This window comes from Flavobacterium sp. FlaQc-47, assembly GCF_044006475.1.
Taxonomy (GTDB): Bacteria; Bacteroidota; Bacteroidia; order Flavobacteriales; family Flavobacteriaceae; genus Flavobacterium.
On the sequence record NZ_JBIPCQ010000001.1, the window covers coordinates 57,672 to 173,014 of the forward strand.

Here is a 115,343-nt window from a genome sequence, read left to right on the forward strand (position 1 = left end):
TTATGAAAATGGGATTCTGTTAGATTTGATGTATCCTTTAAGTCATGGGGAAACTCAAAGACCCTTTGATTTGGATTTTTTCATTAAATCTTGCTTGTACCCTCTCTTAGATTAAATCTTTTGACAACAGCTCAATTTGATTAATAATAGTATCCTTTTGCAGTAATAGATTTAGAGACAGTATGTTTTACAACAAAATCCTTGCGCTCTTTAGATGTCCGGAGGATATGTTTTATCCAAATTCACAGCAAAATCATCAAAACTTAAATAAATAATTAATTAGAAAAATAACAATATCATGGAAATACAAAATAATGATTTAGTATATATTAAAAGAAATTTAGCTATAGAGCCTTTAGTAGACAACTGGTATGCCTGGCCTCACTTGATATCCCCTGCTACAGCTGCAATGAATATTAAAGATCGACATTTGAAAATTATGTCCTCTTATGTTCAAAATCCTATGATTCATGCTGCAGCTGTAAAAACACCTAAAATGTTAGGAGGACCTTTTATAGATTATGACGGAAAAAGAGTAGATGAAATTCAAGGACTTATTGACAATACAAAAGAGCAGTGTGCTGATCTTTTGACCTTAAGAGAAGATGTTTTCGCTCTTAACGATCTCCTTAAAAAAGAAGCTAAGGGATATGCTCTTACCGATTTATACAATAAGGTGCCAGAGAGTTTACAGGGGCTTGTAGAATTGGTGTATGACATCAATAATAATCCCTCTTTTCGCTTTTTCGAATCCTTATTATATGAAACAGAGTTTTACAAGGAATCCCTTCAAAGTTTCAATTTGTTTTTAGTACATGATGATGATTCAAGATCATTTGTACTGAGTACACCAAAACTGCCTGGAGGGGATATTTTACGAGTAAATCTACCACTCAAAAGCGAAAAAATTGATCAGCTTTTTGAAATGGAAGATCATCCTAAAACATTTGGGGAAATCGCAAAAATATTTGATGTAGAACCGGAAGATATTCCTTTGTTTAAATCTTTTTTTACAAAAGAAAAGTCTAAAAAATACGAGCGATATGCCGGAGACGGTGTACTTACAAGGTATTTTGGACATGCCTGTATACTTACAGAAACAAAAAACACGACAATATTGGCAGATCCATTAGTTAGTTATGGTTATGAGTCTGATATATCACGATATTCTTACGATGACTTGCCTGAATCTATAGATTATGTATTGGTAACACACAATCATCAGGACCATATTCTTTTTGAGACTTTATTGAGACTAAGACGTAAAATTAAAAATATTGTTGTGCCAAAAAGCAATGGCGGTTTCCTGCAGGATCCAAATCTGAAACTAATGTTTGAAAGAATAGGATTCAAAAATATTATAGAACTGGGAGAGATGGAAACCATTCATTTTGAAGATTGTTCAATTACAGGATTGCCATTTGTTGGAGAACATTGTGACTTGGATGTAAGAAGTAAATTATGTCACCATGTAGCCTACAAGGACGGATTAAAAGTATTGTTTGCAGCAGATTCTTGTAATGTATCACCAAAGTTATATGAGCGTATTCATAAGGTTATGGGAGATATAAATGTTATTTTCTTAGGGATGGAATGTGAAGGAGCACCGTTATCCTGGTTATACGGACCATTAATGCCAGAAAATTTAGCCAGAGATAAAGATGAATCCAGACGATTGGCCGGATGTAATTTTGAACAGGCTAAAGCACTAATAGATGTTTTTAAACCTAGCGAAGTCTTTGTTTATGCTATGGGAATGGAACCTTGGTTAAAATACATAAGTTCTATCAAATATACAGATGAGTCTATTCCGATTGTAGAGTCAAACAAATTATTAGCATACTGTCTTGCCAATAATATAGAGCCGGAAAGGCTTTATGGAGAAAAAATCGTTGAATACAAAAAAGACCTTGTTCTTAGTTAAGCAAGGGGAAGTAATCCGGGCATTATTATTAAAGTTTTAATGCCCAAAAATAATCATTGTAAATAATTAATTAAGATATCATGTTAAAATACATATCCTTATATGCATTAGTATTACTATGTATGTCATCCCTATCCGCCCAGACCTTGACTCAAATATCCGGAACACTTTCTGCCGAGGATCCAAACGAAAAGTTAGGATATGCTTCTGTAGTACTAAAGCAGGAGCCATTGGTTATAGAAACTGTCATCACCAACGATAAGGGAGAATTTAACATTGAGGGGATCAAAGCAGGCAAGTATACAGTTGAATTTCAATTTATAGGTTTTCAATCCTATATTATGCCATTAGCAGTAGATGGAGCCAAAACTAAAATTAATCTTGGAATTGTTCACTTAAAATCTGATGTAACCTCTCTTAACGAAGTTGTTGTAACCTCAGAGACATCCCAAGTATCCTTAAAACTGGATAAAAAAGTTTTTGATGTAGGAAAGGATTTAATTTCAAAGGGAGGATCTGCGACACAAGTGCTGGATAATGTTCCTGCCGTTAGGGTCGACCCTACCGGCGCTGTAAGTCTTAGAGGTAATGATAATGTCCTTATTCTTATTAACGGAAGAAAATCCGGACTAACATCTATTCAGGGATTACAACAGATTCCCGCAGAATCGATAAAATCGGTAGAAGTAATTACAAATCCTTCCTCACGTTATGACGCATCGGGATCTGCCGGAATTATAAATATTATTCTTAAAAAGAATATAAAACAAGATTTAAGCGGCAGTATGACATTAATAGGAGGAGTTCCTTTTGACAGTAGAGTACTAGGAAGTCTTAATTATAAAAAAGGAAAATTTAATTTGTTTTCCAATTTTGGGGTTCGTTATACAGATTATGTAGGGCTTAATACAAGAGATCAGGTAACTACAGCAAATGGAAGTGATCTTTTTTTAAATCAAAGAGAAGATCAAAAGAGACATGATGACGGACGATTGATTTATTTGGGATTGGATTATTTTATAAATGATTACAACAGCATTACCACAGCATTTTATAGAAATAGTACAAAAGATCTGGACAAGAATACCTTGAATTATAATTTCTCAGGAGAAGGTACTCCAGATACTTATATCCAAACCATAGGAGATTCAGAAGAGCACAGAAGTTACAATCAATTAGAATTTAATTATACAAAAACATTTAAAAAACCGGAAAGAAAATTTACGGTAGACTTTCAATATGATTTTTGGGATAGTGCAAAAGATTTTAATATTCAAAGAAAAACAATTCTTCCGGATCTTGCAGATCAATCTGTTATCAATACAAAATCAAATAGATCAAGTGATGATATTGTGATACAATCTGATTATGTAACCCCCTTAAGTGAGAACGCAAATTTTGAAGCAGGGGTAAAGGTTGAAAATAGAATAGTCTCTACAGGCTTTAGCGCAAATGAAGAAATTGAGGGAGTAGTAAAACCAATAGAGGGCTTTAATAATGGGCTAGATTACAAAGAACAAATTCTGGGAGCTTATATTCAATATGGAAACAAAATTAAGAAGTTCAGTTATTTGTTAGGATTAAGAACAGAGTATACAAAAGTAGAGATTACAGATCAAAATACCAAAGGCGTTTTAAGAGACAGTAGCTATACAAGATTGTTTCCATCTGTAAATTTAAGTTATCCCTTGACAGAGAAAACCACTGTTCAGTTAAACTACAGTCAGCGTATCAATAGACCTAATTTAGACCAGCTAAATCCTTTTCCTGAGCTTCAGGATTTTAACTCCCGTATTTTTGGAAACATTAATTTGTTGCCTTCTTTGACTGATGGTGCAGAACTTGGTGTTTTAAGTAAAATAAAAGGATTAACAATTAACCCATCGTTATACTATTCAAAAACCACTAATAATTTTCAATATTTTACGGTACAAAATGCTGCCGGTGTTTTTGAAACATTCTTAGTCAATCTGGATAATGAAAAACGCTTTGGACTTGAAGTTTCGGCTCAGTATGCCTTGGCAAAATGGTTGTCTCTTAGCGCAGAGTTCAATGCTTATAGCTTTAGTCAGGAAGGAAGTGTAGCAACAACGAATCTGGATTATTCTAATGAGACCTGGACAGCAACATTAATGAGTCAGATTAAGTTTCCTCAAAATTTCACCTTCCAAAGTAAATTTGAATATCAGGCACCAGTAAGTGATGCACAAACAAAAACTAAATCATATTATTATTTGAGTACGGCTTTAGGGAAATCATTACTTAATAACAATGGGATGTTAACACTAAGTGTCAGTAATATTTTCAATACGAGAAAAATAAGAGAGACAACTGTTGGTAGTGATTTTGTAGTAAATCAGATGACCAACTTTAATGCAGCGAGATGGAACCTTAATTTTAACTATAAATTTAATAAAGGAAAAAACAGAAAGGAACATCAAAGTAATAGAAAATAACACATTTATATAAGCTATATCAAAAAATAACATGCTATGTATTCAAATCAAAAAACACAGATATTTTTTTTGCATTTTGCAGGAGGAAGTTGTTACTCTTTTGATTTTCTAAAAAATCACATTAACAATAATTTCGAATGTCATGCCTTAGAACTTCCCGGAAGAGGTAAAAGAAATCAGGAGTCACACCTTTTTGAAAAGACAGATGCGGTTCTGGATTATGTTTCTCAGATAAAAAAATTGAGAAATACCAACCAACCCTTTATCATTTACGGACATAGTATGGGGGCAACCTTAGGACTCTCAGTCGTAAAAAAAATGGAAGAACATTTAGATCCGCCAAACCTACTAATTGTTTCAGGAAATCCAGGCCCGGGCGCTTCGTATAATGATAAAGAAAGACACACTTTAAGCGATGTTGAGTTTAAAAAAGAGTTAAGATCTTTGGGAGGTGTTCCAAATGAAATCCTCGAAGATGAAGAACTGTATAATTATTTTAGTCCTATCTTGAGAGCTGATTTTGAAATTTTAGAAAAGCATAAACTCTCAGAAGTAGGTCTTGTAATCAATACTTCAATTTTTGCCATAATGGGAGATCAGGAAGAAACTGTTATAGATATTGAGAACTGGAAATTTTACACCAGCGGAAAATTTGATTATCAGGTACTACCGGGAAATCATTTCTTTATTTATGGTCAGGTAAAAATATTAGCAAAAATTATCAACGAATACGGTATGTATTCATTAGTCAATATATAGCGTAAGATAAAGTAATAAAACAGATTTATACTTCGGACTCATCCTGTTAGAAAATCTATGCGTCCTGTAATGCTTTTGTGAAAGCGATTATCCCACTGTAAACTAAATTAAGTAAATAGATACCCTGTGTTGTGGGGCTGGGAACTATTTATAATTTTATTAAACAATAGACATGGAAAATAATATATCAGAAATTAGCAACTCTAAACTTATACCATTAAGACCCTTAATAATATATTCTGTCTTGGCTATAATTTCAGGATTGGCAGGGTTTGCCTTTATAGCAATTATTAATAAAATTATAAGCAATTCTATTGCTTCCAGCGAAACCATATCGATGCAAAACTATCTGTATCTATTTATAGGAACTATTGCTGTCTTTTTTATTTCACGCAGATGGCTTGCAGCGGGTATTATTAAGTTATCACAAAAAATATACTGGGATATTAGAAAAGATGTAATAAAACTTATTCTTAAGGCACCTTATAGAAAACTCCAGGAATATAAAGAAGAAATATATGCCACATTAACGACAGATGTAAACAATATTTCTAATGCATCAGTAATGATAATCACCTTTTTTTCTTCGATTATTCTTATCATCGCGTGTTTGGTGTATATGGCTTTTTTATCTTTAAAATTATTTGGGGTTAGTATTGTTGTTATAGCTGTGGGAGTAGTAATATATGCTGTGAGATCGAAGACTAGTAATAAACAAATAAAAGAAGTAAGAGAATTAGAAAAAAAATTTATTGCCGTTTTTAATAGTATTTTAAACGGAGCAAAAGAAATTAATATCAATGCTGATAAAGGAACTCAGATTTATGATCAGAAACTAATGAAAGTTGCTACAACAGGAGAAGTAAAATATGTAACAGCACTTTTAAAATATCTCAATAGTGAGATCATAAGTCAGTTATTATTTTATAGCCTGGTTACTTTTATCCTGGTGTTCTCAGGATCAGTATTTCAGACTCCCATAGCTGTTAAAGTCAGTTTTATATTTGTTCTGTTATATCTAATGGGCCCCATTGTAAGTGTAATGACGATCATACCGGTTATGAGCAAAGCATTAGTATCACTTAAAAAAATGAATAAACTTAAAAAAGAACTGACAAAACTTGAAAAACTGCCACAGGTTAATGATAAAGGGCAATACAAGAATTTTTCAGATTTAAAAATACGCAACTATGCATTTTCTTTTGGCGAAAACCAATTTTCAGTTGGCCCAATTAATTTAGATATTAAGAGAAATGAGATTGTCTTCATATATGGAGGTAACGGAGAAGGAAAAACTACATTTATTAATACCGTTTTAAACCTCTACAATCTTGATAACGGAGAGGCTTATATAGATGGAGAATTAGTTCCGCTTAAAGAACTGGAGAAAATAAAAAACCTTTTTGCTCCTGTTTTTAGTGACTTTTATTTGTTTGATGAGTTCTACGGTATAACAAATATTGATTATGATAAAATAAATAAATACTTAAAATTGTTTGAGTTAGATGGTAAAGTGCATATAAAAGACGGGTATTTTTCAACAACCCATTTGTCTACAGGTCAGCGTAAACGAATCGCTTTAATCAATACGCTATTAGAAGACAGACCCATAATTGTGCTTGATGAGTGGGCTGCAGATCAGGATCCGCATTTTAGACATAAATTCTACACAGAAATTCTTCCCTTACTGGTTCAGGATGAGGATAAAACAATAATAGCAATCACCCACGATGATAGGTATTATAGTGCGGGAGATACTTTACTCAAAATGGAGTATGGCAAATTAGAAAAAACAAATATTTCAGAGCTTTCCGCAATTTTTTAGTCGCGCTCACAACACAATAATACTTTCTTTTATTTACACTAAAAGTCTCTTTATGCCAAAATATAAAGGGAAAGGGACTTTATGTGCTTTTTAAAGCAGGTTAATTATTGATTTAAAGTATTTATAAACACAAGTTTTATTATTTAAAGATATAATCTCAAGAAAATGAAAAAAAATAAAATAATTAGAATAGCACTTGTAGTAATATTATCTCTAGCCTGGATATTTGTTACTACTTTTAAATTAGGGCCATTTGGTTCAATAGGAGCATTAACAACCTATAAAACAGGTCTTTTATCTGTTCCATTACAAAGTGATGGTACACAGGAGGTTCATAGTAACCAAAAATTAAATATATATGTAGATAATATAGGAATTCCTCATATCTATGGATCTTCAAAAAATGCAGCTGCATATGGTTTAGGATATATGCACGCAAAAGACAGGTATTTTCAAATGGAGATGGTATCAAGAATTGTACAAGGAAACTTATCAGAGTTCTTGTGGGCAGGAACTCTAAAGTCTGACAAATTTTGGAAACCGTATGAGTTTGAGAAAAAATCAGTAGAACTTCTGGAAACATATAAAAAGGAGAATCCGGACTTTTATGCTTATCTACAAGCTTATTCGGACGGAGTAAATGCCTATTTAGAAAAGAATGAAAACGCAGATCCTTTATATAAAGCTTTAGGGACTAAACCCAGAAAATGGAAAACAGAATATTCTTTTCTGTTTACCTGGTATATGAGTTATACATTGACATATTTTGACCATCATATTGAGCAACAGGAAATTTTTGAAAAATTGACAGAACAAACCAGAGATTATTTTTATCCATTACATCCTGCAGGAATAAATACAATTTTGCCTTTTAATCTGGTACCATCAAGTTTAAATGTCTCAAATTTAAAAGTACACAATACAGCGATAACCTCTGTAGAAACTCCTGAAAAAGAAACATCATTATTTGATTTAGGAGATAAATTAATGAAAAAAAATAAATTTTATCAAGGTATTGGAAGTAATAACTGGGTTGTAAATAATACAAAAACACAGAGTAAAAAGAATATTTTAGCTAATGATCCTCATTTGTATTTGACCCTTCCTGAAGCTTTTTATGAAGCTCATATTGTAACAGATGAATTTAAAGTATATGGTTTTACAATACCTGGTGTGCCTGTAATTGTAAGTGGACATAATGATAAAATTTCCTGGGGAATTACTAATGGAGAATGGGATCTTGTCGATAGATATAAACTTCAGGTCAAAAATGATAGTTTGTACTTATATGATGGGAAATGGATTCCTTTTCAGGTTAAAAATTACACTATCAAAGTAAAAGGAAAATCTGATCATATAGAAAAATATAAAAGTACCATACAAGGTAAAGTTATAAAAGAAGAAAATGGACAATATTATGCACAACACTGGTATGCAGAAGCTAAAAGTAACTCAGTAAAAGCAATGTACGAAGTAATGAAAAGCCAAAACTGGGATGGGTTTTCAACAGCCTTAAAAGAGTATAGTTATCCTCCACAAAACTTTGCATACAGTGATGTTAATAATAATATTGGAATTGTATGTGCCGGCGAATTGCCTAAAAGAAGTGCTGACTATGTAGGTCAGGTTCTTGATGGTACAAAAAAATATGTTCCTACAAAACCCTTAGCTGCTTTTTGGTCTGCTTATAATCCGGATAAAGGATTCTTGTTTTCGGCAAACCAACAGCCAATTCAAAATAACGTTTACTTCGGTGCGCACGGCTTAAAAGATGATTACAGAGCAAGACGTATTTATTCTTTATTAGAAGAAAAGAAAAACTGGACGGTTCCGGAAATTCAAAAAATGCAAAGCGATGTTGTTGATATTTCTCTGGAGGATTTTAAAAAATTAATGAATAATTATACCATTAAGGAGAAGTATAATGGCATCGTAAAAGAATTAAAAAATTGGGATGGAAATATGAGTGGGCAGGGAAATCAAGGATTGGTTTATGAAGCATTAAGAAATGTTTCAATAAAAGAAGCTAAGCAATTTGCAGAAAACAAATTGCAGGTAAAAAAAGAACCTTCTCTACAGTACTTTGTAAAATATTTAAATGATAAAAAATATATCATTCCTGGTATTGATAAACAAAAAATAGTAGATGCCATTTTTGAAAAAACACTGGATACCTTAACAAAAAGTTATGGCAATCAATGGAAAAAAGAGAAATATAAAACCATGTCTAAATTTAATATAAATAACATCTTATTTATACCCGGATTGGAAGTGAAAATTGATGATGTTGGCGGAAACATCAATACAATTAATATCAATACCAACACTTTTCATCCGGTATTTCGTGCTGTCTATGAAGTGAAAGATGGAAATATTCAGGGACATACAATTCTGGCCGGAGGGCAAAGCGGAATGATAAATTCAGCACATTATAAAGATCAGATTGAATCCTGGAGAAAAGGCGAATATAAAGAAGCACAGTTTGATACAGACCCTAAAAAACTACAAAAAATTAAAAACATCATAAAATTTAACTAATGAAAAATATATTTAATTACGCACCATACGTATTTGTATTAATTATACAATTTTTAATAAATAACTACACCATTATATTGATCTCTACAATTTTAATAGGTTTTGTAGCTGCTTTTAAGATTGAACGTAAAAAGGTTTTTTTAAAGTCCTTTATAATTGGAATTGTAGTATTTACTACTGTCTTTTTCATATATGAATCACGTATAGAATATGTAAAAACTTTGATTGTTAATCTAGGATTACCAAATGTTTTGATCTACGTATTTTTTCCATTATTTAATGCTTTAAATACATCAATACTTTTCTTTTTTGGTTATAAAATCGGAGTTTTTATTCGAGATGAAAAACTTGAAAAGACTAAATCTAATAGTGAATTTTTAAAGGAATTGTAATTGTCAAGAAAGTACTTAAACTGCATGGCGATATTATCATCCTGTTGGACATAATCACAACGCCATGCAGTTTTTTTAATCTATTCATAACTTAAAAACTAAAACCATGAAAGATCGTAAACCAAAATGTAATTGTGCTAAAAATGGAATGATGTGCGCCCTTAAATTAAGTTTAATAAAAAAAGGAGAATCTGCAACATCTGATAATGCTGTAAAAAAACAATCAGTTTGTCCCTCAAAGTCTTTAGCATTTAACAATGCTTAAATAAATCAGTCTCGAACTGTTTTTCTACAGATTCATTATAGTATAAATACAGCCAAAGATTATTGTGATCAGTGATTAATCATAACGTCATAAATAATACTGCGCACTATTCAACTGTACTTAAAATATTGTTGAAATTAAAAAATCAAAATATCCGTAAAGTCTAATGCAAAATATAGAGTGAAAAAATTCACCATATATTTTTTACACGTTAATATGATCATGCAAAATTCGATACATTACTTGGCTTTTAATGATTTTAAATCAATTCCTAGAAGAGATTTAAAAGAAAATGAATATTATTTATTTCAATATTCTAGTGATTGCAATCCAGATCGAGATATTTTAGAATATTACCTGAAATTTTTACCTCAGAAATTTAAACAGGAAGTACTTAAATATAGACGGTTAGATGACAGATACAATTGTTTGTTTGGAAAACTAATGGTATACATAGGATCCTACATATTAGGGAACAATTCATTTCAATTTGAAAAAATCATTAAGGATAGTTATGGAAAGCCATTTATGTTAGGAAGCGACTATAATTTTAATATTTCCCATAGTGGTAATACAGTTGTATGTGTTTTTAGCAAACAAGAAATAGGTATTGATATCGAAGAGATTAACGAGATAGATTATTCTTTGTTTGAAAATGTTTTTTCACCAGTGGAACTTATAGAAATTAAGAACGAAGGGCTTGATAAGTTTTATGAATTCTGGACCAAAAAAGAATCTGTCATTAAAGCAATTGGAAAAGGAATGTCAATACCACTTACAGAAATTGAAGTAGATAAAGGTTATACAAGCTATGGTAACAACACTTGGTATACTAAAAGTTTTAAAATTAATAATAAATATTGTTCAATTACGACAAAGTATGATTTAGTTAAAGCCCAGGAAATACACATTCTGTTTTAACAATTGCAAAAAGAATAATAGACTATCTAAAGATAAAAAAAGAAGAAATAAACACCAAAACCAAAAAAATTAAACTATGGAAAAATTAACATTGGAAGTTGAAAATGAAATTGTTTTAAAAGATTTATATGAAATGGACGAATGTCCGCCATTGGGTCATACACCTGCATTAATGCGTGCATATGTTATTCGTCCGGAAAATCACGGTGCCCCTGATCAGGCATTTCAGCAGGAAATTATTGCAACTCCCAAGCTTGGATTTAATGAAGTATTAGTTAAAGTAATGGCTGCCGGAGTTAATTACAACGGTCTTTGGGCCGGACTGGGAGAACCTGCATCTCCTACAGCATTTCACGGTAAAGATTTTCACATTGCAGGAAGCGATGCATCCGGTATAATTTGGGAAATAGGAGCAGGATTAAAAAATAATCCTGAATTTAAATTTAAAATTGGCGATGAAGTGATTGTTCATTGTGGCCAAACTTGCGGAATATGCCAGGAATGCAATGGCGGTAACCCTATGCTTTGTGAATCGCAAAAAATATGGGGATATGAAACTCCCTACGGCTCCTTTGCACAATATACAAAAGTTCGTGCACAACAATTACTCCAAAAACCCAAACACTTGACTTGGGCTGAAGCTGGTGGATATATGCTGACCTATGCAACGGTTTGGAGAATGCTTTACGGATTTGCTCCAAATGACCTTAAACCCGGAACAAATGTGTTGGTATGGGGAGGAAGTGGGGGGCTGGGAGCGACCGCTATTCAATTAATTAAATTGGCAGGCGGGAACGCTGTTGCAGTTACTTCCAGTGATGAAAGGGGAGAAAAATGTCTCGAACTTGGGGCAGTTGGATACATTAACAGGCAAAAATTTAATTGTTGGGGCACCTTGCCTGATATTAATAAAAAAGAAGAATATAAGGAATATCTAAAAGAGGTTAGGAAATTTGGAAGTGCAATTTGGGATATATTAGGTAAAAAAGTTAATCCTGACATTGTTCTTGATCATATAGGATCTCAAACCTTTCCTGTAAGTACCTACGTTGTAAAGTCAGGTGGTATGGTTGTTTTTTGTGGCGCCACATCAGGATTTAATATGTCATTCGATGCCTCCTTTGTTTGGATGAGACAAAAAAGAATTCAGGGATCTCATTTTTCATCTCTGTCTGAATTGCATCAGGCAAATCAACTTATTTTACAAAAAAAGTTTCACCCCGTTATATCCCGTGAATTTAGCTGGGATGAATTGCCGCTCGCACATCAAAAAATGCTGGACAACAGTATTGAATATGGAAATGTGGTAATCAATTTAGCCTAAATAATAAATGTGCCTAGTACAATCGATTGAGATAATTACTAATTATCAGATATTCAGCAGAATTTAATTTAATAAACGAATTACATGAAATTTAAAACGCTATAGTTTTTTAGGTAAATTGCTATTTCCCAAAAAAATACTTTTATAAAAAACAAAACCCTCAATTCTATTGAGGGTTTTTTGTTTGGTAGAGAAAGAGGCTCCGCCACCTGTATCGAAAGCACCAGTAAACACTGGATGTTATGTCATTTCAAAAAAGAGGGGTCACTAATAAGGCACTCTTAAAATTATTGGGTTTACTAACCTCTGTAAATGTAGGAAAAAAAAATCGAGAAATGGCCGGAAAATTTCTGCTTTTAATCGTTTTTTTGAAAAAAAATGGTATGGTGAATTCCATTTTATTTTAAGATCTGTTTATTGTGAATCGATACATATTTACAACTTTTGCAAGCTGTCCAATTTTTAGAACTGAATTAAATAGATCTAAAGACTTATTTAAAAAACTGATATAGCTGATCTGGTGTTCTTCTTCTGGTCTTTTAGTAACAGGATAATAATAAATTATCTGAGAATCAGGATCCAATTTTGCTTTGAAGTGATTAATGCCATTTCTTAATCTGCTGTCAAAACAATCTCTTAAGAGTAACTGCAGAGGATTGTCTGAGGAGAGATTAAGAACATTTAACTTCTCGCCATGATTTAGTTCAGAGAATGATTTGCCATCTATTACATTCCTTGGACATCCTGGAGGTATTCTGTTTAAAGCTCCTCTTTCATGAAAATTCTGGATATTGAAGATATACTGGCTGATTCTTCCGATGAATTCAAAACAGTCAGTATAAAAGCTCTTCAGTTCGTTAAAATTATTTAAAGCTGCATAATTGTCATCAGCATTTTCACTACCTACTGCGTAAAAGAAATACTCTCTAAGCTCAATAAACCTTAAAGTTAGTTCTGCAATATCAAGTTTAATTTTGTCAGTAACATTCGGGTCAAATATTTCATTTATGAATGCTGTAATCTCCGGATTAGTATGATTCTGCGGCGTGAAAATTACAGAGCAAAGCCATTCGACATATTCTGCATGGTTGTTGAAGTTGATCCAGGAAGACATTAGTCGGTTTAAAGATAAGAAGTAATTTCGATGGTAGTCCAAATCCGACTTATATTCGAAAAAATTTGTGCCATAAAAGTTTTTAAGAATTTTATAAGCTAGTTTTTCAATCAAAGGTTTATCAAACCTATTATATGCCCTTGTTAAGTCTTTGAGATTTCCCCAATCTTCGTTAGGATGCAGCTTTCTTAGGTCTTTTTTAGTTTTTAATATTTCAAACATCTTGCCAGGCAGCCTCATCGTTGGCATAAGTTTTGCATGAGTCTCTCGCGAAGGTTTCTTCGTAGGCAGTACATCGCTGAATTCGTAAAAAAAATCACCATCTTTATAATCTCCAGGGGCTAACTCTCCACGGGTAAGATCGAAACTCCATGCAGATTTTTTAAAATCCACTTTTAGCACTCCTTTTATTTCAGATGAGCAGTTAAGACATTGGAAGTTAATAGGAAGAATTTCTCTCTCTGGAATCTGAACCCTTAAATTTGTAATTTTTTCGCATGCACTGCATTGTATAAGGTATCTGGTCCACATATGTAGTTCTGTTTTAGGTTTGTTAAAATTGATTATTTGCTTTTTAGGATTTTGAAGAAAGAGTTAATTTGGTTTATCTCGATAATCAAGTAAATCAATATGAGGAAGACTCCCTAATTTATAATGACTACTTTTCAATTGCGACACAACCTGATCACGAGGAATTCCAAATTTATCAGAGATATAGTGGTAATGAGGTTGGCCATCTTTCCATGATTCCTTCCATTTTATGCTGTCATAAGTAAGGAAGAAACAATGCCATTGGCTTCCTTTATCCAAAAATTTTGAAACGATTACTTTTCTTTGATCAATAGCTTGTCTTAGCTGGCCATCGCTTAGTGTTGTTGGCCCGATTTTATGAACTTTATCACCTTTGATTTCAACTGTGGTCGGTAATTTAGATTCGTCAAGTCCTTTAGGATAGTGCTCGCACTTATACTGGCTGAATGTATATCCAAAATCAATTTTTGCCCTTAATAGCAATGCAAGCGTCTGTTCTGGGGTAAGTGTTTGGTTTTTAAGTAATTTTATTTGCTCTTTTTTTGTTGTAGAAGTTAAAAGAGAAAGAAAGTTTTCTGGTATTTTTAATTGTAACGATTCTTTAAAATTCTCTTCCCATTTTCTAACTGCTTCTTTCATTAAAGTTTTTTCAATCTGTTCCAGCGGAAAAGGGAAGGGCGGCTTTTTGGCTAGAACAATATCCTTCATCATTGAGAAACTGCTTCCTATAAATGAAGTAGCAAAAAAATCAATTGGATCTGCAAATTCAACATCAGCCGATTCAAAAATCGAATACTCACCATTCCCATCATCTTCTTGTATTTTTCTAATTCTTAGCATAATCTTTTGTTTTACAAATTTTATAAGTCAAAGATATCTAGTTTGTGCGCAATTATTTTGCGCAGTTATGATTAGCAGGATAATTCAAGTGCGAAGTAAGCTAGTCTGCTTCTTTTGTATTAGCAAACTGTTCCATACTGCTTTTTTTTTAAGAATAAAACTATGCATAACTTGCTGGATGCCTACCTTAATCTTAAAATTTTGAAACAATTACTTTTCTTTAATCAATAGCCTGCCTGAGTAGGCCACTGCTTTTTGCTGACTTGATTTTATGTACTTTTTCGCTTGTAATTTCAAAAGAGTTAAAAAAAATCATAAATATATTTTGAACTTGGATTTGTGTTATCATTAAGCAAAAAATTTTAATAAAATCGAAAGTAATCTATGCTTAGTTTATCTTGTTTGGTTATTTTTGATAATTAAAGTAAAAAGAAGCAAATACGTAATTCAAACCTAACTAATTTTTATAACCATGGCAAGCAAAAGAATCTTTGAATTAATAAGAAGGGAAGAAGTAGTATTATTTGCTGGAGCGGGAATGTCAAGATATGCAGGATATCCTTCTGGAGGGGAGCTGGCCGATATTCTTCACAAAAATCTTTCAGATGACATAAAATGTGATGTCGAGCATACCTGGAATCTGCCAAAACTATGCGAAGATATTTTTCTATTGAAAGGAAATAAAAGTTATCTTATTGAAACTATAAAACAGGAGTTTAAAAAGAAACCTAAAACAACTGAGACTCATAAACTGCTTGCAGGAATACCACATTTCCGCACTATTATTACAACAAATTATGATAACTTAATTGAGCTTGAAAATGATCGAATTGAAATTATAAGAACAAGTGTTGATTATGCCAGTGCAAAAAAAGATGAGCAGATGCTCTTTAAGATTCACTCGGACTTCAGTGACATAGAAAACATTATATTGACTAGTTCTGATTATCTAAATTATTTTACGCAGCAAAGTGAAAGCACCGTATTTTGGAATGCTGTTAAGGACCGGCTTGCATCAAATCATATATTATTTATTGGTTATTCTCTCGACGATTTGAATGTTCAGGATATGTTAAAGAAAATAATTTTGCAGCTGGGTGATTATAAAAAAGAAATGTATTTCGTTGCTCCATCTCTTGATCGTGTTAAGCAAGCCTTTTTGCAGAAGCATAATATTAAACATATTCAATTAACGGGAGAGGAGTTAATAAAAGAAATTGACGAAGATATAAGGCAAAATTTTTTACCAGACCTTGCTAAAGGTATAGGAAAAGCAGATACTGCTTTGAATTTTGCCAATGCTAGAAATCTTGGCATTGAGCTAAAAAAGGGGGAATCTGGCATTGATATAGGAAATGTTAAATCACTTGACGAAAATAATGCATACCACATAGATCTAAAACTAAAGCTTGAAGGAGAAAAAAAAGATCATTTTTTTAATTTTATCAATAATAAAACTTTCGAGGAGATTAATTTAGAAGGTGAAGTACTTCAAGAATTAAATTTTATGATGAAAGATGTTCGGATTAGAAATGAAGAAAGCATTTCGCGTATGACGCTCCAAAAGAGACCGGCGTTTAATTGTAATATAAACATTGTTTTTGAAGACGATTTTGAAGTAGACGATTATCCATTTACCTTATCGGTGATCAGACCAGAAGAAAACGAAAGCCACTTAAAAATTGTAGCTAATGGATTTACTCTAATTATTAAGCTGAATTTTGATCCAATAAATGACCAGAATCGTTTTAATATGGAGGTAATTCCTTCAAATGAAATTAAAACAGCAAACATAGGACTTGAGTTCTACAAGATTTTGTCTAGGATTACCTCTAATTTAAAATTTAAAATTTTCAGAGAAGGAAAACTATTTTTTGCTTCGGAACAATTTCCTCTGCCTTTTACAAAGGACGCATTTGAAGCAGATACTTTTTTAAAGTATTTCACTAATCTTAAAAAGATTGAAAAATATTTTAATACAAAGTTTTTAGATATAAATCTTCAAAATGCAAATAAGGAAGGTGTAAATCTGTTGCTGGCAAAAGCTGAGAATAAAGCTTTAGAATATGAATTTAAAGGTGTGCTTGTTAGTGCTTTAGATGCAAAAGAGCTGGAAGTTTTAAAGAGTATTGGGGACAATGAACAGGCATTGGTTATTGGCGACAAGGTAGAAACTGCCGTTAAACTGCATGGTGAAGAATTTGATCTCGGATACATACAGGATCTCATTGAGGCTCCTGTGATTTTAAATCCTGAGGTTTTTGAAAATTACAATAATGAAGATATTTTAGTTGGAAGTAAGACAAACAAAATTATAAGAATGTTTTCAAAAGACAGACTGAAACAATTTTAAATGAAAATAGTGAAGATTTTTTATAACATTGAAATAAAATGATTTCGGAAAAAGTGTGGTAAGGTAACTGTTTTTAAATTAAAAGAATGGTTTATGAAATACGAGAAGAAATAAACAAAAAGCCTTTAAATAATAGTATTTAAGGGCTTTTTGAATTCTTTTGAGTCAGGCTATAGGATTCTAAGGCGAATGAATAGGTAATTAACTCAAAAGGAATGTGAGTATTTAAAAGCTTTTTTAGAAATAGTTCTCAACATGATTTAAAATTGCAAATCTAATTTAATGGTTTTTAAATAATGATGGAGGATTATCTAGTGTAATTTTTTTCATGTATGCCCCATGATTTACATAGCTGGGTAAATGAACATGCTTCGGGTTCAGCTAACTTGAGAAAAGGATTGGTTTTACAATGGTCATTGGTAGGATTTTTATCTTTGTAATTTGTTGAGCAAAAATCATAGAGAGCGCAAGCTTTATTGGAAAATGCATTAAAGATGACTTCTGAAGCAGCCAACATTATCTGTACCTGTTCCGGGTTTTTTTCTAAATTTCTAGGCGGAACATAGCCTCCCTCGGCTTTGTTGTTGATATAAAATGGGGTCCCAAGTTTTTGTACTATCTCTAAAAAATTTGGATGAAATTTTCCGTCATCATCTACTAATTGCAAAATAAATGTTGGATTCTGGATTCTTAATTCTCTTCCTTCATTTATAACGTGCAAGAGCCAATTAGCCTCATTTTCGTGATAATCTGACCCGTAGATATTTTTAGAATCGTCTAAAATTTGTTGAGCAGTAAAATTAAACAATTCATTCTCATTTTTAAATTCGCCAAGCTCTCCCTTAAATTTTATTCTTTCAAACAGAAATTTATAAAACCTTTCAGGATTTTTAGGGAATATTCGGTTTTTTTTTATTTTTTCAATTGCGTCGAAAAAAAATTGTGCAGGATGCAAATGCATTAGAGAGGCATCACACAATAATATTTTTAGATCATCATAATTCTTTAATTGAGGTAATTCCTTGTCAAGGATAAGTTCCGGAAGAAGATAAGGTATATCTGGATGTGCTGTTTTATGAAATTTATTTTGAATTTTATGCGCTACATATTCTTTTAGAGCAATACTTCCAAAAACATAAGTATCATGTTCCCTAGATGCGACATTCAGATAGTCAATATAATATTTTGACACTTCAAGTTGGCTTCCTTGAGGATATTCAATTTCTTCCTTTGTTGCTTTATATGATTTATATATAACTTGATCACATACAACACCTGAGCTGCCGATGTAAATCGAATTCAGTTTCATTTTTGATTTCTGGTTAAAATTGTTATCCAAAGAAACTGGAAGCTGAATGTTCGGATTAGTGTCGTTTTTTATTTTGTCAACAAGATACTTTATTAGCTGTGTGTAAAAAGTTGAAGAATAGAAACCATTAGTAGAGGTGAAGTTTTGAAGAAAATGGATGTATTCATGGAAAAAAGTGGAGAATACTTTATTTTCATTTTGTATTAATAAATTCAAATCGCTGACATCAGCATCAGTATTAATTTTTATATGGAGAAATCCCAAGGTGTAATATCCTAATGTTTCATTTTCAATGGTAATCATTTATTGTTTTTGTTTCTAAGGTTATATAGTATGTTTTTTTTCTAAAGTAAGGATGCGATAAAATTTGCAAACGGTGCAATATCACCTCCGGCACTTGCGCTTTCAAGGGAGGCCATATACTCAGCTCTTCTTTCCAATGGAACCACGGTCCATGGATAACCGCCTGACGCCATCATTGAGTTCATGAGGAATCTTCCGATTCTTCCGTTTCCATCGCTGTATGGATGAATAAAAACGAAAAAGAAATGTCCTAACACAATACGTACACCTGCATTATCTTCATCAGAAAGAAGTTCAAAAAACGCCGGCATGAGATCTCTCACGGCTTCCATACTGGGAGGTACATGTTTTGAACGACGGATGTAAATAGGTTGGTTGCGATATCCGGCAAGATCTGAGGGTTTTAAAATACCAGCAGTCACGCTGGGAGCAAACATTTCTCGATACCATACTGGATGATCATTATCGGTTACAGTCCCGGGATTGTTTGATTCTAATATTGATTCAATACTTTTTTTCACCATCTGGAATGCCTGCCAATATCCGCGTGCTGCCATGGCGTCCCTCTGTTGTCTGTCTCTGTCATTGATGTCAGGTTGCCATGTACCACTTCTCACCCTTTCTATCAGTTCGGCGCTTACTCGGTAACCTTCAATAGATAATGAGTTGTATGCGTCATTTACATAATTGTCTTCGACCTGTTTCAGATATGCATCTTTATCATTTGAAAGACCCGGCGCTACAGGGAAGATTTTTATGATTTCACTGCGCATTTCATCCCACATTAAACGAAGTCGGTTAACATATGGAGATATTTCGCGCTGCGCAAATACAATTGGGCTTTTATAGGTAAAAGGATCCAGTTCCCGAACATTGTAATCTGCTGCCCGCATTCCCTGCAGGATGTCGTCTGCAATTTTTGGACGATCAATATTACGAAATGCCCCAGCTATTCGTCCGGCGACAACACTTTTTCCCCCATCAAGCAGGAGAGCGAGTATCTCTGATCCATCTCTGAACGTTGAAAGGAGAGTACGGGCGTCGGTCGGATACTGCTGGTAAAAGCTTTCAGATAGGTTTACAACTGCTGCGGCTTTATTATATAACCGCAGCCCATTAACGTCAGTAACGATCAGCTCCTTATCGGGAAGAATTGATCTTACTTCTAGGATAGTTGTATTATGTAAAAGGTTCGTAATCTGATTACGTCCCTGAGGAGCCCTGACAAGAAGCTGAGCTGGAACCGTCAGGTTTGCGGCATGTATTTTGGCAGATTCTTCTGGCGAAAGACACCATTCTTCTCCAAAGCGTTCTGTTAAATATGATCCAGTAAAATTCCAGTAAGAGGCATACCATGATGTACTTTCACCGGCAATTTCATCAGGACGGGACGGAATGTACCATCCCCTCATTACTTCCCGGAGAAATCCTTTTTTTACTAATCTTTCTCTATGGGTGCGGGTCATTAGTCTGGAGGGAATGGCTATGAGTCCATTCTGCTGTAATTCATGCAGTACTAATAGTGAAGCAGCTAGATTTTCAGATGGTGTTGCCATTGTTTTTTATACAAAGATAAACATTAGCTTTTAATGTTGTGTGTTATTTAGCTTTTAATGTTGTTCCTGTATTAGCTTTTAATGTTGTACCTGTATTAGCTTTTGAAGGTATTTGTGAATTAAGTTTTTAAATACCTTTAGCACTTGCTTTTAATGGGTAGTGTTTCAGATTAGGTGTTTTTACAAATAGAATTATAACTAACTGAAAGAGAGATGAATTTGTAATTTTCGAATAGTAAGAGAGACGATCTGCTGGTCGTCTCTTCTATTTTTAATATTTTAAAAAGCCTTAAAATGCTTTTGCTGTACCTTAGTGTATCAAATTAGGTCATAAAAATAAAATGTAATTTTTGTAATGGTAAATGCATAAAGAATGGATTTCAATCTAACGGAAATCAAAGATATAAATGCCGTGTCTAACGAACCAATAAAACACTAAGCCGTGTTTTAGAAACTTTAAAATTATCAGAAGCAAAAAAGAAATTTATTGACAGATTGAAAAACTACAGATATCTGATTGATGAAAAAATACATTCCCTAAAACGTTTTGGCACTAATCATATTGAAAGTAAAAATTTGACTTTGAGAACACATCTCAAAAGATTAAACAGAAGAACGATGTTTTAGTCGAAGTTTGATAATCTTAATTTCTATTTTGAAGATTTATTTTTGGCTTTGAACAAAAAAGCTCCAGATTTCTGTGAAGCCTTTGTTTTAGTAGCGGGAAGCATTCAATTATCTAACCAGTTTATTGAAGATTATAATATGATTTTTGCATTAGCATCTTAAATTAATATTACAAAAAACTAATATAAATCACTTGGTTCAAATCCCGTCAAGATCACAAATAAAAATTTAAAACTCTTAATAGAAGTTTAACAAATATTAATTATTGCATTAAGAATGGTAATTACCTATTGACTTGCTTATTTTTACTATGTTTGTTTTAACTAAACTAAATCAATGACATTAGCAGACTTAATAAAGGATTTTATAGATACCACTAAAGAAAGATTAAAGACACCAATATCTGGAGCTTTTTTATGGTCTTTTATAATATTTAATTGGCGACCTATTGTTTTATTGCTATTCTCAAATACATCAATAGAAAATAAAATTATTGTTATCAATCATGAATATTGCAATTTTTGGGCGCTATTTTTTCCTTTTTTTATTGCGCTTTTCTATACAATCTTAGTTCCAAAATTAATGTTACAAATTGATAAAAGTCTTATTGAAACTAAAGAAGAGAGAATAAATAATATCTATCTGGAAAAAGAGCATTTAGTTGACAAAAAAACAACTTTAGCAAGCAAAGAGTTTTTACTTAAAAGTGCAGAATCAGGAAACAAAGAAATTCAGGAATTACTCGATCAGATAGAATCATTAAAGCAGCATAACTTTAGTCTGCAGGAAAGTATTAAACAAATAAATGATTCGAACAAAAATACGATTGAAGAGCTGAATAAACGTCTGAAAATTTCAAATGATTCCTTAATTGAATTGCAAAGAAATTACAGCAATACAACAAAACTAATTGAGAAAGATCGTAAAAAATATGATGATTTGCATAATACAATTGTCGGTGATACCCTTCATTTACAAAAATCACTAGCAACAAGTATTTTGAAGGCTGGTGATTCCTTAACTTTCGACGAGTATTTATTACTAAAAACAATAGAAGCAAAGGAAGAAGAATCTGTGTTTTTTGGCAATTCAGCAATTGGTTTTAGACTTTTACATGACATGTCAGTAAAGGGTATCTTACACTACACTATTTCTGAAGAAGGCCGAGAAGTTGTTTTTACACAAACCGGATTTATACTTGCAGATATTATAAAATCATCCTAAATTTTCCCCGCTGATTACCAGAGCATTATGTGATATTTTTAATAAACACCTGAACAATGAACCAAATCTCCTGGAGACATCATTACTTACCCGTTTTTTATTTAAAAGGTTTTACCAAAGAATCAGGAAATTTGAAAATTTATAATGTCGTTACGAAGAAATTTGTTCAAAAGGGCAAAGAGTTTTCTCCTGAATCATATTTTTTCGAAAAGGATGCAAATTCAATTTTTAAAAATAACACTAAAAGTGATTTTGTAGAAAATGGTTATGCGGATCTTGAAAACAAAATTGCAAAACTTATTACCAAAATTAATTCATCAGATGATCTAACTAGGTATGATGTCAATGAAGACGATATGCCAATGCTAAATCTTTTTGTGAGTTTAATGTATTGGCGGTTGCCGCATCGAAAAGAAGAATTGGACATAATTCTAAAAAATAATGATTTAATAAATTTAGGTCTCGCGATAAAGAATTCTGATGGAACAGCAAATACTGACTTTGAACAAGAGATAAAAAATGATCCTGAATTTCTGAAAGCTTATAAATTTTTTCATTCGTTGATTGACAGCGTTCGGGGACTAAATTGTCGAACTCCATATACAATAATCCCAAAACAAGCAAATCTTCCATTTTTATGTTCAGACAATCCAGTAATTTTTGAGAATCTTTCTCCAAACACTTTCGAGGATGATTATATTTTTCCATTATCTGGTACCAGATTTTTTATAAAGTCAAATAAAAGAGAAAATTTTCATCACTTCTTATGGCTTTTAATTGACATTGTTATTTATAAACAAGCTGTGAAATATGTTAGTTGCACTCATCAAGAATATATCGAAATGTTAGACAACAGTTTTGAAAAATATAATATGACTTTGGATGAATTAAAAGCGGAAATTTTTAAACGATTGCAATAAAATATTACATAACCGTCGCTAGCCGTGATTGTTGGTTTTTCAATTTTAGAGCTTGTAAGTTCACGAAGAAAGTTTAACTTCGGCAGAGAGAACTCAGCCCGCTTTGCCGCAACCAAGGCTAGCGACATAACGTCAGGCAGTGAAAAACCTCTTCAAATTTGGAAAGTATGTGGAGGGCTACCAAAGAAAAATCTCAAATACGAGATATTAAAGAGGTTGATTTTTGTTTTTTCACAGACTGACGTTAACAACAAGCATAAAACAGATACAATTGACAAATGAGAGAATGTCTTAATGGGAAGTTGGTTTTGTGTTTTCGGATGATTGGGCAATCCGAATAATGGCTTAATTTAGACTTATACCCGCTGTAGACAATATTTCTGATGATAAGTATGACAAATTAGATATGATAAAAAAAATAGAACGATTTAAAGTAACTTCAAGCAAGCTCATCATTAATAAAGATGAATTTGAAAAGCTAATTAATGATAGAATTTCAAAAGGAAAAATTCTGTTAAATTATACAGTAACAAAATTATCTGAAATAAACGGTAGTTTTGGAAAAAGTACTATATATAATGAGACAGAACAAAGTGATTTTCTAGCTGAGTATAGTAAATGGAGAAAATATAATGTTGAATTATTAAAAAAATCTTTTGATATTTTTGAAAATGAATACTTAAAAGAATATGAGGATGCTGAACGAAAATCAATTTGGTCTGATTATGTTAAAGAGCGTAAAGATGATATTCAAAATCAAATTACTGTTTTTGAAAGCATAATTGAAAGATTGCCATTAATTTCAGCAAATGTGGAAACGGGCAAAAATGATAGTAAAATTGAAAAAAAATCTACTAATAAAATTTTCATTGTTCATGGACATAATAATGAAGTAAAACAAATTGTTGCAAGGACATTATCGCAATTAAAACTAGAACCAATTATTTTGCATGAGCAAGCAGATCAAAGCAGAACTATTATTGAGAAATTTGAACAAAACAGTTCCGAAGTAAATTTTGCAATCATACTTTTAACAGCTGATGATGAAGGAAAATCTAAGAAAGAAATTGATTATAAAATTAGAGCAAGACAAAATGTTGTTTTTGAAATGGGTTATTTCATTGGGAAATTAGGTCGAAAAAAAGTTTTTTTATTATTAGAGGATGGTGTTGACAAACCTGGTGATTTAGATGGAATTGTTTATGTTCCGATTGATAACGCAGATGGTTGGAAATTAAAACTTGTAAAAGAATTAAAAGTTGCAGGATATAATGTTACTGCCGATGATTTGTAAAAAGCTTGTACACAGTTACTACAGCGGATTTGTGAAATTGGCCTAGTGAGAAATTGGTTTCGTATTCGTAATTATCTGGAAAATCTCGAAAAATGATTTTAATTTAATCCCAAACCCGCCCCCTGCTGGCGCGAGCGCCCCGCTCGTGAACGGAACAGTGTCTCGTCCTGAAAAAAGTTTACATATTTAGACTTAATCCTAAAATAGATTTACATTTTAAATTTAGTCCTAAAATAGGTTTACAATAATAGGATTTTTTACATAATAATTTTTCCATAGTTTTTCTGTTTTTAAATTACTCTGATGTACTTGATTAGGTGTAAGATTCCCTATGCTCATATGTGGTCTTTCATTATTATATAATTTAATTACTGCTTCTAATAATTCGGTGGCTTCTTGAGTATTTTCTACATTATAATCATTTAAGTATTCTTCTTTAAGAATACCATTAACTCTTTCTGCTATTGCATTTTCTAAGGGATCTCCCTTTTCAGTCATACTAATTGATATATTATTAGCTTCTAGTAATTTTACATATTCATTACTACAATATTGGCTCCCGCGATCTGAATGATGTATCAAGGATAATCCTTCAGAAGTGACAAGATTAGATAAAGCCATTTCTAAAGCTTGGATTGTTTCACAAGTTTGCAAATTATCTGCTAAATGATATCCAACTATCTTTCTGGAATAGGCATCTGTAATTAAGCTTATATATACAAAACTGTCTTTTATCTTCCAATACGTAATATCGCTTACCCATAATTCATCAGGGAATTTCACGATCATATCTCTAATCAGATTTGGGTATTTTTTAAATCTATGAAAAGAATTAGTTGTTATTGTTTGTTTCTTCCTGCGCTTGACCAATAAATAATTAGCCCCTAAAACATCAAAGAATTTGTCTCTTCCTATTTTGATCTGATGTGCTAATAAGAAAGGCTGTAAAAGCTCATATATCTTTCTTCCTCCCATATGGCGGTGATCTCTCCTTATTTTTAATACTTCACAAATAATTAATTCCTCTTCGAAAGAAATTTGTTCGTAATACCAAAAATGCTGATAATATGCCTGACGGGTAACACCAAGTAATCGACAAATTTTGCCTAAACTAACACCCGGATAATTGTGTTTCATCTCCTGGATTACTTGGAATTGGACTTTTTTACAATTTTTATTTTGAATTCATGCTCAGCTATTTCTATCATTTTACGATAGGCTTCAACCAAAAGACGAGCTTCCTGAAGTTCCCTTTTTAGCTGTGTTGCTGATTCGTCGGCTGATTGTCTTACTTGCTTTTTCATCCCTGGTAAAGATACGATACTTGGTGCTAAATAATCGTATCCAAGATCTCGTAACCAGTACGTTAGGCGGCAATTGCCAATATTATACTTATGTTCAATTTCTCGCCGTGTTACTGTTCCTGTTAAAAATTCATTACAAACGAACTGTTTAAATTCTTCACTATATTTTGACTGCCATTTTGATGAAGATTCTTTTGAATATCTTTCCATAATTTTACACTTTTGTGTAAACCTATTTCAGGACAAGACACAGTGTCTTGACAAAGATAGTTAAAAAAAAGCTCCAGATTTCTCTGAAGCTTTTTGTCTTAGTAGCCCCAACGGGACAATTCTCGAACCATTTTACAGATGATTTAAAGAAAATTAATTTCATTTAAAATAAAAGTTTAACGATTATTAAATTTGTACATTTTCAATTTATATTGAATTTGGAAGAATTTGAACTTTCGGCCATCTGCTTAAAAGAGAGAAATATTTTGTTTTTTTAAATTATTCTTTGACAACACTTTACAAATAAACATTTTAAAAAAGTTGTAAATTAACTTGTAATATTAAGATGGTTTCTGATAAAATTTATTTAAAATTTTATTTTAATTCCTTTGACAAATTTTTCAGGACTTGATCAAATTTTCTAGTAAATTTTTCATAATCATGACTTATTATTTCTTTGTGGTTATCCTTGCCATTAATAATTAAAATCATCGTATCAAAAAGATCTTTAAATTTATCTGAACTTTTAAGAAGATCTAGATACTCAGTTGAATAAAAATCATATTCATATAAATGTCCATACCTTTGGCGAAAAGTACCTAAATAAACAGTAATTTCTATTAGAGAATGCCTGTACTCTTTTAACTTCAAAACATCATGTTCATCACTCAATTTTTTAGTTACTTTATTTTCATTTAAGACTGTACTCACATAAATTGTAATATGACCAATTTTATCTAAATAAGAAGACAATTGATCAAAACTGTCTAATCTTCTAAGTAAAAAACTATTTTTTTTATTTTCTGCATTTGATTGCTTATTAATCGAACTGGTTAAAATTGCCAATATTACCAAACTACTCATAGAAAGTATTGTATTAATTGTACCTCCTAAAAAATCTCCAAATGTTCCCCAAACTATCGGATCATCTGATAAAGCCTGTCCAGAAAATTTAATTATATAACAAGTAATTGGAATTAAACAAATAAAGGCTGATATAACAATCAACAATGAAACTATCTTATTTTCTTTAAAAAAATCTTTCATAAAATAAAATTAGATGTTTTTTACTTCTTGAGCTTGGCTCGTTGATAAAGCCAATACGAAAACGAATATTACTATGTTTTTCATTGTCTAGTTTTTTTTCAAAATTATGACTAATAAAATATTAATCATTATGGTTTTACGTAATGAAGTTTAAAATTAGATAATAATATTTGTATTAGAATTATTTTGGAAATGGAAATATATAAATCTACGCAAAATAAATGCGTACTACATAGGTAGTTTTGGATCATAAATAATTAAAATAATTTTTATAGAGCGAATTTCTACATTATCAAACAATTAATGTGAGATTGAAAAATGAACAGAACATGTAGTATCTATTATAAATCCGTATTTTTAAAAATTAGGAAACGGCTTTCACATAAACTCTTGCGATACTTTTAATAATGTAATAATTAAAAAGACAAAAAAGATTATCACTGTATAGACTAAAAAGTCGATTGAAGGGATAATGAAGAAGAATTAATAAAGAGATAATTATTTAAAAACAACTCACATTTATGGAAGATTATAAGAGAAAATATTTAGAAAATCTTTTAGCTGAAGAGAAACAACAACTTTCAGAAAATTCTAAAATAATTTTTGATTTCAAAAAAAAATTATTGACAAAAGGAATTGAGCTACAGGATGAAAATTTCAAATATTTGCAAACTATTGGTATCGTAGTAGAATATCCAAATATTTTAACTCATTTAGAAGCTGAGTTGATAAAGGATAAAGAAGGACTACTTGATTTTAGATTACTTGATAAAAAATTTGAAAAGAAAAGATTTGCTAATGGTTATCTCTATTCAGATAATTATATGGCAATGGCACATCAATATTTTCGTCGAGGTTTTTATAATGGAAATAATTTTACACCAAGATTTATAGAAATTTATTGGGGATTTCAAGACCCAGAAATTGACCAATATATCGCTTTAGATTTTGACAGAGTACGAATAAATGTAGACGATTCAATGTACATGGAGTTAGATACATGGTATGGTGCACAGTTTGACAATGATATATCTAAAATTGCTGATGGGATAGGGAAACTAAGACCGCCTTTGGATATTGAAGATTTTCTTGTGTCGTTCTTTTTTAATAATGCATATTCACTAGATACAAAATGGGCAACAAAGGAGGGAATAAAAACCTTTCAAGCTGAAGAGTTTAAAACTGATGAAGTTAGGATATTGAAGGATGGTGTTGAATATTTCCCTGTACGTTATATTCATGCTGAATATGATTTAAATAAAGGTTTTTTTAGACATTTCGACGGAGCTATTCATTTTTATACTAGCGAAGAATATTATAGTAGAAGAGATTCAGATTTTAATTATAATGATAAAAACAATAACCATATTAAGACTCTTTCACAAAAACTATTCAAAATGAATGGAAAAGTAAGTGTTGAAACTTGGATTAACCTAACAAGTCATTTCTTCTCAGGAAATCCGTTAATCCTTGAATATTTTGAAGGGAATTATCCAAAGCATATTCAGGAAATGCTGGAAAAAGTCAGAGGAGAAAGTGATAACAGAGAATAATAAATACTCGGGCTATATAAAATATTACGACGGATTTGAGCGGTTATCTTAATGGAAAAAATGGTTTTAGATTTGTATGATCTGCAGACACAAAGAATTGACTTATTTAGTACAAATTATAGTAAAGTAAGTTTTGTAGATGTTACACGGGATAATTCATAAAAATAAAGATTTATTATGGGAAGATATGAAGAAATTTTAGATGAATATTTAAATGAAAATGCTGATGGTAAAGCGCGCCTTATTTATGCACAATTTGGTTTAGCAATTTACTGCACAAATTGTTTGGAAGAAACATTTTCAATAATGCTTTGGATAAACAGAATATTTAAACAAAAAGCAAAAACAAACAAAGAAGTAAATGATATTATTGATGCAGTAGAAAATACTAAGAAAACGATGGGACACCTTGTAAATGAAATAAAGGAGAACTATAGCATATCTGAAACTCATCAAGATCTTTTAAAAAAAGTTTTAGAAAAAAGAAACTATTTAATACACAAATACTTTAGACTTGAAATTCAAAAGTTTTACTCAGAAACCGGTCAAAAGGAAATGTTGAAATATTTAGGGGATATTATAGATGAAACAACTTTCATTGATAAACAACTAAATCAATATTTTGAACATTACAAATTGAAATTAGGATTTGATGATAAGAAAATTACGGAATTACTTGCCGAAATGAAAGAGGAAGAGATAAAAAGAGACTATTGAATAAAACAAATTTGCTATTGCATGTTACCGCAATTCCATATGAAATTTAAAAGTAAAATTTATAAAATTAGGTAAAAGTACTTGTTATAACTTGTAATTTAAATCATATTCTTGTTATGAGTAAATTTAGATATCATAGTATTATTTCAACTGTAGAAATCTATTTTCCTCTTCAATGAATTAAACGTAATCATCAGTTTTAAGAAACGTAAAAAATAATATTATGAAAATTGCTTATCATTTTAATTGCAGTAATTTACAAGTTTTCTATTCTAGTTTATTTTATAAAATAGTTTTTAGCGAAATATTGAAACTCAACTTTGCTTTTGTTTCTTCGAAAGTTTTGGTAGGAGATTTATTGATTTACAGAATGGTCAATAATGATAACTATGAAATTTTTTTAAACAATTTATTTCAGTCAACAGGTGACAATTTAAAAAGATTACGAGAAGAAAAGATTGAAAGTTTTTTTAGAGATAATGTATTTGTTATATGCTTTGAAACAATTCAAAAAGAACTTGCGATAGCATTACATGAAGTCCTAATGAAAGAGGATCGTTATCTAGGGGCATATGAAATTGACGATTTGTCGGAGCTTCATTGGATGTTGTACGGTGAGTGCATTACCCCTAAATTTAGAATTCTGAATAAAGACATAAACATTCTAGTAGATAATTATGAGGATGAGGATCAAGATTTTGTTAAGAGCGTAAAAGAAGAGCTTGAGAGCATTTCTTTTAATAATATAGGCATTGAATTTTCAAATTTTAGATACAGTATTTTTAATGATAAACATAATTATGAAAATGCAAAACGGACAAAAGAATGGAGGAATGGCACTGAGTCTATATTTTCCACAATAACCGACGAGATTTTAGCGAAATTGACGGATACAGCTCCTGACTTAATTAATAAACTTTGGGCAATAAATTACACTTTTTTTAATGCTCAAACAGGGGAACAATATGCACAGGCGATGACTTCTTGCAGAAGAGTTTTTGAATATGTTATCGATTGTCTATTTCCTCCTAACAATGATATTGTTGATGGGCATCAATTGAAAAAAAATAATTATAAAAATAGACTCTTTGAATTTGCGAAACAGGAAGTTTCAAAGGATGTCAACATTGATTTGATAGTGACAAACACATCATCTCTCTTTGAGGAATGGAATAAACTTAATGAATTATCGAATAAAGGGGTTCATTCAGAGCCTCATAAACAAGAATGCAGACGATGTATAATAAGGACAATTTTGCTTCTTGATGATCTGATAGCTTTAAAGCGTACACCCTTTCAAGTAAATATTATTGCGGATAATTTTATAGGTGAATTTAAAAAAAAATATAACTCTAATCTATGATTTTTTAAGACAAACAAGAGATTATATATAATAAACCAAATTAAATATATGAATTTAAATCCAAAAATTTACAAAATAAACAAGAGACATAGAAGTTTAGTCAATCTAACAGAAACTGTTGATATCTGCAAGTTTATTATAAATACTGCGGGGAAAAGTTCTGATATTAATTTTATTTTAAAGGCGGAAGATTTCTCATATAACGAAGATTTTGACAATAATCTAAAATACTTTCTCTACACGTTTAATTCCGAAGAAGTTGAATCTGATTGGAAAAATTATTTTCCTAAATTTTTAATTAAAGATTCAAACTTCATTCAACAAAAATTGTCTCTAGTGTTTTTTATTGAATTTGAAGATTTTTTATATGTAATAATAGGAGGTAATTCTTTTCGTATAATTATCCCTTTTATAGATGAAAGTTTTGGGATTGATATTTACTCTAGGATTTTAGATCCAGAAAATGATGAGCTTTTATCAATTAAAACAAGAAGCTTAACTGGAAAAAAGGCGGGGAATTATTCTTTTTATAAAAGCAATTTTAAATTAATTGACCATATTAAGTTTGGAACTATTCCGAAGGAAATTAGTTTAAAATTATCAAATATTAAGAATGATTATTTTGGCTTTTTAAGAAAGACTAAAAATGAGCAGGTTCAAATAGTTGTAAATAACTCCATAAAATTTAGAAAAAGAATCGACTTTAATTTACTGAAATCATTAATCAAAGAAATTAAATATATTGAAGAAATTGATAAAAGCAATTATTTAACAACCTACACAAAAATTGAAGATAAGGATTTAATAAAGAAATTACAGGAAAGGCTATTAAATATAATTGTAAATGACATTCCTAATATACTGCAAAAGAAAATAAATCCCCGCAACAAATTTAATTTTGAATTTTGTCATCCTAATTTGATAGACAAATTTTATGAAGCAGATCTTTTTAAAATATATGAAAATTCAGGAGAAAATAAGTACTCTCTCTTTGCTACAGTAATAGAAAAAAATGAAGTGTACGAAAAAGTTATAAATAGAGCAGTTGAGAAATTAGGCTCAAATTATACATTCAATGATTTAAAATTTTACCTATTTGGAGTTAAAGTTAGGAGCTATAAAACTGATGAAAAGAGACAGCTTACTTCTGCGTCTTTTTTAATGCACTTAAATACAGAATTTATTTTTGATGATCAGCCATATTTTTTATTAGATAATAATTGGTACTTACTTCAAGATAGTTTTGTAAAAGATTTAAATAATCAGTGTGCGAGAATTTTGAAAAACTTTGTCGCACCTAAAAATATTTTATTTAAAAACTGGAACAAAGAAGTTGTTCGAAAAGAATCACAATATAATTTACTTTATAATGATATCGAAAATTATTTAGTTTTTGATACTATAACGATTAATGGTATTGAATTATGCGATATAATATACTATGATGAGTCTAACCTGTATTTAATCCACGTCAAGTACGGATTTGATTCATCAATTAGAGAATTATATAATCAAGTAATACTTTCAGCCAGAAGATTGCAAGAATCTCTTGTTTCTAAGGAAAAAGAATATCTGAAAAGGAACTTTAGATCAATTCAAAAGAAAAACAACATAAAAAATCTCAGTCAATCTGAATTTATAAAGTTATTTTCAAAAAAAATAAATTATATAATGGCTTTTACAAGTGATAATAAAAATGAGATCACAATAGAAAATAATATTAGTAAAATAAAATCAAGTATCGCCAAATTCTCAATCATACAGTCCTCAAGTGAAATGAGAGCAGAATACTATGATTTGTATTTTGCTCAAATATTAAGATAAAGCCTAGATCATTTTTAAATAATAGCTTAATTAAAATTAAATATAATAACAAAATTATAAAATGAATATAGGGGATTTTAATTATAAGAAAATAGATAAAAAGGAATTAATTATAAAACTGAAAAGTGGGCAGATAAATAAACCATCGCTAAAAGAATTAAAACAAAATTTTGAAATTTTCGAAAAAGCTGTCTACAAAGGTGATTTCTTGACAGCGAGAAATTCAGCAATAATTTCTATATTTTTTGAATGCGATAATACTTTAAATCAAATTAAGAAAAAAGGAATTTTCAGGTATTCAAAATATATCAATAGAAAATGTATAATTGAAAACATTGCTTCAGAATTTATAGATATATTCAGCGATTTTAAATTACTTTCAAGTTCCATAGAGAAGTATTTGAAATCAATCATTAATTACTCAGCAATTCTAAATTCCTATAAGTCATTTGACAAATTTATTTTACTTGAAATTCGTAAATTCGAAAAAAAATATCCTCAAAAATCATTAATAAAAACCTTGTTGTCAGCGATAGATTTTTTATTTCTATCAGATTATGTTCCAGACGATAAAATTGATGTTTCTCATATTCAAGATAGAACGAAAGAAGAAATATGTTCAGCTACCTCGTTTTTAATACATTTTTACACTGAAAGAATAAAATCAAATAACATTAATAGACATTTCATAGCGGATGAATTTATACAAACAAATTATATCGCAAAATTGATTATACCTGTTTGTTGTCATTTAGATTTTAGAGAATTTGAAATTTTAATTGATCACTTTAATTACACTTGTGAGATAAATAACGAAAAAATTTTAATAAGACCTCCTTTTGAAGACTTTGAAAAGGCAATTCGTTTAGGGTATATTAGAACTGAGTTACAAAAAATTAATGATGAGGTAGAAACTTTCGGAGCATTGTCAATGGAAGATGTTGTAAATGGATTAAATAATCAGGAATCTTTTCATTTTTTTAAATTAATTGATACACACAATTATCAAAGATATAGGATTGAAATTCCAGAACCTATTTATGATTTATTAATTGAAAAGTTTATAAAACCTGATGCACTGTTTAAGGATGAAATTATTTATTTATCATCAATATTTAAAGAACAGCTTTTAAACATAAAAAGTCTTGATGAAAAAAATGTAAAAGAGGATTTAACTTTAGGGGAATTTATGAAAATTCGAAGAATTTTTGTTATGTTTTATTTATTCTTTACAACAGCAATACTTAATAAAGACGATATAGAATCCAAATTAGTATTACGTTCCCTCATACCTCTCTTTCCCGAAGAACAATTTAATAATTTTATTAAAAGATTATTGCCTCAGAATAAAATAGATTCTTTTCTAGATATTGTTTGCTGGGAACCGGAGTTGGATATTATTTTTGATTTACAATATCGTCCTATACTTTTCATTGATAATCATTTCTTAGTTGCATTATCAATTTTTTCTAATTCAAATACAATAAGAAATTTGTATGCCTCTGAATATAAGATGAATAATGTTCAACTTTTAAGTAATGGAGAAGTTGATCCACTTGTTGATAGATTGCATTCATCATTAAAGCAATCTTCGTTGCAAAGTTTTTCCCAAACTTCAATAGGTTTTTCAGATATTGACGAGTTTGCAGTTTTTGAGGATGTTCTTTTTGTATTTGAGTGTAAACATTCTTTACATCCAGTAAGTTCATTTGATTTAAGAACAACTTTCAATTATATTAAGAAAGCTGAAAAGCAATTAGATTTGATTATTCAAGACTTTAATGATGGGAAGCTAATAAAAAAGCTAGAGAATAAACATAAGTTAAATCTAAGTAATGTTCGGCAAATTCAGGGAGCTATTATTTTGAGTAATCGTCTTTTTAATGGTAATATTTTTAAATATCCAGTGAGAGGAATAAATGAAATTGATAATATGCTTAATAGAGGTACAATTAAAACAGCAGAAGGAACCTTTTGGCTTTGGAAAGAAAAAAAACTGACAGTCGATTTTTTGTTGGATTATTTTAGCCTTAAAAACGAGCTGTTTGCTATAATGTACGATTCGTTGTCAAAAAAAAGATTTACCTATGAATTTACAACACCAGTAATTGAATTCGATACCTACTACCTAGAAATTGATAAAGCAAATAGAAATCTAAAAGATTTTACAGACAAATTAGAAAATTTTAATGATATCTAGATAGTGGTAAGATTTTGTATAATATTAAAAATTTAATATTATCTAATTAATAAAATAAAAACTGTAATTTGTTTATTATCAAATGGAAAGAGTGTTTCGGATTTTAAGATACATTAAAAATTTTGTTGATGGTATCAGATAATAGATTATGTATTATTTCGAGTTAAATTTTAAAATTAATTTTATTACATTTGACTGTCACAAAAATCTTCAACAGAAGCGGAGACAGGTGTCCTAACTGATTAAAATCAGTTATTCCGGGTTCAAATCCTGGCCGAATTGACTTATTTTATAATAGTCTCTTCGGTCAGGACTTAAACAAAAGTTTAAATATGACTTCAGCTGAAATAGAACAGTACTTTATATATCATAATTCCAATATGAAACTTTTAAAAATTGGATTTGATGAAATTAGAAATCAATTAAAGCAAATTTATAAAACACGTAATTCTGAATTATTTATCTATTCATTACCAAGTTCTAGTCCAGATAAAATTGCTTTACGTAAAATTGAAAAATCATTATCAAGAATTCTTTCAGGAATTCAGGTGTCATGGGCAGAAGAAAGTATTAAAAGATTATTTTACGAAAGTAATGTATTTAGTGATGGTCAGAGGGAATATTTATTAGAACAACCAGCCTTAGATCAAAGATGGTACAAAACTTTAAAAATTGTTTTTTGTATAGCTTACGATTTGGTCTCTTCATCAGATGAAAATTGTGTTTTAATAAGGATAGAAAATGAAAGGAGAAATCTTGGTAATGAATTGGTTGATCATTATTTAGAATTAAAAAGTATAATTACTAATCATTTAGTACCTAATTTTTCGATTAGAAACAAAGTTCAACATGGAGAATGGGAGTATGCATTCAAACCTAGTCACAGTAAAGAGTTTTCACAAGAATTAACTAATAAGATTAATCATGAGAATATTATCACAACAACGTCAAGATTTACTTTGGTGAACGCATTTTACCAGATGATTGTGGACTTAGCAAGATTTAAAAGTAATAGTTTTGCGATTGATTCTATGTTAACGCCTTTTGAATATTTTTACGATAGTTATATTAAAAAAATTAGGTATGAAACTCTTAAGATAGCATCTCCTGATATAGAAGATTTTATTTCTCAAATTGTCCAAAAAGAAATTAGAGGTATTGAATATAGAAAAGTAGGAAATAATTAATAAGAAAGACAATGATCAATAATTATTAATCATTGTTTAAGACAAGTATTGTACTTTGAATTACTAATTTATACCTTTTTTAAATCCTCTTTTCTTTTTAAATCGTTTGGAAACATATTCATCTATTTTTTCTCCTCGAAGCAGGATGTCTGCAAGATTTTCTTTTACATACTCTCTTAATTCAAGATCTTGAAAGTTCTCAGAATTTGTTGAAATTGAGTTTTGATGCTTTCTTTCAAGTGCAAGAATGTTCAAGGCACAGTTTTCCTGAATTCCTTTTGCACTGAATTCTTTTCCCAGATTGCTTCCATTGACAACCGACTGTGTTTTAAAGTCGATAAAAGTAATTCCATAAAGCTTTCCCTCACCGCTTTTTCTTAACACAGTATGAATCGCTTCATCTTTGAGCCTTTCTGATAATCTCTCTACTGAAGTTATTCTTTCATCAGAAAAAGCCTGTCTCAAAGCATTTTTAATGTGGCTTTTGTAGTGTTGCTTTTTTGTTTCGTTTACCCTGAATTTTTCCTCCAGAAATTTTAAGGTAGGTCTGCTGTAGAATTCACTGGCTTTTATTGGCACGCCTACCGGTTTTGAATTCTGGTCAAGTATTTTGTAAAGCAGTCCGTTGTTTTTAAAAACTCTCGATTCCTCACTTCCTCTGTCAGCATGAACATTATAGAGGTTTAAAACCGCATTGAGTTCAGGCAGGCTTGAATACTTGTAATCAAATAAAACCTTGTTTAATACTGAATTTATTGCCTTTCTGGACTCTGCTTTTCCATATTGGACTCTGCAGACTTCTATCGGATATAATGAAAAGTTTTCTTTCTGTTTTCTTCCGTCAGCTTTTACAAGTCCGAATATTTTTTCAATTTCTTTTCGGGCAGGTTCTGATTTTTTAACTCCCAGTAAATGCAGATCGATTCTTTTTCCGTCTCTCTGAATGTTGTTTGTCACAATATGACAATGAGGGTGTCCTGCATCAAAATGCTGATAGACCAGATAAGGCTGTCTGCCGAATCCCAGTTTTTCCATATAGGTGTCTGTAATTTCAGCCAGTTTTTCTTTCGAATGATTCTCCGAAGGATCAAAGTTTAGCGAGATATGCAGTGTATTTCGCTTCGCATTCGTATTGAGCTCTGCCAGTTTTAGAAAGCGGTTTAATTTTGAAGTAAAACTCAGTTTTTCCAGTTCCAGCGGATAATTCACAGCACTGATACATTCAGCTTTTCCAATCTCAACTTTATTTTCGTTGTAATTCAGAATGCTTCTTATGGACGAGCTTGTTTTTATCACTGCAACCATTTTTCTGCTATTTTCTGGGTGTGACCTGAGACCTCTTCCATTTTATCAAAAAGCCTTTTTCTCTGTATCTCGAACAGATAAAGATGCCCTTTGAAATCAGGAACTGTTTTGAACGTGTTTATCTTTTTGGCGATTTGATTGATATTATTGCCGATTGCCCGTAATTCGGAAGTAAGCAAAGCTGTCTCTTCCATCAGTTCGTCTAAAGACTGGTTTCTGTAAGTGGCTACAATTGGTTTGTTGAATAAGTGGCTCCTGATGTGGTCGCTTAATTTTCGGCAGGTGCTTGCTCTGAATCTTTTTTCAAGTTCGGCATACTCCAAAGGAGTGAATCGCAGTCCCACGATTCGTGTTCTGTTTGAATTTTCTCTTTTCATCATCTTTCATTTTCATTATTATCAAACTCTTTGCTTTTAAGTTTCTCCACCGCCGAGTTCCGAGGCAATGGGTGGCAAGATAGGCGGTTGTTAAACAACCGTTCATCTTGCCGACTGCAGGAACGTGGCAGTCTTTGGAGATTTTAAATGTAAAAAACTAATTTAAAGAAAATCTTCGAAATTTTGATAAGTAAAATTTACCTCTGGTGACTGCAGACCGTTAGAATGAATAATACTTTAAAAAAAGAAAAAGAGAAAAAAGAAAGCAGTCTTAAATTGGATAAGCAGACAGTTGAAGTGCTATAAGTCCCGAAGGGTGACTTTTTGGAGGAACGAGAAAAAGTCATTATGCGCACTTCTCTGACTGTGTCCAATATCTTGCTTTGCTTTTTTTTCTGATTTAAATCTTTATTGTTTAAAAAATGATTGGAGATTCATTTTTATTTCAGGTCTGGCTATCTTTTTAAAAGTTTAACTAAAAAAGCCTGTTTTTGAAAAATTTTGGCCTGTTTTTGATAACAAGCAACTGAAGAGTGTATTGTAATTTTGTTTATTAAAGTAACAATTTTATAAAGTTGAAAATAAGGCCCTTAATATCAGTGTTTTATGTAAAGTAAACCATATGTAAGAAAATTATTTCTTTTTAAATGAAAAAAGCACGTTTTTGAATGTTTTTGGCTTGATTTTGATAGCAAGCGTTCAAATCAACAGCGGTAAATTTGTATCAACAGAAATCTTAACTACATAAACTTACCAAATTTGAATCACTTTCTTAATAGTCTACAGCATTTAATGTTATATAAATAATGTTTAAAATGAAACTGGTATTTTTTTAATGTTTTTTGGTTTGTTTTTGATGTGTCTTTGTTAATAAAGCCGTTGTAATTTTGATAAAGGTTATTGTCTGGATATCAATTTTAATTTATTGGTTATGTATTGTGAACAATTGAAAATAAAATTAAAGTCTCCATAAACAGGAAGGATTAAATCATTAACTAAAAATGAGAAATAATGAAACTTAGTGCAACTACTAAAAGTAAGATTCTTGATACAATTAGTTTATTGTATGTGATTCTATTTGTATATGCTGCAGTAAGCAAATTATTGGATTTTGAAAATTTTCGCGTGCAATTGGGACAATCCCCATTATTAAGTGCTTTTGCAGGATCAATTGCTAGGATGATACCGATGATCGAATTACTAATAGCATTATTTATTGTTTTAAAAAGATGGAGATTAATCAGTCTTTTTGCATCTTTTAGCTTGATGGTTATGTTTACATCATACATCTATATTATATTAAATTATAGTTCTTTTATTCCTTGTTCATGTGGAGGCATCCTAGAAAAAATGGGATGGAAGGAACATTTCTTTTTTAATTTGGTTTTCATAATGCTGGCAGCAGCGGGTATCCTGATATCGGCCGGTAGGGTGTCCAAGACATCTTTTATTTCAAAACCCGCTGTTCTTGCCAGTTCTTTTGCACTTTCGATCTTTTTTAGTGTTGGTCTAGTTACTGTTTTATTTATTTCATCTGAAAATATCATACATCATCGGAATAATTTTGTACGCCGTTTTCCTCATCATCAGGCTGTAAAAAGGAGTGAAGTTGATCTGCTTTATAATTCGTATTATTTTGCTGGAGCAGCAAATGGAAATTTATATTTAGGAAATAATACTGCGCCGTTACGTCTCTTGTCATTCGATAGTGTTTTGCAAAAGAAAACATCATTTAAAATAGAATTGGATAGTAGCAATTTTGAATTTAAAGCTGTCAAAATTAATGTTTCAGCAGCTTATTTTTTTGTTGCGGATGGAAATGTCCCTTGTTTGTTTAGAGGAAAAATCTCAGATTGGAAAGCATCGTTATTTATGAATCAAAAAGCGTTTTTTTCACTAATTACACCGATCGATTCCCTAAATGTTGCCTTTAGAGGGCAGTCTGTCAAAAATAATGAAAATATAATTGGATCCATCTTTCTGGGAAAGACTCAAAAAGTAAAGCTAAATCCAAAACTGTTACAAAAACAAATTGATGGAATTTTTGATACAGACGGAATGCTGCATTACAGTCCAAAGATAAAACGTATTGTTTATGTTTATTTATATCGAAATGAGTTCATTGTAGTTAATGATTCTCTTGACTTAAAGTATATAGGAAAAACTATAGATACTACAAGCCAAGCACAAATTAAAATTTCCAACATTACAAGCAGGAATCAAAAGAAAATGTCGGCACCGCCGGTTATCGTTAACAAAGCCAGTGCAGTCTATAAAAATCTTCTTTTTATTTACTCGCCAGTTCATGGATTATATGAGTCGAAAGATTTATGGAACCAGGCAAGTACTGTTGATGTTTATGATTTGAATGATGCTTCTTATGTTTCGAGCTTTTATGTTTATAATATCGGAGACCAAAAAATAAGAAATATAATTGTTAATGAGAATTACCTCTACGCCCTTATTGGTAATTATATAGTTTGTTATCAACTTAGTAATTCACTTTTACAGCATTACAAAAGTGAATTATGATTATCATATACTTAGCGCTCAGTATCAGGAATGTAATCGAACACCTGTAAAAAAAGTAGATATTTTTTTAATTTAATTTTTATTATCATGGAAACATTAAATGTGAAAAAGCTTTTGCCTGTGGCAGCGTTTGCCTTTGCAATTGCAGGTGCTTTTGCCTCAAGTCCAAATGGCAAAGCAACTAATGTAAGTGCGCCTGAACAAGGATACATCAATAATCCGAATCCATGTTCTGAATCAATTGATTGTAACAATCAAGGGAGTGAAATTTGTACCATTGAGAACACAAATCAACAAGTTTTTGGTTTGAATGCCAGTGGTACTACTTGTAACAAAGTCTTATACAAATTAAACTAATCTTTAAAGGGCCTGACTAGAATGTTAGGTTCATTTACAATGCAGTTCTATTCTTATAAAGAACTGCATTGTTTTTATTTATAAATAACCCAAGAGGGAAGGCTTTTATTCTGCAGATAATAATCGAACCACTGTTTAATATGGTTGCTGAGATCTTCCTGATCCTTTGGATTCATTATAACATGCTTTTCCTGAGGATACACTAATAAAATATGCTCTTTTTGCAGTCTTCGCAACGCTAAGTAAAATTCTATGCTTTGATACCAATGCACTTGCCGATCCTGCTTGCCAGTCCAGGAGAGTAATGGAGTTTGAATGTTTTGTACAAATTCCAATGGAGAGTTGCGGCTGTATGCCTGTTTATCTTCAAAAAGTGATTTACCCATACGCCATTGCTGATTTTCAAAACGCCATATTTCGGGAGTACCAGTATTCCATCCCATTGTTAAATACCAGCTTGTTAAATCTGCTACACTTGCACCAGATACTGCAGCTGCAAATAAATTGGTTTGGGTAATTATAAAATTAGTTTCATAACCTCCAAAAGAGTGGCCTATCAAACCTATCTTATCTTTTTGAATAATACCTTTGTCGATTACAGACTGAGTTGCTGAAAGAACACAATCTACTGCAGAAATACCGGGATTTCCAATTTCGTATGTAATATCAGGGCATAAAACGAAATAGCCTTGAGCGGTATAATTCGTTACGTTAAATCCTGTATCAGAATACAAAGTGGGATTAACATATTGATAAAATTCCTGAGATTTTAATTCATAGATGCTGACTATTAAGGGATATTTCTTAGCGGGATTATAATTAGCTGGATAAAAAAGTGCGCCTGTTAAAGATGTTCCATTTTTGTTAGAATAATGAATTTTTTCAGCCTTACTCCAATAAAAATTTTTCTGCTGTTTGTTGCTTTGAACAATTAACTTATTACTGCTTTTTTTATCTTTTTTAAATGAGAGTGAAGGAGCTTTTTCATAACTCTGCTGTTGAAAAATATAACTTTCTCCTTTTGAAGATTTCATCAAATAGCTATTTTTCATTTCATTAAAAACCAGAGGCTTTTCTGCATTGGTTTTATTCCAAATAAAATAACCGCTTTTTTCATTGTTTTTTGCCTGAAGAATTAATTCATGGTCGAGATCAATTTCTAAAGCGTAGAAACCATTGTAGTTTTCCGTTTTAATGTTTTCATACAGCTGTTTTGCTATTCTGAATTGTATGTTCTTCTCTCTTCCGTGTGTTAATCTTTTTGCTGTATTGCCTTCAGGAGAAACTTCCCAAATGTCAAATTGATCATAAATTAATAATGAGGAGTCATTTTTTGTCCAGCCTAAAATTCCATATGCCGGAACTTCGCCTGCTGAGTTATAGTTTTGATCAAATAGAGGCTGTTTAATTTTGGCTGAGCAGTTAATGTGAATTTTTTTCAAGATATCATATACCCACCAATTCTGACCTTTAAAATATGTTATGAAATTACCCTTTGGGGATATAATAGTATGGTTTTTATTTCCAGAATGTTTGATTAATATTCTGCTTGAATCCCCTGATATAAGATTGGTTAAGCTGAGGTCGATATCTCCCTGCTGTTTGTATTGAGGCTCATACTGCCACGGATTAAATGTGATAGCAAAGTTTTGATTTCCAGCCATGATTACTTTAGGAAGTTGATTGCTCGTTATTTGTTTAAACTTATTTTCATAAGGAAACCAAACACCTAGCTTGGCTACTTTATCCCATTGCCCAATTTCTTCTTGCTGCGAATATAATAACTTATCAGAGGCATTCCATATTTGTACTTGTGTTGAATCAATTACGGAATAATTATAGTCCCGTTTTTTTATTCCAAAGAAAACATGCTGTCCATCATCAGATATGGTCAATTTAGTCGTCACGGTAGGATTAATTGTGAAATTATCTTTAGGGTTTAAAAACTTTTCAGAATCGAATTCAAAAAGCTTATTATTTTTAAGGCTAAAGAAAAATAAATTGTTTTCACCGAGATCATCTTTTTTTTGTAAAAAGGCAACAGCATTTCCATTGCTTTGCCACGTTAAATTAAAAAATGGATTTTCGGATTTTCCAACAATTATAGTCTTTTCCACTGTGTCATTTAAAGTTATAAATCCGATGCAACGGCCATCAGTAAACATAACAGCATTTTCTTGTGGAGCTATTTTATATTCGCGAACATTATCAATTTTCATTATTGTTAATCCTGAGGATTTTTTTATTTCCAGAGAATAACCTCTTGCTTTGCTGTATGTAATAATATATTTTTTATTCTTTGTGTATTTGTATTGGGTTATTTCAGCATAAGTATGCGATTTGCCAGTTTTTAAATTAAGTATTTGTAGTCCTGCTATTGGAGTAATGCAAGCGAAGCTTTCTTCCATATTGAAACTTCCATTAAACGAATTTGGAAAAACATACTGTATGTCCAGTTTTGTATTTCTAACAAAAAGAGTGTCTTTACCATTTGGATAAACAAGTTTGTAACTTATCCAGTTTCCATTTTCAGAAATATTTTCAGATTGCAGTGTGTGCCACAGATGATAGTCGGATTCCTGAAGCATCTTTTTTTGTTTTACCTGCCCCAAGAAGGGGCAGGCTACTAAAACAAAAAATAAAAATGTAATACGGGATAAAAATGACTCAACCTGTACTAGTCTTTTGTTATTGATTTTCATTGGATGTGTAAATGTTTTTAATATCCGTCATTTTGAGGAAGCAGATTTGGATTTACCCTCAACTCAGAATCAGGGATTGGAAAGAGTCTGTCAGTAGTATTCCATCCAGGTTTTGTTCCAGAGAGAACATTATCCAGATTTGCTGTTCTTTTAAGATCGAAAAATCGATGTCCGAGCTCAGTAAAGAACTCAAGCTTTCTTTCGTTTAGAATAGCCTGCAGCAGATTTTCAGTTGTAGTTGCAGTTGTGTTTTGAAGACCCGCACGATTTCTAATCTTATTTAAATCTTCTTTGGCTTCTTCCAATTTATTGAGATGTACTCTTGCTTCCGCACGAATGAGATACTGTTCTTCTAAACGCATCATAATTGAATATTCAACGGAGGTTCCCGTTGGACTTTTTTGTTTGTATTTATTAGCGTGATACCAAGTTAAGGTTCCGTTGGTGACTGATTTTGTCCAATGGGTTTTTCTTAAATCATCAGAACTAAAGGCTGTAAATAGTTCATTATTTAAAGCAACAAGTGGCGGCGGTCCACTGGTAAATACAAAAAGATTTCCTTCATCTGTATTCTTACCAGCTGTTGAGGGCATCAGCTGCCAAATGGTTGAGGTGCTTTCTTTTAAAAAAACTTTATCAATATTGCTTTCCCACGGGTATAGATTTGTGTTATTAAGTAGCAGAGAAGCGGTTTGTTCGGCCAATTCCCATCGATTATCGTACAAATATACTCTTGCTAACAACGCTTGTGCTGCTGATTTATTTGGACGAACACGACCCGAAGTAATATAATTAGACGGTAATAACGATATTGCTTTTTGTAAATCATTTATAACCTCAGAATATATCTCAGAGATAGGTTTCTTAGAAACGACAGCATTTGTTTGGTAAGAAGTGGTTGTAATGTATGGTATATTTCCATAAATATTAGCAAGATAAAAATGAAGCAGTGCTCTGATAAAAAGAGCCTCGCCTAATAATTGATTTTTGTCTGATTCAATAAGTTTTGTATTATTAGATACTCCTTCAATTACAGCATTTGCAGCATATATTTGTTTGTATGTATTATTCCACCATCCTGCGATAGTAGTATTTGATGCTATGATAGTATTATTATAGAAATCTTTAGCAGCATTGCTGTCTGTTCCATAAAACGTTAATTCATCCGAGTAGTTTCCTAAAAGATTAGAAATTCCTGTTGGTTTTCCTGTTATTAATCCGTTGTCTCTTATCTGAGCGTAAACATTTACCAAAGCAGCATTGGCAGTATTTTTATTTTCGAATACTGTATTTCCCGTTAATTGAGAAGTCGGAAGATCCACATCTACAAAACTGTCACAGGAATAGAGTAAAGAGTAAAATATCGGTATCCAAGCGAAATAAATTGATAATTTTATTTTATTACCAGTAAAGAAAATTAGCTGTCTTTGTTGTATATAATTTTTCATAATCGTTTCGTGTTAGAAAATAAGCTGTAATCCTAATGCATATATTTTAAGAGGAGGTAAAAAGCCAGATACTATAAACTCAGGATCTGCTCCTTTATATGAGGTGAAGGTTATTATATTCTGGCCCTGAAGAGAAATACGGCATTTTAAATTTTTTAGACTGTTTTCGGGTAAATTATAGGATATTGAAATGTTTTTAAGTCTAAGATATGACGCATCGGTTATAGAGGCATTACTGCTGGTGTACAGGTTATTTGCAGCTGTTACCAGTGAATTTGTTCCTGAACTATACATTTGATAAGGACCAGTGTCTCCAGAATTCTGCCAGCGATTTAATACTTCTGTAGTTTTATTAGACATACCGCCAGGCAAGCCTAACATGCTTATTGAATTCCAGTTTTCTTGTTTAACGTATTGAAATAGAAAATCAAGCTGCCACCTTTTTAAGTTGAACTGATTTTGCAGACCGCCATAATATTTTGGACTGAAATCTTTAACCGTTTGTCTATCATCAGGGGATGAAATTTTTCCGTCTTTATTGACATCTTCAAATTGATAAATTCCCGTTTGGGTATTGAGGCCTATGTAATTGTAAACCTTTTGAATGTTGATGGATTTTCCAATTACATATTGATTAACATAGGTCGAGTTTTGTAATTGCGGGAAAGCTATTAAATTATTTTTTGGAACGGTTAAATTAAGATTTGTTGTCCATTTGAAATTTTGTTTATCAATATTAACTGTTCGAATAGTCAGTTCTAGTCCTGTATTTTCAACCGTTGCATTTAGGTTTGCTAATATTGAATTGAATCCTGTAGTTCCGGGCAGTGGAACTCCAACTAATTGGTTGGATGAACGATTGCGGTAAAAGGCAGTCGTTAAAAAAATACGATCTTGAATAAAGCCTAGATCTAAAGCTATTTCCATTTTTTTGTTGGTTTCCCATCCAAAGTTCGCATTGTATAAACGATTGGGCTGCAGACCAACTGTTCCTTGATAATTGTTGCCTGCAGAGCTGTAGGTATCTAAGAAATTATAATCTCCGATTTGGTCATTACCAGTAGTTCCGTAACTGGCTCTCAATTTTCCAAAGCTTAGAATTTTATTTTCTAACGATGGTTCTTTTGAAAATAACCAAGCTGCTCCAATGGCGCCAAAATTGGCAAATTGATTACCTGGACCAAATCGACTTGAGCCGTCTCTTCGGCCTGTAAAATTTAGAATGTAACGATCTTTCCAATTAAAGTTTACTCTGCCAAAAAATGCTTGATATTTATATTGTGTCTGCTGATTTGTAAACACATATAGGTATGTGGCTGAAGCAAGATCATAAATTAATCTGTTATTTGCAAAACCATCTGCTTCTTGTACAAGCTGCGAAGTTTTTTGCTGTTGAAAAGTAGCGCCAGCCAAAAGTTCTATTTTGCCATTACTAATTTTTTTACTCCAGTTCAATTGAGGTTCAATAATCCACGATTCTCTTGTGCTGTTATTGACAAATAATGATGAAGATTCGCTTCCCAAGCCCAGTGAAGGATTATATATTGTGGATGGTGAAGTTCTGGTTTCATAATAATACAGATTACTAAATCCAATGTTTGTTTTTATTTCTAGCTCTGGGATTATCTGGTATGATAAAATCGCATTTGCAATAAGATTAGCCGTATTTGCTTTGTATACTGCCTCAAGATTGCGTAAAGGATTATTAAACGTTCCGTTTTCCCAATTGAGGTTTCCAAAAGCATCATAGAGAGCAGGTGCGTTCGGAGACAACGATCTTGCTTCTCGTGTAAAATCAGTTGCGGGTAAATTATTATTTTGTGAAGAATAAGAAGTCGATAAATTTATCTTAAACTTATTATCTGCTGATTGATGATTTAGATTAAAGTTTGCTCCACCTCTTTTATATTTATAGTCACCCGGAAAAACGGTTGTTTCATTATGGTAGTTGCCACTTAGAAGAAATTGCGTTTGAGCAGATCCGCTATTTATTGATGCCTGAACATCGTTTATTTGAGCCGTACCACCAATAAGTTCTTTCTGCCAGTCAGTATAGCGATGTTGATCCCAAGTACCATTTACATCATAGGCTGCTGCTGGATATTTTACAATTCCATCATTTACAAATGCTTCTTTTCGCATTTCCAAGTATTGATCCGTATGCATTAAATTCATGTAACGAGTTACATTTCCTACGGCTGTGTTTGTATTGATTGTGAATCGAGTTTTTCCTTCCTTGCCCTTTTTTGTATTTATTAATATAACTCCATTAGCACCGCGAGATCCGTAAATAGCAGTAGCGTCCGCATCTTTAAGCACTTCGATACTTTCAATGTCGGAAGGATTAATTGAACTTAGGGGACTTACATTAGCACTTGGAATAATAATCGAAGAGATATTATTATTGGATATAGAATTTGATGCATAGGGAACTCCATCGATTATGTAAAGAGGCTGGTTTCCATCAGTACGTAAACTATTAGTTCCTCTTATCTGTACATCAAATCCACCTCCCGGTGTTCCGGCGGTTTGGGTAATAGTAACTCCAGCCATACGACCTTGCATTGCAGAAAGGATGTTCGTAACAGGCTGTTTGTCTATATCCTTTGCTGTTATTTTTGCTATACTGCCGGTACGTTCGCTTTCTTTCACAGAATAATAACCAGCATTGATTTTTACTTCCTGAAGTGTTGTGGTATCTTCTTGCATCTGCACATTGATCATCAAGCGTTTAGCCACAGGGATTTCTATTGTTTTGTAGCCGATATATGTAAAAATAATAATATCATTTGCGGACACTGTTATGACAAATTTGCCATCAAAGTCAGTAACGGTAGTGTTTTTCTGGTTTTTCACAGAAATACTAACTCCTGAAAGAGGAAGAGCACCATCGGTAACAATACCAGAGATCTGTGTTTGTTGTTGGGAAAGCGGAGAATGCAAGGTATTCCTTGCTAAGGCTGGTGTGCAAAAGAGGTAGAATCCGAAAATAAACGGATACCAAAGTGCTACCAACCCTTTTTTCAATGAATAAGTTTTCATAATTTTGGGTTAGTTAATTTGAAACGAAAGTTTTTATTAATTCGGCTCTCTAAACTTGTTTGATCGCGGGTTAGAGGGCTTTTTTTATAGTATTAGAAATAAGAAGTGCTTCTATACTATATTTAATTCTGCCTTTTTTTAATTCATAAGCATGTAGGTTGATTTGTTAGACAATAAATCTAAAAGCGAGACAATAAAAATAAAAGCAGTGCTAAGAATTTAGGTTAAGTAGTATGAATCTCTAAAAAAATAAAAGAGGCGCGGAACTCAACATATCCGCTTCCGAGGTACTGCTAAGAACCTTTTCACACGAATAAGTGAGCCCACGCCAATTATTAGAGGCGTGAGCATTTACACTTAGTCATCTCGCGTGATTAAAAATTAGCAGTTTTCGGAAACGAGACTCCAAGCGAATGCTTCATATGTTTTTAAATGAAGAATCGCAAATATATTAATTCATTGACAAATATAACAAAATAATCTATAATTCGGATTTTAATCCGAATTATTTTAAGCTTTAAAAAGTTACTTTGTTAATTATGAAGGATAAGAATCGTATAATCGTTGATTACATAGCAGTGGAGTGGGCTTCAAAAGCCAAATCTCAAAGCTCATTTGCTAGGGAACACAATATTGACGAAAAAACTGTTCGAGAAATAAAATATAATAAAGATTACACCATAAGTTTAAATACTATAATTAGAATTTGTGAAGCGAAAGAAATGAAGTTGTGTGATTTTTTTAAATTACTAGATATTTAAGTAATCATTACAAAAGATTATTATCTAATTCTTTGATTAAAGTTTTTTCAATTACAAATCAACCCCCTCCTTTTGGTCCTTTCCTCCGATTTGATGAGTAATATTTTATCGAAAAAAAATATTTAAAAAAAATATCTAAATGTTTTTTGTGGCGCATTTGACGCATAGTTTTATTTCAGTCTTTTAATTAAATAAAGGGGTACAACTGGGGTACAACAAAAGTTGTACTTGTGGATAAATTTGTTTAATTGTTACTTTGATTTTGTTGAAATCAAAAAGAAATAAAATGGATGATTTAAAAACTTTGTCAGATTTTTTTCTGGCTATTGAGAAAGATTTTCGAATCAGCTCTACACATGTAGCAATATTTGCTGCACTAATTCAATTTCGAAAAAATAATGGGATAATAAATCCTATAGAAGCATACAGCTTTGAAATTCAGAAAATAGCTAAAATTGCTTCATCTAAGACTTATTATAAATGTATGATTGAACTGAATGCTTATGGTTATATAATTTACATGCCAACTAAAAACAGAACAAAGCGTAGTACAATATTTTTTCATGTGGAATAATAATATTATGGATCTAATGAAAAGAGCTAAAACATATACAATTGTTGACAATTATTTTAAACTCGATATGAGATTAAAAAAATTAGAGGATTTGATGATTCCAAATGAATTAGTCACCAATGAGGGGGATGGCTCATCTTTTTTAATGCCATTAAAAAAATGTAGAAGCTCTTACAGCAAAATAGAACTTGCAAATCTTTTCTATGTTTTAATGGATGAAGGTATTTTATATTTTGATTCAAATGATGCAAAAAAAAACCGAACCAGTTTTCAGGAATTTATAATTGAAAATTTTACTTATCATGATAATGAGGATGGCCAGAAAACAATAAGAACAATAAGCAGGCAGTTTTCCGAATGTAAAGGATACACTTATAAGATGAAGCAGATTAAATTTTTGGATCAATTTATTGTATTAATGCAGGAACGTAAGAGAAGGCTGGAGAGCTGGTAGAATGTTAAGGAGAAAAATTAATAATAAGTAAAAAACTCACCAATGATGAAGAAAGAAAAGAAACAATCTTATGTGATGGAAGTGAAAGAGTTGATAGAACCTGTAGTGGCAAGGTTGGAAAGGATTGATTCAAAAATCAGCCAGGGAAAAGTTTTGAAGCCTGAATATTACAGAAATGAAGATTTAAAAAAGATGTTTGGGCTGTCCAATAACACTATTATAAAGTACAGGCAGACAGGAATTCTGCCCTATACCAAGCTTGGGGATATCTTTCTGTATGAAAGCGGCAAGATCGATAAGATACTCAGAAGCAACGAATCATAGCCTTCCAACTATTGGTCACCCAGGGCTTGAAAAAGCAACACAAAAATAGATTGGTAACCTAAAAAAAGCCTTTTTCGAGCAGGGTTCGATACCATTCCAAATGAAAAAAGCCTTTAAACACCAGTGTTTAAAGGCTTTTTGTTTTTAAAAGTCACTTTTCGGACTTTATCTGGCGGAGGAAGAGGGATTCGAACCCCCGGACCTGTTACAGTCAACAGTTTTCAAGACTGCCGCATTCGACCGCTCTGCCATTCCTCCAGTAAAACGCAATCATTTTCTCATTGCGGGTGCAAATATAGAATGTTTTTTTGATTGTAGAAATTTTTTTGATACTATTTATCAAGAAAATAATGCCGCATCATAAATATAAATTACTAATATCTTCCTTGTTTATGTAAATCTTTTATTCAATCTAGCTTCTCCATTTCTTATATTCAAATGCTTTAAAAAGCGTTTGATATAAATACATAGTTCTTTTTTCAACAGCAGACTGCCAGGCCTGCCTTCTTTGCAAAGGCCAGTCTCTTACTGCACCGCCTGCATCTGACCATAGTTTTTTGTGGGTTAATGGTATTGCGGATGCCGTTAAGAAATCGTCTGCCACAATCAGTTTAAGGTTTAAGGCATCTGAATCATTATCAAAATATTGCTTGTCCATTCTTAATTTTACAGTATGGCATCTATTGTTGTCTTTTCTATTTGCCCAAAAAGGCCACAGACGGAAGTTTCCAATGGAATTTACATAACGCTGTCTGTTCCAATAAAATTTATTGCTCAAGTTTTGATCTTCAGAATAAATATTAGCAGAGGCTCCAGATGTTATTAAATGTGATTTTGGCATGATATGGTCCCAGTCATAAGGAGTGTCGTACGCATCATTACTGGCCGGGTCATAGCCCTCAAACCATTTTGATACATAATCTCTTTGATACCATAAAAGCAATTCTTTGGAGTTATTCCAAAATTTATCTCTAAAGGAGTTATAGGGATCGTCGGGGATTTCAAAAATGTCAGCCCAATTTCTAAAAAAGCCGTCTGCTGGACTTTCAAAAGGTTTATTGAATTCTTCTGGAGACGGAAGTGGAGCGGAAAGTTCATTATCTGTCAAAACAGTATAAATCTCTTTATCAGGAAAATCAGAACTGCAGTTCTTTTTTAATATTCCCATAATGAGTTTACTTGCTTTATCGTGCTTTTCAACTGTAAGGAAACAGTAAATTACATATCGTAAAATATTCACCCTGTTTTTTTCTATAATCTGATGATCATTGTTGATATTGTAAATCCAGGTAAATAATGGATAAAGAAATGCAGGCTTAATTAAGAGCAGTAATTTTTTTGGCAGTCCAATATCTTCGGGTGTATTTTCGCGGTATAGTACCGTGTCGCAAAATAATTGTATTGTGGTATGAAGTATTGATTTACCTGAGGAATACTTTTGAAGTAAGTGCTGCATCTGATTTAGAAACAAATGGTCTTTCTCACCAATCCACTTTCTAAAATTGGCGATAGTCAAAATATGCGCATCATTTTTGTCCTGAATAGCCCTGGCCATTCTTGTTGCCGCCATTACTATTCCGGTAGAAGGCAATAAATAACCTATCTTTTTATCATTTACAATATTGGAAACCATTTCATAAGCATCATCCCAGCTAGACTTCAGTAAAGAATAGGCCATTTCTTCACCCTGCAGTACTGTTCCCCCTGCATTTATTCTCCTGAAGAGTACCTCCATGCTGTCCTGTACATTTTCATTGTGATCCCATTTATTTTCATTCTGAAACAATAGAACCACTGTTCTGGTTATAATTGATTCATTCTGCTTTTCTATTAATTTCTGTATAGCATTTATTATTTCATAATAATGTTCGGGAGGTTCAAACCTGAAAGTTTCGTCGGGAAAATATCTACGGGGAATCATTTTACAGACAAGTTCCCACCCTGGCTCTTTATAAGTACCCGATGTGCCTCCGCAAAGATTTATTAAACCATCTAAGGGTACTGGAAGGCCAGCCTCTATCGGCCATGAAAAGATATCAGATTGTTCTTCATTGGCACCGTTATCAATTACTATTTCATAATCATAATGTATATGCTTAAGTTTTAATTCTTCTCTTGCCTTAAATTTTTGGTTTTCGTACAGCTTGTCCGCAGGATTTTGTTTCCTCATCCCCCAAGGCTGATATGTAGTTAGCAATCGTAATAGAAACTTCCTATCGTTTGATTCAATGTTGTCAAAATTGAGATCTGGCTGTAAGTCAATCCATAATCTTGCGTTGTCATTTGCTTTAAAGCCCATTAATAAGGCTCTAGTTCTCTGTTGGCCATCTAATAGAAAGAATCCATCCGATGTTGATTTGATTTGTTTTTCATTATAAAAAGCCCTTGTGGAATTTCCTTTTTTTCTTGGTGATACTAAAAAACTGCCCACAGGATATCCACGTAGTATGGAATCCCATAATCTTTCAATTTGTGCAGCATTCCAAACAGAATTTCGCTGTATTGGTGGTAATTGAATAAAATTATAGTAAGGATTTTTAACGTTTAAAAATGTATCAACATAATCTGTCAGGGGAACAAAATCAGAATCGTTTTTATCAAATAATTTTTTCATTCAAATAAGTAATTGTCTGTTAGAGAAATCAATTTTAAAATACTGGCTACCGATCTTTTTGAAAAAAAATATGATAAAAAGCAAGTTGTGGAACAGCTGCAAACAGTAAAGTAAAACTACTGTTTTTCGAAGACATATAAATAAAAAGAAATTCATTTAATTAATTACAGATCCTTGAAGCAGGTGTTTAAATATATTGAGGAAATCAGCTTTTTTCTGTTCTTTTAGCAGTGATGGACAAAAGTTTACACAGTATTTCTAAGATAAGATTTGTTGCTGACTATTAATTAAAAAGAACTCTACTCACGGAGTATGTTGAGCTGGATTGCAATATCGCGTTTGAGTTTTCCAAGCTGGACCTGATTGATTTCAGACACTTCCATCGGCACGTTCGAGCTTTCTAACAATACTTTTTTCTCAGATTCCCCTATATTAAATAAGTTTTTAATCTGGAATTTAATAGACTGATTAATTTTTGGACTGTGATTCTTGAAAGTCCTGACAAGCTTAAAAACCACTCTTTGGTGTGAGTGATGTTTATATCTTTCCATAATTTCAAAGTCTTTAAGAGCTTTTGAATCATGAGGTGTTTTATTTGTGAACGAAATAATTATATCTGCAGGAGATGAAGGTGCCAGATTATCAATCTGGAAGAAAAAATAATCATCGAACCTTTTCTCAAATGGATTAAAATGAGTGTTTCTGGCAAATTTCTTATCTCTTTTCAACTGGGCGTTGCACTGCGAGCAGCCCGGAATTAAATTAAAAAAGGATAAGCCAAAGTACGGATGTCTGGATTGAGGATAAAAATGATCCAGTTGCAGCAATGCCATTGTGTCCTGGTCTCCAGTTATTGGATCCACTTGGGTAATAACCTGTATAGGCAGCTCGTTACAGTACGGGCAGTACTGTAAATTTAATTTGTCGCAATTGTCCCTGCATTCCCTTTTACTTCGATAATTAGCATAGTTAAAAACACTTTTGACAGTATTGCCGTTCGCTGTGAGGGAAGCGTCATTATAAGTTATATCATTGCTGAAAAATGCGCTGCCGCATAATGCCTGGATTTCAGTGATTATAGTTTCCAACACATCTGGTTTACCGGTTATTACCCTCTTTAGATTTGTAAAGTTATTGTCCAGTAGATAATCCCAGAACCCAGCCATGGCATGATTGCCGGCGGCAATATCTACCGCTTTTTGTGTCGATATTCTGCCAATGAGCGAGTTTCGTGGATGATACCTGCCAGTGTCACCAAGCAGAGGAGAAAGTATTAAGCTCTTATAATGATTTTCTGCTAAAGCAGTTAAGTCTTCAGTCGTATGATCACTTATCTTTATCATGGAATATTTTTTCTATTTGTTTTTTTATGAGCTGGTCTCCTATTTGATCTATAAGTAAGAGATCCCGACTGTTGAGTGAATCCTTATCGCTTCTCACTTTGATTACTAATTCCTGAATTTTAGATGCGGCAAAATGGCTGATAAGACTACCCTGCATAAAGAAAGCATCTAAATAAAGCTCACCAATGTTTCCTCCGAAAGTCTCTCCTTCAATCAATTCATTTGACAAGACCAGTAAATTGCCCTCGACGTTCTTATTTACAAAAAGCAGATTGTTTTTCGGCAGGTCAGATACTAAAAACGGGGAATGCGTGGTAAGGAATAGCTGGCAGTTTTTCTTTAGAAGTTTAGGCAGAATCTTTATAAGTTTAAATAAGAATTCGGTCTGCCATTTTGGATGAAAATAAAGATCGCCCTCATCAATACAAATTAGTACATTAGGTTCCTTAATTCGTTCAATTGCCGAATAGAAATTGGAGAAAAGATTAATATAGGCTTTGTGTCCGCTGCTAATGCCAGCCCATTCCACGCTGTAAGACAGACTTTGATTTGTGACAGCTTCCAGATAACCGCTTAAAAAAAATCCGATGCTGCTGGTGTAATCAAGATTAAACTGTATTCTCCGGTTGGAATAGGTTCCTATATCCTGTTTAAATTCATCACTGCTTTGGTCTTCAATTTCAAAATCTCTTAAATCTCTAAGAAATTTTACAGTTTCAAATACATTGTAATGTTCGTCTATTATAAGTGTAAACTCTGATGTAATAAATCTGAATGTTTCGTCAATTCTAGGATCCGCTGAAGCAACTTTAAAAATCTGCTCTAGTATCTTAAGATAATCATTTTTATTCTTGTATTTACCTTGATCACTATATTTCAGGATATCTCTGTTGAGTATAAAGTCAATATACACTAGAAACGCTGTGAAATATTTTAATGAATTACTAGATTTATTATCCGTAATTTTCTTTCTGAAACTCTGTACAAAGTCTCTAAGAGGTATCTGGTATTCGAACTCTCTTCTAAATTTTTCTTCAAATGTTCTTACTCTGTTGGTAATATTGGCCCAGATTGGTGAGGTAAGCACGACTTTTGAAGGTTTCAGATTTTGCGAACCGCCAACGTCAGTTTCTGCCTGCTCAAGAAGTGAAAACTGCGGGCTCTTTATAAATAGAATCTGCTGCTGGATAGTCTTTTGATAATTTTTATTAATATTTTCGCCAAACTGGCTGTTAAGCATGTCATTAGTGCTAATATTGATTATTCTTTTTCCAAAGTTATGGCGTCTACCATCAAAAACATTTGAGAAAAAAACTGATGCGGTATCGGTAATTCTTCCCGGATAATCTCTTATTTCAGAGAGAAACTCTGAAGAAAGTTGATTTATTTTATAGTTATAAATCAGCATTCTACCAGAGTCAGAGTATACTGCCAAAAATGATCTATTTATTATGGTATTGGCACCGTCCGAAATATATTGGATGAGTTCCAGTATGTTAGTTTTTCCAGAGGCATTTTTTCCAATAATACCTGTGATTTCTGTAATGCCTTCGCCAAAAAAATTACTAATGTGTCTTCGATTTTTTGCTCTCGTAATTTTATTACCAGTAGCCGAGTAAAAATATCTATACTCGGTATCGAAATTAAATCCCTGATTGATAAAACCTTTATAGTCCTCAATCCAAATATAGCATAGCTTCATCTATTTATTTTTGTCTCATTATGAATATGTTAATGGAAGATTAGAAATCATTAAGATAAATAACTTCAAAAAATAATACGTCCTACAAAAATGGGGTTTATTGTAATTATGGCATCAAGTAAAAATACCTGTTTTATGATTTTTATATTATGTTGTCAGAAATTTAAATTAGTAAATTTGGTTGTGTTAAAATTAGTAAGCATAGGCAGTTAAAAGACTAAAAATTGTCCATTACAATTACGTCCGCAGTGCGGACGTAATTGAAAGTGTAATTCAAAACTTTTCATATCGTTCAAATTGCTTTTTTTGCTAATGGATTTAATTTCTTTAAGAGATTTTAAATTCAGAAGTCTGTCGTTAAGCGAGTGTCACCTAAATTTAGATTTCAGTTTCTCCATGTCTTCCATTATGTTAACATCCAAAACTTTTGCATAATGCTGGGTTTGTTTAGTGTTGGTATGACCCATCATTGCAGATACATTTTCCAGTCTTACTCCGTTTCCTAAAGTTACAGTGGTAGCGAAAGTATGTCTGGCAACATACCATGTAAGATGTTTGTCTATTCCGCAGACATCAGCAATTTCCTTAAGGTAGGCATTCATTTTCTGGTTGGAAATTTTCGGGATAAGACCTTTCTGCTGGTTCTTATATTTGGTAATAATTTTTTCAACCGTAGTCAGTACTGGAACATTGGCTCTAATAGCGGTTTTGGCTCTGCTTGTCATAATCCATAAGTTTCCATTTGAATCTTCGGATAAGTTTCTTTCAGTAAGTTCCAAGGCATCGACAGGTGCATATCCTGTGTAGCAGCTGAAAAGAAATATGTCCTTAACTTTTTCCAGACGTGGCGTTGAAAATATTTTGCTCTCTATGGTGTTAAGTTCCTGCTGAGTTAAAAAAATGGCATCTTTAACGCTTAGTCTGCCATCATAGATATTAAATGGGTTTTTTATTATCATATCCATTTTAATGGCATAATTGCAGGCAGTTTTATACATTTTCATATATTTTACCACCGAATTGTTTTTGATGCCTGTCTGCTCTTTAAAACTGCTCTCATATTTAAGAAACTGTTCAAGTTTAAAGACAAACGAGCTTGATATTTCAGATGCGGGCATATCTTCCTTTTTGTAGGTACTGGTGATGAAATCCAAAAGTAAATCCTTCGCTCTTTTGTACTTCTGCAGTGAAGCCGCTGCGCGTTCTCCAGAATTAACTCTTTTGGTGAAGAATATATTGTATGTTTCCATAATTTCAATTATGGAAGGACCTTGAGGCTGGCCGATTTTGACTTTTCCTGTAAGTTCAGCTTTTAGCAATTCCAGATCAACGTCAGGGTCAATTCTGAAGAGTTCTGTAAACTTCTTTTCGGCATTCAGCTGCATGAGATCAAGAGAACTTTTGATTACCTTTTCTTTTTCTGCCTTCAGTGTATTTTTCAGATGGTTTGTCTGAATCCATCTTTCTTTCGAGATGAATTTTCCCGAGGCGATTGTAATCCTTTTGTTTTTATAGGAAAGTCTTAGAATAATAGAGGATTCTCCGTCTCGGTTAACCCTCTCGGATTTTAGCAAGAAAATTGTTTTTAACATGTTATCTAGTTTTAAAATTAATAATCAAATTGAATTAAAAATTTTAAGAGAGCCCATTGATACCAAGGAATTCCCGGGGAATTCTTTTTATTTTGGTCACCAATTTTGTAAAAAGTGACCCAAAAAAAAGTGGGTACTCATTGGGTGACTACTTTTTGATAAAACATGTGCTTTTTGAAAAGTGTGTAAAAACGAAAAAGCCTTTAAACACTAGTGTTTAAAGGCTTTTGACTTTTAAAGTTTCTTTTGAAACTTCTACTGGCGGAGAAAGAGGGATTCGAACCCCCGGACCTGTTACAGTCAACAGTTTTCAAGACTGCCGCATTCGACCGCTCTGCCATTTCTCCAGTATGTAGCAATCGTTTTCTGATTGCGAGTGCAAATATAGTGCGCTTTTCCGGTTCTCAAAACTTTTTTCGGACTTTTTTTGAAAGTTTTTTTTAATAATTTTCAAGTACTTAATTATCAGTATTTACGAAAAGATATTTTTGAAAAAAAATATTATAAATCGTCTAAAATCGGAGTTGGTTTTTTGTTTTCATCAACTGCAACAAACGAAAAAGTTCCTGAAACTACTGTTTCGCGAAGCTCCGAATACATTTGTTCCATAAAAATATCAACATGAATTTTACAACTTGTTCTTCCAACGCTATCAACCTTTGCTACTAATTCTATTAAAGTTCCTGCCGGAATCGCTTTTTTAAAGTCAATTTGACCTGTTGATATTGTAACTACTTTTTTGCGGCTAAAACGTGTGGCACAAATAAAAGCAACTTCATCCATAAGATGAAGCGCAGTTCCGCCAAATAACGTATCATAATGATTTGTTGTACTGGGAAAAACCGCTTTAAATATACGAGTCTCTGATTTTACAATTCTTTCTTCTAAAGTTCCCATATATTAGTAGCTTACGTATTCTGTAATTTCAAGTCCGTATCCAATCATTCCAACACGCTTGGTTTGCTCTGTGTTCGAGACTAATCTTATTTTAGAAATATCAATATCATGTAAAATCTGAGCTCCAATTCCGTAATCTTTACTGTCAATAATCACTTTTGGTGCCTTCATTGTTCCTTCTGATTGCAATGTCTTAAGTTCCGCAATTCTATTTAACAAGTTTACTGCAGTCATATCCTGATTAATGAATAAAACAGCACCTTTACCATTTTCATTGATCACTTTAAACATATCGTCTAATTGTTGCTCGGCATTATTAGTTAATGTACCTAATAAATCATTATTAACCTGTGAAGAATTGATTCTTGTTAAGATTGGCTCTCCCAGATTCCAGGTTCCTTTAGTTAAGGCAATATGAATTTGTTTATTTGTCGTTTGCTCGTAAGCTCTTAATCTAAAAGTTCCAAAACGGGTCTCAATATCAAAATCTTCTTTTTTAACGATTAAACTATCGTGCTGCATTCTATATGCTACCAAATCTTCGATCGAAACTAATTTTAAATTAAATTTCTTAGCCACCTCTACCAATTCAGGTAAACGCGACATAGTTCCGTCTTCATTTAAAATTTCACAAATTACACCAGCGGATTTAAATCCGGCTAATCTTGCAAAATCAATAGCAGCTTCTGTATGACCAGTTCTTCTTAAAACACCACCTTGTTTAGCTACCAGGGGAAAAATGTGTCCGGGGCGCGCTAATTCATGTGGTTTTATATTTGAATCTGTTAATGCTAATACTGTTTTAGACCTGTCAGCAGCAGAAATTCCTGTCGTTACCCCATGTCCTTTTAAATCAACTGAAACAGTAAAAGCCGTTTCCATATGATCCGTATTATTAGTAACCATTGGTCTTAAATCTAATTCTTTGCAACGACTTTCAGTAAGTGGAGCACAAATTAAACCACGTCCGTGAGTAGCCATAAAATTGATCATCTCCGGCGTTACTTTTTCGGCTGCAGCCAAAAAATCACCTTCATTTTCGCGATCTTCATCATCGACTACAATGATTACTTTACCTTGACGAATATCTTCTATAGCTTCTTCAATGGTATTCAATTGTATTTTTGTTGTTAACATAATTATTTTTGATTTTGAGCAGGAAAAAACCGCTCGGAAATTTTTTGAAATAGTTGAGAAATCGGAGTTGTAATGGCGTCAAAGTTGATCAATCCATTATCATTTGTTGCACGATATGTTAGTAATATCGCCAATGGTGACAATACAAATGAGGACATCCATGAACCTAAAAACGGAGACATCCCACCTTCCTGAGAAAGTCTTTTTCCAAAAGTATTAATAAAGTGAAAAGTAATAAAAATTAACACGGCAAAGACAATTGGTAAGCCAAGTCCGCCTTTTCGAATAATAGCACCTAACGGAGCTCCAATAAAGAACATTAAAAAGCAGGCAAAAGCAATTACGAACTTTTCATATAAAGCAGTTAAATGTTTATTGATGTCCCGTTGTTTATCTTTTAAATCTTTTTGAGTAGTTTCAATCGAATAAATATTGCTGGTCACATTACTGCTGGCCATTTTCAAAATATCTGATTTTTCTTTGTTTGTATATAGAGATAAAATATTATCAGGTATTTGTTTTTTCTTTATATCTGATTTTATCGAAACTGGAGTTTTTCTAATCCCAACACGTTGATTAATATTCTCTGAAAAAGAAATAATTTCATTTTCCAGGTTTTTATTCAGCGAATCTAAAGTATAGCGCAATTCGTTGACATTTAGCATTCCGTTTGTACTACCAACATTTTCTTTATCTTCATCGACTTTATTTAATTCGGATAAATCAATATTAATAATCTGTTTTTTAAATTTTCCTTTTATAAAAGGTAATTTAGCACGCTCTTCATATTTTTTTGGAGTAACATCCTGATAATAATAGCCATCATTCAAAACTAATTTTAAGATACTTGACTTTTCATTACTGATTAATTTACCATCTTTTGCCTTAATAACGGTTTTGTTTTCACCAACATTATTAGGTTTTTCATGAATAGTAACTCCAGTTAGAATATTTCCATTTTCGCCTGATTTTTTATTCACTTTAATGTTGTAAAACCCTACATCATTAAATTGACCTTCGGCAATAGCCATAGCAGGTTTTGCCTGAGCGATGTTTTTTCTGAAATTAACAAACTTATATTCTGCATATGGAATTACATTGTTCGCAAACCAAAAGGCTACAATACTTAAAATGCATATAAAAACGATCAAAACCCGCATTGCCCTCTGCAGAGAGATTCCGGAAGATTTCATAGCTGCGAATTCATAATTCTCGGCTAAATTTCCAAATGTCATAATTGATGCCAATAAAACAGACAAAGGTAAAACCAGCGGAATTATTCGTGGCATTGAGAATAAAAGAAATTTTACAATCAACAACAAATCCAGATCTTTACCTGCAAGTTCAGAGATAAAGAGCCAGACGGTTTGAAGTATGAATATAAAAAAAAGGATTACAAATACCGTAGTAAATGTAATCAGAAATGTTTTTAGTAAGTATTTGTCTAAAATTTTCAACCTTGTATCTAGTCTAATTTGTTGATGTAGTATTTTGGATATTTGCTCGCTACAAATGTAAATTGATTTTTTGATAAAGGCTGGTTGGTTTTAAAAGAATTAACGGTTAAAGTGGTTTTTGTTCCATTTTTTCCGGTTTCAATTAAATTGTAGATATGTTTCGTCTGAACATCAATCCCTAAAAGGATTTCTTTTCTCTGATCTTTTGCGTTTGTAGGTGCTAATTTGATGTATTGAATTTTTCTTCCTTTTACATTTTGTACAATATCCATATTGTATTTGTATCCGGAATTAAAAAAAGTCAACATTTTTGAAGGCGTAATTGCGGCATCATCTTTTTCGTTTACTTTAGATACAGTAACTTCCTCATCTTCAGGAACAATAGTATATGTTTTTTGACCATCGAATATTTTAGTAACACCCATAAAATTCAATACATATTGATTTCCTTTCATCGTTACATTTCCTTTACTGTCCTGATTAATATTCTCTTTAGCGTTATTCAAAGAATATTTAAAATCAATAACAATATTGTCATAGCTTTTTATTTTAGCAGTTACTTCGTTCAATAAATCTTTGGCTTTTTTATCCTGAGCCTGAATAGAAGTAAAGCTCAAAAGCAATATAACGGCCATTTGAAAGCACTTTTTAGTCATCTTAGTAATAGAATTGTTTTGGATTTCCTGAATTTTTGTTTTCATGATGGGATTAATTTTGTTCATTATTAAAAAATTGATCAAGAGCACTTAAATCAGATATGTTCACACTTCTTGCTTTACTGCCTTCAAAAGGACCAACAATTCCAGCTGCTTCCAGCTGATCGATCAAACGACCGGCTCTGTTGTAACCTAATTTTAATTTTCTTTGCAATAATGAAGCAGAACCTTGTTGTGCATTGACAATAATCTCAGCAGCTTCTCTAAATAAAGTATCTCTGTCGGAAATATCCATATCAAGATTAATGCCAGTTTCTTCCCCAACAAACTCAGGAAGCAAATAAGCGGTAGCATAAGCTTTTTGTGAACCAATAAAATCTGTAATTTTTTCTACTTCAGGAGTATCAATGAAAGCACATTGTACACGAACTACATCATTTCCGTTAGTGTATAATAAATCTCCGCGACCAATTAACTGATCAGCTCCTTGTGTATCTAAAATCGTTCTGGAGTCAATTTTAGAAGTTACTCTAAAAGCGATCCTCGCAGGGAAATTTGCTTTAATTAAACCTGTAATTACGTTAACCGATGGTCGTTGTGTTGCAATAATCAGGTGAATACCAATAGCACGAGCCAGCTGAGCCAGACGCGCAATAGGAATTTCAACTTCTTTACCCGCAGTCATAATCAAATCCGCGAACTCGTCGACAACTAATATAATATAAGGTAAGAATCTGTGCCCTGCTTCCGGGTTTAATTTTCTGGCTTTAAACTTATCATTATATTCCTTGATATTACGAACCATTGCATCTTTTAATAGCGAATAACGATTATCCATTTCAACACAAAGCGAATTTAAGGTATTCACTACTTTTGCATTGTCTGTAATAATTGCATCTTCGGTATCAGGAAGTTTTGCTAAATAATGTCTTTCAATTTTATTGAATAATGTTAACTCTACTTTTTTCGGATCCACCAAAACGAATTTTACTTCAGCTGGATGTTTCTTATATAAAAGTGAAGTTAAAACGGCATTTAATCCAACCGATTTTCCTTGCCCCGTTGCACCTGCCATCAATAAGTGGGGCATTTTGGCCAAATCGACAACAAATGTTTCGTTCGAAATTGTTTTTCCCAATGCTATTGGTAATTCCATTTCGGCTTCCTGAAACTTCGCTGAACCAATCACGCTTTTCATAGAAACCATAGTAGGATTCTTGTTCGGTACCTCGATACCAATCGTTCCTTTTCCTGGAATTGGCGCAATAATACGAATTCCTAATGCCGAAAGTGACAAAGCAATATCATCTTCTAAACTCTTAATTTTAGAAATTCTGATACCTGCTTCCGGTACAATTTCATATAAAGTTACAGATGGACCAACGGTGGCTTTAATTTGTGCAATTTCAATTTTATAGTTACGAAGTGTATCTACAATTTTGTTTTTATTTTCTTCTAATTCTTCCTGATTGATCGTAATTCCGCCCGTCGAATATTCTTTTAATAAATCGATGGTTGGAAATTTATAATTTGATAAATCTAAAGTAGGATCAAATAATCCGAAATCTGCAACGAGGCGAGAAGCCAGGTTTTCTTCTATGATGTCTTCTTCTTCTGCTTTTTCGATAACAAATTCTTCAGTATGTACCTGAGGAGCAACAGTTGTAGGTTTAATATCCATTTGAACTGGTTTTACAACCGGGTTCAAATCAATTTCTGAGGAATGATTTATGGTAGGTTTTAACGCTTCCTTATTAATCTCAAATTGTGTAACATCAGATTTTATGTGAATATTATCCAGTTCAGGATCTTCCTCAATAGCAAATTCTTCAAGATTATAAGCACTTTCTGCCTGAGGTTTTAAAGAACCCAATTCTGATTTGAATTCTTTTTTAGTAGAATCAAAGTAAGATTGGATTTTCTCTGGTGATAATTTAATTTTAAAGATTAAATATATAATTAAACCGAAAAGGAGCGCTAGTAATGTACCTGTTTTTCCGATGTAATCCTGCAGGAACAAATTCAGTTCATAACCTATTGTTCCGCCCAATTCAGGTGCTGATGTGGCAAAAAATCCAAATAAAACAGAAACAATAATAATGGCAAATAAATCCCAGAACCAAATACTTTTGAGTCTTTTGGTCGACATTTCCAAAGCCAGAAATAATCCTGTCAGGAAAAACAAACGCACTAATAAAAAAGAAGCAATTCCGAAACCTTTATAAACAATCAAGTCAGATAAAAAAGCACCAAATTTCCCGAGCCAATTTTCTACAACTTCGGCACGATCTCCAAGCTGACTAACAGCACTTTGATCCGTTTGCCATTGTCCGTTGACGTAAAAAGAAATAAAGGCAACTAATAATGCGATCGAAAATAGTACCAAAAGACAGCCCAAAACAAAACGTTGTTGTTTGTTGGGTATCCAAGATTTTAAATTCTCAGTTTTTGATTCGTTTTTTTTATTTACAGTTTCTTTTTTTGTTGTTTTTGCCATTCTTGCGTTCCTGTTGCCTATGTAAATTTTGGGATATAAATTATCAAGCCTATTGTAATTGCTGTCATTGCGGCAAAAAATACCGCTCCTGCAGCAATATCTTTAATAAAACCAATTCGTTTGCTGTAATCAGGATGAATAAAATCTGCAATTTTTTCAACTGCTGTATTTAATCCTTCAATACTTAAAACTAAACCAATTACTAATGTTTGACAAAGCCATTCAGTTTGTGAAATATGAAAATAGAATCCGGCAATGGTCATTAAAATTCCCAACGAGAATTGAACCATAATACTGTGTTCTGTTCTAATAAGTTTTACAGCTCCGTTAAAAGCATACGTCATGCTCTTTAATCTGCCTGTAACAAAAGTATTATCTTTTTGAAACTCCATTTAAAAGGTATTATTGTATTATAGTGCTGCTAAAGCTGCTTCGTAATTTGGTTCGTCTGCAATTTCAGCAACTTGTTCTGTATGTGTGATTTTTCCGTTTTCATCAACAACAATAATAACTCTTGAATGTAAGCCCGCTAAAGGTCCGTCAGTGATTTCTAAACCGTTTGCTTTACCAAAAGTTCCTGCTTGAAAATCAGACAAGTTTACTACATTTTCTAATCCTTCAGCTCCACAAAAACGTTTTTGAGCAAAAGGCAAATCTCTTGAAATACATAAAACAGTAGTATTTTGTAAGTTGCTCGCACTTTCGTTAAACTTTCTAACAGAAGCAGCGCAAGTTCCCGTATCAACACTTGGGAAAATATTTAAAACTAATTTTTTTCCTGCAAAATTACTTAATGAAGCAACAGATAAATCGTTTTGTACTAATTTAAAATCAGCAAGTTGAGAACCGACTGTTGGTAATTCGCCTGAAGTATGAACTGGATTTCCTCCTAATGTTATTGAAGCCATGATTTTTAATTTTTTATGAGGCTCAAAAGTAAGGATTAATATTTGAATCTAAAAGTATTTGTTGTGGGTTGTGACTAGAATTAGGCGAGTTTTAAGATAACGAATAATTTGGGGATTTATGATATCAATGTTGCTGTTTTTCTTTTTTGGGAAATGGGAAAAATTTCTGAAGTTTTGTGTAGATATGGCACACGTATGACACGGATTAAGCAAATCAATACAGATTTTTACTCTTGTTTTTCTCATCTCGACGAAGGACAGATCACACCAAAAGCTCGACAAAGAAGTTCAATAATAATTGCGAGGTCACTTTACGGATTTTCTTGTGTGATCTGTCCTCCGACGAGATGGCAAGATTTGGTTTGATTGCGAATAATGGATTTTAATTCTCTGAAAGGGAAAAGATTTGATCTTATCATAGAAATCAAGATAACAAGATTGGTTGAGAACTGAACACTGAGACTGAAAACTAAAAACAAAAAAAAACGCTCTCTTGGAATGAAAGCGTTTCTTAGGTCATGTTTTTTTTAATTTGTAGTGCTCGATTATTTGTCGATAGAGCCTAAAACACGTTTCATGAACGCATTTAAAGCTTCTTTTTTGTCTGTGCCCTCAACTACCATTTTGTGTACTTCAAGTGCGCCATACATATTGGATATTAATTCTCCAATCACATCTAATTCTTCGTCTTTTAGCGACGGAATTTCAGTCATCGCTTCCAGAACTTCAATCGTTTCAATGATATAATCCTGATCGTTTTCTTCGATAAATTGGGTCAATTGCTTTATTACAGGTAACTTCATGTTTAGATTTCTTAGATTTTTAGACATTATTAGACATCTTAGATTTTTAAAATTTAGACAACATCTACGAAGTCTAAAAATCTAAGCTAGTCTAACTAATCTCATTATGCAATAGCGTTTACCAGGTCCATTAAAACTTCTTGTTTGTTGGTTTGAGTTTCTCCAACTAATTTTCCGTTTACAAAAGTAGCAAAAGTAGGCAAGTTGCTCACGTTAGCTAATTTTCTTGATTCCGGAGAATTTTCTGCATCAACCAAAACAAAAGTGATAGCTTCATTTTCTGTTGCTAATTTTTTGAATTTTGGTTTCATAATACGGCAATTTCCACACCATGAAGCTGAATATTGTACCACTACTTTTTCGTTTTTAGCAACTAAATCTGCTAACGTATCTTCGTTTAAGTCGATTAACATGTTTTTTGTTTTTTTAGGTTCTGAGTTACTGAGTATCTAAGTTGCTAAGTTTTTAGCAGCTTTGTCAGTTCTCTTTGATATTTTTAGGCAGTAAGATTTTAGTTGCTAAGGTTGTAAGCTTTATAAAAAACTTAGAACCTTAGCAGCTTAGTATCTTAGATACTTATAAAAAATTAGTTTGCGCTTAAGTATTCAGCAGTACTAACTCTGTCTGCGCTCATAGCTTCTTTACCAGCTTCCCAGTTTGCAGGACAAACTTCTCCTTTTTCCTGAATGTGAGTATAAGCATCAACCATACGTAAGTACTCGTTTACGTTACGTCCTAATGGCATATCGTTAACACTTTCGTGGAAAATTTTTCCAGTTTCGTCAATAAGGTAAGTAGCTCTGTAAGTTACGTTTGAACCTTCAATGATTACTGAGTCTGTTTCTTCGCTGTATTCTGTAGATTCGATATCAAGGATACCTAGAATGTTAGCTAAGTTACGGTTTGTATCTGCTAAAATTGGGTAAGTTACACCTTCGATTCCACCATTGTTTTTTGGAGTGTTTAACCACGCAAAGTGTACTTCGTTTGTGTCGCAAGAAGCTCCGATTACGATAGTATTTCTTTTTTCAAATTCTGGTAATGCAGCTTGAAAGGCGTGTAATTCAGTTGGACATACAAAAGTGAAATCTTTTGGGTACCAAAACAATACTACTTTTTTGTTATTGTTTACTGCTTCTTCAAAAATGTTGATTTTTAAGTTATCACCCATTTCTGAGATAGCATCTACTGCAATACTTGGGAATTTTTTTCCTACTAAAGACATATTTTTCGTTTTAAGTTAAAAATTTATTTCTGATGCAAAAGTAGGGTATAAGTAAGGCTATTTACAATAAGAAGTGATTATAAATATTTATATATTGATAGTATTTGGCTATTGTTTAAATTTTTATTTTTGTAACTTATTGTAAGTCAATATTTACGGGAAGTTTTCCATAACAAGTTGTATTTTTCAGCAATTGAATTCCGGCATTTTTTTGAAACTCATTAAAATCCTGATAGACTTCAATTAATCCGGAAGCCATTTTAATATTTGGGATTATAGGCAATACATAAGGATTTCCGAAAACATAAAGGATGCATTTTTTAGTCTGTAACAGATTAGAAAGTAAATCTAAAACGTCATCATTGATTTCGAAATTATTCTGAGGTTTTGCTTTTGGAACAAATAAGGAAATAATAATGGTTTCAAAATTCTCTACATCTTTTTTGATCGATTTTAGATCTGAAAGTTCAAAATTCTCAAAAGCAAATTCTGGTGAATCAAGTTTTGAATTTAAAGTTTGGAAGAAAGTATTTTCAACACCTTTATACAAACTCAATTTGGCCAATTTGTTATTTTTTTGTGCTTCAAAAACCAATTCCGTATTTAAATTGTCAATGATTTTAGTAATTGAATTTTGAGCAATCTCAAGATTTAATTCAGCTGCTTTTTCGAAGTTTAATTCTCCCGACGTAAAATTTATATCAGATAAAATACCAACCTTTTCTTTGGCTTTCATGATTCTGTTAAAGCTATCTTCAATGCGATCCGGTGAAGCATTTTTAAGAATTACCTCAATTCCTTCCGGAACATTTTCGGCGAAACATAAAATATCATTTCCGGCATTAAAAGCTTCCCATTCCAGTTCCCCTTTGATATCATATAATTTAGAAACGCTGTGCATGTTTAAAGCATCAGAAATCACCAAACCATCATAACCTAATTTCTCGCGTAAAAGCGTTTCAATAATAGGTTTTGATAAAGTTGCCGATGTGTTTTTTCCGTCATTTAGACTTGGAACGGCTAAATGACCAATCATAATTGAGTCGACATTATTTTCGATTCCTTTAATGAACGGATATAATTCGTTTTCTAGTAACTCGTCTAAAGTTTCCTTTAAAACCGGTAATCCTAAATGCGAATCGACATTCGTGTTTCCGTGTCCGGGAAAGTGTTTAAGGCATCCTAAAATACCAACTTCTGACATTCCGTTTAAATATTCAATGGCAAAATTGGCCACTTTTTCTTTATTTTCACCAAAAGAACGGTATCCAATAACCGGATTATTGGGGTTATTATTGATATCTGCCAAAGGCGATAAATTATAATGAATTCCGGCAGCTTTTAGGTCTGACCCAATTTGTTTTCCAACTTCGTAAACCAAATGTGATTTACTTTCCGGCAACGCACCAAGCGTAATTGCATACGGATATTGCGGTGTTTTTTCAATACGCATTGCTAAACCCCATTCGGCATCAATACTAATTAAAAGTGGAGTAGAAGCGGCTTTTTGATAACGAATAATTAATTCTTTTATCTTTTGATAACTATCATCATTAAAAACAATCGTTTTCTTACTTTCATAATTCGTTGCAGCACTGGCGCGACTATGAAAAAAAGTCAATCCGCCTATGTTGTGTTCTTTTATTAAACGTTCAGTTTCCTGAATATTTTCTTCGGTATCGTTTATGAATACTGCGGGAAAAAAGAATTGTCCCACCTTTTGTTTTAATGCCTGAGCTGTCATTTTCATTATTATAAAGTCTTTTTCATGCAAACACTATTATCCATTTGTTCATAAGGAGGATAATTCGGGATTATAGTATAACCTGATTTTTGGTACAAAGCAATCGCTTCGGGCTGTTTTTTTCCTGTTTCCAGAATAGTATAAGGATAATTTAGTTCAGCTGCCCAAAGTTCTAAAGCATTCAAAACTTGTGACGCTATTCCTTTTTTTCTGTGTTCAGGATGTACAAACATTCGTTTGATTTCGACTGTATCACTTTCTTTTTCTCTAAAAGCACCACAACCTACGGCAATATCATTTTCATAAAAAACGATAGCGTGTTTTATTTTATCAATTTTATTAAACTGATTATAAAAGGAGTGATCTTCTCCGTCTCTGATTTTTAAATCCTGGTCTAATAAAACTACCAGATTTATAAAATCAATATCGTCAGAGTTGGTTCTTTTTAAGCGGGTCATGATAAATGCGGTAAAATTTATTTATATTAAAGTTTGCTTTTCTTTTGTTTGGCAAGTTTAGCAAGCTGTGCTTTTGTGTGTACTGCTTTTTCGAGTCGGTTTTTAAAGCGGAAAAGTTTTGGCAAACCTTCAAGACGATCTTCGAGTGTAATTTCTTCAAAAACAATAATGGCTTTTTCTAAAACCCGAATCTCGTTGTCGATATCATTTTGGTTTTTGTAGATCGTAGCCAATCGATCATAAGGATGATTTCCTTTAAAGCTTTCCGCGACATTTTCTTCATAGACCTCAATTGCTTTTTCAAAATTTCCTTCTTTTTCGAACTCAGCGCCTTTCAGGTTGCGTTCGGCTTGCAAATTCTCATTGATTTCCATAGGTAAGATGTTTGATTTGGGGTTAAACTTCTTGTGTAGATTTTTTCCCAAAATCTTTCGGGAAAATTAAAAAACGGGATAAGATAATTCCTGGAATTGTCGCCAGAAATACCCAGATAAAGAAATTTCCGTATCCTAAATATTCCTGAATATACCCGCTTACCATTCCGGGCAGCATCATTCCTAATGCCATAAAACCCGTTGCAAGCGCATAATGTGCGGTCTTGGATTCTCCTTCGGCAACATAAATCAGATACATCATGAAGGCGGCAAAGCCAAAACCGTAGCCAAATTGCTCTGTAATTACAACGGCATAAATATAGTAAATAGAAGAAGGATGAAAATGTGACAATAATATAAAACCAATAATAGGTAAATGCATGGCTAAAATCATGGGTAACATCCATTTCGTTAAGCCTTGTTTTGAGATTGCAATTCCGCCCAGAATTCCGCCAATGGTTAAAGCGGCTACTCCAAATGTTCCGTAAATAATCCCCACATCCTGAGTGTCTAATCCCATTCCGCCCACATTTTTGGGATCAATTAAAAACGGACTTAACATTTTAATTAATTGTGACTCTCCTAATCTGAATAATAGAATAAAAGCCAAAACCAAACCAATTTGTTTTTTCTGAAAAAAGGTAATAAAGATCGAAGCAAAATTTTGATGTTCTTCTGATTTTGGTTTTTCTCCGGCATTTATTTCGGTTCTTGGCGTAGAGAAATAATTATAAATGGTTATAAAAGTCATTAATAAACCAACAAAAATCATGGTGTATGACCAAGCTTTTGTATTATCGCCGTATTTGTGTTCCAGATATCCTGCCAAAAGCACGATTAATCCGTTTCCGGCTAACATTGAAAGTCGGTAAAAAGTACTTCTGATTCCTAAAAAGAAAGATTGTTGATTTTCCGGTAAAACCAATAAATAAAAACCATCGCTGGCAATATCATTAGATGCAGATGCAAATGCAGCGACCCAGAATATAGCCAGAGTCATCATGAAAAAACCACTTGCAGGAATCGTAAAACCTACAATCAAAAAGGCGATTGAAATAAGCAATTGCATCGATAAAAACCATTTTCGTTTGGTGCCGTGTAATTCAATAAACGGACTCCAAAGCGGTTTTATCACCCACGGTAAGTATAATAAACTGGTATAAACCCCAATATCTTCATTTGAAATTCCCAGATTTTTGTACATAATGACCGAAACTGAGATAATTACAGCATAAGGCAAACCAGATGCAAAATTAAGAAGCGGAATCCAAAACCACGGTTTATTATCTGTTTTCATTAGGCTGAGCAGGTGAATATGTTTTAAAATTGTTTTTTAAGTCGATAGCAGTCGGGGTACTTTCGTTCGCAAAATAATCAATAAATGTCACAGCGCAAGCTTTATACTGATTCATTTTTTCAGCCGGGATCGAAAATGTAATTGTACCATCAAATTGGTAAACCGTTACTTTCTCAATTATTTTAGATGGATCGTTAACATCTACTTTTGAGATATGTTCACCACCGTAAATTACCATATAACGCACTTTAGTATTCAATGGAGATTTGATGTTGAAAGAATATTTTGTACTGTCTTTTTCAAATTCATTGATAACAGGCGTGTCAATAATAATGTGTTTTAAATTAGGGACTGCCGCAGGAAGTGCAGGATATTTATATTGGTTTTCTTCTAAAAGCCGAACGATATCAAAGTTTTTATTCATGAACCATTTTGAACTGAAATAAGCGCTTCCGCCCACTTTTTTAAAACTTCTGGCATAATCAATCTGCGTTGGGATTTCATTTGCAAAATTCCAGCTTTTATCGCTGTCTCCTCTAATTTTATACGAAGCGTGACCAATATATAGAGCCGTATTATTAGAATTTTCAGACCACCATTTAACTAATTTAGAGTACGAGGCTCTTGGATTATTCATACTCCAATACAATTGAGGCAAAATGTAATCAATCCATTTTTGATCCATCCATAAAACAGGATCAGCATATAAATCGTCATAATTGGCAGTCGATTGCGTTTCTGAACCTTTTGGGTCAACAGATTTGTTTCGCCAAACCCCAAACGGACTAATCCCGAATTGCACCCACGGTTTGCTCTCTTTTATGGTCGTCGAAATGGTGTGAACAAAGTTGCTCACATTTGCACGACGCCAATCGGCAAGGGTTAAGCCGGAACCGTATTTTTTAAACGAAGCCGTATCGTTAAATACTTTTCCGGGAACGGCATAAGGATAAAAATAATCGTCAAAATGAATCGCATCGATATCATATTTATCCACGACTTCTTTTACTACTTTAGTCAAATGTTCCTGAACTTCAGGCAATGCAGGATCATAATAATATTTTCCTCCGTATTCAATCATCCATTCCGGATGTTTAAAAATGTCGTGAGTCGGGCTTAAAAGATTTTTATTTAAATCGAAAGTCGCACGATATGGATTCAGCCACGCATGAAATTCAAAGCCTCGTTTGTGCGCTTCGTCAATCATCCATGCCAAAGCATCGTAATAAGGGTTTGGAGCCACACCTTCTTTACCGGTTAAAAAACGGGACCATGGCGCGAATTCTGATGGATAAAAAGCATCACCAACACTTCTAACCTGAACAATTACGGCATTATAATTTAGTTTTTTATAGGCTTCTAATATTTCAATATAGTCGGCTTTTTCTTTTTCAACGCCGTCACTGGCAGTTTTAGGCCAGTCAATGTTCACAACGGTCGCAATCCAGATACCTCTAAATTCGTTTTTAGGGTATATAGTTTTTTCCTGTGCATTAGAATTTAATCCAATGAAAAATAAAAATAGGATAGAGAAAAGGAGTTGCTGATTTTTATGCATTTCAATCTTTTTTAACAGAAACCAAAAATAGTTTTTTTAGCTGAGTATAGTAAATAATTAATAAATTATAATTTGAACGTTATTTATTAGGTTTTCATATAAAGGAATCTGTTTTTTAATAAATATTTTTTTTGCCACAAATTGCAAAAATTTCCTCGAATTGTTTTTGCCACCAAGCAACTACGCCACAAAGTTTTTTTACCACAAATTGCACAAATTAGCTCAAATTTTTTTGTTTCTATTTGATAAAAAAATCTGTCCATATAGCTATTGGGACTTCGTGAAACAAATTTTAAGCCACAGATTAAAATGATTCACATATATTATCTTAATAAAAATTTCACGCAGATTTAAAAAGATCTGAGCAGATGCGCGCAAATTATTTTTTTATAAACTAAAATTAAATCTGCTAAATCTGCCAAATCTGCGTGAAACAAATTTTAAGCCACAGATTAAAATGATTTACATAGATTATCTTAATAAAAATTTCACGCAGATTTAAAAAGATTTAAGCAGATGCGCGCAGATTATCTTTTTTAAAACTAAATTAAATCTGCTAAATCTGCTCCCGATAGCTATCGTGACTGCGTGAAACAAAAATTATTTTAATCCGGAAAAGAAATTTTTCCCATTGTTACAGACGGAATTCCTTTTTTCGAACCAAAATTATAATCTCCGCCCGCCACAGTTTCATTGGCTAAAATGGCAAATAAAACCGCTTCTTTTGCATCGCCTGCAATACCCAGATCATCACTTTTTTGAAACCCACAATGCAATAATTCCTTTAACCAGCGCACCAATAGCGGATTGTTTGCGCCACCTCCCGACATATAAACCGTGAAATCCTCCATGGGCGTTGTTGTATTGTTGACCACAAACAAAATCGCTTCGGCAATGGTTTCAGCACTAAGGCGTGTTAAAGTAGCTAACAAATCTGGTGCCGAAATATTCTCTAATCCTGTTTTTATAATTGCTTTTTGTACAAATTCAAAATTGAATAATTCCTGACCAATTGTTTTTGGAAAACTTTTTTTGAAGAAAGCATCACTTTTTAATTCCGTTAGAAGGTCTTGATTTACGATGCCGCTTTTAGAGATTTCGGCATCTTTATCGTAGCTTTTTTCAGGAAAAAAATGTTTGGTGTAAATATCGATTAAAGTATTTGCAGTTCCGGTATCGGTTACAAAAACCTCTTCGGCATTGAGGGAAGCGGGAAGAAAGGTAAAATTTGCGATTCCGCCCATGTTGAGCATAATGCGGTTTTCGCCTTTTTTACTGAATAACAAATAATCCCCATAAACTGCTAAAGGCGCACCTTCGCCACCTGCTGCAACGTGTTTTTGCCTGAAGTCAGACAATGTTATAATTCCCGTTTTTACTGCAATATGATCGCCATCGCCAATTTGCAAAGTTGCATTGGGAAATTTTTCCTGCTGATGCAAAAACTTCGGGGCGTGTAAAACCGTTTGTCCGTGCGACGCAATTAAATCAACTTCCTGGGCGGGAATATTCCATTTTGTGAGACAATCGTTCACCATATTCGCCTGTAAAATCCCGATCCACTCGTTTAATAAAGCCAAATGCTGAAAATCGATTGTTTTTTGTGCAAATACTTTCCTGATTTCGGTTTTAATATCCTCCGTATAATTAATGGTTTCAAATTCAAGAATTTTTACATCAGTATTTTCACCCGCGCCGGCAATAGCACAAAGCGCAATATCAAGTCCGTCAAGCGAAGTTCCGGACATTAAACCTATTATTTTTCGGGTCTCTTTTTGAGCGATTTCGTAAAGAGAGCGTATGTTTTTATTCATTAAAATAATGTTTTAAGAAATGTTTTTTGATAGCGCTAAAATGGAATTTATTTAGGATATAAATATAATGAAACTGAGAGTTTTTTAAGGCTTCGGGAAATTTGAGATTTAATCGGTAAAATTAAAAAAGTATTATTTCGTTTTTTATTTATATTTGACCAAACCAATTAAAATCAAATTCATGTTTGTTATTTTACCTATCCTTATCCTCTTATCTTTTTATGGATATTTTATTACAATTCCCTTATCGGAAAAAGAAATCAGGTAACCAATGCTTTTTCGGCAATAGATGTGATGCTGAAAAAACGTTTTGATTTAATTCCGAATTTGGTTGAAATTGTAAAACAATATACAGATTACGAACAAAGTACTTTAACTAAAATCGTTGAGCTTCGTGCAAAAGCAACTTCAGGTTCAATCAGCGATACCGAAAAAGCAAGTATTGATAATGAATTAAGCAGTACAGTAAAAGGTTTAATGGTAAATGTTGAAAATTATCCTGACTTAAAAGCAAACGCAAGCTTTACTAATTTGCAAACTACCTGGACAGAAAGTGAAGAACAAATTGCTGCCGCCAGAAGAACCTATAACGCAGTGGTTACAGATTTTAATAACGCTATAATGATGTTTCCAGGTAATTTATTTGCAGGAATGCTTAGTTATACCCCAATTGAAGTTCTAGCAACTGCCGAAGAAGAACGTAAAAACATTAGTGCAAAAGAGCTTTTTAATAGTTAATGGATTCAGAAATTGTTAATAGTCCAACCTTGCAGGAGGTTTTGAATACATTAGAAGTCGACCGCAAAAAAATTGCGTCGACTTATACTGTTTGTTACACCGTATTTGGTATTGCGGCATTGCTTATTGTGGGAGGTTTGCTTATAGGAGCTGCAACTGTGGCTATTATATCAAGTTTGGTCCCAATCATTGTGGGCATTGTAATGCTTTTTCAGATCGATGGTGATGCACAAAAATACAAAGTCGCTTATAAAACCAATGTTGTAGCATCGGCATTAAAAAATATTAACGAAACCCTTACTTTTGTACCTCAAAGCGGACTTACAGAAGGTGAATTTATAAATTCTGACCTTTTTACAACAGAACCCGATCGCTATAAAACACAAGATTTAGTAAGCGGAAAAGTCGACAAAACTTCTATTTTTTTCGCCGAAGTTCACGCGGAATATAAAACCGAGACGCAAACCAAAAACGGAACGCGTACCGAATGGCATACGATTTTTAAAGGAATCATTTTTGTCGCCGACTTTAATAAAAACTTTACGGTTTCGACAGTTGTGCGACCAAAAAACTTTGGAAACACTGTTGGGGCTTGGTTTTCTAAAAATGTTTTTAGTTTTGGCAATAATGAAATTGTACAGTTAGAAAATACCAATTTCGACGATCATTTTGTTACCTATTCACGAAATCAAATCGAGGCGAGATATATCTTAACGCCCGCTATGATGGAAAGAGTTTTGAACTTAAACAGCAAGTCCGAAGAAACAATTTCGATCTCGTTTATAAGTTCAAAAATGTATATAGCATTCCCGTTAAGCACCAATTACTTCGAAGCGCCTATTCATACTTCGCTCTTAGTTCCTGATTTACTTACCGAAGATCTTTCGATTGTACAGTTTATGCATGATATTGTTCATGAACTGGATTTAAATACGAGGATTTGGGGGAAGGAATAAACTTCTTTTTATAGATAATCTTTTAAACCGTTTGATAGGTTTTGATTTATTCGAGATTTGCTAAACGGTTTTTCTTTTGAAATAATCAGGTATAAGTACTTGCTTGTTTGAAATGGTTAATTGATATTTTTGATAAATAAGATTTAACTCTACAAATACGGTTTTCCGTAAATAATTTGTAAATCAATAGTCTACATTTGAAAATTGCTTTTACGAGCGAGATGCTCGCGTCAGTTGGTTATCATTTTTGCTACTGTGTAGAAAATTGAATAAACCCAAATCATCATTTAGCTAGCAATAGAAACACCAATATACTAAAAATATGGAAGCAGATTTAAGACTAAAACTTGAACAATTACACCAAAGAGTTGATTCACTAAAAGATCAAATTAATACCGAAGAAGCTACTAAAAATGCATTTGTAATGCCATTTATTCAAATTTTGGGATTTGATATTTTTAATCCTACAGAAGTAATCCCAGAATTTATATGTGATATTGGTACAAAAAAAGGCGAAAAAATAGATTATGTAATTAAGAAAGATGGTGAACCCATTTTAATTATTGAATGTAAACATTGGAAAGAAAATGTTGATGCACATAATTCACAACTTCATAGATATTATCATGTTTCAAAATCTCGTTTTGGAGTTTTAACTAATGGTCATACTTATAATTTTTATGCTGATTTAGAAAAACCAAACATAATGGATGAAAAGCCATTTTTTACATTAGACTTGGCAAATATTTCTGATTCCAGCTTAAAAATCCTTGAAAATTTTACCAAAAGCAGTTATAATTTAGAAAATATTTTAGACTCGGCAGAAGCCTTAAAATATATAAAAGCAATAAGGAATGAATTTGAAAAAGAATTACAAAATCCGTCTGATGAAATTGTAAAGCTTCTAGTAAGCAAATTCTTTAATAAACCATTAACTGCGTCAAGATTAGTTGCTTTTAAAGAATACACAAAGAAAGCTTTTGCTAACTCTATAAATGAATCAATAAATTTCAGGCTTAAAAACGCATTAAATATTGGTGAAACTATTCCATCAAAAGAAAATCAAAAATTATCTTCTGTAGATGAAGAAATTGAAACGCCAAGATTTATTACAACCGAAGAAGAAATAGAAGGTTCACAAATTATCAAAGCAATTTTAAGAGAGGCAATTCCTGCTAATAGAATATTTTTTAGAGATACACAATCTTACTTTGGAATTTTACTAGACGATAATAACAGAAAGCCATTATGTAGATTACATTTTAATTCAGCTAACAAATATGTAGAATTATTTCATAATGGAAAAGATAATGGTGAAAAGCAACCTTTGCAAAGTCTTGATGAAATTTATAAATTCAAAAAAGAATTACTTTCTACGATAAAAAACTATGAATAATTATTTGCTTGATATTTTCGAAGTCTGCTGACAATTGTTTGATTTTGATTGCATTCACGAGCGCGACGCTCGCGCCAGCACATGATAAAATGAATATTATTAACTGATTGAAAAATATTTTTCTTAAATTAGAGAAACAATTAAATTCAAAAAACATGAATCCATCAAAAATAATAGGAATAATTCTAATCGTTATTAGTCTCGGTGTGGGATATATAGGTATCAACAAAATAGCCGATAATACAAATCAATTTATTAGGACTAAAAATTAATGCGTCAAACGAATCCGGTAAACAACAGGGATACCTTTATTTAGGGCTGGGCGTCATTTTACTTGTGGGCGGAATTTACACTGTCAATAAAAAGTAAAGTGCTGTAAGTAGGGATTGTAAAAATTGCATGAGGGCATTGTTGGGGTAACTATTTCATGCCAATTAATTTTACAACAAACCCGCTTTTCAAAGTCTTGTTGAAACGTGAAATTTAGCTATGTGAAGTCTCCTGACTTCATACCCGTTCCAATAACAACAAAGAAATCAACTAAAAAACCCTCGATCTTAAAAAATCGAGGGTTTTTTAGTTAATTGTAAAAATAAATCTTACTTCACATCCAAATAAGGATTCAAAATCTCTGCTAGTTCATTCAGCCAATAAAAGCTGTTTTCTACTTTGATAATTTCTTGTTGAAGCGTTTCATCTTCTCTGATAATTCCCAGGGCGAGTACAAAATTGACTTGCCTTAATGCTTTTGCCATTTGTTCTGGCTCAATTGTGTTGTTGAAAAAATTTGTTAGCCTTGTTTGGGCTTCTTTTGAAAGAGTGTTTGTACTCATAACTTGACATTTTGTGATTAAAACCAATGTTGATAAGGTGTTGCGCGCGTTTTAGAGCGTTATTGTTTTTTACAATATTCGGCACCATTACCACAAGGGTAAATTTAAATTAATTCTCATTGTCGTAGTTTAAGAAGTGGTAAAAATAAGAAAAATCTTTCTATTTTTAAATTTGATTTGAAATATTATGAGAAAGAAATAAACAAAAAAATCCCGACCTTTTAAGATCGGGATTTAAGGTTTGCAGTTCATTTTAAATCATTAATTTTTTAACTTAGAAATTGTAGCCTATTCTTAAATGTAAATCGACAGCTACTTCTCCTTTTTCGTTATTTATTTTTTCTAAAAAACACCTGTACCCAAAACCAAAACCTGTTTCATAATGAAAATGATTTCCCAGGTTTCTACGAATACTCCATTTTGGAATAATAGAAATGTTAGTTATTGCATCTATAGCACTATTTGAAATGATAAATAAATCGGGTTGATATTTTAAGTTTAAGGCAATAAAATTGGCGCTATTGTTTGATGTTGTTTTGTTATTGCGGGCTCTTTTTTCAATGTTGTAATAATATCTAGGTTCTAACGTGATTACAGGAACAAGCACAGTACCAATTTTGGTATCTGATGCTCCTCCAAAAAAGCCTGCATCAAGACCCAATTCACTTTTTAGGGATAAGTTAGAAATTAGTCTGGTTTCGTTATTGACCCAAAAACCTAAAAAACCGGTTTCTACTCCAAAAATCGATTTTTCTAATGTTCCTTTATTTTGCGATATACTCTTTGTTCCAAATGTTAGTACAAACAAAAGAGTTATTATTTTTGATAATTTCATATTTCAAATTATTTACTATATTTCTATTCCTATTTTAAATCCGGCACTTTCAATATTGTGGTAATCCATCGTTTGATTATTCTGCTTGATAAAAGTTTTATATAAATTTTGATGAGAGTAACATAATTCAAAATCGGCAAGTATTTTTTTTGCAATCACAAATCGATATCCAACACCTATTCGTAATAAAACACCAAATTTTTCTACATGTCCCAAATGTCCTCCAAAATCGAAAGAAGTTAAAAAACTTTCTTTTGTATCGTTTAGAACCCATTTAATTCCGCCAGTAATTGGGATATAATCTATTTTTGGCTGGTTGATAGATTCATAACCACTACTTACTGTAAAAGCAAAACACTTAGAGAGATAATAGTTTAAGTGTAAGCTTGTTCCTAATATTTTAGATTTTCTACTAGTCTCAGATATTTCATCATGTTCTGAAGGTACGCTAAAATCATAGGGAAATAGGATTAGCGCTGATGCATCAACGCTAAATCCTTTATTTTTAATATCTTTATCCTGAGAATAAAAGATTATCGGAATTAAAAATATAATATTAAAAAACCATTTTAAAGCCATGCCATGTTCCGTTTTTGTTTGCCATTCCATATATATTTATTCCTGTAACTTTAGGATTTTTAAAATCAAATTTTAGGTCATTAAAACCAGTTTTTACATTAAAATCACCACCATTTCCAGCTCCAAAAGTGTACGTTATTTTTGGACTAACTATTCCCCAATCGAAAGTTTTTTGCCTGTCAGAACAATTAGTACAATTTGTTCCTAAATTATAATATTGTACAATAGTCTGACCTCTTTGATTTATAATCACTCCAATTTCGTTCATTGGTTTATTCAATGATTTCATTATTTTTTCAGCCTGTCCATATATTGATCCATAGAATAATTTTCGAATTTGGTATTCTGTGAGATCTTTACCTATATAATCGGCGGCAACTTCAATTATCATGTCAAGTTTTTTGATTGGTAAGTTTGGTATTGGTTTATTTGTTCCGGCATATATCGCATTATTATAACTGTTTAAGCTTGTATATAGTTTGCCGGTGTCGGTTACATAATAATTGGCTATCATACTGTTGCTTGTATTACTAAAAACCTTTGAATTATCAAAAAACCAGGTTACACTATTTACTCCCAAAGCAACTTCATTTGTGTTTTCTTCTCTCCAAATTCCAGTCCAGCCTCTAAATTGATGTTTTACATTAACGCCAATTGAAAATGCTAAAAATAAGTTTACATTATAATATTTTAATTTTACCCGACGTTTACTCTCATAATTTGTTGTACATATTTTAGTTTCTCCAAAAAGATTTGCTAGCCAAGGACTGCGTGGATTACATACTTGAAGATTATCTACAACATTAGTCAATACGGGAGCAATTAAAGCTCCAAAAGTTTCTGACGGCATTGATTTTGCAGCTATATTTTTTATAGGATTAAAAGTGTTTTCGGTTTCTTTTTTATCTACAAAAGAACTTATATGATTTGTAACCTGTTTTAAACCACCATCATAATTAAACTTAGGATATTTTTGATTCATGTTTAATTCTCCAATATCACTCAGAGAGTTAACTCCATATAGGCTCATGAAATCATAAAGTTCATAAATGTATTCTTTATTACAAAATAAGATTCCGTTATCTGTATATTTATATATTACATCATCAACTTGTATTTCCGCATTTTCATTTAGAAGACTTAGGAATAATTCATCACCTAATATGTCATCTAATTCATCATAATGTTCAACAATTGCCTCATCTAATATCTCTTTATCCGGCATCTGCGAAGCGTTTTTTGCATTTATCAATTTATTAGTCAATCGTTGTTTCTTAATTCTGGAAAAGTGTTTTTGAATTTCTTTAATTTCCGTTTCATCGTTAACGATAGGCTTTAAAGAGTAAAAGTCATTCTTGTAGAATTTTTGTTCTAACATATAAGCAATTTCGTCATTGCCTTCGTTTTTTGATTTATTATAAAATTCTGAGAAAGTAGTCTTATTAGGAAAAGAAAGCCTTCCATTTTCAATGTTAATTTTGTACGGCAAAACTATTTTTTCATTTGATTCGCTAATTTGCTCTTTATCACAAGATAAGCAACATGTTAGTATTAAAAATAATAACATAAATAATTTTTTATTTTTCATAATTATAAAATTTTGGTTTGTTAATAATCTCAAAACTACAATTACACGCACCTATAATTTATAGGTTTTGACTTATAATAATTGATTTTAATTATAAGTTATTACCTATATTTGAAAGAAAAAATGATTGGCGAAAAAATTAGAAAAATTAGAATTATTAAAGGGTATTCTCAGGAGTATATTGCTGATTTGTTAGAAATATCGCAATCAGCATATTCTGATATTGAGAGAGGAAAAACAAAAATTAATTTAGAGAGACTTAGGAAGGTAGCGTTGATTTTTGAACTTGATATAAATCATATTATTGATTTCCATGAAAATCAATTCTTAACAAATAAAATTCAAGCTAAATCAAATGAGATTGATAATAATGAAAAAAGAAAATTGACAGAACTTTTTGATATTGAGCGAGAATTATATAAGGAGCAAATAATTAATTTAAAAAACGAAATTGTTTACTTGAGAAGTAAATTAGATAAAAATAAATAAATCTGAGCGCAAAAAAATAACATATATTTCGAATCAAATTATGAATTCGTTTTTAACTATGATAAAAGAAATTTTAACTGACTACATTAATTTTATAAGAGCTTTTGAAGCTTTATTAAAAGACAAATACAAAAGCGATAAAAATCCATGCTTGTTTTCAAGTACTTTTTTTGAGCGTAGAGGAATTATTGACGGAATTGATTATTATTTTCACGGAAGCGGTTGTACCGCTCAAAAAGATGGAGTTATCTATGAGTATGATATTACGGTAAACGAAATTAAATTTTCGCAATGGAAATTTTCAGAGTTGATAAGAACTCATCCAGAATATCAAAAATTAAATTATAGTGATGAATATATTGAATACGAATTATATCAACTTATAAATAAAGGAATACTGGATTGGCTAATTATTAAAGGAACAGAAACTCTTTTCGGATGTGTTTTTATGAGTTACAGAGTTATTGAAGAATCATTTTTTGTATAAATTAATTTCCGCCAAATTCATCCGTGATCTTGTCATTTCGACCAAAGGGAGAAATCACACGTGGGACGAACACACTGTTGCGGAGTTACTTGATGAGATTCTTCGTTCCTTAGAATGACAAACTTTTTGTCAAATCTAGTTATTCGTGATCTTGTCATTTCGTCTGTTCGCGAAACCCGACAGGTTTTAAAAACATGTCGGGTTTAGTATGCGTAAAGCTTATGTGATTTCTCCTTCGGTCTATGACAATTTTGCTTCAAATTAGTTTTCTAAGATGAACTTATATAACTTATATGATGAAAAGAAATGGCAAGGAAAAAAACCTTTGAGCCTTTGCAACTTTGAACCTCAGAACCTAATAAAAGAACCTTAAAAAAAACTATTTTTGTAATTGAAAAGAAAAGCCATAAATTCAGTTATAATGTCAATAAATAAAGAGTTAGAACAATTATCAGCATCATTAGAAGGTATACTTTTATTTGATGATCTTCATAAAACGCTTTATTCCACCGATGCTTCGGTATACAGGATTCGACCAAAAGCCGTTGCGGTGCCTAAAACCATTGAAGATATTAGTAAACTGATCCGGTTTGCGGCGCAGCATCATATTTCGATTACACCCAGAACTGCGGGAACTTCGCTTGCGGGACAAACCGTTGGTGACGGAATTGTGGTTGATGTTTCGAAAAATTTTACTAAAATCCTGAATTTTGACGCTGTTAAAAAAACGGTTACGGTTCAGCCTGGCGTAATTCGCGACGAACTGAATTTATTTTTAAAACCACATAACGTATTTTTCGGTCCTAATACATCCACAACAAACCGCTGTATGATTGGCGGAATGGTGGGTAATAATTCTTCCGGAACAACTTCGATTCGTTATGGTGTTACGCGAGATAAAATTGTAGAAATTAAAGGACTTTTAAGCGATGGATCGGAGGTTGTTTTTAACGAACTGACTTCGGCAGAATTTATCGAAAAAACAAAAGGAGATACTTTAGAAAATAAAATATACAAAAGTCTTTACGACGAACTGTCTGTAAAAGCAACACAGGACGAAATTATAAAGGAGTTTCCAAAACCAGAGATTCACAGACGAAATACAGGTTATGCGGTTGATATTCTCTTAAAATCAGATTTATTTGGCGGAACAGAACCAACCATTAACGTTGGAAAATTACTGTGCGGAAGCGAGGGAACGCTTGTTTTCACGACTGAAATCACTTTAAAAGTTGACGATTTACCGCCTGTTCATAATATTATGGTCGTGGCGCATTATCATAGTATTCAGGAATCGCTGGAATCTGTTGTAGTAGCCATGAAACATCATTTGTACACTTGCGAAATGATCGACGATACGATTTTAGATTGTACCAAAACGAGCCGCGAACACGTTAAAAACAGATTCTTTTTGGTTGGTGAACCCAAAGCGATTATGATGTTTGAAGTCGCTTCGCACGATCCTGAAGATGCCGAGAATCAGGCAACTGCTTTAGTGGCAGATTTAGAAAAAAACAACTTTGGTTATGCACTTGTAAAAATTTACGGAGCCGATATCGAGAAAGTAAATGAACTTCGAAAAGCCGGTCTCGGACTTTTAGGCAGTATTGTTGGCGATGACAAAGCAGCCGATTCTATTGAAGATACAGCGGTTGAATTAAGCGATTTACCGGCTTATATCGAGGAATTTTCGGCAATGATGTTACGCCACGGACAAGGCGCCATTTATTACGCACACGCCGGAGCGGGAGAACTGCATTTGCGTCCGGTTTTGAATTTAAAGAAAACATCTGACTTAAAACTCTTTAGAACCATCGCGACCGATGTGGCGATTTTGGTAAAAAAATACAGAGGTTCGTTGAGCGGTGAACACGGCGACGGAATTGTGCGCGGAGAATTTATTCCGTTTATGATAGGCGAGACGAATTATGAATTGCTCAAAAGAATCAAATTAGCGTTTGACCCTAATTCGGTTTTGAATATCGGGAAGATTGTCAACGCTTTAAAAATGGACGAAAACCATCGTGTAGTTTCGGGCAGGGTAGAACCGGAAATTAAAACGTTTCAGGATTTCTCAGACAGTTTAGGAATTTTGCGTGCTGCCGAAAAATGCAACGGATCAGGAGATTGCAGGAAATTGCCATCGGCAGGAGGAGCGATGTGTCCGAGTTATCGTGCGACCAAAAACGAAAAAGAAACAACGCGTGCGAGAGCCAATGCGTTACGTGAATATTTGACGTATTCTGAAAAAGAAAATAAATTTGACCAGAAAGAACTTTACGAAGTTTTTGAGTTGTGTGTGAGCTGTAAAGCCTGCGCCAGCGAATGTCCGAGTAATGTTGACGTTGCCACTTTGAAAGCGGAGTTTTTATACCAATACCAAAAAGCAAACGGTTTCTCGACCCGAAATAAGATTTTTGCGCACAACGCAAAACTAAATAAAATGGGAAGTTTGTTTCCGTCCATAACCAACTTTATTTCGAATCAATCGCTCGTGAAAAAAAGCATGGGAATTGCGTCGGAAAGAGAAGTTCCGCTTTTGGCAAAAAAAACGTTTAAAAAATGGTTTGAAAGTCATAAAAAACAAAATCAGGATTTCCCAAACGGACAAGTGTATTTATTTAACGACGAATTCACGAATTATTATGATGTCAATATCGGAATCGATGCTTTTGAATTACTGACAAAATTAGGTTACGAAGTTCTAATTGTCAACCACGAAGAAAGCGGACGAACGTATTTATCAAAAGGATTTCTGGAAGAAGCAAAAAAAATAGCCAATACAAACGTAAATATCTTCAAGGATTTAATTTCTGCGAAAGCGCCTTTAATCGGGATTGAACCTTCGGCAATTTTGACTTTTAGAGATGAATATTTGCGTTTGGCAGATAATAAAGAAGCCGCTGAAAAAGTATCACATTGCGCGTTTACAATCGAAGAATTCTTTAAAAGAGAAATTATAGATGGAAAAATAACACCCGATTCATTCTCTGAAGAAAAGAAAGAAATCAAAATTCACGGACATTGTCACCAGAAATCATTGAGTTCTGTTGAAGCGACTTTCGCGATGCTGAATTTACCAACGAATAATACAGTTACGATTTACAATTCAGGCTGTTGCGGAATGGCGGGATCTTTTGGCTACGAAAAAGAACATTATCAGGTAAGTATGCAAATGGGTGAGGATACACTTTTCCCTAAAGTACGAGCCACAGCCCAAAACGTTGAAATCGCCGCTGCAGGAACAAGCTGCCGTCATCAAATTTTTGACGGAACTAGTCGTGAAGCGCAACATCCGGTAAGTATTTTGAGAAACTGTCTGCGTTGAGAGATGGCACGCGGATGACACGGATTCATTTCGTGAAAACGCGGATAAGTGCGGATTTTTTTGATAAAGACTGAAGAGAAATGGCACGCAGATGACACGGATTCACTTCGTGAAAACGCGGATAAGTGCGGATTTTTTTTTTGATAAACACTGAAGAGAAATGGCACACGGATGACACGGATTCACTTCCTGAAAACGCGGATAAGCACGGTTTTTTTTGTTTCACGCAGATTTGGCAGATCAAGCTGATTTTTAAAATCTTATTCTATTCAAAAATAAATCTGCTCAATCTGCCAAATTTGCGTGAAATAATAATTCGAGAAAATTTGTGTAATTCGTGGCAAAAAAAACTCTGCGTAAAAAATAATTTATGCTAATTTGTGAAATTTGTGGCTAAAAAAAAACTTCGCGTTTTAGCGACCTGGTAAAAAAACTGCGTCAATCTGTTTAATCAGCATAATCCGTGGGCAAAATAATTCACCACAAAAAACACACACAAAACAAAATGGTTTTATATATTTGAAATCAGGATAATTTTTGCATTATTTGCAAAATAAAACCACAAAGACCGAAATATATTAATTTATAAAGCAAACTCACATATGGCATTATCAGGTTTATTCCGAAAAAAAACGGTACAAGATATTCTGAAACAAGTTGCAAAAAACGAAGCAGATGGTCATAATGCATTAGGAAAGCATTTAACCACCAAAGATTTAACTGCTTTTGGGATTGCTGCTATTGTAGGGGCAGGAATTTTTAGTACCATCGGGAAAGCCAGTGCCGATGGAGGTCCAGCTGTAATTTTCTTGTTTTTATTTACTGCATTAGCCTGTAGTTTCGCAGCATTTGCTTACGCCGAATTTGCTTCGATGGTTCCCGTTTCAGGAAGTGCTTACACCTATTCATACGTAGCTTTTGGAGAATTAATCGCCTGGATAATTGGTTGGGCTTTAATCATGGAATATGCCGTAGGGAATATAACGGTCGCAATATCATGGAGTGATTACTTTACTGGTTTGCTCCAGAGTGGCGGAATTCATCTCCCGCAATGGATCCAGATGGATTATCTAACCGCTTCAACAGGTTTTACAGATGCAGAAGCTTTAATGCAAAGCGGAAAATCTTTTGGAAACTTAAGCGCTTCTTTACAAGCCGCTCACACCGCCTGGACTACAGCGCCAACAATTGGTTCTTTCCATTTTGTGGCTGATTTACCGGCATTGTTTATCATTGTTTTAATTACCGCTTTGGTTTACAGAGGAATGAAAGAATCCCGTAATGCGAGTAATTTAATGGTTATTGTAAAACTTTGCATCGTACTTTTAGTAATTGCAGTTGGTGTATTTTATGTAGATACTGCCAATTGGCATCCGTTTGCACCAAATGGAGTTAGCGGCGTTTTAAAAGGAGTTTCGGCTGTTTTCTTTGCTTATATTGGTTTTGATGCCATTTCAACAACGGCTGAAGAATGTAAAAATCCGCAACGTGATTTACCACGTGGTATGATGTGGGCAATTATCATTTGTACTATTTTATATATTGCCATTGCTTTGGTTTTAACCGGAATGGTGCGTTATAACGAATTAAATGTTGGAGATCCTCTGGCGTTTGTTTTCGATAAATTAAACCTCAAATGGATGTCGGGAATTATTGCCGTAAGTGCTGTAGTGGCAATGGCGAGTGTTCTTTTGGTTTTTCAGATGGGGCAACCGCGTATCTGGATGAGTATGAGCCGTGATGGTTTATTGCCAAAGAAATTTTCTACCGTTCACCCAAAATTCAAAACACCCTCTTTCGCAACAATCGTAACCGGTTTTGTAGTGGCAGTTCCGGCTTTGTTTCTGAACCTGACTATGGTTACAGATTTATGCAGTATTGGTACTTTATTTGCCTTTGTATTGGTTTGTGCGGGAGTTTTGGTTTTACAAAATAAACCGGAAATTCCAAGAGGTAAATTCAAAACACCTTATGTCAATTCAAAATATATCCTGCCTGTTTTAATGATTGCTGGATTGTATTACGCCTTTGCTTTCAATAATAAAGCGACAATGGCTTTTATTAATAATGATGCTCAGACAAATGATGCTACAACTATTATTACATCATTAGATAAAGAACAATCGGCTAAAGTTTTCAATTATTTAGAAAGTATCGATGTTCACAATAAAACTGCCGAAACCGCAGATTTAGAACATTTACTAAGTCAATATCAGGACGACGATGCAAAATATGCTGCCGTTGTAAAAGGATTGCCAATCGACGATTCTTTAAAATACGAATCAGGTTTCAGTTTATTCAAGCACAAAATCCCAATGTGGATATTCTTATTCGTATTAGTTGGATTAGCCGTGTGGTCGTTCAGACAAAATTTATCGTTAATTCCGCTTTTAGGATTAATCTGCTGCCTTTACATGATGGCCGAATTAAGCGTCTGGAACTGGATTTACTTTACAATCTGGTTATTAATAGGACTTGTGATTTACTTTACCTACAGCCGAAAAAACAGTAAACTTAATTTTGTTGAGGTTAAAAGCTAGAGGTTAACAATCATATTTTAAAAAACCGCTCTGACAGGATTGTCAGAGCGGTTTTTTTATAAATAAAATGAAATTATTTAATATAAATATTTTCTTACGATACAAAATTTTCTTTAATTTGTTTATTAGTAAATATTAAATTTAAATTTTTAAATGCATGAGTTTTTTCAAAAACATATTTAGTAAAAAAGAAGCCGCTATTACATCTTACAGTGATTTTTGGGACTGGTTTTTACAACATGAAAAAGATTTTTTCAAAATCGTTAAGAATAGAGAAAATATTGAGCAGGATTTTTTTAATAAAATGGCTCCAAAACTAAATGAGATTCAAAGCGGTTTTTATTTTTTGACGGGAATGTATAATGATGATACTGTTGAACTTATTTTCACGCCCGAAGGAGTAATAAAAAACATTTTTTTTGTAGAAGAGTTAGTTAAGGCAGCCCCCAAAATTGAAGGTTGGAAATTTACAGCGCTAAAACCTGCAACAGATATGACAGGTTTTGGAATCAAAATGGAAGAATTTGAGTTTAACAAAGAGAACATAAAATTCTATTCAAATAATCATAAAGAATATTCAGATAAAATTGATTTGACAATTGTTTATGATGATTTTATAGAAGAACAAAGGCGACTTATAACAAACGGAATTTATATTTTTCTGGATAATTTTCTGGGAGAGCTGGATTCCTTAACCATAATTGATCATTTAAGCATAGTGGGAAAAGAAGGCGTTAATGAAGAACTGATTCCAATTGAAAAGCTAAAAGATTACCTGATCTGGAGAGAAAAAGAATTTGTCGAAAAATATGAAGCAATCAGGCATAATACAGAAAATGACAGTTATGCATGTCTGGAAACCAACACAGAAAACGGACCTTTATTAGCCGTAATAAATACTGATCTTGTTAATTGGGATGCTAAAATGTCACACCCGTGGATTACTATTGTGACTGTATTTTTTGATGGTAAAAGCAATAACGGAATGCCGGATGAAAAAATGTATAAATTCCTTGATAATTTTGAAGATGAATTAACGAGTGAATTAAAAGATTTTGAAGGATATTTAAACATCGGCAGAGAAACAGGAAATAATAAACGAGAGATTTATTTTGCCTGCAAAGATTTTAGAAAACCATCAAAAATTTTAAGCGAAATTGAAACAAAATATTCAAAAGAACTAAAAGTTACTTCAGAAATCTATAAAGATAAATATTGGGCATCTTTCAAACATTTTGAACAAAACTAAAAAGCAAAAGCCGTTCTGAATAATTTCAGAATGGCTTTTTTGTAATTTCGATGAACGAGAAAATACATACGTCACCATATAGTGCGTTGATCTCTTGATTCGATTTATCATTTCGTCGGAATGAGAATAGAGACTTTAAGCTTTAACAAAATAAACCAGTGAAAACCTGTTTAAACCCGTAAAACCCGTGGGCTAAAAATCTATAAAATTCCAAGTTCCACCATACAAGCTTTCATCATTTGATAAGTGCGCTCAATATCGTTGTCCAAACCAATAGAAAAGCGAATTAATCCATCGGTTAATCCCATTTCATGTTGTTCTTCTAACGGAATTTCACTAGAAGTTGAAGTTCCCGGCGCGCTAAACAACGTTTTGTAAAATCCTAAACTTACCGCCAGATAGCCCAAGTTTCTGGCTTGCATTAATTCCATTAATTCATTGGCTTTAGCCAGAGTTCCCACATCAATTGTCATCATTCCGCCAAAACCATATTCCGGATTAATCATCGTTTTGTACAATTCATGACTTGGGTGACTTTTCAATCCCGGATAAACCGTTTTTAAACCGTCGGCTTCAAATTTATCCGCAAGGATATGCGCATTATGGCTGTGTTGTTTAATTCGGATATGAAGCGTACGCAGGTTTTTCATTACAGAAGCCGATCTTAAACTATCCATTGTTGGACCTAAAAGCATACTGGCTCCCGAGTTTACGTTTTTCAGCGAATTAATAAATTCCTTCGATCCACAAGTCACACCTCCAACCGTATCACTGCTTCCGTTAATGTATTTTGTCAAACTATGAATTACAATATCTGCACCTAATTTAGCAGGCGAAACAGACAAAGGCGAGAATGTATTATCGACAACCAATTGCAAATTATGTCTTTTGGCAATTTGCGCCAAGCCTGCAATATCAGCCACTTCCAATAACGGATTACTTACTGTTTCGCAATATAAAACTTTTGTTTTAGGTGTAATTGCAGCTTCCACAACATCCAGTTTTGTGATGTCTACAAAACTCGTTTCAATTCCAAATCTCGGCGTAAAATTCTTCAGGAAAGCATACGTTCCGCCATAAATCGTTCGGCTTGAAACAATGTGATCTCCCGCACCGCAAAGCTGTAATAAAGTAGGTGTAATTGCTCCCATTCCGGAAGCCGAAACATTAGCTGTTTCCGTTCCTTCCATCGCTGCAAGAGCCTGATCCAGATATAAATTACTAGGCGATGAATGGCGCGAATACAAATAACAGCCTTCCATATTGCCTTCAAAAGTATCGAACATCGTTTTTGCCGAAAGAAAAGTATAAGTCGAAGAATCGGAAATTGAGGGATTCACACCGCCAAATTCACCAAAGTATTGCAAATCCTGAATTTTGTCTGCTGGGTTAAAGTTTTTCATATGTTTTTAGTTTCTAGTTTTTATTTGTTTCAAGTTTCAAGTTGTTGAAATCTTTTAATCAAACTTTAATTTTTAACCATTTTCATTGGAATTTGGAATTTAAAATTTGGGATTTTAATTTGAAGCTATTCCAGCTTTCCGTTTCAAGTCCTCATAAAAAATGCAAGTTTCTAATGTCCTAAAAAGAGCTTCCGTTGGTCGCTTTTTTAGAACAAGAAACTTTTTGCCTTTTTTACTCCGGGCTTTACACTTTAATCTGGGCTATGAAACCTATTTTCAAAAGAAATCCTAATTCAAAATAACGTTTATTAAGAAAATTAATCAACCATGAAGTTTATATTTAGATTTTAAAACTATATAAATGTTTAAATAAAGATTATTTATCTAAATTTGATTTAGAAATACCAAATCAATAGATTTTCTTTCATCTCAAAAACAAACAATAAACCATAAACCATAAACCATAAACCATAAGCATGACCTTAGACGCCACCGATAAAAAACTCCTCGTTTTATTACAAACAGATAGTAAAAAGACAACCAAAGAATTATCCTTAAAACTCAATCTGTCGGTAACTGCAGTTTACGAACGTATCAAAAAACTGGAGCGCGAAGGAATAATCAAAAACTATGTAGCATTAGTCGATAAAACCAAAATCGATAAAGGATTTGTAGTTTTCTGCCATTTAAAACTCATTCAGCACACCAAAGAATTCCTAACCAAATTCGAAAGCGAAGTCATTAAACTCAACGAGGTTTTAGAATGTCATCACGTAAGCGGTGACTATGATTATATCCTGAAAGTTCTGGTAAAAGATATGGAAGCTTACCGGGAATTTTTGGTAACCAAACTTACATCGCTGCAACACATAGGGAGTACACAAAGCATGTTTATGATTAGCGAAGTCAAGAATTCAACGGTGATTTCTTTTTAAGGTACAAAGGTTCATTGAAGCAAAGGTTCAAAGGTTTTTTTATTGTAGCTTTTTTTTAAGTTGCAAAGGTTCATAGAGGCAAAGGTTCAAAGGTTTTTATTGTAGCGGTTAATAATCTCGCGAAGTCGCAAAGTTTTTTTGAGTTGCCTCCGGCTTTAGCCAAATGAGTAAATTTTGGCTTAAGCCCTTTCGGGTTGACAATATTTCCATCCGGCTAAAGCTGGACGCTATTCAATCTTATAATTTAAAAACTTTGCGGCTCTGCGACTTTGCGAGTAAAAAAGAAAGTAATCTTAACACATTTCAAAACAAAAAAATCTTAAATTTGAATTTAATATAACGTTAAATGGAAACAATAGCATTAAGACCTAAACTCATAAAAGATTTTGGCAAATTCACTGAAGATGATTCTAAATTAGAAATTTTAGAAAGTGTTTTTGATGCCATAAATAATGATGAAAAAAAATCAATTGTTTCTGATTCTCATTATGATATGGTTGCCGAAGAAAGAGAAAAATATATTTCAGGAGAAAATAAAACGAGTTCTTGGGAAGAAGTTGAACAGAGATTGAGTGCCAAGTATGGTCTTTAATCTTAAAGTTTTACCATTAGCAGAAAAAGAAATTGACGAATCTATTGAATTTTACGAAAGCAGAAGTAAAGGTTTAGGAAAGCAATTTCTATCGTATTTGAAATCTATCTAAAAGTATTAAAGACAAATCCACAATTATTTGAAATAAAAAAGGAACCATGTTATCGCAAATTAACATTGGTAAAATTCCCTTTCGTAATTATTTATGAAATCCTTGATAAAGATGTTATTATTCATTCTGTATTTCATACTTCAAGAAATCCTCATAGAAAACCATAATTTTTAGGTGCAAAGGTTCAGAGGAGCAAAGGGGCAAAGGTTTTTTCTCATTTTTATGTCATTTCGACGAAGGAGAAATCCTCGCAAGTAACTCCGCAACGAGAACCCAATCTTTGTCGAGCTTCTCGCGAGGATTTCTCGTTCCTCGAAATGACAAACAGAACGATAAAACCATTCGCTAAAAAAAAACTTTGCGAATCTATTGAATTTTACGAAAGCAGAAGTAAAGGTTCAGGAAAGTAATTTCTATCGTATTTGAAATCTATCTAAAAGTATTAAAGACAAATCCACAATTATTTGAAATAAAAAAGGAACCATGTTATCGCGAATTAACATTGGTAAAATTCCCTTTCGTAATTATTTATGAAATCCTTGATAAAGATGTTATTATTCATTCTGTATTTCATACTTCAAGAAATCCTCAAAGAAAACCTTAATTTTTAGGTGCAAAGGTTCAGAGGAGCAAAGGGGCAAAGGTTTTTTCTCATTTTTATGTCATTTCGACGAAGTAGAAATCCTCGCAAGTAACTCCGCAACGAGAACCCAATCTTTGTCGAGCTTCTCGCGAGGATTTCTCGTTCCTCGAAATGACAAACAGAACGATAAAACCATTCGCTAAAAAAAAACTTTGCGACTTCGCGACTTTGCGAGATTAAAAAAAAACAAAGTCTTAGCGAACCTTGCGTAAATCTTAGCGCCCTTTGCGGTTAAACCCTCTCTATAAATTTCACACAAAAAACATTGCCATTTAAACATTAAACAAAACTTTATTCCTTAATTTTGTATCGCTAAAAATAAAATTAACAAACTATGAGTTCATTTGACGTAGTCATTATAGGTTCAGGACCGGGCGGATATGTATCAGCAATTCGTTGCGCACAATTAGGTTTCAAAACAGCCATTGTAGAAAAGTATAACTCTCTGGGCGGAACCTGCCTTAACGTAGGTTGTATTCCATCAAAAGCATTATTATCTTCTTCTCATCATTATGCCGAAATTGCACATTTTGCTGATCATGGAATCGAAGTTTCCGGAGATGTAAAAATCAATTTAGAGAAAATGATCGCGCGAAAACAAGCCGTTGTAGATCAAACCGTAGGTGGAATCAACTACTTAATGGATAAAAATAAAATTACTGTTTTCACTGGTTTAGGTTCATTCGTAGACGCAACGCACATTGCAGTTGCAAAAGCTGACGGAACATCTGAAACTATTGAAGCAAAATATACTGTAATCGCTACAGGTTCAAAACCATCTTCTTTACCGTTCATCAAAATAGATAAAGAAAGAATCATCACTTCTACAGAAGCTTTGGCTTTAAAAGAAGTTCCAAAACATCTGGTAATTATTGGTGGTGGAGTTATCGGGATTGAGCTTGGACAAGTTTACTTACGTTTAGGAGCCCAGGTTTCTGTAGTGGAATTCATGGACAGAATTATTCCTGGAATGGATGCCTCTTTGTCTAAAGAATTGACTAAAGTATTGAAAAAACAAGGAATGAAATTCTACGTTTCTCATAAAGTAAAATCAGTAGAAAGAAACGGTGATGCTGTAGTTGTTCAGGCTGAAAATGCAAAAGGAGAAACAATCACTCTTGAAGGTGATTACTCATTAGTTTCTGTTGGTCGTCGCCCTTATACAGACGGATTAAACGCTGATAAAGCAGGAGTTAAAATTTCAGACAGAGGACAAGTTGAAGTAAACGACCATTTACAAACTAACGTTCCTAATATTTATGCAATTGGTGATGTTGTTCGTGGAGCAATGTTGGCACACAAAGCAGAAGAAGAAGGAACTATGGTTGCCGAAATCCTTGCAGGACAAAAACCGCATATTGATTATAATTTGATTCCTGGTGTGGTTTACACTTGGCCGGAAGTTGCTGCAGTTGGACAAACGGAAGAGCAGGTAAAAGCTTCAGGAACTGAGTACAAAGTAGGAAGTTTTCCTTTTAAAGCTTTAGGCCGTGCAAGAGCAAGTGGAGATTTAGACGGATTCGTAAAAATCATCGCTGACGCAAAAACTGATGAGGTTCTAGGAGTTCACATGATTGGAGCGCGTACAGCTGATTTAATTGCAGAAGCAGTTACAGCAATGGAATTCAAAGCTTCGGCTGAAGATATCTCAAGAATGAGCCATGCGCACCCAACTTTTGCAGAAGCAGTAAAAGAAGCCGCATTAGCCGCTACAGATAATAGAGCAATACACGTATAATCTACGTAAAATTATATTTTTATAAAACCGTTGAAATTTATTTTTCAGCGGTTTTTGATTTATAAAGTGTTTGTTTTCAGATTTATAAAAATGTAAAAAGCAAATTTAATTCTGTAAAATAATTATTTTAATCTGGAGTTATCTTTACCGACATAAAACTTAAGATTATGAAAAATAGATATATAGCTCCAGTTCTTATTGGAGCAGGAATTGCATTAGCACTTTATTCCTGTGGTTCAACCATTCCCGATAATGTAAAAGCAGTTACAAATTTTGACAAATCAAAATATTTAGGAAAATGGTACGAAATCGCCAGGCTGGATTTTAAATACGAAAAAGGATTGAATAACGTCACGGCCGAATATTCACTAAACGATAACGGAACCATAAAAGTCGATAACAAAGGTTATGACGTTAAAAAAGAAAAATGGGAGCAAAGTATTGGTAAAGCTAAATTTGTGAAATCAGATAAAATTGGAATGTTGAAAGTCTCCTTTTTTGGACCATTTTATGCCGGATATAATGTAATTGCAATTGATTCAGACTATAAATATGCACTTGTTGCCGGCGAAAGCTTAAAATATCTTTGGATCCTTTCCAGAGAAACTTCAATACCTGAAAATATCAAACTGGATTATCTTAGAAAAGCGCAGGAAATAGGATATGATACTTCTGACCTCGTTTGGGTAAAACATGATAAAGCAAATTAATAAAAATCGTAAACGTTGAATTTTTATTAACTAAGAAACCCGATACTTTTTTGAAGTATCGGGTTTGTATTTTATAAGTCAATAAATTATCTCGTGAAAACACTTCTGTAATTACCCCAATATCTGTAAATCAAAAACAAGTTAGCCAGAAACAATAAAGCAGCGATAGGCAAACCTTGCGGAGCCAGAAAATAATTGATAAATAAGATGTTTACTGTAATAGGTAAAATTAAAATATTCGCTAATGTAACATAACGTCCCGTTACAAATGCAATTCCGCAAAGCAATTCTATTGATTTTGCCAAAGGAATCAAATAAGTTGAAGCCATTAAACCAACATTAAAAGCTTTGAAATTTCCGGTAGTTTCCTGTTCCGGCATCAGATGAAAAAAATAACTGATCGAAGCAAAAAGTAGTAAAAGACCAATTAAAACACGAACAATAATAGTAGCAATTTTCATAATACTTAAATTTTAGATAGGTTAAAAAAGTATAGTTTATTTATTGAAATCGTTATAAGCTGAATTCTCTAATAAAAAGGAAAATCAATTTTTGTAAGCTGATCTTTTGAGAATTTTACAATCTTTACAATCCTGTTTTAGGATTACTACAATGGTATATCAAATATAATGAATTTTTTATTATGAAATTGCTATTTTATTAACAGTTAATCTGTTTATATGTGATGTTTGTGTTTGAGGTAAAAAAGCTATTTTATGCTTTCATTTATAAGTCGTACCATTAATTTATTTAAATGTTCAACCTGATAATTTCCTACTGATGCTGCAATATGATCGTTACCAATCCCGCTGTCGTTTGTTATAAAAACGTAGGTTCCATTAGTAGCAATTGCCATATAACGCATTAAAAATTCCGTTTCCTTATCAATTCCGCTTGCTGTAATTGGAATAATCCTGATTCCTTTTTTACTTGCTGTTGCAATTAAATCGTGAATTTCTGAGATAATATCATCTTCATAATGTGGTGGTGCGTCTAAAACCAGAAACAAAATTCTAGAAGTAGCATCCTCAGACCATTCCAGATCATTTATCGATTTATCTAAAGCAGTTTCAACAGCTTCAGGGAAATCACCTCCCGCTTCAGCGGACTGATCTTTTATAAAGTCAACGGTATCATCAATATCCGTGGAAAAATCAGCTGTTTTTGTTACATAATCTTCGCCTTTATCTCTGTAAAAAACAGCGCCCATATTTACTGTGACACCTTGGTTTTTATTTTTTACTTTAGAAATCACATCCGTTAATTCTTCCTTCAGGTATTCCAGTTCATCTCCCATAGAACCTGTTGCATCGACCATGAAAGCAATATCAATTTTCTTTTCGGTATTTTTAGTGTCATAATTTTGTAACACTAATCGATTGACTTTTTTATCATCAAAACTTTCGATATTTTTAAAGATCTGATTGCCAATTTTAATTTTTAAATTTTGGCGATTGGATTGATTTTCACCTTTTAAATACGGCCATAATTCTGCATTTCCTTTGTTGTTCGTTCGTGACGTCCAAACGATTTCATTTTGAGCGTTAATCAATGAAACCGGTACATCAACTAAATTTTCTGAATCTGATTTTACATTTACTGAAACTCTGTCTTTTAGTTGGTATTTCCAGTGATCGCTCATTTCAGAAAATTCAGAATTATTATTTAATGATTCCCAGAATACCCAATTGCTTAAATCATTCCATTCGCCCGCGGTAATTTGACCAGCTTGTATTTGCTGTTGTGATTCGGTTTCAGAATAACTGTCTCCCGATGATTCTGCTTCAGCTCGATCTTCTTTACTTGAAGATTCTACACTTACATCTGCAGAAGAAGTTGCATCTGCTTTTTTACAGGAAAATAATAAGGTGGAAATTACTACGGCGGTCAAGCCTAATTTTGCAATTGTTTTCATAAAAGTTTTAAAATTTGATTAATAAATAAAGTTGGAACTCTTATTAAAGATCTTTTTTTGTTAAAAAGATGTTTTAATCTGAAGTGTTAATTCGATATACTAAAAAGTGTGCCAATAATTTTTTAGTATTATTTTATCGAAGGATTTTTTTTGTCGTAATTTTGAATTCTAAAAATTATACTTTTTTGAGAGTTTCCATTCATAAACATATTTCAAATCCGGAGCATTTTAAACAACAACTTTTAAACTGGTCGCAACAATTTCGCGAAATAGTTTTTTTGGATAGTAATTCCTATCCGCAAGAATATTCCAGTTTTGATTGCTTGTTAGCTGTGGACGCTTTTACGTCTTTAAAAACTGATTTTCATAATGCTTTTGAGGATTTAAAACAATATCAGCAAACGACTAAAGACTGGCTCTTTGGTTATCTTTCATTTGATTTAAAAAACGATGTCGAACAATTAAAATCATCTAATTTTGATGGTTTGGATTTTCCGGATTTATTTTTCTTTCAACCCAAAAAAATCTTCCTACTAAAAGAAAATCAACTTGAAATTCAATATTTATTCCTTTGTGATGATGAGGTCGAAGATGATTTTGAGGAAATAGTTAAAAGTCAAAAGTTAGAAGCTAAAAGTGAGAAGTCTTTAGATATCGAACAGCGTATTTCAAAAGAATTTTACATAGAAAAAGTAACAAAAATGCTAAATCATATTCACGTAGGTGATATGTATGAGGCGAATTTTTGTATGGAATTTTATGCAGAAAATGCGATTATAAATCCGTTAGAAAAATTTCAGAAACTAAATGAAATTTCGAAAGCTCCGTTTTCAGTTTTCTTTAAAAATCATAAACATTTTTTACTTTCGGCATCTCCGGAAAGATATTTAAAAAGAGTAGGCGAAACCCTGATTTCACAACCGATAAAAGGAACATCCAAGCGATTTTCAGATCCGGTTGAAGACGAAAAATCAAAACAATTTCTCGAATCAGATTCCAAAGAACGCGCCGAAAATATCATGATAACCGATTTAGTTCGAAATGATTTGTCGCACACTGCGCAAAAAGGTTCGGTTGAGGTTGTTGAGCTTTGTAAAATCTATTCGTTTTTGCAGGTTCACCAGATGATTTCGACGATAACTTCAAAATTAGATCCTCAATATTCGCCAATCGACGTTTTAAAAACAACTTTTCCAATGGGAAGTATGACAGGAGCTCCAAAGATTTCGGTTATGAAAATCATCGAAAATCTTGAAGAAACCAAACGCGGTTTATACAGCGGATCAATTGGTTATTTTACTCCCGAAGGCGATTTTGATTTCAATGTCGTAATCAGGAGTATTTTGTACAATCAGGAAAATAAATATGTTTCATTTTCAGTAGGAAGTGCTATCACAGCGCAATCAATCCCTGAAAACGAATACGAAGAATGTTTGTTAAAAGCAAAGGCGATGCATGAGGTTTTGCAATAAGTTTTAAAAAAGTTGGCCACGAATTTCACGAATTAACGCGAATTTTTATTTGGCAACTTCATAGTTAAATATATAGTAATTTAGGATTAAAATAATTTTGTTTCACGCAGATCTGGCAGATTAAGCAGATTTGAATAGATTTTTATTAAAATTCATCTTTGTTTATCTGCTAAAATCTTTTAAATCTGCGTGAAAGAATAATTCGCGGTAATTTGTGTAATTTGTGGTAAAAAAAATAAATCCGCAACCGATAGCTATCGGGATAAATGATTAAAATAATTTTGTTTCACGCAGATCTGGCAGATTAAGCAGATTTAAATATATTTTTATTAAAATTCATCTGCGTGTATCTGCTTTAATTTTTTTAAATCTAAGTTAAAGACATAAAAAAATCTGCTTCATCTGCAGAATCTGCGAGAACAAATTCGCGCAAATTCGTGGCAAAAAAAATAAAGCCGCAACCGATAGCTATCGGAATAAAGGATTAAAATAATTTTGTTTCACGCAGATCTGGCAGATTAAGCAGATTTGAATAGATTTTTATTAAAATTCATTTGCGTGTATCTGCTAAAATCTTTTAAATCTGCGAGAAAAAATAATTCGTGTAATTCGTGGCAAATAAATCACGCTTAACATTTCATTTAAAAATAGATCAAATTTAATTTTTTACTTTTATCAAATGTTTTCAAAATTTAAAAATCACATCGTTTCAAGATTTCCATTTTTGGAACAAAAAAAACTATTTCTGGCTGTTAGCGGAGGATTAGATAGCATGGTTTTATTGCATTTGATGAACCAATTGCCTTATGAAATTGCGGTTTTGCATTGTAATTTTCAACTTCGCGGATTAGAAAGTTTTGGCGATCAAAGTTTCATTCAGGATTATTGCGATCAAAATAATATTTCTATTTATACCACACAGTTTGATACCGAGGCATTTGCAAAAGATTACAAATTATCTACGCAAGTTGCAGCACGTGAATTGCGTTACAGCTGGTTTTATGAACTTCTTGAAAAAGAAAATTTCGATTATATCTTAACCGCGCATCATGCCGATGATAATCTCGAAACCTTTATTATCAATTTAACACGTGGAACCGGTTTAGAAGGATTAACGGGGATTCCGGAACAAAACGACCGAATTATTCGTCCGCTTTTACCTTTTTCGAGAGATGAAATTCTGAAATATGCTGAAGATAATACTATCGAATGGAGGGAAGACAGCAGTAATGCATCCAATAAATACCTGAGAAATAAAATTCGTCATGATTTAGTTCCAATGCTGAAAGAAATCAATCCAAATTTTTTGAATGCTTTTCAGAAAACCCAATCATATCTGCAGGAATCACATGAAATGGTTGAAGATGCTTCGATTATGATTTATCAGCAGGTTGCAAAAGAAGAAGGCGATGATATTCATTTCGATTTAAATCAGCTTAAAAAATTACCCAACTATAAATCGTATTTGTACCAATGGCTGAATGAATTTGGCTTTTTAGCGTGGAATGATATTTATGATTTAGTAGAAAGTCAGTCCGGCAAACAAGTACTTTCGGCAGAATTTCGACTATTAAAAAATAGAAATACATTGATTTTAAGTCCACTTTCTGAAATAGAAGAAAAGGAAGAATTTGAAATTAATGAAAGTGATAAAGAAGTTAATTTTCCCTTAAATTTGAAGCTTTGTCAAGTTGACGACATTACAATAGATTCAAATAAAGCTATCTTTGTGGACGCTGAAAAAATCCAATTTCCATTGATTTTACGTAAATGGAATGAGGGAGATGTTTTTCACCCTTTTGGAATGAACGGAAAGTCTAAAAAAGTGAGTAAACTTTTTAAAGATGAGAAGTTATCCCTGATCGAAAAAGAAAAAACATGGATTTTATGTTCAGATAATCAAATTGTATGGGTTATTGGAATCCGACAAGATGATCGTTTCAAAATAGAAAATACCACAAATAAAATACTTAAAATAGAATTACAATAATGAACTTTAATCAATACCATCAAACGATAATGTCGAAAAGCATCTGGAATAAAACCGTTGTGTTTTTGCTGTTTTTTCTGTTTGCTTTTGCAAAAGGAAATGCTCAAATCCTGGAACCGGTAAAGTGGACTTCTAAAATTGAAAAGAAATCAGGAAATAATGCTGTTTTAATTTTTGACGGAACTATTGAAAAAGACTGGCATATGTATTCCCAGTTTACGCCAGACGGCGGACCACTTGCGCTGGAAATCGTGTTTAAAAATCAAAAAGGCAATTATACATTAGTAGGAAAAGCTAAGGAAGGAAAAACCAGAACAGCTTTTAATGATATATTTGGCGTAAACGAAACTTTTTTTGAAGGTAAAGCACATATAGAGCAGGAAATCACAATTATTAACCCAAATTTAAAAACGGTTGATGTTGATTTTGATTTTCAGGTTTGTAAAGAAGTTTGTATCAATTCAAGTAAAAAATTCTCAATATCAGTTCCGTCAACGTTTAAAATGGATGCGGTTCCAAGTATAACAGCAGCTACAAACGATGAAACTAAAGTAGTTGGGTTAGCGGTTGATACTGCATCAGAAGTAGTTGCTCCGGAATTAAAATTAAAAAAAATAGATAATGCTACGGCAGAAGTTGTAGATGAAGTTCAGAAACCTGCTCCTGCAAGAAGTTTATGGTCAATATTTTTTATCGCTTTTATTTCGGGATTTGCAGCATTGCTAACGCCTTGTGTTTTTCCAATGATACCAATGACGGTAAGTTTCTTTACCAAACAAAGTAAAAGCAGGGCAAAAGGAATTAGAAATGCTATTTTTTACGGACTTTCTATTATTGCTATTTATGTTATTTTAGGATTAATTGTAACTAAGATATTTGGTGCAGATGCATTAAATGCTTTGTCTACAGATGTTTGGTTTAACTTAATCTTCTTTATTATATTGATCATTTTTGCTACTTCGTTTTTGGGAGCTTTTGAAATTATGCTGCCAAATTCATGGGGAAATAAAGTAGATCAACAAGCTGACAGAGGCGGAATAATCGGGATATTGTTTATGGCTTTGGCTTTGGCGATTGTATCATTTTCGTGTACAGGACCAATCGTAGGAACTTTATTAGTTGAAGCAGCTTCAAACGGAGGAATCGCTCCAATTATTGGAATGTTAGGATTTTCATTAGCATTGGCTTTGCCATTTATGTTGTTTGCCATGTTCCCGGGCTGGTTAAATTCATTACCAAAATCCGGCGGATGGCTGAATACCGTAAAAGTTGTTTTAGGATTTTTAGAGTTGGCTTTAGCATTTAAATTTTTATCAAATGCTGATTTAGTGCTGCAATTGCATTTATTAGAAAGAGAAGTTTTTATCGCTATCTGGATTGCTATTTTTGCAGCATTGACTTTGTATTTATTCGGGAAAATATCTTTGCCACATGATAGTCCGTTAAGTCATATTTCTGTAGGGAGATTGTATTTAGGATTGTTAACGCTTGTGTTTACAGTGTATTTAATTCCCGGACTTTGGGGAGCGCCATTGAAATTAATCAGTGCTTTCCCGCCACCTCCACAATATAGCGAAAGTCCGTTTGGGGTAGGAGGTTCTGCTAATTCCGGAGTAAGTGGTGAAGCAATAAAAGGTTTGCCGGACGGAGCAGAATTAGGTCCACATGGTATTATGGTTTTCCATGATTATGAAGATGGATTAGCTTATGCAAAATCAATTAACAAACCTATTATGCTTGATTTTACAGGATATGCTTGTGTGAATTGCAGAAAAATGGAAAACAATGTCTGGTCTGAACCAACGATTTTACCGATCTTAAAAAATGATGTTGTTTTAATTTCTCTTTATGTTGATGATAAGCGTGAATTGCCAAAAGAAGAACAATTTGTAACCAAATCCGGAGATAAAATCATAACGGTTGGCGATAAATGGACAGATTTCATGATCTCAAAATACAAAACTAATACTCAGCCTTTATACATTATTACAGATTTAGAAGGCAAGAATTTAAATAGCTCAAAACCAACAATTAGTTATGTAAACGCAGATGAATATTTGCATTGGCTGAAAGAAGGAATTGGGAATTTTAAAGAGTAAAGAGGATTGATGCAAGATTTTAGAAGCAAGATTTTAGATGCAAGATGAAAGATGCAAGATTTTAGAATAAACAGTAAATAGGATATAGTAAAGAGAATAGATGCAAGATGAAAGAAGCAAGATTTTAGAAAGAAGAGAATAAAAATGAATAATAGAAATCTAAAATCTGTGATCTAAATTATATTATAAGGTCTAAATTAATTTAAATAAAAAAGCACTTTGGTGATATAACCGAAGTGCTTTTTTATTTACCAAAATCTGTAATCCACATTCAGCAAAAATCTTTTATCTAAAATCTTGCATCTTTCATCTTGCATCTAAAATCTTGCATCTATTTTCTATAATCTACAATCTTTACTCTCTATTCTAAAATCTACAAGTAGTCAAAAGCAAAAAAGCACTCTAAGTCAGACTCAGAGTGCTTTTTTATGGTTATTATATTGGTTTTGGTATTGTTTTTTATAAAAATTCTCCGTGTTGAGAGATATCTAATCCTAACTCTTCTTTTTCTTCAGTAACTCTTAGCGGTGTAATTTTATTTACGACATAAAATAAAATATATGAACCTACGAAAGCAAAGATAGAAACGATTACTAAAGCAGTTAATTGGTTGATGAATAAAGTTGGAGTTCCGAAAATCAAACCTTGATTATCTCCAACAGCCGGGTTGATTGCTTTTGAAGCAAAAACACCAGTTAATAGCATTCCAACCATACCACCAACACCGTGACAAGCGAAAACATCTAATGCATCATCAATTTTTCCTTTAGGGAATTTGCTCACTACAAGATTACTTACAATTGCAGCAAAAGCTCCAATGAAAATAGCGTGAGGAATACTTACAAAACCGGCAGCAGGAGTAATGGCAACAAGTCCAACAACAGCTCCGATACAAGCTCCAAGAGCAGATAATTTATGTCCTATAATCTTGTCAAGGAAAACCCATGCCATAGCAGCAGAGGCAGCAGCAACAGTTGTAGTCCCTAAAGCCTGAACTGCTAATCCGTTAGATCCTAAAGCAGAACCTGCGTTGAAACCAAACCATCCAAACCATAATAAACCTGTACCTAATAATACATAAGTAATTCTGGCAGGGTTCACTTTTTGAATTTTTCTTTTCCCTAAGAACATTGCTCCGGCTAATGCAGCCCAACCTGCGCTCATGTGAACTACAGTTCCTCCGGCGAAGTCTAGTACTCCCATTTTAAAGAAAACTCCATCAGGATGCCACGTCATGTGAGCCAATGGTGCATATATAATTAAGATAAATAAAACCATGAATAATAAATAAGCCCAGAAACGTACACGTTCTGCAAATGCACCAGTAATTAATGCCGGTGTAATGATGGCAAATTTTGCTTGAAATAACGCGAATAACATAAACGGAATAGTTGGGGCAAGACTCCAGGCAGTATTGGTACCAACGCCCTGAAAGAATAAATTAGGAAGCGGGTTTCCAATGATTCCTCCAATAGTAGGTCCAAAAGCCAATCCAAATGCAACAACAACCCATAAAATAGTAACAATTACCATTGCCATAAAACTTTGAAGCATGGTACTAATAACGTTTTTCTTACCTACCATTCCTCCGTAGAAAAATCCTAATCCCGGTGTCATAAGCAATACAAAAGCAGTGGCTACGATCATCCAAGCTGTATCTCCTGTATCAAACTTTACAGCCTGCTCCGGAATCGGGTTGTCTGTGAGGATAAAGTTAGAGATAAAGGTTAGTACCAAAATAGTGATAAGAATCACACTTAAAATAATTTTTCGCATAGTTATTTAGTTTTAAATTTTTTATAAAAGTATAAAACGAAACGACACCCCTATAAAAAATAGAGTCAGATGTTTAATTTTTGTTAATTTTTAAATTTAATCCCCTATATTTTGCGTGTATTTGTTAAAATCAACTTAAAATTTGTAATTTATTAATCAAAAAGTTGAAAAGTAGACTGCTTGAAGCTTTTGTTAACAAAAAATCAGGATAATAATTCTAATTTTAAGAGTAATTGTGTGTGAATTATTAGAAAAGTTAGCGAAACGATTTTGATTTAAAATAAAAAGGCATCAGATGAAAATTTCAAATGATGCCTTTTTAGGTAAAAATATTTTAACTATTTCTGATTGAATTTTGCTTTGAATTTATCATTCAGTTTCGTTTGAAAAGTTTCTAAATTAATTGTTCTTCCCTGAATAAAAGCTGATGTTAATTTGTTTGTTCGCATGTCTAACGCATCTCCTTCAGATATAAATAAAGTAGCATCTTTACCGGTTTCTAATGTACCGCAAGTAGCATCAATACCTAATAATTTTGCTGTATTTGAAGTGATAAGCTGTACTGCTTTTTCCTTGTCTAAGCCAAAAGCAGCACAAGTTCCCGCTAAAAACGGAAGATTTCTAACGCTCATACGCTCGTGATCTCCGCTGTTTTCAAGACCTACAACAATACCTTTGTCAGTAAGTATTTTAGCCATTTTGTAAGGTAAATTTACATCTTCGTCATCACTTGTTGGCATATCATGAACACGTCTTAAAAAAACACCAACATTATACTTTTGCAAAACATCAGCTGATTTGTACGCTTCAAATCCGCCTACAATAACAATTTTTTTAATCTGATTATCTACCGCAAGTTGTATAGCATCTACAATCTGTTTTTCCTCATCTGCGTGAATATAAAGTGTTTGAGTTCCGTCAAAAAGTCCTTTTGTAGCTTCAAGAACTACGTTTCTGTCTTTTGAAGCCGCTTGATTGTAGGCTTTTGCGTTCACTAAAAAAGCAGTTATTTCCTCTACTTGTTTAGGGTAATCTTTGTTTGCTTCAATAACTCCGGGTTCAAACCAAGATCCCGATCTTTTAAAATTAGAGGGGAAATTAAGATGAATTCCGTCATTTTCTTTTAAAATAGCATCTTTCCAGCTCCATGCATCTAATTGTACCACAGATGATGTTCCTGAAATTGTGCCTCCGCGAGGTGTTATCTGAGCGATCAAAACACCATTTGGACGAACCGTTTCTACCACTTTCGATTCAGAGTTGTAAGCAATAATACTACGTACATTTGGGTTGAAACTTCCAATTTCTTCCTGATCGTCTGATGATTTTACGGCATCAATTTCTACTAAACCTAAGGTTGCATTAGGAACAATAAATCCCGGATAAACGTGTTTTCCGCTTGCATCAATAGTAGTGTCAAAAGCATCTGCGGCCAGTCTTATAATTGTTGCATCTGCTACAAGCGTAATTTTTCCGTCCTTAAAACCAATTGCACTGTTTTGAATTACGGTTCCGTTACCTAAATGTGCAGTAGCATTCAAAATCAAAACCGATTTGGTTTGTTTTGGTGCCGGTATTTGCTGCGCTTTTATTTGTATTGAAGTACAAACTGCGAGCAACATTATATATATATGTTTATTTATCATGTTATCTGTTTTTATCTTTACGAATTTTCTAAAGCGATTATTATTGTTCCAAAGTATCACAGTGATATTCCTTTTTCTCTTTTCTGGTTGGCTGTTGCGTTCCTGCGCCTTTGTTTTTTTCCTGTAGCATTTGTCCAATCAGCAAACTTCTTTCTTTAGTGATTGCCAATTGTTTTTCAGCATCTTTTTCGATATCAAAATAAACAACACCTTCAATAATTGTTTTTTCTGCTTTAGCATAAATAGATAAAGGATTATCGCTCCAAAGTACAACATCAGCATCTTTACCCACTTTAAGGCTTCCTACTTTATCATCAATATGTAATAATTTTGCAGGATTCAGGGTGACGAATTTCCAGGCATCTTCTTCAGATATATTTCCGTATTTCACCGCTTTTGCTGCTTCCTGATTCAATCTTCTTGACATTTCGGCATCATCAGAGTTATACGCTACAACCAATCCTGCGTTATGCATAATTGGTCCGTTAAACGGAATTGCATCATTTACCTCAAACTTATACGCCCACCAGTCAGAGAAAGTTGAAGCTCCAACGCCGTGTTCTTTCATTTTATCAGCAACCTTATAACCTTCAAGAATGTGAGTGAAAGTATTTACCCTGAAATTGAATTTTTCAGTAACATTCATCAACATTAAAATCTCAGATTCTACATAAGAGTGACAGGTAATAAAACGTTCCTTATTGATAATTTCGGCAATAGTCTGTAAATCTAAATCCACTCTTGGCGCTTTTCCTTTTTTAGAACCTGCGTTGAATTTTTTCCAGTTTTCGTCGTATTCTTTTGCACGTTGAAAATAATCGGTAAAAACCTGTTCAACACCCATTCTGGTTTGCGGGAAACGAGTAGGATTGTCAATTCCCCAGTTTGCTTGTTTTACATTTTCTCCCAAAGCAAATTTGATAAACTTAGGTTGGTTTTTGTACAACATTTCATCCGGAGACGAACCCCATTTCCATTTTACAATCGCAGAGCGACCACCAATAGGGTTGGCAGATCCGTGTAATAATTGAGAAATTGTAACTCCTCCGGCTAAATCCCTGTAAATATTAATGTCTTCAGAGTTTACAACATCCTGAATTGTAACTTCGGCAGTAGAGTTATGCCCCATTTCGTTTACACCTTTAGAAATAGCAATATGCGAGTGTTCATCGATAATTCCGCTAGTGATATGTTTGCCTTTTGCATCAATAACAGTTGCCGACGCATCAGATAAATTTTTACCAACAGCGGCAATTTTTCCGTTTTTGATCAAAACATCAGTTTCAGTCAAAACACCTTCTTTTTCGTTTGTCCAAACTGTAGCATTTTTAAACAATAAAGTTTGCGCCGTTAGTTTTTTAGAATCACCAAAAGCAACGTTAGGATATTTTGTTGGGATAATTGGATTTGGTTTTTCTACTTTAGATGTATCTTTAACTGCAACAAATTCACTGGTTCTTACAGCGTTCCAAACTAATTCATCACCGTTTGATAATACTGCTTTACCGGATAAACTTTCCGGTTTTTCAACAAATCCTGTTAAACGAGAATAATTAGATTTAATAGTATCAGCAGGTTTGATTAAAAGTGAAATCCAGTTTTTAGAAAAAGTAAAAGTTGTTTTTAATTTTTTTGCATCAGCGGTAGTAACCTCAGATTTTGGAGCATCGGCAGTTCCGTCAATTTTCCATTTATACGTATCTTTTCCAACTGTTAAATTGTAGTTTCCACGAATATCTTTTCCATTAATATCATTTACGACATATTTAGTTCCCTGAACCCAGTTTTCGTATAAAACCGTTTTCTCGTCAAATATTTCGCCGGATGTAATGACAAAATTCGCGTAACTTCCTGTTTTTAAGCTTCCAACTTCATTACTTTTTCCAAGAATAGCAGCAGGAATTGTCGTTAAAGCTTCTAAAGCTTTAGTTTTATCAAAACCTAATTTTATCGCTTTCAATAAATTAGGTTTAAAATCCTCGGTCTTTTTTAATTTGTCTGTCGTCAAAGCAAAAACAATTCCGTTGTCTGAAAGCACTTTTAGGTTCGTAGGTGCCTGGTTCCAGAAACGCATATCAGCCAATTCGATTTGATTGGATAAATAAGGATTTGAAACATCATAAGCTTCAGGAAAACTTATCGGAATAATATATTTAGCGTTTGTGCCTTTGATTTCTTCAATTCTTTCAAATTCATTTCCGCTTCCTTTCAGGATATAGTTTAAACCAAATTCTTTAGCAATTTTAGCTGCTCTTAAGCTGTTTAATTTGTCTTCTGAAGCAAAAATCTGAACTAATTTTTCGTTTTCTGCCAAAGCTTCTAACGATAAATCTTTAGTTTCAGAGTTTCCTTTTTTATACCAGTCTAAGTCTAAATACATTTGACGTAGTAGAGCCATCATACCCATTAAGGAACTTGGATATGCCTGATTGGTTAAAGCACTTTTTGTAAACGCAAAGTGATTGGTTACTTTATTGGCAATAATTTGTTTGCTGTTTTCTGTATTGTTCAAGGCAACTAGAATTCCGGTTCCCTGAGCAACTCCGTCAGGAATATGCGTACCAACAACTCCAAAACCGGCTTTTAATAATTCTTCGGCTTTAGGCTGATCGTATTTAAAAGATTCAAAAGTGTTTACTTCAGAGCGAATGCTTTCGTTCCAGTAATAACCCACTCTTTTTGTGTCGTATAAAGGGTTGCGATCACGTCCGCGACCAAGGTTACTCTTTGGTTTTTCAACTCCAAAGCTAGTATAAATATCAATGAATGAAGGATAAATTGTTTTGCCTGCAAGATCGATAGCGATGCTGTTTTTAGGAATTGTAATGTTATTTCCAACAGCGATAACTTTACCATCCTGGATTAATAAAGTTCCTTTTTCGATTTTTTGAGTTGGGGTAACATAAATTGTGGCATTGGTAAAAACAGTGTAGTTCTTGCTTTTGTTTTGCACACTTTCATTAATAGGGAAGTATTCCTGAGCGTATGTTTTTGTTAAAAATACACTCAAAAAGAGTAGGAGTAGGGCTTTTTTCATAGTTTATTTGCAATTTTGTTGCTAAAAATATGAAATATATGTTATCTAAAATTTATTTAGTAAAATGTTTTTTCTTTATTTGGATAAAATTTTAATTAAACCCTTGATAAATAGTACTTACAGAATAGGATGGAAAATAACAATAAGATAAAATGGGGAATTATTGGGTTGGGAAATATTGCCAATCAATTTGCTGCAGACTTATTACTTTTAGAAGAGGCGGAAATTTTTGCAGTTGCTTCAAGAGACCATGATAAAGCAATTGAATTTGCCCAAAAATACAATTGCCCACATGCATATAATTCATATGACGCTCTATTTAACAACGATCTGGTTGATATTATTTACATAGCGACACCACATGATTCACACGCCGAATTATCGATAAAAGCTTTAGAACATGGCAAAAATGTTTTATGCGAAAAACCACTTGCACTGTCTTATAAAGATGCTGTTAGAATGATAGATGCTTCAAAAAAGAATAATAAATTTTTTATGGAAGCTTTCTGGACCCGATTTATTCCGTCAATTCAGGACGTTTTGTCTAAAGTAAATCAGGGAATTATTGGCGATATAAAATATGTCAATGCCGATTTCGCTTTTTATGCGAATGAAACAGAAGGAGGAAGGCTTTTTGATAAAAAATTGGGCGGAGGCGCTTTATTTGATATCGGAGTTTATCCTTTATTTCTCTCCTATATTATGCTCGGAATTCCGAAAGAAATAATCGCAAAATCAATTTATCATAAAAACGGAATCGATCTTCAGACTTCTATGATTTTACAATATGAAAATGCGCAGGCAGTTTTACATGCTTCCATAGCTTCAGAATCTGATATGAAAGCCACTGTAAGCGGCACAAAAGGGCATCTTGAGCTTAATTCTCCTTGGTATATTGCTGATGGATATTCTATTTTCAAAGAACAAAAAGAAGACAATTTCAGTTTACCCAATTTGGGAAAAGGATATACGCATGAAGCGATCGAATGTCATAATTGCATTAGAAACAATCAAATAGAAAGTCAGCTTTGGTCCCACAAAAATAGTCTGGATTTGAGTAAGATGGTGGAGGATATAAAAAATCAAATCGGATTAAGTTTTTCTTAATCCGATTTAGAAATAAATATTGGAGTTAATTAAGTAATTCAGCTATTTCATTCTGATTCGTTAAAATCGCGAGAGAAAGTGCAGTGTGGCCTTCTGCAGAAATTGATTTATCGGCATCATTTTCAAGCAGAATTTTTACAACATCAATATGCCCCATTTCGCAAGCTCGATGTAATGCCGTAAATCCTCTGTGGTCTTGTAGATTTATCAAGCCGCCTGATTTTATAAGTAAATTTAATTTTTCGATTTTGTTAGATTGCACCGCATTCATTACAGGTGTTGCACCTTGATGTGTTCGTGCATTTGGATCAGCTCCTAATTCAAGTAATTTTGCCATAGATTCGATACTTTCTGCTGCCATTGACCAATGCAAAGGAGCTAAGCCATCTCCTGCTAAAGCATTTAAATTTACTCCTTTTTTATATTGGTTCTCAATTTCTTGTAAATCTCCCTGAGCAACTGCAATGTGAAGCAATGAATGCGATCGCAACGGCGAATTTGCAACGGGTAAAAATTGATCATCAAATACACCTAACTGAGCCATATTTCCATAAGTTGAAAATGCCCAATAACTGGCACTTTTTGTATCATTTTCTAGTTCAAGTGGTAAAAGTGCAGGAACTATCTCGTCAATCGAATGGCTGATTAAAATAAAGTTAAGGATGGCTTTTGTAAATTCAGGGCTTTCATCTTCCGTAAATTCTCCCGTAATGGTTTCTACTATAAGTTCATTTTCTTTTTGAGTTGTTTTTGCAACCACTAAAACTTCCCGTAACCAACTGCGAACAAAAATCAGAAATTCTCCATCAAAATAAACTGCCCATTTATGCTCCATTGTGTTGGGCGAAAATAAAACTCCGGGATAAAGAATTTTATCTGTTTTAAATGAAATATTTGCAGTGATTGTTTTTTCATTTACAGGTCTTTGTCCAAAAAAAGAAGTACCGTTTTCACCACTGTAAGAAATTGCATTCACAGCCATTTTTTGATTTTGAGAGGTAGAAATCATGGTTAGTGTAAAAGGTCTTAGATCTAAAATCCTTCGTCCCCATGGATTTTCGGCTGCTTCTATCCATGATAATTTTATTTCATCTGATATTTCTTCTTCCTCTTGCTGTTTTGCCGTTTGCTCAACTTCCTGTTCAACTTTCTGTTCAGCTTTATTTTTTCCGAAAAGGTTTCTTAAAAATGACATTTTTTTGGTGTTCGTTTTTATAAAAGGCTTATGTTTAAAAAACGAATATAGCAATTAAATTGTAATCAGCATTGGGTATAAAAAATATTAAATCATTATTAACGGCAATTTTCAACTTTTTTTATTGTAATAAAATATTTACAAAATAAACAATTTTTACATATTAATTAGATACTTTTACTTTTTTCAATAATGATTAGATATGTTAGTAAAAGTTTACGGAAGTGCTGTTTTTGGAGTTGAAGCTACTACAATTACTGTAGAAGTTCATATGGATAAAGGAATTGGTTATCATTTAGTTGGATTGCCGGATAGTGCGATAAAAGAAAGCAGTTTCCGGATTGCGGCAGCCTTGAAAAACAACGGATTAAGTTTGCCCGGAAAAAGAATTACCATAAATATGGCGCCCGCCGATTTGCGAAAGGAAGGTTCTGCCTATGATTTGCCTCTTGCAATGGGAATTTTAGTAGGTTCAGATCAGATAAAAGCGCCTAATATCGAGGATTATATTATTATGGGTGAACTTTCGCTTGACGGAAGTTTACAACCTATTCGTGGCGCATTGCCCATCGCCATAAAAGCAAAGGAGGAAGGTTATAAAGGTTTTTTTCTTCCTATTCAAAATGTAAAAGAAGCCGCTATTGTAGCAGGATTAGATGTTTACGGAGTCGAAAATGTTCAGGAAGTAATTGATTTTTTTGCCGGAAAAGGAACTCTTGTACCTACCATTATTGATACCAGAGCCGAGTTTTATAAAACACTGGATTTTCCCGAATTCGATTTCTCGGATGTCCGCGGACAGGAAAGTATAAAACGCTGTATGGAAATCGCCGCTGCCGGTGGTCACAATATTATTTTAATAGGTCCGCCGGGAGCGGGAAAAACCATGCTTGCCAAACGATTGCCCAGTATTTTACCGCCAATGACTTTGCGAGAAGCATTAGAAACAACTAAAATTCATAGCGTTGCAGGAAAATTAAAAGAAGTCGGATTAATGAATCAGCGTCCGTTTCGTAGTCCGCATCACACGATTTCAAATGTTGCGCTCGTTGGCGGAGGAAGTTATCCACAGCCCGGTGAAATTTCAATGGCGCATAATGGCGTTTTATTTCTGGACGAATTGCCGGAATTCAAGCGTGATGTTTTAGAAGTAATGCGTCAGCCGCTTGAAGATCGCGAAGTTACTATTTCCCGAGCTAAATTTACCGTAACTTATCCGTCGTCATTTATGTTAGTGGCAAGTATGAACCCAAGTCCCAGTGGTTTTTTTAATGATCCCAGTATGCCAAATACTTCTTCTCCGCACGAAATGCAGCGTTATTTAAGTAAGATTTCAGGACCTTTATTAGATAGAATCGATATTCATATTGAAGTTACGCCGGTTCCTTTCGAGAAATTATCAGACGATCGAAAAGCCGAAAGCAGCGTCGAAATCAGAAAGCGGGTTACAGCAGCGCGTGAAATTCAGACCGCAAGATTTGAAGAGATGGAAAACATACATTATAACGCGCAAATGAGCAGTAAATTGATCCGGGAATATTGCGCGCTGGATGATCAGTCAAAAGAATTATTAAAAATGGCAATGGAACGATTGAATCTTTCGGCGCGAGCTTATGACAGAATCCTAAAAGTAGCCAGAACAATTGCCGATTTAGATGCTGCGCCAACCGTAATTTCTCAACATATTGCCGAAGCTATTCAATACAGAAGTTTAGATCGTGATGGCTGGCTTGGATAGAGTTTTTTGATTTTGAGTATAGAGTTTTGATTTTAGAGTTTTTCACTCAGTATTTTTATTTCAAGGAATGACAAACTATACGAAATAGTGTTATGAAAAATGATTTTCCTAGCCCCGATAAAAGTGGAAATCCTTTTGTGGCGGGGTTCGCCACAAAAGATTGAAACGGATAGCGGGATTAGCTCCTGAAAAAAAGAGTTGGTTTTATCATAGAAATAGGAACGATATACTTGGTGATTAAAGTTGTAGAATAATTTTACTGATTTTTAGCAATATTCCAAAGGCTCATTTTTCTTCTGGTCACAAAACCTAGCTTTTCATACAAACCAATTGCTCCAATATTACTTTCGACTACATGCAAATACGGCGTTTTGTTCTGACTAAAAATAGTATTGACAACATGTGTAATTAATTGTTTGGCATATCCTTTTCCCGTATGATCGGGATGAGTTACAATAGCGCTTACTTCGGTAAAATTGTCCATTTTCATGCGTTCACCGGTAATTGCCACTAACTGATTGTTTATGAAAATGCCATAATAATCACCCAATAACGGTGTTTTAGTTTTAAAATATCCCGGCTGAACTAAATTGACCAAATCACATAAATCAGTATTATGCTCCTCTGTAAGTTTAGTGATTTCTGTAGTTATAGGTTGGTCGATTTTATCGTAAATAATCATTTGAAGACAAACTAATTCCTTTGCAATTTTTAGAGAATCAGGAATTTCAGGTTTTTCTCCCACGATAAAAAAGCTTTGTGCTAATGCAGCATATTCATTTATTGCAGCTACGGTAGTTTCAGGTTTTACAAATCCTCCAAACGGACAATAATCGGGATTGTAAAATTTGGTTCCGTTATAATCTATTGCAAATCCTGAATGAGTTTCAGACAAAGAATTCCAGGTTGGATTGTCTAATTTGTTTTCGTCTCTACTGTTCATAATTCTATAATACTATTTTGATAATTTAAAAAGCTCGCTTATTCTTTATTCTGAATAGGATAAAAGAACTTAAAAGAATTTGAAGTTGCAGGATGCAAAATTGTGCCATGATTTTCCTGAGGTAAATAATCAAAATACACTTTAATATTTTTACTTTTTGTTGCTTTGATTTTTTCGGCTAACAAATTGGCGTCAACTTCCATCACTCTTGGAATTTCTGTTGGCGTAAGACCTTCTTTACCAACAGCGATATAAATTTCGGTTTTTTGATTGAAATTTTCCTGAAAAATAGTACTATCCTGATTTAAGATAGAACCATTATTCCACCAAATACTAGGGCTCACAATTACATATTTATTAAAAAGTGTTGGTTTTTTTAATAGAATTTCGGTTTCTAATAATCCTCCTAAAGATTGTCCTATAATCGTTTTAGAATCGTTTGTTTTGTATTTTTTATCAATAAAAGGTTGTAATTCTTTTTCGATAAAAGCAATAAATTTATCCGAATGTCCGGAAGTTGCAAAGCGTTTCTGATCCTTTTCGATAGTGGTTGGAAACGTAAAATCCCTTCTTCGGTCAACCGTTGCAATTCCTACCACGATAGATTTAGGAACCTGATTGATCCATTCAAAACTATTAAATTGTACCAAACCCGCAATATGAATAAAATCTTCATCTGCCGAACCGTCTAATAAATAAATTACCGGATATTTAGTCGCATCTTCGGTTTTATAGCCTTCCGGAAGATAAATGTTCAGGATTCTTTTTTCACCCAATTCTTTTGATTGTAATTCATCAATTACGCCTAATACAAAAGGTTTGCTGGTTGCTGTAGTTTTTGATGTATTGGCTTGACTAAAAATTAATGTTGAGGAAAATAATAAGAAAGTAAGTGTGATAAATTTATTCATTTTGTGGTATTTAAGAATCATTTGGATTCACATATAAATCTCGAAAAAGTTTGTGCGCTAATAGTCTAATTTTGATTATGTGAAGTCACACAATATTCTAAATAGGCGATTATTTTTTCCTGAAGTCTTTTTTCAAGAAAATCATTACTTCCTTTTAATGCATTTGATATTTGGACCGCTTCTTTCTGGTATTCCTTAATTTTTTCTACACCCCAAAGTTGTGGCGGAGTTTGTAAATTGGTTATTCTGTCTGCTAATTTTACAGCCCAGACTTCTTTTGATAATTTTTTGATTCGGTTCAGACTATCGGTCATTCTGTTTTCTTTAGGGATTTCGGCATTCTTTGTCAATGCCAGGACAGCTTCGGCAATTTCCGGGCTAAATTCCTGCGAAAGTTCTTCAAATGTAGTTGTAGTATCTTCTAAAATGTCATGAAGTAAAGCCACCTGAACTGCAAATTGCGCATTGAATTGTTTGGTATTTTGCGAAGCAACTAAAATTTCCATGGCTACATTGCTTAAATGCACAACG

At 32.8% G+C, this 115,343-nt stretch carries 89 protein-coding genes, 2 tRNA genes and 1 pseudogene (2 of these 92 cut by a window edge); 44 read left to right on the top strand and 48 right to left on the bottom strand.

Annotated features, from left to right (window positions below):
- The 10 genes from ACHRVX_RS00085 to ccrA all read left to right on the top strand — a co-directional run.
- Positions 1–115, top strand: partial view of an amino acid adenylation domain-containing protein gene (locus tag ACHRVX_RS00085; RefSeq protein ID WP_395327523.1) — the final stretch only. It extends 5,855 nt beyond the left edge of the window; 115 of the gene's 5,970 nt are visible here — the last part of the coding sequence; its start codon lies beyond the left edge, outside the window; the stop codon is at positions 113–115.
- A gap of 183 nt (positions 116–298) precedes the next feature.
- Positions 299–1,924, top strand: a complete 1,626-nt coding sequence (locus ACHRVX_RS00090) for an MBL fold metallo-hydrolase (protein ID WP_395327526.1) — start codon at positions 299–301, stop codon at positions 1,922–1,924.
- Between the two features lie 122 nt (positions 1,925–2,046).
- Positions 2,047–4,380, top strand: a complete 2,334-nt coding sequence (locus ACHRVX_RS00095; protein WP_395327529.1) for an outer membrane beta-barrel family protein — start codon at positions 2,047–2,049, stop codon at positions 4,378–4,380.
- Between the two features lie 36 nt (positions 4,381–4,416).
- On the top strand, positions 4,417–5,139 hold the full coding sequence (locus ACHRVX_RS00100) for a thioesterase II family protein (RefSeq protein ID WP_395327532.1): 723 nt from the start codon (positions 4,417–4,419) through the stop codon (positions 5,137–5,139).
- A 172-nt stretch (positions 5,140–5,311) separates the two neighbouring features.
- Positions 5,312–6,964: a cyclic peptide export ABC transporter gene (locus ACHRVX_RS00105; RefSeq protein ID WP_395327535.1), complete on the top strand. Its 1,653-nt coding sequence runs from the start codon at positions 5,312–5,314 to the stop codon at positions 6,962–6,964.
- A 165-nt stretch (positions 6,965–7,129) separates the two neighbouring features.
- Positions 7,130–9,502 (top strand): penicillin acylase family protein, encoded by a 2,373-nt coding sequence (locus ACHRVX_RS00110; RefSeq protein ID WP_395327538.1) that lies wholly within the window; start codon positions 7,130–7,132, stop codon positions 9,500–9,502.
- Complete coding sequence (locus ACHRVX_RS00115) at positions 9,502–9,894, top strand: hypothetical protein (RefSeq protein ID WP_395327540.1); 393 nt, start codon at positions 9,502–9,504, stop codon at positions 9,892–9,894. Before ACHRVX_RS00110 ends, ACHRVX_RS00115 begins: the two co-directional genes overlap by 1 nt.
- 106 nt (positions 9,895–10,000) lie before the next feature.
- Complete coding sequence (locus ACHRVX_RS00120; RefSeq protein ID WP_395327542.1) at positions 10,001–10,159, top strand: hypothetical protein; 159 nt, start codon at positions 10,001–10,003, stop codon at positions 10,157–10,159.
- A 243-nt stretch (positions 10,160–10,402) separates the two neighbouring features.
- Positions 10,403–11,080, top strand: coding sequence for a 4'-phosphopantetheinyl transferase family protein (locus ACHRVX_RS00125; RefSeq protein ID WP_395327544.1), 678 nt, complete (start codon positions 10,403–10,405; stop codon positions 11,078–11,080).
- Positions 11,081–11,156: 76 nt separating this feature from the next.
- Entirely contained in the window at positions 11,157–12,404 is a 1,248-nt protein-coding gene (gene ccrA / locus ACHRVX_RS00130) for a crotonyl-CoA carboxylase/reductase (RefSeq protein WP_395327547.1), read from the top strand.
- 403 nt (positions 12,405–12,807) lie between these two features.
- On the opposite strand, the gene ACHRVX_RS00135 is transcribed toward ccrA, so the two are convergent.
- A complete protein-coding gene (locus tag ACHRVX_RS00135; protein ID WP_395327550.1) occupies positions 12,808–14,049 on the bottom strand; it encodes a hypothetical protein in 1,242 nt (413 codons plus the stop codon).
- Between the two features lie 63 nt (positions 14,050–14,112).
- On the bottom strand, positions 14,113–14,889 hold the full coding sequence (locus ACHRVX_RS00140; protein WP_395327552.1) for a hypothetical protein: 777 nt from the start codon (positions 14,887–14,889) through the stop codon (positions 14,113–14,115).
- A gap of 472 nt (positions 14,890–15,361) precedes the next feature.
- Between ACHRVX_RS00140 and ACHRVX_RS00145 the strand changes: the two genes are divergently transcribed.
- The gene (locus tag ACHRVX_RS00145) at positions 15,362–17,242 is read left to right on the top strand and encodes an SIR2 family protein (RefSeq protein WP_395327555.1); all 1,881 of its coding nucleotides are present in this window, start codon (positions 15,362–15,364) and stop codon (positions 17,240–17,242) included.
- A 307-nt stretch (positions 17,243–17,549) separates the two neighbouring features.
- On the opposite strand, the gene ACHRVX_RS00150 is transcribed toward ACHRVX_RS00145, so the two are convergent.
- Both ACHRVX_RS00150 and ACHRVX_RS00155 read right to left on the bottom strand, forming a co-directional pair.
- Entirely contained in the window at positions 17,550–18,854 is a 1,305-nt protein-coding gene (locus tag ACHRVX_RS00150; RefSeq protein WP_395327558.1) for a hypothetical protein, read from the bottom strand.
- A gap of 41 nt (positions 18,855–18,895) precedes the next feature.
- A complete protein-coding gene (locus ACHRVX_RS00155) occupies positions 18,896–20,410 on the bottom strand; it encodes a Fic family protein (protein WP_395327561.1) in 1,515 nt (504 codons plus the stop codon).
- A gap of 480 nt (positions 20,411–20,890) precedes the next feature.
- Between ACHRVX_RS00155 and ACHRVX_RS00160 the strand changes: the two are divergent.
- The 4 genes and pseudogenes from ACHRVX_RS00160 to ACHRVX_RS00175 form a co-directional block, all read left to right on the top strand.
- A pseudogene (locus ACHRVX_RS00160) lies at positions 20,891–21,037 on the top strand (IS1 family transposase); the annotation flags it as partial.
- Between the two features lie 336 nt (positions 21,038–21,373).
- A complete protein-coding gene (locus ACHRVX_RS00165) occupies positions 21,374–22,261 on the top strand; it encodes a hypothetical protein (protein WP_395327564.1) in 888 nt (295 codons plus the stop codon).
- Between the two features lie 56 nt (positions 22,262–22,317).
- The gene (locus tag ACHRVX_RS00170; RefSeq protein WP_395327566.1) at positions 22,318–23,181 is read left to right on the top strand and encodes a DUF4238 domain-containing protein; all 864 of its coding nucleotides are present in this window, start codon (positions 22,318–22,320) and stop codon (positions 23,179–23,181) included.
- Positions 23,182–23,587: 406 nt separating this feature from the next.
- A complete protein-coding gene (locus ACHRVX_RS00175; protein WP_395327569.1) occupies positions 23,588–24,475 on the top strand; it encodes a TIR domain-containing protein in 888 nt (295 codons plus the stop codon).
- A gap of 228 nt (positions 24,476–24,703) precedes the next feature.
- Here the strand turns inward: ACHRVX_RS00175 and ACHRVX_RS00180 are convergent, their stop codons facing one another.
- The 3 genes from ACHRVX_RS00180 to ACHRVX_RS00190 form a co-directional block, all read right to left on the bottom strand.
- Positions 24,704–25,612, bottom strand: a complete 909-nt coding sequence (locus ACHRVX_RS00180) for an IS3 family transposase (RefSeq protein WP_395327572.1) — start codon at positions 25,610–25,612, stop codon at positions 24,704–24,706.
- Positions 25,613–25,620: 8 nt separating this feature from the next.
- Positions 25,621–25,989, bottom strand: a complete 369-nt coding sequence (locus tag ACHRVX_RS00185; RefSeq protein WP_333157030.1) for a hypothetical protein — start codon at positions 25,987–25,989, stop codon at positions 25,621–25,623.
- A 375-nt stretch (positions 25,990–26,364) separates the two neighbouring features.
- The gene (locus tag ACHRVX_RS00190; protein WP_395327575.1) at positions 26,365–27,036 is read right to left on the bottom strand and encodes a hypothetical protein; all 672 of its coding nucleotides are present in this window, start codon (positions 27,034–27,036) and stop codon (positions 26,365–26,367) included.
- 521 nt (positions 27,037–27,557) lie between these two features.
- Between ACHRVX_RS00190 and ACHRVX_RS00195 the strand changes: the two genes are divergently transcribed.
- The 6 genes from ACHRVX_RS00195 (at position 27,558) to ACHRVX_RS00220 (ending at position 35,880) form a co-directional block, all read left to right on the top strand.
- Positions 27,558–28,589: a hypothetical protein gene (locus ACHRVX_RS00195; RefSeq protein WP_395327578.1), complete on the top strand. Its 1,032-nt coding sequence runs from the start codon at positions 27,558–27,560 to the stop codon at positions 28,587–28,589.
- Between the two features lie 177 nt (positions 28,590–28,766).
- On the top strand, positions 28,767–29,306 hold the full coding sequence (locus ACHRVX_RS00200) for a hypothetical protein (RefSeq protein ID WP_395327581.1): 540 nt from the start codon (positions 28,767–28,769) through the stop codon (positions 29,304–29,306).
- A gap of 223 nt (positions 29,307–29,529) precedes the next feature.
- Entirely contained in the window at positions 29,530–30,669 is a 1,140-nt protein-coding gene (locus ACHRVX_RS00205; RefSeq protein ID WP_395327584.1) for a hypothetical protein, read from the top strand.
- Positions 30,670–30,717: 48 nt separating this feature from the next.
- A complete protein-coding gene (locus tag ACHRVX_RS00210; RefSeq protein ID WP_395327586.1) occupies positions 30,718–32,493 on the top strand; it encodes a DUF6119 family protein in 1,776 nt (591 codons plus the stop codon).
- 61 nt (positions 32,494–32,554) lie between these two features.
- The gene (locus ACHRVX_RS00215; protein ID WP_395327588.1) at positions 32,555–34,693 is read left to right on the top strand and encodes a hypothetical protein; all 2,139 of its coding nucleotides are present in this window, start codon (positions 32,555–32,557) and stop codon (positions 34,691–34,693) included.
- A gap of 332 nt (positions 34,694–35,025) precedes the next feature.
- Entirely contained in the window at positions 35,026–35,880 is an 855-nt protein-coding gene (locus ACHRVX_RS00220) for a hypothetical protein (RefSeq protein ID WP_395327591.1), read from the top strand.
- A gap of 63 nt (positions 35,881–35,943) precedes the next feature.
- Here the strand turns inward: ACHRVX_RS00220 and ACHRVX_RS00225 are convergent, their stop codons facing one another.
- Both ACHRVX_RS00225 and ACHRVX_RS00230 read right to left on the bottom strand, forming a co-directional pair.
- Entirely contained in the window at positions 35,944–37,185 is a 1,242-nt protein-coding gene (locus ACHRVX_RS00225) for a relaxase/mobilization nuclease domain-containing protein (RefSeq protein ID WP_395327594.1), read from the bottom strand.
- Positions 37,173–37,562: a plasmid mobilization protein gene (locus tag ACHRVX_RS00230; protein WP_395327597.1), complete on the bottom strand. Its 390-nt coding sequence runs from the start codon at positions 37,560–37,562 to the stop codon at positions 37,173–37,175. The genes ACHRVX_RS00225 and ACHRVX_RS00230 overlap by 13 nt, the downstream gene beginning before the upstream one ends.
- 1,011 nt (positions 37,563–38,573) lie before the next feature.
- Between ACHRVX_RS00230 and ACHRVX_RS00235 the strand changes: the two genes are divergently transcribed.
- Complete coding sequence (locus ACHRVX_RS00235; protein WP_395327600.1) at positions 38,574–40,094, top strand: MauE/DoxX family redox-associated membrane protein; 1,521 nt, start codon at positions 38,574–38,576, stop codon at positions 40,092–40,094.
- An 87-nt stretch (positions 40,095–40,181) separates the two neighbouring features.
- Positions 40,182–40,451, top strand: a complete 270-nt coding sequence (locus ACHRVX_RS00240; protein WP_393047569.1) for a DUF6520 family protein — start codon at positions 40,182–40,184, stop codon at positions 40,449–40,451.
- 74 nt (positions 40,452–40,525) lie between these two features.
- Here ACHRVX_RS00240 and ACHRVX_RS00245 read toward each other — a convergent pair whose 3' ends face one another.
- The 3 genes from ACHRVX_RS00245 to ACHRVX_RS00255 are packed head-to-tail and all read right to left on the bottom strand — an operon-like array spanning position 40,526 to position 47,643.
- Positions 40,526–43,153, bottom strand: coding sequence for an alpha/beta hydrolase family protein (locus ACHRVX_RS00245; RefSeq protein ID WP_395327603.1), 2,628 nt, complete (start codon positions 43,151–43,153; stop codon positions 40,526–40,528).
- Between the two features lie 17 nt (positions 43,154–43,170).
- A complete protein-coding gene (locus tag ACHRVX_RS00250; protein WP_395327606.1) occupies positions 43,171–44,601 on the bottom strand; it encodes a RagB/SusD family nutrient uptake outer membrane protein in 1,431 nt (476 codons plus the stop codon).
- 12 nt (positions 44,602–44,613) lie between these two features.
- Positions 44,614–47,643 (bottom strand): SusC/RagA family TonB-linked outer membrane protein, encoded by a 3,030-nt coding sequence (locus tag ACHRVX_RS00255; RefSeq protein WP_395327609.1) that lies wholly within the window; start codon positions 47,641–47,643, stop codon positions 44,614–44,616.
- A 539-nt stretch (positions 47,644–48,182) separates the two neighbouring features.
- On the opposite strand from ACHRVX_RS00255, the gene ACHRVX_RS00260 reads away from it, so the two are divergent.
- From ACHRVX_RS00260 to ACHRVX_RS00275, 4 genes are all read left to right on the top strand, one after another.
- A complete protein-coding gene (locus ACHRVX_RS00260) occupies positions 48,183–48,404 on the top strand; it encodes a helix-turn-helix domain-containing protein (protein WP_099720025.1) in 222 nt (73 codons plus the stop codon).
- A gap of 286 nt (positions 48,405–48,690) precedes the next feature.
- On the top strand, positions 48,691–48,978 hold the full coding sequence (locus ACHRVX_RS00265; protein ID WP_395327613.1) for a hypothetical protein: 288 nt from the start codon (positions 48,691–48,693) through the stop codon (positions 48,976–48,978).
- Between the two features lie 16 nt (positions 48,979–48,994).
- Positions 48,995–49,432 carry a hypothetical protein gene (locus tag ACHRVX_RS00270; RefSeq protein WP_395327616.1) on the top strand — a complete coding sequence of 146 codons (438 nt, stop codon included), beginning with the start codon at positions 48,995–48,997 and terminating at the stop codon, positions 49,430–49,432.
- A gap of 42 nt (positions 49,433–49,474) precedes the next feature.
- Complete coding sequence (locus tag ACHRVX_RS00275; protein ID WP_395327618.1) at positions 49,475–49,756, top strand: DNA-binding protein; 282 nt, start codon at positions 49,475–49,477, stop codon at positions 49,754–49,756.
- A 170-nt stretch (positions 49,757–49,926) separates the two neighbouring features.
- On the opposite strand, the gene ACHRVX_RS00280 is transcribed toward ACHRVX_RS00275, so the two are convergent.
- The 22 genes from ACHRVX_RS00280 to ACHRVX_RS00385 form a co-directional block, all read right to left on the bottom strand.
- Positions 49,927–50,014, bottom strand: a tRNA-Ser gene (locus ACHRVX_RS00280).
- 154 nt (positions 50,015–50,168) lie between these two features.
- On the bottom strand, positions 50,169–52,370 hold the full coding sequence (locus ACHRVX_RS00285) for a DUF262 domain-containing protein (protein ID WP_395327621.1): 2,202 nt from the start codon (positions 52,368–52,370) through the stop codon (positions 50,169–50,171).
- Positions 52,371–52,669: 299 nt separating this feature from the next.
- Complete coding sequence (locus ACHRVX_RS00290) at positions 52,670–53,713, bottom strand: hypothetical protein (RefSeq protein WP_395327624.1); 1,044 nt, start codon at positions 53,711–53,713, stop codon at positions 52,670–52,672.
- Complete coding sequence (locus ACHRVX_RS00295) at positions 53,697–55,415, bottom strand: AAA family ATPase (protein WP_395327627.1); 1,719 nt, start codon at positions 55,413–55,415, stop codon at positions 53,697–53,699. The genes ACHRVX_RS00290 and ACHRVX_RS00295 overlap by 17 nt, the downstream gene beginning before the upstream one ends.
- 368 nt (positions 55,416–55,783) lie before the next feature.
- A complete protein-coding gene (locus tag ACHRVX_RS00300) occupies positions 55,784–57,007 on the bottom strand; it encodes a phage integrase SAM-like domain-containing protein (protein ID WP_395327629.1) in 1,224 nt (407 codons plus the stop codon).
- A gap of 259 nt (positions 57,008–57,266) precedes the next feature.
- Positions 57,267–57,354, bottom strand: a tRNA-Ser gene (locus ACHRVX_RS00305).
- 154 nt (positions 57,355–57,508) lie between these two features.
- Positions 57,509–57,904, bottom strand: coding sequence for an acyl-CoA thioesterase (locus tag ACHRVX_RS00310; protein ID WP_395327632.1), 396 nt, complete (start codon positions 57,902–57,904; stop codon positions 57,509–57,511).
- 3 nt (positions 57,905–57,907) lie between these two features.
- Positions 57,908–59,041 carry a 3,4-dihydroxy-2-butanone-4-phosphate synthase gene (gene ribB, locus ACHRVX_RS00315; protein ID WP_395327634.1) on the bottom strand — a complete coding sequence of 378 codons (1,134 nt, stop codon included), beginning with the start codon at positions 59,039–59,041 and terminating at the stop codon, positions 57,908–57,910.
- Between the two features lie 2 nt (positions 59,042–59,043).
- Positions 59,044–60,498, bottom strand: a complete 1,455-nt coding sequence (locus ACHRVX_RS00320; protein ID WP_395327637.1) for an LptF/LptG family permease — start codon at positions 60,496–60,498, stop codon at positions 59,044–59,046.
- Positions 60,499–60,506: 8 nt separating this feature from the next.
- A complete protein-coding gene (locus tag ACHRVX_RS00325) occupies positions 60,507–61,199 on the bottom strand; it encodes an outer membrane lipoprotein carrier protein LolA (protein WP_395327640.1) in 693 nt (230 codons plus the stop codon).
- Positions 61,200–61,206: 7 nt separating this feature from the next.
- Positions 61,207–63,651, bottom strand: coding sequence for a DNA translocase FtsK (locus ACHRVX_RS00330; RefSeq protein ID WP_395327643.1), 2,445 nt, complete (start codon positions 63,649–63,651; stop codon positions 61,207–61,209).
- 17 nt (positions 63,652–63,668) lie between these two features.
- Entirely contained in the window at positions 63,669–64,043 is a 375-nt protein-coding gene (locus tag ACHRVX_RS00335; protein WP_395327646.1) for a diacylglycerol kinase family protein, read from the bottom strand.
- An 18-nt stretch (positions 64,044–64,061) separates the two neighbouring features.
- On the bottom strand, positions 64,062–64,559 hold the full coding sequence (gene tpx / locus ACHRVX_RS00340) for a thiol peroxidase (RefSeq protein WP_395327648.1): 498 nt from the start codon (positions 64,557–64,559) through the stop codon (positions 64,062–64,064).
- Positions 64,560–65,104: 545 nt separating this feature from the next.
- On the bottom strand, positions 65,105–65,362 hold the full coding sequence (locus ACHRVX_RS00345) for a DUF6952 family protein (RefSeq protein WP_395327651.1): 258 nt from the start codon (positions 65,360–65,362) through the stop codon (positions 65,105–65,107).
- A 104-nt stretch (positions 65,363–65,466) separates the two neighbouring features.
- Positions 65,467–65,775 carry a thioredoxin family protein gene (locus ACHRVX_RS00350; RefSeq protein ID WP_395327654.1) on the bottom strand — a complete coding sequence of 103 codons (309 nt, stop codon included), beginning with the start codon at positions 65,773–65,775 and terminating at the stop codon, positions 65,467–65,469.
- Positions 65,776–65,948: 173 nt separating this feature from the next.
- Positions 65,949–66,587, bottom strand: coding sequence for a peroxiredoxin (locus ACHRVX_RS00355; protein WP_395327657.1), 639 nt, complete (start codon positions 66,585–66,587; stop codon positions 65,949–65,951).
- Between the two features lie 136 nt (positions 66,588–66,723).
- Positions 66,724–68,337 (bottom strand): glycoside hydrolase family 3 protein, encoded by a 1,614-nt coding sequence (locus ACHRVX_RS00360; RefSeq protein WP_395327660.1) that lies wholly within the window; start codon positions 68,335–68,337, stop codon positions 66,724–66,726.
- 2 nt (positions 68,338–68,339) lie between these two features.
- Positions 68,340–68,789, bottom strand: a complete 450-nt coding sequence (locus tag ACHRVX_RS00365; RefSeq protein ID WP_395327663.1) for a GNAT family N-acetyltransferase — start codon at positions 68,787–68,789, stop codon at positions 68,340–68,342.
- A gap of 26 nt (positions 68,790–68,815) precedes the next feature.
- Positions 68,816–69,163, bottom strand: a complete 348-nt coding sequence (locus tag ACHRVX_RS00370) for a hypothetical protein (protein WP_395327666.1) — start codon at positions 69,161–69,163, stop codon at positions 68,816–68,818.
- A gap of 22 nt (positions 69,164–69,185) precedes the next feature.
- Positions 69,186–70,460: an MFS transporter gene (locus ACHRVX_RS00375; RefSeq protein WP_395327669.1), complete on the bottom strand. Its 1,275-nt coding sequence runs from the start codon at positions 70,458–70,460 to the stop codon at positions 69,186–69,188.
- Positions 70,447–72,018: a glycoside hydrolase family 10 protein gene (locus tag ACHRVX_RS00380; RefSeq protein WP_395327671.1), complete on the bottom strand. Its 1,572-nt coding sequence runs from the start codon at positions 72,016–72,018 to the stop codon at positions 70,447–70,449. Before ACHRVX_RS00380 ends, ACHRVX_RS00375 begins: the two co-directional genes overlap by 14 nt.
- A 605-nt stretch (positions 72,019–72,623) precedes the next feature.
- Positions 72,624–73,832 (bottom strand): anhydro-N-acetylmuramic acid kinase, encoded by a 1,209-nt coding sequence (locus tag ACHRVX_RS00385; protein WP_395327674.1) that lies wholly within the window; start codon positions 73,830–73,832, stop codon positions 72,624–72,626.
- A gap of 225 nt (positions 73,833–74,057) precedes the next feature.
- On the opposite strand from ACHRVX_RS00385, the gene ACHRVX_RS00390 reads away from it, so the two are divergent.
- From ACHRVX_RS00390 to ACHRVX_RS00400, 3 genes are all read left to right on the top strand, one after another.
- Entirely contained in the window at positions 74,058–74,570 is a 513-nt protein-coding gene (locus tag ACHRVX_RS00390) for a LemA family protein (protein ID WP_395330265.1), read from the top strand.
- Positions 74,570–75,526: a DUF3137 domain-containing protein gene (locus ACHRVX_RS00395; RefSeq protein ID WP_395327677.1), complete on the top strand. Its 957-nt coding sequence runs from the start codon at positions 74,570–74,572 to the stop codon at positions 75,524–75,526. Before ACHRVX_RS00390 ends, ACHRVX_RS00395 begins: the two co-directional genes overlap by 1 nt.
- 322 nt (positions 75,527–75,848) lie before the next feature.
- Positions 75,849–76,922, top strand: a complete 1,074-nt coding sequence (locus ACHRVX_RS00400) for a type I restriction endonuclease (RefSeq protein WP_395327679.1) — start codon at positions 75,849–75,851, stop codon at positions 76,920–76,922.
- A 599-nt stretch (positions 76,923–77,521) separates the two neighbouring features.
- On the opposite strand, the gene ACHRVX_RS00405 is transcribed toward ACHRVX_RS00400, so the two are convergent.
- The 4 genes from ACHRVX_RS00405 to ACHRVX_RS00420 all read right to left on the bottom strand — a co-directional run bounded on the left by ACHRVX_RS00405 (position 77,522) and on the right by ACHRVX_RS00420 (position 80,757).
- A complete protein-coding gene (locus tag ACHRVX_RS00405) occupies positions 77,522–77,755 on the bottom strand; it encodes a hypothetical protein (protein WP_395327682.1) in 234 nt (77 codons plus the stop codon).
- A 274-nt stretch (positions 77,756–78,029) separates the two neighbouring features.
- Positions 78,030–78,590 carry a hypothetical protein gene (locus ACHRVX_RS00410; RefSeq protein WP_395327684.1) on the bottom strand — a complete coding sequence of 187 codons (561 nt, stop codon included), beginning with the start codon at positions 78,588–78,590 and terminating at the stop codon, positions 78,030–78,032.
- Between the two features lie 15 nt (positions 78,591–78,605).
- Positions 78,606–79,169: a hypothetical protein gene (locus ACHRVX_RS00415; RefSeq protein ID WP_395327686.1), complete on the bottom strand. Its 564-nt coding sequence runs from the start codon at positions 79,167–79,169 to the stop codon at positions 78,606–78,608.
- A complete protein-coding gene (locus tag ACHRVX_RS00420) occupies positions 79,147–80,757 on the bottom strand; it encodes a hypothetical protein (RefSeq protein WP_395327688.1) in 1,611 nt (536 codons plus the stop codon). Before ACHRVX_RS00420 ends, ACHRVX_RS00415 begins: the two co-directional genes overlap by 23 nt.
- Positions 80,758–80,868: 111 nt before the next feature.
- On the opposite strand from ACHRVX_RS00420, the gene ACHRVX_RS00425 reads away from it, so the two are divergent.
- The 5 genes from ACHRVX_RS00425 (at position 80,869) to ACHRVX_RS00445 (ending at position 88,850) form a co-directional block, all read left to right on the top strand.
- On the top strand, positions 80,869–81,246 hold the full coding sequence (locus ACHRVX_RS00425; protein ID WP_395327690.1) for a helix-turn-helix domain-containing protein: 378 nt from the start codon (positions 80,869–80,871) through the stop codon (positions 81,244–81,246).
- Between the two features lie 58 nt (positions 81,247–81,304).
- Complete coding sequence (locus tag ACHRVX_RS00430; protein ID WP_395327692.1) at positions 81,305–81,733, top strand: DUF6896 domain-containing protein; 429 nt, start codon at positions 81,305–81,307, stop codon at positions 81,731–81,733.
- 421 nt (positions 81,734–82,154) lie between these two features.
- Positions 82,155–85,061 (top strand): FAD-binding and (Fe-S)-binding domain-containing protein, encoded by a 2,907-nt coding sequence (locus ACHRVX_RS00435; protein WP_395327694.1) that lies wholly within the window; start codon positions 82,155–82,157, stop codon positions 85,059–85,061.
- 602 nt (positions 85,062–85,663) lie between these two features.
- Positions 85,664–87,601 (top strand): amino acid permease, encoded by a 1,938-nt coding sequence (locus ACHRVX_RS00440; RefSeq protein ID WP_395327696.1) that lies wholly within the window; start codon positions 85,664–85,666, stop codon positions 87,599–87,601.
- 157 nt (positions 87,602–87,758) lie between these two features.
- Positions 87,759–88,850 (top strand): DUF695 domain-containing protein, encoded by a 1,092-nt coding sequence (locus tag ACHRVX_RS00445; protein WP_395327698.1) that lies wholly within the window; start codon positions 87,759–87,761, stop codon positions 88,848–88,850.
- A 200-nt stretch (positions 88,851–89,050) separates the two neighbouring features.
- Here the strand turns inward: ACHRVX_RS00445 and ACHRVX_RS00450 are convergent, their stop codons facing one another.
- Positions 89,051–90,253 (bottom strand): aminotransferase class I/II-fold pyridoxal phosphate-dependent enzyme, encoded by a 1,203-nt coding sequence (locus ACHRVX_RS00450; protein ID WP_395327700.1) that lies wholly within the window; start codon positions 90,251–90,253, stop codon positions 89,051–89,053.
- A 476-nt stretch (positions 90,254–90,729) separates the two neighbouring features.
- Here ACHRVX_RS00450 and ACHRVX_RS00455 point away from each other — a divergent pair, with 476 nt between their 5' ends.
- From ACHRVX_RS00455 to ACHRVX_RS00470, 4 genes are all read left to right on the top strand, one after another.
- On the top strand, positions 90,730–91,188 hold the full coding sequence (locus ACHRVX_RS00455; protein ID WP_035684484.1) for an Lrp/AsnC family transcriptional regulator: 459 nt from the start codon (positions 90,730–90,732) through the stop codon (positions 91,186–91,188).
- A 346-nt stretch (positions 91,189–91,534) separates the two neighbouring features.
- Positions 91,535–91,780, top strand: a complete 246-nt coding sequence (locus ACHRVX_RS00460) for a hypothetical protein (protein ID WP_395327703.1) — start codon at positions 91,535–91,537, stop codon at positions 91,778–91,780.
- A 1,089-nt stretch (positions 91,781–92,869) separates the two neighbouring features.
- The gene (lpdA, locus tag ACHRVX_RS00465) at positions 92,870–94,273 is read left to right on the top strand and encodes a dihydrolipoyl dehydrogenase (RefSeq protein ID WP_394776866.1); all 1,404 of its coding nucleotides are present in this window, start codon (positions 92,870–92,872) and stop codon (positions 94,271–94,273) included.
- Between the two features lie 167 nt (positions 94,274–94,440).
- Positions 94,441–94,983: a lipocalin family protein gene (locus ACHRVX_RS00470; RefSeq protein ID WP_395327705.1), complete on the top strand. Its 543-nt coding sequence runs from the start codon at positions 94,441–94,443 to the stop codon at positions 94,981–94,983.
- A gap of 86 nt (positions 94,984–95,069) precedes the next feature.
- On the opposite strand, the gene ACHRVX_RS00475 is transcribed toward ACHRVX_RS00470, so the two are convergent.
- Positions 95,070–95,444 (bottom strand): DoxX family membrane protein, encoded by a 375-nt coding sequence (locus tag ACHRVX_RS00475; protein ID WP_395327707.1) that lies wholly within the window; start codon positions 95,442–95,444, stop codon positions 95,070–95,072.
- Positions 95,445–95,692: 248 nt separating this feature from the next.
- Positions 95,693–96,898: a VWA domain-containing protein gene (locus ACHRVX_RS00480; protein WP_395327710.1), complete on the bottom strand. Its 1,206-nt coding sequence runs from the start codon at positions 96,896–96,898 to the stop codon at positions 95,693–95,695.
- Between the two features lie 185 nt (positions 96,899–97,083).
- On the opposite strand from ACHRVX_RS00480, the gene ACHRVX_RS00485 reads away from it, so the two are divergent.
- The 3 genes from ACHRVX_RS00485 to ACHRVX_RS00495 all read left to right on the top strand — a co-directional run bounded on the left by ACHRVX_RS00485 (position 97,084) and on the right by ACHRVX_RS00495 (position 102,459).
- On the top strand, positions 97,084–98,370 hold the full coding sequence (locus tag ACHRVX_RS00485; RefSeq protein ID WP_395327712.1) for an anthranilate synthase component I family protein: 1,287 nt from the start codon (positions 97,084–97,086) through the stop codon (positions 98,368–98,370).
- Positions 98,371–99,049: 679 nt separating this feature from the next.
- A complete protein-coding gene (gene tilS, locus ACHRVX_RS00490) occupies positions 99,050–100,360 on the top strand; it encodes a tRNA lysidine(34) synthetase TilS (RefSeq protein WP_395327715.1) in 1,311 nt (436 codons plus the stop codon).
- Positions 100,360–102,459, top strand: a complete 2,100-nt coding sequence (locus ACHRVX_RS00495; RefSeq protein ID WP_395327718.1) for a cytochrome c biogenesis protein CcdA — start codon at positions 100,360–100,362, stop codon at positions 102,457–102,459. Before tilS ends, ACHRVX_RS00495 begins: the two co-directional genes overlap by 1 nt.
- Positions 102,460–102,918: 459 nt before the next feature.
- On the opposite strand, the gene ACHRVX_RS00500 is transcribed toward ACHRVX_RS00495, so the two are convergent.
- The 3 genes from ACHRVX_RS00500 to ACHRVX_RS00510 all read right to left on the bottom strand — a co-directional run bounded on the left by ACHRVX_RS00500 (position 102,919) and on the right by ACHRVX_RS00510 (position 108,918).
- Positions 102,919–104,235 carry an ammonium transporter gene (locus tag ACHRVX_RS00500; RefSeq protein ID WP_395327721.1) on the bottom strand — a complete coding sequence of 439 codons (1,317 nt, stop codon included), beginning with the start codon at positions 104,233–104,235 and terminating at the stop codon, positions 102,919–102,921.
- Between the two features lie 338 nt (positions 104,236–104,573).
- Positions 104,574–105,881, bottom strand: a complete 1,308-nt coding sequence (locus tag ACHRVX_RS00505; RefSeq protein WP_395327725.1) for an amidohydrolase family protein — start codon at positions 105,879–105,881, stop codon at positions 104,574–104,576.
- 40 nt (positions 105,882–105,921) lie between these two features.
- Positions 105,922–108,918, bottom strand: a complete 2,997-nt coding sequence (locus ACHRVX_RS00510) for an amidohydrolase family protein (protein WP_395327728.1) — start codon at positions 108,916–108,918, stop codon at positions 105,922–105,924.
- A 129-nt stretch (positions 108,919–109,047) separates the two neighbouring features.
- On the opposite strand from ACHRVX_RS00510, the gene ACHRVX_RS00515 reads away from it, so the two are divergent.
- On the top strand, positions 109,048–110,025 hold the full coding sequence (locus ACHRVX_RS00515) for a Gfo/Idh/MocA family protein (protein ID WP_395327731.1): 978 nt from the start codon (positions 109,048–109,050) through the stop codon (positions 110,023–110,025).
- Between the two features lie 25 nt (positions 110,026–110,050).
- Here the strand turns inward: ACHRVX_RS00515 and ACHRVX_RS00520 are convergent, their stop codons facing one another.
- Positions 110,051–111,220 carry an ankyrin repeat domain-containing protein gene (locus ACHRVX_RS00520; RefSeq protein WP_395327734.1) on the bottom strand — a complete coding sequence of 390 codons (1,170 nt, stop codon included), beginning with the start codon at positions 111,218–111,220 and terminating at the stop codon, positions 110,051–110,053.
- A gap of 202 nt (positions 111,221–111,422) precedes the next feature.
- On the opposite strand from ACHRVX_RS00520, the gene ACHRVX_RS00525 reads away from it, so the two are divergent.
- Positions 111,423–112,958 carry a YifB family Mg chelatase-like AAA ATPase gene (locus ACHRVX_RS00525; protein ID WP_395327737.1) on the top strand — a complete coding sequence of 512 codons (1,536 nt, stop codon included), beginning with the start codon at positions 111,423–111,425 and terminating at the stop codon, positions 112,956–112,958.
- Positions 112,959–113,214: 256 nt separating this feature from the next.
- On the opposite strand, the gene ACHRVX_RS00530 is transcribed toward ACHRVX_RS00525, so the two are convergent.
- From ACHRVX_RS00530 to ACHRVX_RS00540, 3 genes are all read right to left on the bottom strand, one after another.
- Positions 113,215–113,901 carry a GNAT family N-acetyltransferase gene (locus tag ACHRVX_RS00530; RefSeq protein ID WP_395327740.1) on the bottom strand — a complete coding sequence of 229 codons (687 nt, stop codon included), beginning with the start codon at positions 113,899–113,901 and terminating at the stop codon, positions 113,215–113,217.
- 38 nt (positions 113,902–113,939) lie between these two features.
- Positions 113,940–114,812, bottom strand: coding sequence for an alpha/beta hydrolase (locus ACHRVX_RS00535; RefSeq protein ID WP_395327743.1), 873 nt, complete (start codon positions 114,810–114,812; stop codon positions 113,940–113,942).
- Between the two features lie 65 nt (positions 114,813–114,877).
- A protein-coding gene (locus ACHRVX_RS00540; RefSeq protein ID WP_395327746.1) for an HD domain-containing protein crosses the window boundary here: on the bottom strand, positions 114,878–115,343 show its 3' portion. 98 nt of this gene lie beyond the right edge of the window; 466 of the gene's 564 nt are visible here — the last part of the coding sequence; its start codon lies off the right edge, out of view; it ends in the stop codon at positions 114,878–114,880.

Bases quoted from the DNA above. Each gene is read 5' to 3' on its own strand.
- ACHRVX_RS00090 (WP_395327526.1), top strand. From the start codon at position 299: ATGGAAATACAAAATAATGATTTAGTATATATTAAAAGAAATTTAGCT.
- ACHRVX_RS00095 (WP_395327529.1), top strand. From the start codon at position 2,047: ATGTCATCCCTATCCGCCCAGACCTTGACTCAAATATCCGGAACACTT.
- ACHRVX_RS00100 (WP_395327532.1), top strand. From the start codon at position 4,417: ATGTATTCAAATCAAAAAACACAGATATTTTTTTTGCATTTTGCAGGA.
- ACHRVX_RS00105 (WP_395327535.1), top strand. From the start codon at position 5,312: ATGGAAAATAATATATCAGAAATTAGCAACTCTAAACTTATACCATTA.
- ACHRVX_RS00110 (WP_395327538.1), top strand. From the start codon at position 7,130: ATGAAAAAAAATAAAATAATTAGAATAGCACTTGTAGTAATATTATCT.
- ACHRVX_RS00115 (WP_395327540.1), top strand. From the start codon at position 9,502: ATGAAAAATATATTTAATTACGCACCATACGTATTTGTATTAATTATA.
- ACHRVX_RS00120 (WP_395327542.1), top strand. From the start codon at position 10,001: ATGAAAGATCGTAAACCAAAATGTAATTGTGCTAAAAATGGAATGATG.
- ccrA (WP_395327547.1), top strand. From the start codon at position 11,157: ATGGAAAAATTAACATTGGAAGTTGAAAATGAAATTGTTTTAAAAGAT.
- ACHRVX_RS00135 (WP_395327550.1), bottom strand. From the start codon at position 14,049: ATGTGGACCAGATACCTTATACAATGCAGTGCATGCGAAAAAATTACA.
- ACHRVX_RS00140 (WP_395327552.1), bottom strand. From the start codon at position 14,889: ATGCTAAGAATTAGAAAAATACAAGAAGATGATGGGAATGGTGAGTAT.
- ACHRVX_RS00145 (WP_395327555.1), top strand. From the start codon at position 15,362: ATGGCAAGCAAAAGAATCTTTGAATTAATAAGAAGGGAAGAAGTAGTA.
- ACHRVX_RS00150 (WP_395327558.1), bottom strand. From the start codon at position 18,854: ATGATTACCATTGAAAATGAAACATTAGGATATTACACCTTGGGATTT.
- ACHRVX_RS00155 (WP_395327561.1), bottom strand. From the start codon at position 20,410: ATGGCAACACCATCTGAAAATCTAGCTGCTTCACTATTAGTACTGCAT.
- ACHRVX_RS00165 (WP_395327564.1), top strand. From the start codon at position 21,374: ATGACATTAGCAGACTTAATAAAGGATTTTATAGATACCACTAAAGAA.
- ACHRVX_RS00170 (WP_395327566.1), top strand. From the start codon at position 22,318: ATGAACCAAATCTCCTGGAGACATCATTACTTACCCGTTTTTTATTTA.
- ACHRVX_RS00175 (WP_395327569.1), top strand. From the start codon at position 23,588: ATGATAAAAAAAATAGAACGATTTAAAGTAACTTCAAGCAAGCTCATC.
- ACHRVX_RS00180 (WP_395327572.1), bottom strand. From the start codon at position 25,612: ATGAAACACAATTATCCGGGTGTTAGTTTAGGCAAAATTTGTCGATTA.
- ACHRVX_RS00185 (WP_333157030.1), bottom strand. From the start codon at position 25,989: ATGGAAAGATATTCAAAAGAATCTTCATCAAAATGGCAGTCAAAATAT.
- ACHRVX_RS00190 (WP_395327575.1), bottom strand. From the start codon at position 27,036: ATGAAAGATTTTTTTAAAGAAAATAAGATAGTTTCATTGTTGATTGTT.
- ACHRVX_RS00195 (WP_395327578.1), top strand. From the start codon at position 27,558: ATGGAAGATTATAAGAGAAAATATTTAGAAAATCTTTTAGCTGAAGAG.
- ACHRVX_RS00200 (WP_395327581.1), top strand. From the start codon at position 28,767: ATGGGAAGATATGAAGAAATTTTAGATGAATATTTAAATGAAAATGCT.
- ACHRVX_RS00205 (WP_395327584.1), top strand. From the start codon at position 29,530: ATGAAAATTGCTTATCATTTTAATTGCAGTAATTTACAAGTTTTCTAT.
- ACHRVX_RS00210 (WP_395327586.1), top strand. From the start codon at position 30,718: ATGAATTTAAATCCAAAAATTTACAAAATAAACAAGAGACATAGAAGT.
- ACHRVX_RS00215 (WP_395327588.1), top strand. From the start codon at position 32,555: ATGAATATAGGGGATTTTAATTATAAGAAAATAGATAAAAAGGAATTA.
- ACHRVX_RS00220 (WP_395327591.1), top strand. From the start codon at position 35,026: ATGACTTCAGCTGAAATAGAACAGTACTTTATATATCATAATTCCAAT.
- ACHRVX_RS00225 (WP_395327594.1), bottom strand. From the start codon at position 37,185: ATGGTTGCAGTGATAAAAACAAGCTCGTCCATAAGAAGCATTCTGAAT.
- ACHRVX_RS00230 (WP_395327597.1), bottom strand. From the start codon at position 37,562: ATGAAAAGAGAAAATTCAAACAGAACACGAATCGTGGGACTGCGATTC.
- ACHRVX_RS00235 (WP_395327600.1), top strand. From the start codon at position 38,574: ATGAAACTTAGTGCAACTACTAAAAGTAAGATTCTTGATACAATTAGT.
- ACHRVX_RS00240 (WP_393047569.1), top strand. From the start codon at position 40,182: ATGGAAACATTAAATGTGAAAAAGCTTTTGCCTGTGGCAGCGTTTGCC.
- ACHRVX_RS00245 (WP_395327603.1), bottom strand. From the start codon at position 43,153: ATGAAAATCAATAACAAAAGACTAGTACAGGTTGAGTCATTTTTATCC.
- ACHRVX_RS00250 (WP_395327606.1), bottom strand. From the start codon at position 44,601: ATGAAAAATTATATACAACAAAGACAGCTAATTTTCTTTACTGGTAAT.
- ACHRVX_RS00255 (WP_395327609.1), bottom strand. From the start codon at position 47,643: ATGAAAACTTATTCATTGAAAAAAGGGTTGGTAGCACTTTGGTATCCG.
- ACHRVX_RS00260 (WP_099720025.1), top strand. From the start codon at position 48,183: ATGAAGGATAAGAATCGTATAATCGTTGATTACATAGCAGTGGAGTGG.
- ACHRVX_RS00265 (WP_395327613.1), top strand. From the start codon at position 48,691: ATGGATGATTTAAAAACTTTGTCAGATTTTTTTCTGGCTATTGAGAAA.
- ACHRVX_RS00270 (WP_395327616.1), top strand. From the start codon at position 48,995: ATGAAAAGAGCTAAAACATATACAATTGTTGACAATTATTTTAAACTC.
- ACHRVX_RS00275 (WP_395327618.1), top strand. From the start codon at position 49,475: ATGATGAAGAAAGAAAAGAAACAATCTTATGTGATGGAAGTGAAAGAG.
- ACHRVX_RS00285 (WP_395327621.1), bottom strand. From the start codon at position 52,370: ATGAAAAAATTATTTGATAAAAACGATTCTGATTTTGTTCCCCTGACA.
- ACHRVX_RS00290 (WP_395327624.1), bottom strand. From the start codon at position 53,713: ATGATAAAGATAAGTGATCATACGACTGAAGACTTAACTGCTTTAGCA.
- ACHRVX_RS00295 (WP_395327627.1), bottom strand. From the start codon at position 55,415: ATGAAGCTATGCTATATTTGGATTGAGGACTATAAAGGTTTTATCAAT.
- ACHRVX_RS00300 (WP_395327629.1), bottom strand. From the start codon at position 57,007: ATGTTAAAAACAATTTTCTTGCTAAAATCCGAGAGGGTTAACCGAGAC.
- ACHRVX_RS00310 (WP_395327632.1), bottom strand. From the start codon at position 57,904: ATGGGAACTTTAGAAGAAAGAATTGTAAAATCAGAGACTCGTATATTT.
- ribB (WP_395327634.1), bottom strand. From the start codon at position 59,041: ATGTTAACAACAAAAATACAATTGAATACCATTGAAGAAGCTATAGAA.
- ACHRVX_RS00325 (WP_395327640.1), bottom strand. From the start codon at position 61,199: ATGAAAACAAAAATTCAGGAAATCCAAAACAATTCTATTACTAAGATG.
- ACHRVX_RS00330 (WP_395327643.1), bottom strand. From the start codon at position 63,651: ATGGCAAAAACAACAAAAAAAGAAACTGTAAATAAAAAAAACGAATCA.
- ACHRVX_RS00335 (WP_395327646.1), bottom strand. From the start codon at position 64,043: ATGGAGTTTCAAAAAGATAATACTTTTGTTACAGGCAGATTAAAGAGC.
- tpx (WP_395327648.1), bottom strand. From the start codon at position 64,559: ATGGCTTCAATAACATTAGGAGGAAATCCAGTTCATACTTCAGGCGAA.
- ACHRVX_RS00345 (WP_395327651.1), bottom strand. From the start codon at position 65,362: ATGAAGTTACCTGTAATAAAGCAATTGACCCAATTTATCGAAGAAAAC.
- ACHRVX_RS00350 (WP_395327654.1), bottom strand. From the start codon at position 65,775: ATGTTAATCGACTTAAACGAAGATACGTTAGCAGATTTAGTTGCTAAA.
- ACHRVX_RS00355 (WP_395327657.1), bottom strand. From the start codon at position 66,587: ATGTCTTTAGTAGGAAAAAAATTCCCAAGTATTGCAGTAGATGCTATC.
- ACHRVX_RS00360 (WP_395327660.1), bottom strand. From the start codon at position 68,337: ATGAAAATGACAGCTCAGGCATTAAAACAAAAGGTGGGACAATTCTTT.
- ACHRVX_RS00365 (WP_395327663.1), bottom strand. From the start codon at position 68,789: ATGACCCGCTTAAAAAGAACCAACTCTGACGATATTGATTTTATAAAT.
- ACHRVX_RS00370 (WP_395327666.1), bottom strand. From the start codon at position 69,163: ATGGAAATCAATGAGAATTTGCAAGCCGAACGCAACCTGAAAGGCGCT.
- ACHRVX_RS00375 (WP_395327669.1), bottom strand. From the start codon at position 70,460: ATGAAAACAGATAATAAACCGTGGTTTTGGATTCCGCTTCTTAATTTT.
- ACHRVX_RS00380 (WP_395327671.1), bottom strand. From the start codon at position 72,018: ATGCATAAAAATCAGCAACTCCTTTTCTCTATCCTATTTTTATTTTTC.
- ACHRVX_RS00385 (WP_395327674.1), bottom strand. From the start codon at position 73,832: ATGAATAAAAACATACGCTCTCTTTACGAAATCGCTCAAAAAGAGACC.
- ACHRVX_RS00395 (WP_395327677.1), top strand. From the start codon at position 74,570: ATGGATTCAGAAATTGTTAATAGTCCAACCTTGCAGGAGGTTTTGAAT.
- ACHRVX_RS00400 (WP_395327679.1), top strand. From the start codon at position 75,849: ATGGAAGCAGATTTAAGACTAAAACTTGAACAATTACACCAAAGAGTT.
- ACHRVX_RS00405 (WP_395327682.1), bottom strand. From the start codon at position 77,755: ATGAGTACAAACACTCTTTCAAAAGAAGCCCAAACAAGGCTAACAAAT.
- ACHRVX_RS00410 (WP_395327684.1), bottom strand. From the start codon at position 78,590: ATGAAATTATCAAAAATAATAACTCTTTTGTTTGTACTAACATTTGGA.
- ACHRVX_RS00415 (WP_395327686.1), bottom strand. From the start codon at position 79,169: ATGGCTTTAAAATGGTTTTTTAATATTATATTTTTAATTCCGATAATC.
- ACHRVX_RS00420 (WP_395327688.1), bottom strand. From the start codon at position 80,757: ATGAAAAATAAAAAATTATTTATGTTATTATTTTTAATACTAACATGT.
- ACHRVX_RS00430 (WP_395327692.1), top strand. From the start codon at position 81,305: ATGATAAAAGAAATTTTAACTGACTACATTAATTTTATAAGAGCTTTT.
- ACHRVX_RS00435 (WP_395327694.1), top strand. From the start codon at position 82,155: ATGTCAATAAATAAAGAGTTAGAACAATTATCAGCATCATTAGAAGGT.
- ACHRVX_RS00440 (WP_395327696.1), top strand. From the start codon at position 85,664: ATGGCATTATCAGGTTTATTCCGAAAAAAAACGGTACAAGATATTCTG.
- ACHRVX_RS00445 (WP_395327698.1), top strand. From the start codon at position 87,759: ATGAGTTTTTTCAAAAACATATTTAGTAAAAAAGAAGCCGCTATTACA.
- ACHRVX_RS00450 (WP_395327700.1), bottom strand. From the start codon at position 90,253: ATGAAAAACTTTAACCCAGCAGACAAAATTCAGGATTTGCAATACTTT.
- ACHRVX_RS00455 (WP_035684484.1), top strand. From the start codon at position 90,730: ATGACCTTAGACGCCACCGATAAAAAACTCCTCGTTTTATTACAAACA.
- ACHRVX_RS00460 (WP_395327703.1), top strand. From the start codon at position 91,535: ATGGAAACAATAGCATTAAGACCTAAACTCATAAAAGATTTTGGCAAA.
- lpdA (WP_394776866.1), top strand. From the start codon at position 92,870: ATGAGTTCATTTGACGTAGTCATTATAGGTTCAGGACCGGGCGGATAT.
- ACHRVX_RS00470 (WP_395327705.1), top strand. From the start codon at position 94,441: ATGAAAAATAGATATATAGCTCCAGTTCTTATTGGAGCAGGAATTGCA.
- ACHRVX_RS00475 (WP_395327707.1), bottom strand. From the start codon at position 95,444: ATGAAAATTGCTACTATTATTGTTCGTGTTTTAATTGGTCTTTTACTA.
- ACHRVX_RS00480 (WP_395327710.1), bottom strand. From the start codon at position 96,898: ATGAAAACAATTGCAAAATTAGGCTTGACCGCCGTAGTAATTTCCACC.
- tilS (WP_395327715.1), top strand. From the start codon at position 99,050: ATGTTTTCAAAATTTAAAAATCACATCGTTTCAAGATTTCCATTTTTG.
- ACHRVX_RS00495 (WP_395327718.1), top strand. From the start codon at position 100,360: ATGAACTTTAATCAATACCATCAAACGATAATGTCGAAAAGCATCTGG.
- ACHRVX_RS00500 (WP_395327721.1), bottom strand. From the start codon at position 104,235: ATGCGAAAAATTATTTTAAGTGTGATTCTTATCACTATTTTGGTACTA.
- ACHRVX_RS00505 (WP_395327725.1), bottom strand. From the start codon at position 105,881: ATGATAAATAAACATATATATATAATGTTGCTCGCAGTTTGTACTTCA.
- ACHRVX_RS00510 (WP_395327728.1), bottom strand. From the start codon at position 108,918: ATGAAAAAAGCCCTACTCCTACTCTTTTTGAGTGTATTTTTAACAAAA.
- ACHRVX_RS00515 (WP_395327731.1), top strand. From the start codon at position 109,048: ATGGAAAATAACAATAAGATAAAATGGGGAATTATTGGGTTGGGAAAT.
- ACHRVX_RS00520 (WP_395327734.1), bottom strand. From the start codon at position 111,220: ATGTCATTTTTAAGAAACCTTTTCGGAAAAAATAAAGCTGAACAGAAA.
- ACHRVX_RS00525 (WP_395327737.1), top strand. From the start codon at position 111,423: ATGTTAGTAAAAGTTTACGGAAGTGCTGTTTTTGGAGTTGAAGCTACT.
- ACHRVX_RS00530 (WP_395327740.1), bottom strand. From the start codon at position 113,901: ATGAACAGTAGAGACGAAAACAAATTAGACAATCCAACCTGGAATTCT.
- ACHRVX_RS00535 (WP_395327743.1), bottom strand. From the start codon at position 114,812: ATGAATAAATTTATCACACTTACTTTCTTATTATTTTCCTCAACATTA.